Genomic DNA, 115,343 nt, shown 5'->3' with positions numbered 1-115,343 from the left:
TGACCACACCAATAAAATTGCAGATCGTATTACAACTAAAACGTTGCCGTTTTTTTCTGAACATTTAAAATTTGAACAAGATTAATCTTTTGAAATCACTTATTATTTTCCGATATTTATAGAAGTCAAACACTCACCTATTCACCCTTAAGAACACATTTAAGTTATGGATTTTATTGATTATTATAAAATTTTAGGAATTGACAAAAATGCCACAGAAGCCGACATTAAGAAGGCTTACCGTAAGTTAGCTAGAAAATATCATCCCGATTTAAACCCGAATGATACAGAAGCTGAAAAAAAGTTTAAGAATATAAATGAAGCTAATGAAGTCCTTTCTAATCCAGAAAATCGTAAAAAATACGATAAACATGGAGAACAATGGAAACATGCCGATGATATAGAACGTGCTCAAAAAGCACAAGGTTCAAGACAACAGCAAAACTATCAAGATTTTTCAGGTCAAGGAGGACATTTTGAAGAAGATTACTCAGATTTCTTCGAATCTATGTTTGGTGGTCAACGTACTTCTGGATCTAGACAGAGCAGAACTCATACGCAATTTAAGGGACAGGATTTTAATGCAGAACTTCAGTTAAATCTAACTGATGTTTATACAACCGAATCTCAAATCCTTACCGTAAACGGAAAAAAAATAAGGTTAACTATTCCTGCAGGAATAGAAAATGAACAGGTTATAAAAATTCCAGGAAAAGGTGCTCCTGGTGTAAACGGTGGTCCAAATGGAGATTTATACATCAAATTTAATATTGTAAACAATACAAAATTTAAAAGATACAGTAATAACCTTCATGCCGATGTTGATTTAGATTTATACACTGCCCTATTAGGTGGAGATATAATGGTAGATACGTTTTCAGGAAAAGTAAAATTAAAGGTGGCTCCAGAAACTGAGAACGAAACCAAAGTAAAACTTAAAGGCAAAGGATTTCCCGTATATAAAAAAGATGGTGAGTATGGCGATTTTATAATTACGTACCATATTAAAACACCAAAAAACCTTACAGAGAAAGAAAAAGCGTTGTTTTTAGAATTAAAAAAACTAAGATAAGATGGCAGAAAATCATTATATATTAGTCAGAACCATTTGTGTACAATATAAAATTGAACCCGTATTTCTTGAAGATTTACAAGGCATAGGCTTGGTAGATATTATCACTATTGAAAATGATAAATTTTTACATCAAGACACCTTAGCCGATTTAGAAAAAATGATTCGTTTACATAACGAACTGAATGTAAACTTAGAAGGTATAGATGTTGTTTTTAATTTATTAAAAAAGGTGAATACGTTACAACAAGAGTTATCGGTTACAAAAAACAAGTTACTATTTTACGAGAATCAATAATTATAGTTTAGGGAAATAATCTCTAGTAAATGTAGTTATCATTGTATCTAATTTCAAGTTTTTATACCCCTTTATGAAAGTTTCAATTTTAATCATTTCATTGTTTTGTACCGTTTTACTATCTATTAAATCTAATCGTTTTGAGTCTGTAGCAAATACAACTAAGGAATCACACTATCCGTGTAAAGTAATTACTAAAGATTTTGTTCTTGGTAAATTCGATTTTAAAACTGACTCTTGTTTTGTTAAAGTAGATTCAAAATACTCCAATAAAAGTATTTACTTGCAAAAAGAAGTTTATGAAGCATTTTTAAAAATGAGAACAGCTGCTGAAGCACAAGGCATTCAATTTAAACTGATTTCAGGAACTCGAAATTTCACATATCAAAAATCAATTTGGGATCGTAAATGGAAAAAATATGAAAATCTTACCCCAATAGAACGAGCCAAAAAGATATTAAAATACAGTTCTATGCCAAGTACATCCAGACATCATTGGGGAACAGACTTCGATTTAAATCATTTAACAAATTCTTATTTTGAAAGCGGACAAGGCTTAAAAGCGTATAACTGGTTACAAAAACATGCGAATACTTTTGGGTTTTATCAAGTGTACACATCTAAAGACGGTGGCCGTACAGGATATAACGAAGAAAAATGGCATTGGTCTTATCTGCCTTTAGCTAGTCAATATTTAACATTTTACAATGAGACTATTACTAATACAGATATTATTGGCTTTGAAGGTTTTGAGTTTGCTTCAAGTTTAGATATGATTTGTAATTATGTTAATGGAATATCTCCCGAATCACTTCGTTTCTTAAATTAATATAACTGTTATTAAACGTAAAAAAGCTGAAACACTAATGTATTTCAGCTTTTTTATGATGTAAATTTATTTACAATGTAATGGTTGCTCCCATAACTTTTAAAAAAGCGGCAATCCATTCTGGGTGTCCTGGCCAAGCAGGTGATGTTACTAAATTACCATCAACAAAAGCTTTATCGGCTGGAATATCTTGGAATTCTCCACCAGCCATTGTAACTTCTGGAGCAACAGCAGGATATGCTGTTAATTTTCGTCCTCTAACAACGTCTGCTGCCGTTAAAATTTGAATTCCGTGGCATACGGCTGCAACGGGCTTGTCTTCGGTAAAAAAGTGCTTAACCATTTCAATCACTTTTTTGTTCAATCGTAAATATTCTGGAGCTCTTCCTCCAGCAATTACTAAACCATCATAATCTTTAATATGTACTTTACTGAAGGAATAATTCAACACAAAATTATGTCCTGGTTTTTCGGTATAAGATTGGTCCCCTTCAAAATCATGAATAGCAGTCTTAATAGTTTCTCCTTTCTTTTTATCGGGACACACGGCATGCACTTCGTACCCTACCATTTGTAACATTTGAAACGGCACCATAGTTTCATAATCTTCTGTAAAATCACCGGTAAGCAACAATATTTTTTTCATAGGTTTCTAAAATTAAGAGTGATTAATAATCTTGATTTTCATTTCTTTTAAAGTTACAATGATTTTTAATCGTTTTAAACTGCTTTAAGTTAAAAAATTGATAATCTTAATTTCTATAATCATTTAAACAAAAACGCCAAACAATTATATGTTTGGCGTTTTACTTATTAATAAAAAAAGATATTAAGATTTAGCATTTTCTAGATCTCGCATACTTTCCATTTTTTTCATTTTAAGGAAACCACTAATATCTTCGAAATGTTCTTTTACACGTTTCTCACCAAATTCAAATACTTTAGTTGCTAAACCATCTAAGAAATCTCTATCGTGCGACACCAATATTAACGTACCATCAAAATCTTTTAAAGCATCTTTAATAATGTCTTTAGTTTTCATATCTAAATGGTTTGTAGGCTCATCCAGAATTAAAACATTCACAGGTTCTAACAGTAATTTAATCATGGCTAAACGCGTCTTTTCTCCTCCAGAAAGCACTTTTACTTTCTTAGTTGAAATATCTCCACCAAACATAAACGCACCTAATAAATCTTTAATTCTATTTCTAATATCTCCAACTGCAATGCGGTCTATAGTTTCAAAAATAGTTAAATCGCCATCTAACAACGACGCTTGATTTTGAGCAAAATATCCAATTTGTGCATTGTGTCCTAATTCCATGCTTCCTTCAAAATCGATCTCGTTCATTATGGCTTTTACCATAGTCGATTTTCCTTCACCATTCTTCCCTACAAATGCTACTTTTTGTCCGCGTTCTATAACTAAATTCGCGTTATTAAATACCACATGATCTCCGTAAGACTTAGATAATTCGTTCACGATTACAGGGTATTGCCCAGATCTTGGCGATGGTGGAAATTTTAATTTTAATGCTGCAGTATCTACCTCGTCTACTTCAATAGGCACTAATTTTTCAAGCATTTTGACGCGCGATTGCACTTGTAACGTTTTAGAATACGTCCCTTTAAAACGATCGATAAACTCTTGATTGTCTGCTATCATTTTTTGTTGCTCATCGTAAGCCTTTTGCTGATGTGCACGACGGTCTTTACGCAATTCTAAATAGTGCGAATATTTAGCTTTATAATCGTAAATACGTCCCATAGTAACTTCTATAGTACGCGTAGTAATATTATCTACAAAAGCTCTATCGTGAGAAATAACCACAACGGCTTTTGCCTGACTAATTAAAAATTCTTCTAACCATTGAATACTTTCAATATCCATATGGTTTGTAGGCTCATCGAGAAGAATTAAATCTGGTTTTTGTAATAAAATTTTTGCCAGTTCGATACGCATACGCCATCCTCCACTAAATTCTGATGTAGGTCTACTAAAATCTGAACGTACAAAACCAAGTCCCATTAATATTTTTTCGACTTCTGCTTCGTAATTAATTTCTTCAATAGAATAAAATTTCTCACTTAACTCCGAAACTTTTTCAATTAATTTCATATACGCATCACTCTCGTAATCGGTACGTACGGTAAGCTCTTCGTTTATGGCTTCAATTTCTGATTTCATTTTAAAAATAGAAGCAAATGCTTTTGAAGCTTCTTCCATAACCGTACAATCATCTTCGGTAAGTAAATGTTGTGGTAAATATGAAATAACATAGTTTTTTGGAGAAGACACTTTCCCTCTACTAGGTTTACTTGCTCCAGCAATAATTTTTAATAATGTGGATTTACCAGCACCATTTTTTCCCATTAGGGCAATTTTATCATTTTCATTAATGGAAAAAGAAACATCGCTAAACAGGGCTGTTCCTCCAAATTCTACTGCAATCGCATCTATTGAAATCATTTAAATGTATGTTTTAAGTCGGCAAAGATAAGTTTTAAAGCTACATGCTAACAAATGAATTAAACAAAAAAAACCTCCTAATTCTATTAAAAATTTGGAAGTGTTTAGTCTGATAAAGTAACCTTATTTAAAAAATATCTAATTCATCTTCGCAAGTGTCTTGTACTTCTTGAACTTTTTCGTCACGTAAATCTTCATATTCTGCAATCAATTTATCTTTTTCTTCTTGAGATAAATTATCATTATTAATAACTTCATTAATGTATTCATCATATTCGTCGTACAACTTGATTATTAAAACTTCACAGGTTTCGCCAGTAATCTTTTCGACTAATTCTTCAACATCACAAGATGTACAAACAACAACCAACAATAAAATTGATGCTATTTTTCTTAATGTATTCATATGTTTTGGTTTAGGTTGATTAATTTTACGCTATTAATCATTTAACCTGAAATTTAAATTCCTTAGCAGCCTTCTTCAGAACTTAAGTTGTTTATTTAATGAATGCTACTAATATACGATATCATTTATTTTACTCGAGCTTGAATTTCGTTAACTAACGATTCATACTTTTTTAAAATTCTGTTCCATTCCTTAAAATGTCTATCGTCTACTACTCCAGCATCGTGTTGATCGGTATGCTCTGTAACTAGTTTCACTTTATAAATTAAAGGGTTACTAGACGATTCTTTTACAATAAATCGAGTTCTAATAGCACTTTTATCAAAAGTTTCGATAACCCAAGCCGTTCGTACATAACCTGTTTCTTTATCACTCATTTCTATGACATCGAAATGAGATAATACAATTTGGTTGATTAATTTCCAAGAATCGTCTTTGCCCTTAGTCGCTTTAATAGCGACATCTGAGTTAGCCAAATCTGAATGTATAGTAACACCGTAAGCTTCATCTTTCAGTAAAATAAATTGATATTTACTTGGAGGTTTTGGCATCTCTTTTTTATTACAGAACTCTATCTTTTCGGTTAAATATCCTGTCTTTTTAACTTCTACCAAAGTACACCCTTTGTCTGGAACTTTTATATCTATGGCGCCTTTACCTAACAGTTTACCATTAATATAAATATCGGCATCTGTTTCTGTACAACTCAATTTAATTTTTTTGCTACCTGGAATATCTTTAGTTATCACCGGATTGGAGAACATTGTAATGGAAACAAAAAACAATAACGTAATTAGTAATCTTTTTTTCATATTTGGTTGGTTTAGTTATGTATTCGTAGAGTGAAATTTAAAAAGCATAGCCGATACCTATGTTTAGAATAGGATACCCCTTACCAGATACATATTCTAATACATCTTCTGTACTTACTTGAAAAGTTTCTCTTTGCCCATTAACATCGCCTGTTGCAGTTATTTCATCGGGTAATTTTCCAAAAGCATAACCGAGTTCCCACCTAAAGTAAAGTGATTTACCATACTTCCATCCTAATTTCAAATTAAAGGATGCAAGTTCTTCTTTTGCAACACCGTTTGTAAATTCATTGCCATCGACATTACTACTGCTGATGTTACTTACTTCTCCGTCTAAATTACCGTAAGATGCAGAAACATATCCACCTTTACCACGACTTCCAAAATAGATGTTTGAACCTATCTCAAAATATTTAAAATCTAAATCACCAAAAGGAACCATTCCATAACTAGCAAATGGCGCAATACGGTTGCCTAACAAAGGCGTAACATATTCTATTTCGGCACCAATACCAACAGGAACTCCACCCTTAATTCCAATGCGAAAAGGGTTTATGTCTTCATTTACCTGAGAAAAGCTTAAAAATGGTAGACAGACTAATAAAAAGAAAATTGTATGTTTCATTATCTAGAAGGTTAGGTTTAAATCAAAGGTAGATAAACAGATACTGCAAAAAAATACCCACTTTAAGGTATTTTTTAATCAAATAAAAGAATTATCATTTTGAACATATTAAGAAAACTTTAAAAGTTCTCTGGTTTAGTTTTTGTAATTTTAATCAAAACAAACTTACTTATGGAAACATCCTTAAGCGATTTACATATTCAAGAGTTAACTAAAGCTGTTAGCCTACTTGAAAATCCTAGCATAGCTGCCAAAATAACGAACGTTATAGGTATGCCTATTGAAAAGGCAATCGACTTTCTGCCAGACAATTGGCAATCTAGTATTGGAAAAATAACACAAAAATCTCTTATTAAAGCTACGGAAGCCGCCATTTGGTCTTTAGAAGACATAAAAGTTGACCGACCCTCTAATGCGTGGCATAAATTAGGAGCCGCGGTTTCTGGAGGTGTTGGTGGTTTTTTTGGTTTGCCAGGTTTGGCTGTCGAATTACCATTATCGACCACTATTATGTTACGCTCTATTGCAGATATTGCGCGTTCTGAAGGTGAACTGTTAAGTGATAACGAAACCAAATTAGCATGTATGGAAGTCTTTGCTTTAGGAGGTGAAAGCACGGCAGATGACGATGCAGAAAGTGGTTATTTTGTAGTTCGGGCTGCACTAGCAAATTCTATTACTGAAGCCTCTAGATTTGTAGCTACCAAAAAAATATCTGAAGAAAGTGCTCCTGCCCTAGTTCGATTTATAGTGAATGTTGCTGCTCGATTTAATGTTTTAGTTACAGAAAAAGCTGCTGCACAAGCTATCCCCGCAATTGGAGCTGTGGGAGGAGGAATTATTAATACTTTATTTATGGATCACTTTCAAAATATGGCACAAGGCCATTTTATAGTGAGAAGATTGGAACGTATTTATAGCCCTGAAGAAATTAAAACATGGTATAACGCAATTTTAGAACTCAATCTAGAAAACGCAGATTAGTGATACACATTACAGACTCCAAAATAAGCTCTTTAATCTCAATGCCTATTTTGGAGTCTATTATATTAATAAATTACTTTTCTTCTCTATGTTATAGAAGCATTGTATATGCTGTCTATAGCGTCTTCTAGTGTTGAAGAAAATTCATCATCGCTTTGTTGTTCTTTTAAATTATTTAAAAGAGCTCTAGAAAAACTTGCTACCACACCTTTATTTTTAGCCAATAAGCTATTTGCAGTTTCAATATCGTAACCTCCAGAAAGCGCAAATACTCGAATTACTTTTGAATGATTTACCAAATCTTTATAAAAATCTGGTACCGATGGTAATGTAAGTTTTAAAATTATAGATTGATTCCCTTTTAATTTATCCAATTCTAATCGGATATTTTTCTTTAATACCGCTTCAATTTCAGATTTTTCCTTAGCGTGAATATCTACTTCTGGCTCTAAAATTGGAATTAAACCACAAGCAAGAATCTCTAATCCTACAGCAAACTGTTGTTTAACAATTTCAGCAATGCCTTTCGGATTATTTTCATAAATAACAGAACGCATTTTAGTACCAAAAACACCAAGTTTTTTAGCTTCTAATAATCTAGCTTCAAGATTTGGTATTGGCTTCATCAATTTAACACCATGGTTTAAATCTTCTAAGCCTTTATCGACCTTTAAAAAAGGTACAATGTTTTTTTCTAACAAATACGTTGGAACCGGTTTTGTATCGATTGTACCTTTCATAGTATTCTCAAAAAGAATCACTCCTAGAATTTTATCTTCGGTGAAATTTTTATTTGAAATGACTCTGGTACGCATCTCATGAATTAATTGAAACATTTCGGTTTCGTCTTTATATTGACTCTCGTCTATACCATATCCCAAAAGTGCCTTAGGTGTACTTCCTCCGCTTTGATCTAAGGCTGCTATAAAACCTTTTCCGTCTTGTATGTGTTGTAATTGTTGCTGAAATGTATACATGATCTTCTTATTTAAACATTAATAAAAACAGACTTTTTGTTATTTATAAAGATGCAAAAAGTTAAATTGTTCAACAACAAAACAGGTCTTAAAATCAGTTAAATTTTATTGAATTATATGTTCTTCACGTCTTGCTAATTTTGAAGCTATAATGCTGATAATAAATATTTGTGAAGCATGAAAAACCATTAAAGGCAATAAAATTACGCTCGATGCTGCGACATTTTTGAATAAGATTTTATAAAATATTGTTCCATGAACTAACGACTTTTTAGTTCCACAAAATTGTGCTGTAATTTTATCTTCTACACTAAATTTTAATTTGGTTGCAATAAGTCCGATGATATAGAAAACAATAAAAAAGATAAGAATTACAATACCAAAAAGCAGTGCCAAATCAAACCAATTAATATCAATAAAAATATTATTATAAAAGGAGTCAGAGAAGCTTTTATAAATGATAAGCAGAATTACAGATTTATCGAAAAGCGTTAGTTGTTTACTGTATTTCATGGCTAGTTCATGACCGTACTTCTGTAGCATAAGTCCTAAAATTACAGGTAAAATAATTCCGAGAATCAAATTCATGTATATAGAACCATAATCGAAATCTGCTCCTGCTTTTTCTATAAATAAACCAACCCAAAGTGGCGTAATTAAAATACCAATAATTCCAGATATACTTGCATTAAAAATAGCCGCAGGTACATTTCCTCGAGCTACAGATACCATAACAACAGACGACGAAACTGTAGACGGTAAAGCAGCCATAAACAAGAGTGCTAACCAAAAACTATGTTGTTCCTCTGTTTGGACAAAAGGATAAAACATTAAAATTAATAGCGGAAACAATAAAAATGTAGACAACTGCACCAGAACGTGTAGTTTCCAATTGTATAATCCAGACTTAATTTGTTTCGGACTCAGTTTTAATCCGTAGAAGAAAAAAATTAAAAAGAATCCTATAGAACTTACTGTTGAAATAGGAAAAGGGCTCCCTTCTATTCCCCATTGTGGGAAAAAATACGCAAATATTATAGTTGCTATAATCGCAAGAATAAAGCGATCTATTTTAAATTTCATACATTATAATTTTGAATACAAATTTATATCAACTAAAGTTTTTTAATTCGCTCTAATCAACTTTTATTTTAAGGTTTCCATTTTATTCTAAATAAAAAAACTTCATCTAGATGATAGAGATGAAGTTTTAGTATTATGTTCTTCAATTTTAAATTGAAGTTATATGTTCTGATTATATTTTAAACCAATCTTGAACTTTTTGAATAATTTCTACATCTTTACTAGAATCTTCAAATTCATTATTCATTTTATTATAAATATAATCTTTACTCCAAGCTTCATGGTTTTCTGCGACTTGTTCTATGGCATCACAAATAAATTCTAACTCTTTATTAGACGTAATAGGATGCAATGATAAACGAACCCAACCCGGTTTATTTGTTAAATTTTTAGAGTTTAAATCTTCAACCATTTCTAAAGATTTATTCTCATCATAATCGAATAAATAATGTCCATACGTACTAGCACAAGACCAACCACCACGTACTTGAATTCCGAAACGGTCGTTTAACAATCTAACAATTAAATTGTAATGTACATTCTTAATTCCGAAGGACACACAACCAATACGTTTTACTTCTGTAGATCCTAAAATAAATAAATTTGGAATTTTATTCAATCTCTCGAAGCAATACGCTAATAATTCTTCTTCTCGAGCAGCTATTTTTTCGGTATCCATTTTATCTTTTAAACGCATCGCTAAAGCTGTACGCATAACTTGTAAAAACCCTGGAGTTCCACCATCTTCACGCACTTCAATATCTTTAAAATAAGCATATTCTCCCCAAGGGTTAGTCCATTGAACATTTCCACCACCAGGAACATCTGGACAGTTAGCCGTATATAATACTTTATTAAAAACTAAAACACCACAAGTTCCAGGGCCTCCTAAAAATTTATGCGGAGAAAAGAAAATAGCATCTAAACGCGCCTCTACATCTACGGGGTGCATATCGACATCGACATAAGGAGCAGAAGCTGCAAAATCGACAAAACAATATCCACCATGTTTATGCATGATTTTAGCTAAATCGTAAAATGGTGTAATAATACCTGTAACGTTAGAACAAGCTGTAAATGACCCTATCTTGGTTGTTCTATCTTTATACTGAAGTAATGCTTTTTCTAATGTTTCTGGACAAATTAATTTTTGATCGTTACATTTTAAAATAACAACATCAGCAATGGTTTCATGCCAAGGCACATGATTAGAATGGTGCTCCATATGAGAGATAAAAACCACCGGACGATCATTTTCAGATAATTGTGCTTTTTTCTGTTTTGCATCTGGAAAACGCAATCCCATTACACGTTGTAAGTGAGATAAAACACCTGTCATTCCTGTATTTGCAGTGACTAACACATCGTCTTCGTTGGCATTTACATGTTCTTTTATAATAGCACGAGCATGTTTATATGCGTAGGTTGAAGCTTTTCCTGTTTCACTAGAAAACGAATGCGTATTGGCAACCATTGGTCCAATCTGTTCTTGCATGATCGTTTCAATTGGGGCATATAAGCGACCACTTGCAATCCAATCTGCATATAATAATTGCTGATTCCCGACTCTGCTTTTAAAAGTGTAATTATCTCCAATGACACCTTCTTTAAAACTTTGAAAATAAGTCTCTAATTTTATATTGGCATCTACATCTGTTATCTTACTCATTGATTGTTCTCGTTTACGATTTATAAGAAAGCAGCACAGTTAATTATTTGCTATGCTTTCAATAAAATGCTAATTTACTATTATATGTTACAATCTGAAACTATTTTGAGGACGAGAATCATTTCTGAAATACGACTAATTAATGAAATTTAATAAATAACTAAATATTCTCATTCATATTAAAGCATCACATATTTTTTTGTGTAGAAAAACTTTAAATCTTTAAAAAACATCCTCATAAATTATAAATATTTTTTTTAAAAAAAATTCTAGTATATAAAGAGAAAGACCGTCTAAACTAACGGTCTTTCTCTTTTATATAAATACATTGATGCTAAGCACCAATTTTATAACATTTAATCTATAACCAATAATGGTGTTTTAGAAACTTCAGATAACGCTTTAGTTAAAGCGCCTTCAGATGATGTTTTTCCTTTAGTATGGTTACGTGGTAAGATACTAATTAGGTCTATATTTTTTTCTTCAGCATATTTAAAAATACTTGTTGGAATATCTGGACCATCGACAAAATGGTGATGCGAATAAAAGTTTTCTAGATAATACATTATCGCATTTTCATTCTTTTCGTCTACAATGGTATAACCATATTCTGCCACGCCTTGCTTAACTGTAAGCACATCTACTTTAGCTTTAAATCGTCTAGCAACTTGTAATAATACTTCTAATAGTTTACTATCGTGAATTAAATCTTCACCTATAACTAAGGCTATTTTTTGTATTTTAAAGTTTTCATAATCTTTAGGAATTACAATAACAGGACAATCTGCTACAAGCACAAAAGAAGATGTGTTTGTATTTAATTTTTTATTATTAACTAGGCTTGTTCCCATAAAAATAAGATCTACTTGTTCGGCCTTCTCTACTTCTAATAAAGACGTTTGAAGCAACCCTTTTTTTACAATAGCGCTTACATTACTTGCACAACTTTCATGAGCTTCTGCTCTTACAGCTTCTAATTTTTCTGCTGCAGTTTCGTCTTCAACTTCATTTACATAGACTAATATAATTTCTGTATCACTATCGTTCGCAACAAAATTCTTCGCATAATTGAGTGCATTATTAGCTGTTTCAGAAAAGTCAAAAGGCACCAAGATTTTAAACAACTTTTTCATGTATTAATTTTTTTACAACTCAATAAAGTTACGAAAAACAGAATTAATAAACATGACATATATCATTGTATCAACAACTTTTAAGTTGGACTTTTACAGAGTAAAACTGAAAAACAGAAATTAATTTAATTTTTAATTTCTATAGAATCTCTTAATAATGTTTAATCTTAAACTCGATTTTTATAAATCGAACAACACTGTATACCCTAATAATGTGGTAAAATGGGCTACATTATTTTTGTTTGAAATTTTATTTTTTCCATCGCTTATTTACAGTCAAACTAAAGATGCTGAAACAGCTAAAGCAAACAAGGAACGCTTTGAATATACATTATTTAAAAATCCAAAGATTAAGATGAAAGTTGGTGGCTACATACAACCTTGGATTCAATACGCACAGTGGAATCCTGGAAGCACCAACGAAGCTGGTGAAGTTAAAACTAGCGATGTAGGAATGTCTGTAAGACGTTTAAGATTAGGTACGGCATTTACTTTTGGAAAAAAAGTAAAATTAAATTTTGGTCTCGGAGAAAATAATTTTAATGCAAAGGGTAAGACTTTTCCATTTTTAAAAATTCTAGATTTATACGCAACCTACAATATATCGAAACCATTTGCAGTAGCGTTTGGGAAATCGACTTACGATGGATTGTCTCGTTATACAGCCACATCGACATCGACAATGATGCAAACCGATTTGCCGTTAATTGCACTTCCGAATTTAAATTACACAGACGACTTAACTCGTGAATTAAGTTTAGTGTTTTTAGGTGATATTGGTAAACTAAACTACCGCATGGTATTTATACATCCGTTTAGTTTTTCTTATACAGGAGCACATCCAGCAGAACCTAAACCAGGTGCTTCTCAATTTACAGATGAATTTAATAACCTACAATACGCGACCTACATAAAATACGATTTTCTTGAAAAAGAAAATAACCGCGGACCAAATTTTAGAGGAACTTATTTGGGAGCTAAAAAAATATTGTCCCTAGGTGTAGGAGCAAAATATCAGCATGATGCGTTGTATTCTATTGAAAATACCTCAACAAACTATCACGATATGAATTTATGGTCGGCAGACCTCTATTGGGACCATCCTGTAACCTCAGCATTTGTGGCAGCAACAAGTGCTTACATAGGGTATTTTAATTATGATTTTGGGCCAAATTATTTAAGAAATATAGGTGTAAATAATCCTGCTTATGGCATGGATAACGGTTATGATAATTTAAATGGTAGTGGAAATTATTTTCCATTTATGGGATCTGGTGAAAGTGTATATGCACATTTTGGTGTGCTTTTTAATAAAATGGGAACCCAAACCAACTGGGGTCAATTGGAACCTTATGCCGTAATACAAACAAGTAATTTTGATGCTTTAAAAGAAAATATGGTTATTGGAAATTTAGGTGTAAGCTGGTATTTAAAAGATCATTACTCTAAAATAAGTTTAGATGTTCAAAATCGTCCTATTTTCTCGAACACAACTTATAAAGAAACAGATAGAAAATACATGTGCATTTTGCAATATCAATATATTTTACATTAAACAAGATGAAATAGATTTTTTCAGTTTTCAATTTCTGTCTTGTATTTAAGAAAGTGGCTTTGATAAATCAAAGCCACTTTTATTTTATAACTTTTAGTTTAAATTTCTTGATTGAAAATATGTATTTAAATAAATAAATTATGTGAAGGTGATAGTTGTTCTCGACTTCGCTTACTCACACTGGATATAAAGGCTCTTTACTAAACCTAATTCCGAAGAAATGTTAGAAGGTTAACCATTGAAATTCAATCAGCATACTATTAAGAATAAGGTATTCGAGCGGAGTCGAGAATCCATCAAAAAGTATCTCTACATCTATAACCCTTATAAAAATTAAATCATATTTATACTAAACAAAAAAAGAGCTTACGATTATCGTAAGCTCTTTGATATTAAAAGTGAAAAATGATTTACTAAAGCAATTAGTACATCAATTTCATTTTTAGATTTTGCTCTGTTTTAACTTCACCAGAGTTATCAATAGTATTGTTTACAGACACTTGTCCTTTTTCTCCCCAAAGCACTATAATGTAAGAAACCGCATTGTCTTTAAACGTATTTCCATTAAAATCGATGTTTACGATTCCACGAGTTTGTAATAATATTTTACTTTCCTCTTTAGATCCACTGTTTTTAAATGTATTGTTTCTTAGTACTAAAGTACCACCAATACTAGACTCGTCGTAACCACCTCTATAGTAGTTTAGGACGTTTTGGTCTACATTATCGAAAGTTGAATTTTCAATCGTTACAAATTCTGCACTGTAATCTCCTTTATCGTCATCTTCTCCTGCTAATAGAATACCGTTTGTACAATCTTTAATAGTTGAATTTGAAACGACAAGAGAATCGGCTAAAGATCCTTTATACGTTCTTAAAACACTAGAGAATTTAGATACTTCACTGTTGTTAATTTTCAACTTATAAACAGTCGACATGTTTTTCTCTAAGGTTGCGAATGCATCTTGAGTTTTAGATCCTTCGATAGCGACATTATCTAAATTTAAGTTTCCTTTAGGTAACATTTGGAATAACGCTGTATTTGCAGCACCACTATATACAATCTTAACTTTTTTCTTTCCAGCAGATTTAATTGTAATGTCTTTGTCTATTTTCATAGTTTCAGACACTTTAAATGTTCCTGATTTTAATTCTAAAACATCTCCAGAATTAGCCTCTTTTACTGCTTTAGCTAGCGCTTCTGCAGATGTTACTTTAATAGTTTTAGACTTTGCTTTCTTACCGCTACGGTCTAACCATTTTGGTCCGTATTGTGATTTATTGATTTCAACTTTACCTTTATCATCAAAAGGGAATGTTACTGCACCTATAGCACTATTATCTGTTCTGTCGTTTCCTACAAGATCTTTAGATATTTGTTCGAAATCGAATCCGTTATATACATCAGAAAATGATTTTGAAGGCGTATAAAACCAATCAGTTACTTTGTTTACTGTAAAATCTTCTTGTGTTAAACCGCCATTAGTATCAATACCACTTACATCATTAGTATTTAAAATGTTATTGTAAAAACTTACACCATCAACCTCATCGTAAGCAAAAATTGGCTTAGTCTCATTTACATCGTGATTATAAATTAAGTTGTTTGCAACAATAGTACGCGTTGGTCTTGCAGAACGTAATTCGGTTGCAGGAAGTACATCACTTTTATCAGAATTGTTTCCTACACTAAATTGTAAAGGTGAGATACAATCGATAAATGAGTTATAAGCAATGACAACATCTGTAACTTGGTTGTAACGGTTTAAAGGTGATTTAGGTATTCCGTTCATCACTGCAATGGCACTTCTAAAATCGCTACCAATAATTTTGTAGAAATAGTTATTTGTTACCCAGTGTCCTGTATTTACAACACGAACACCACCAATTGCTGTAGAGTTTTCATTTCCGATAAATACATTTCCATCTACTTTTGCATAGTTTCCGTGACGTAACACTAAAGAACCTTCACTTTCAAAAAAGATGTTATTTGTAAATTCGTTAAAGTTAGATTTACTAGAAATTATCTCTACTTCACCATTACATCTTTCAAATAGATTATTTGACACCTGAGTGTATGAAGGCGTCATAGACGTATAACTATCTCCTAACTGTATAGTTTCTCCGTGAGGTCCTCCAGCTCTTGGTCTTTCACCAAAATAGTTATTTATAATTTTATGGTGATTATTAATGTTTTCGTTACCGTTTAAGTATATTCTTAATGTTGGTCCAGGGTTAGATTTACCAGCAATGTAACAATTACTTAATTCGTTATGTCTTCCGTAGAATTGAACCCAGTTATCTTTCTCTTCACGATCTGGTTGAGTAAATCCTTCGATAACACAGTTAGTAATTTTACTGTGGTTTGCTACACTTTCGTTATCGGTTCTAAAATCGATAATGGTGCTTTTAGGTGTAAACCCATTTCTGAAGTATAATCCAGAAACTTCTAAATATTCTCCAGATAATCTAAGTCTAGATTGTCCTTCAATAAATACTTTACCTGGTGTTTCGGCTTCCAAAACAATAGGCTGGGCTTCTGTACCTACTCCTTTAAATTTAATAATAATGTCTGTCCATACACCGTTAGCCATTACTAAATGGTCTCCTGGTTTTGCAGCTTTAATGGCTTGGTCTAATTCTTTCGCATTGTTTACAATTGTCTTTCCTGCTTGTGCGTTAGCATGAACTGTAAATAAAACTGAAAGAATTAAAATTGAAATCGTACTTTTAATTTTGTTCATTTGTTTTTAGATTAAATTGGTTAACCAATTTGGTGAACCAAAAGTACGAATTTAAACACTCCTATTCAAAAGGAAACTATGAAAATTATCTTAATAATGACTGTTTAAGCTTAAAAACAAATAAAATTACAGACGAATTGCGTATTAGATCTTAAATTAAATATATAGACTGGAGAACTTACGTAATGTAGACGTGTAAATTAAAATATAGATTGTTTAGATTCTGTAGTAAAAGCTTCTAGAAATTTCATGCCTTTATAAGAATTCCCTTTTTTATTCAGTTTAGGACTCCACACAGCAATAGCGTAACGATCGGGATGTACCGCAACGATACCGCCACCAACTCCACTTTTTCCTGGCAAACCCACTCTAAAAGCAAATTCTCCAGATTCGTCGTAAAATCCACAGGTTTGCATGAGTGCATTTATACGTTTAGATTGCTGTTCTGTTAATATAGGATGTTGGTCAGAAATTCTGCAACCGTTGTTGGCTAGAAATAAAAATAATTGAGACAGTTCCATACAGTTCATTTCTAAAGAACATAGATTAAAATAAAAATCTAACACATCTTCAGGTTCATTTTTAATATTTCCTAAAGATTTAATATAGTTACATAACGCGATATTTCTATACCCAACTTTCTTTTCTGAGGCAGCAATCTTACTTGAATAGTCTATTTCTGGCTGATTGGCAATATCTCTTACAAATGCTAAAAATTCTTCTTTAGGATGTTCCAGTTCACTCAATAAGATATCAGATATAACTAATGCTCCAGCATTAATAAACGGATTTCTAGGGATACCATTTTCAGCTTCCAACTGCACAAGTGAATTAAACGCATTTCCTGAAGGCTCTACATCGACACGTTCCCATATTTTTTTACCTAAAATTTTATAAGCCATAATTAAAGACAATACTTTGGCAATACTTTGAATTGAGAATTTATCGTAACAGTTACCCACTCCAAAATTAGAATGATCCATAGTAGAAATGTGCACACCAAAATTTTTAGAGTCAATCCGCGCTAATTCTGGAATATAGGAAGCGAGTTCTCCTTTATCTTCTATATCCTTAACGTCTTTATAAATATTCTGAACTACCGCTTTAAAATTCACCTCTTCTTGTATTAAATGCATACCGCTTATTATGATCCATAATCTTTTGCTAATGTAAGAAATAGAATCGGGAAAGGGAATCTGCTATCTTTTTACTTTTTGTTCACATTACAAAAGGCCCTTCGTTAAAAATTTAAAATATGATATTCAATCTTACTGCTAGTTTTTTAAAAAACGCTGTATACTCATTCTACCAATTACAATCTAATTACTCCCATCGGCACTAAGATTTACACAACATATAAAAAGACAAACTGGAACTTATTAATTATACATTACTTTTATTCAAAATTGTCCACACTACCATGATTAATGCAATTCTTATTGATTATGAATTTAATGCTCTTACAAACCTAAAATGGGAAATTGAACTTTTTTGTCCCGAGGTTAACATCTGTGACATGTTCTCTAATCCTTTAGAATCAATTTCTGCCATAAACAAATTAAAGCCAGACTGTGTCTTTTTAGATATAGAAACGCCTAAAGAAGAATTACTTCCTTTTTTAAACCAACTTAATTTTAAAGGTTTCGATTTAGTTATTACCACGACTTATACGCATTACGCGTCTAATATTTTTAATAAAAACTCGTTAGAACATATATTAAAACCAATAGATAGTGATGAGTTTATAAAAGTAATTGGTAAAATAAAAAAGCATAAAAACGATAAAAATTTAGGTCACACATTACAACAAACCATCATACACTTGTTACAACAAAAGTAAAGGTAACTCAGTCTTTACATACTCTTTGTAATCTACTAATTGAATAAACTAAAACGGTTATCACACTATTTTTTAAAATTGTCAATAAGTTATGATAAGTTAATTATTAAAACTTGTTTATAGTAGATAAATTTGCATCCAATTATTAATGGTTATTAAGTTTAACAACTTGATATTAAAAGGGAATTCGGTGAAAATCCGGAACTGTCCCGCAGCTGTATGCTCAACAAACGAAACCCAATAATGGTCACTGTTTAATAGAATGGGAAGGCCGGGTTAACAGAGTAAGTCAGAAGACCTGCCATTTAACATTAATTCAATGTGCTTTCGGGGATTGAAGCAAGAATTAGAAGATTACTATGGTCATTTATGTCTAGTTATCATATCTACTTCTATCTTCTTTTCCAAAATTATTACAGCACCGAATAAATTTAGGATTAACAACTCATGGTTTAAAATCTGAAGAATAAGTTTCATGCCTGTATCTAAAGCTATTTTAGAGTTCAAGACATTGGTTATTTAAGATTATTAAATCTACTTAATATGGTAAACATGGAAATAATTCAAATTATTAAAAGAAATTTTAAGTCAAAACCTTTTGACCTTCAGAAAATTACAGCTGCCGTTACAAAAGCAATGCAAGCCGTTAACCATGGTACAAGTGATGATGCCGAATTAATAGCAAAAAATGTATATGCCGAGCTTTTAGAGCGTCGCGATCAAGACAAAGATTACGTACCTACTGTAGAAGAAGTACAAGATATTGTCGAGAAAAAACTAATGCATAGTGAGTTTGTAGATGTTGCCAAAGCGTATATCATTTATAGAAACAACCAAACGCAAAGTAGAAAAAGTAATATTTTCGAAAAACGTATCAATTTAAAACCTTACGAGTACCCTCAACTATACGAATATGTACCAGCTATTCGTCATTCCTACTGGATTCATACCGAATTTAATTTCACAAGTGACATCCAAGATTTTAAATCGGCTTTAACACCTGTAGAACAAAGTGCTATTAAAAACACCATGCTTGCTATATCTCAAATAGAAGTGGCTGTTAAAACGTTTTGGGGTGATATTTATCACCGTATGCCTAAGCCAGAAATAGGATCTGTAGGTGCTACATTTGCAGAAAGTGAAGTAAGACATCACGATGCCTATTCTCACTTATTAGAAATTTTAGGATTAAATAGTGAGTTCGAAAAATTAAAGAAGAAGCCTGCAATAATGAAGCGTGTCCAGTATTTAGAGACGGCTTTAAAAAATGCAAAAAGCGAAAATAACGAAGAGTATGCAGAATCTGTATTATTATTCTCTTTGTTTATAGAACATGTGTCTTTATTCTCTCAGTTCCTTATCATAATGGCTTTTAACAAGCATAAAAACATGCTTAAAGGAATTTCGAATGTTGTAGAAGCAACCTCTAAAGAAGAACAAATTCATGGCGATTTTGGTATCGACCTTATCAATATCATTAAAGACGAACACCCAGAATGGTTTAACGATACGTATAAGATTATGATTCAGCAACTATGTGAAGAAGCGTATAGTTCTGAAAGTAAAATTATAGATTGGATTTTCGAAAAAGGTGAATTAGATTTTATTCCGAAAGCGGTAATAAACGAATTCATTAAAAATCGATTTAATAACTCTTTAGAGAGTATTGGAATTAATAAAATATTTGAAATTGATCAGAAATTATTAGCTCAAACGGAATGGTTTGATGACGAAATAATTGGAACAAAACATGGAGACTTCTTTGTTAAACGTTCAATAAATTACAGTAAAAGAGCCCAAAGTATAACTAGCGACGACTTATTTTAAAAAATGGAAAACAACACTTACAATCAAGACCCTGTTACAACAACATCAGAAAAAAATAATGCTCAAAATTTAGTCGATGCTAGGCACGCGGCATTACACACTAAAAACGGTACCATAGAAAATGATTCCTTTGGGTGGTTAAACGAAAATAGCCGTAAATTTTTAGAATCGGGATACCTTACAGAAGGTGTAAATCCAGAAGAGCGTATTAGAGAAATTGCAGATTGCGCGCAAGACATTTTAAAAATGCCTGGCTTTAGCGATAAATTTTACAACTATATGTCTCAAGGTTTTTATTCGCTAGCCTCTCCTGTTTGGTCTAATTTCGGACAAAAACGTGGCTTACCGATTAGCTGTTTTGGTTCGCATATAGACGACGATATGGGAAACATCTTGTTTACCCAATCTGAAATTGGAATGATGTCTAAACTTGGTGGTGGAACATCTGGATACTTTGGTAAAATCCGTCACAGAGGAGCCGAAGTAAAGAATAACGGAACAGCATCAGGAGCTGTGCATATTATGCGTCTTTTCGAATCTATGGTCGATGTTGTAAGTCAAGGTTCTGTACGTCGTGGTCGTTTCTCTCCGTACTTACCAATAGACCATAAAGATATTATGGAGTTTTTAGAAATTGGGTCTGAAGGAAATGCTATCCAAGAGTTAACGCACGGGGTTACGGTAACCAATGCGTGGATGCAGTCTATGATTGATGGTGATGTTGAAAAACGTACAGTTTGGGCGAAAGTATTACAAAGTAGAGGTGAAATGGGTTACCCATATATCTTCTTTACAGATAATGCTAATGAAGGTTCTGTAGATGTGTACAAAGACAAAAATCATCCGATTTACGCGAGTAATTTATGTACAGAAATCATGTTGCCGTCAGACGAAAACTGGTCGTTTGTTTGTGTACTTTCTAGTATAAATTTACTTAATTACGACAAGTGGAAAGATACAGACGCCGTAGAAACTATGGTGTACTTTTTAGATGCTGTAATTTCAGAATTTTTAGAAAAATTAGAATCTTATAGAGATTCCGACAGCCGTGAAGACCGCCAAACGTTCTTATTTATGGAGCGCGCTTATAACTTCGCTAAAGAAAACAGAGCTTTAGGTTTAGGGGTTTTAGGATGGCATTCGTTATTACAATCTAAATCGTTGTCTTTTGACAGTCAAGAAGCGTTTAACTTAAATAGTGAGATATTTAAAACCATAAAAGAGCGTTCTTATAAAGCTTCAGAAGAACTTGCTACAGCATTAGGAGAACCAGACCTTCTTAAAGGATACGGACGTAGAAATGCGACTCTAAATGCGATTGCACCAACTACATCTTCAGCATTTATTTTAGGACAAGTATCTCAAGGTATAGAACCAATTTGGTCTAACATTTATGTAAAGGATATTGCTAAAATTAAAACCACTATTAAAAATCCATACTTGGTTAATCTTCTAGAAGAAAAAGGTATGAATACTCCTGAAGTTTGGAACGACATTAGAAGTAGAGATGGTTCTGTACAGCACTTAGATTTCTTATCAGACCATGAAAAGGCGGTATTTAAAACCTATTCGGAAATAGACCAAATGGATATTATTTACCAAGCAGCGAACAGACAAAACCATATCGACCAAGGACAATCTTTAAACATTATTGTACATCCAGATATGCCAACAAAAGACATTAATAAAATACATATTAATGCTTGGAAATTAGGATTAAAATCATTGTATTATCAACATAGTATGAATGCGGCGCAGAAATTCAAACAAAAGAAAGATTGTGCAAGTTGCGAAGCGTAATTTAACTTAGTTTATAGAAACAAATACGACATAAAAACACCCTTAGACTAATATAACGTCTGAGGGTGTTTTATTTATATAGACTTACTTATTCCATTACAATAACTAAGTCGTCGGAATTAACCATAATTCCTGGTTTTATAATAACCTTTTTTACTACAGCATCTGTAGCTGCCGTCATTGTGGTTTCCATTTTCATCGCTTCAATAATAAACAAGGGTTGATTTTTAATGACTTTATCACCCGCTTTCACTAATATAGTAGATAACATACCTTGTAATGGGGCGCCTATCTGTTTGCTATCGGATTTATCTACTTTTACATGTTCAATTTTATCCACCTTAATAGAATCATCTTTTATCTGTACCGTTCTCCCCTGCCCGTTCACTTTAAAGTATACCGTAACGAGGCCTTCATAATTAGGTTTTCCTATAGATTCTAATGTAATTAACAGCGTCTTTCCCTTATCTAATTCTACAATAATTTCCTCTCCCAAATCCATACCATAAAAGAAATTTTTAGTCGGTAAATTCATCAGGTTATCATATTTTAAATGCTTATTAAATGCATCTGTAAATACCTTTGGATAGAGTTGATACGATAAGAAATCTGTATAATTTATTTTTCTACTTAACTCTTGCTCGAAAGTCTTTTTAAACGCTTTATATTCTTCTTCTAAATCTAATGGTGGTATATGAGCATTGGGACGGTCTGTATATGGCACTTGATCTTTTAAAATAATTTGTTGAATCTTTTTAGGAAAACCACCAACGGGTTGACCGAGATCCCCTTTAAAAAAATCGACTACAGATTGAGGAAAAGATATATTTTCTCCTTTTTCTAAAACATCCTGAATAGTTAAATTATTACTTACTAGATATTGTGCCATATCACCCACGACTTTAGAACTTGGAGTAACTTTAACTATATCTCCAAAAAGGGTATTCACTTCCCCGTACATTTTAGTGATTTCATGAAAACGACTTTCCAATCCTAAGGCTTGAGCTTGCGGTTTTAAATTAGAATATTGTCCACCTGGAATTTCATGTTTAAACACATCGCCCGAGCCCGACTTTAATCCCGACTCGAACGGATAATAATAAGTTCTAACAGTTTCCCAATAGTTAGAATATTCGTTTAAAGAATCGATATTAATTGGACTTGCACGATCTTGATATTTTAACATCTCTACAACCGAATTAAAATTAGGCTGCGACGTTAAGCCAGACAAACCACCTAAAGCCACATCTACCACATCTACACCCGCTTCAATCGCTTTTAAATACGTCGCAGATTGAATAGACGATGTATCATGTGTATGTAAATGAATAGGAATATTAATCTCCGATTTTAAAGCCGAAATTAACTCGTAAGCCGCATAAGGTTTTAATAAACCAGCCATGTCTTTTACACCTAAAATATGAGCGCCGGCTCCTTCAATTTCTTTAGCTAGATTAATATAATAGTTCAGGTTGTATTTTGTGTTTTCTGGATTTAAAATATCGTTAGTATAACAAATAGAACCTTCTGCTAATCCGCCAGTTCTAGTGCGTACATGTTCTATACATGGTGCTAAGGATTTCATCCAATTCAACGAATCAAAAATTCTAAATACATCTACGCCATTTTCCCAAGACTGTTCTACAAATTCACCTATTAAATTATCTGAATAGGCTTTATAGCCTACACCGTTTGAACCTCGAATAAGCATTTGTAACAGGACATTAGGCATGGCTTTACGCAACAATTGCAATCTTTCCCAAGGGTTTTCCTGAAGGAAACGTAAGCACACATCAAAAGTGGCACCACCCCAAACTTCCATACTAAAAATTTCAGGATGGTTCTTAGCATAACCTTCCGCTACTTTTAGCATATCAAATGTTCGCATACGTGTAGCCAACAGACTTTGGTGTGCATCTCGCATGGTAGTATCTGTAAAATGTACCTGTTTTTCGTTTTTTAACCATTCCGAAAATTTATCTGGACCTAACTTGGTTAAAAGATCTTTTGTACCTTCTGGATATGCTGCATTAGAATCGAATTTCGGCACTTTAGGTTTTATAAATGTTTTACCTAATTCTACTTTTTTAACATCGGCATTTCCATTAACTACAACATCGCCTAAGTACGTAATTAACTTTGTGGCTCTATTTTTAGGTGCTTTAAATACAAATAAATCAGAGTTTGCTTTAATGAAATTTACCGTTACCTTTCCTTGCCTAAAGGTTTCATGTTTTAAAATATTATCAAGAAAAGGCATGTTGGTTTTAACACCACGAATTCTAAACTCGGCTAAAGCACGACGAATTTTACGACTTGCACCGTCTAATGTTCTTCCATGTGCCGTTACTTTAACCAGCATAGAATCGAAGAAAGGCGATATTACAGCACCCTGATAAATACTTCCTGCATCTAAGCGAATTCCAAACCCAGCGGCGCTCCGGTAGGCAGACACCGTTCCATAATCGGGTTTGAAATCGTTTTTAGGGTCTTCTGTTGTAATTCGGCACTGTAACGCATAGCCACTTATTTTTATGGCATCTTGACTCGGGATTTTAATTTGCTCGTCAGATAGTTTATAACCACCAGCTATAAAAAGCTGTGCCTTTATTAAATCTATATTTGTTACAACTTCGGTAACCGTATGTTCTACTTGAACTCTTGGGTTAACTTCTATAAAATAGATTTCGTCATTTTCAACTAAAAATTCAACCGTACCAATATTATTATAATTTACGGCTTTACATATTTTAAGTGCATAATTGTAAAGTGCCTGTTTTGTTTCTTCACTCAAATCAAAAGAAGGTGCAAACTCGATTACTTTTTGATAACGCCGTTGTACCGAGCAATCGCGTTCAAACAAATGCACCATATTACCATGGTTATCGGCTACAATTTGAATTTCTATATGTTTCGGATTCTCTACATATTTTTCTAGAAACACCGTATCATCACCAAAGGCATTTAAGGCTTCCCGTTTACTTTCGTTAAAAGCACTTTTTAATTCATCGGCTTTTCTTATCACTCGCATTCCTCGTCCGCCACCACCAGAAGCCGCTTTTAGCATTATGGGATACCCAATAATTTCGGCTTCAGATAAGGCTATATCTATATCGGTTAATGGTTTACTATTACTTCGTATTATAGGAATATTGTTTTCTACGGCGACCGTTTTTGCCATAATTTTATCGCCCAACGATTGCAATACCGAAACTTTTGGTCCGATAAAAATAATACCATTGTCTTCGCAAGCTTTAGCGAAATTGGCGTTTTCTGATAAAAAGCCATAGCCCGGATGAATAGCATCTGCACCATTTTCAATAGCCACCTTTATAATACCTTCAATATTTAAATAGGGTTTTAATGGTTCGTTATCTTCGCCTATTTGATACGATTCATCGGCTTTATAACGGTGTAACGAATACCGATCCTCGAAGGTGTATATTCCAATAGTTTTAACGTTAATTTCTGTGCAAGCCCTAAAGATTCTTATGGCTATTTCACCGCGATTGGCGACAAGTACTGTTTTGATTTTCAATTTGTTTGGTTTTTAGTTTGTTATTTTTCACTTAAATTTAGTAACATTTATCTACAATAATTATCTTTTTCAGATTAATTTGTAATATTTAAAAATGAATGCATATTGCACCAAAAAGTAAGTCATGGTTTGCATTTATAATTTAATTAATCGATATACAAATCCTAAAAGAGATAATCCATTTCAATAAAATCAGACAATACAATTATATTCTATTTAGGATTAAACACCTGTCCATAATTTTAGTATTTTAATTTAGAGGTTAAAACCGTATGATAAACATCTAAGTTTTAAGCATTATGAATTTCAAATCGCAATTCGGTATTATAATTAACATTAAAATCGTTTTATATTTTCAATTTATACTAATTTAGAAGTTTGAATCTCTCTATATGAAATCGAAACATACACTAGTATTACTATTACTAATTACGATACTGTCTTGCCAATCTCAATCTCAAAAAATTAACGGCGTAAGTTTTGTAGCTTCTAGAGATACTATTCACGATAGCCATATTAAACCTATAGTGAATTTAAATGCCAATTACGCCGCGATAATGCCTTTCGGATTTATTAGAAATATAAATCATCCTGAGATTAAATATAATAGTGACCGCCAATGGTACGGCGAAACAAAGTCTGGAGCAAAACATTATATACAAGCTCTTCAGAAACAAAATATTCACATTATGCTAAAGCCACAAATTTGGATTAGTCATGGTGCATTTACGGGAAACATATTAATGGAAACCGAAAACAACTGGAGAATTTTAGAAGATTCTTATACCAAATTCATTTTAGAATATGCTAAATTGGCTGAAGACGCTCACGTAGATTTATTTTGTATTGGAACTGAATTAGAACAATTTATTAAACACAGACCAGAATATTGGCAGAATTTAATTTTAAAAATTAAAGACGTGTACTCAGGGAAATTGACGTATGCTGCGAATTGGGATGAATTTAAATACACTCCATTTTGGAGCAATCTAGATTATATTGGTATTGATGCTTATTTTCCTTTAAGTAAAAACCAGACACCAACTTTTGAGGATGCATTAGCTGGTTGGTCTTCTCATAAAAAATTTATTCATGATTATTATAACACTTACAATAAACCTATTTTATTTACAGAATACGGTTACCGAAGTGTAGATTATGCAGGTAAAGAACCTTGGAAAAGTGATAGAAATATGACTCAAGTTAATCTTGAAGCTCAGCTAAACTGTAGCCAAGCATTGTTTGAATCCTTCTGGCATGAAGAGTGGTTTGCTGGTGGATTTGTTTGGAAATGGTTTATTAATCATGATACTTCTGGTGGAGAACAAGATTCTAGATTTACCCCTCAAAACAAACCTGTTGAAAATTTGATTAAAACGTATTATGGTAAGTATGCAGAGTAATGTTCAGTTTGTCTTTAATGTATTCTTAAAAAAATTAAACATTCAAATTTTCTGTACTTACATCTTGAAACATTCTATATTCAACTGCTTTTTGTTCACTATTGTGAATGACTGAAACATCGCCTGTGCTTTCAAAAATTACCGCTTTTACCTCGCTAAAATCATGAACATTGGCTTCTCTTAATTTTGCAATAAGATCGCCTTCACTCACATTACACGATTTCAATTTACTATGAAGTATTTTTCCATTCCACATAATAATTTGTGGTTTGTTTGTAAATAATGTTCTAAAAAAATCGCTTTTTCTTACCAAAAATGCGAACAAGGTTTGAAATCCAATAATGGTTCCTAATGCAATAGCTCCTTTTAGTATAGAGTAATCACTATTTAAGATTATAGATGCTAATACAGATCCAATGGCGACTGTAGACGCGAAATCGAAACTAGACATTTTAGCAAAAGTTCTAAGTCCGAATAAACGTGTTATTAAGATAATAATACTGAATATTCCGAAAATTGATAAAATCAATAAAAAAAATTCTGTGAGTGTCATAATGGATGTATTTATCAATAAAAGTATAACACAACAAGCAGATGTATTAATTCAAAAAATAAAATTTTGACCTCTTTCGCATACTTAAATCATATAGGCTTATAACGTATTTAAGCATGCTAAGTCTTTAATATAATATGAAGTACGAGAATTTATATGAGATAAAAATGTAATCCTTTCGGTTAACCCAACTTGTATAAACACATTACCTTAGAAGAAAGAAATACTACAGAATTCTTTCGTTTATAATAAATCTTGTATTAACACGAATGAATTCATCACTTAAAATATACATATATGAAACCCACAACACTATTAGGATTAGGAAGCGCTTTAATGAAAAGCAGAAAAGCAAAAATTGTATTTGTTGCCTTACAGTTAGGTTATTTAGCATACACCTATATTAAAGACAAACAGGAAGAAGAGCATGAAAAGATTCCGCAATAACAGAAAACGAATTATTATTAAAATAATTACCTGTATGTAAATCACTTAAACGTTTTGTATTAAAAATTCAATACGGTTAATTTTCGTTTGTTTAAGATTAACATATCAATACTACTAATTGTAATTTAGAGTACAATTATTTAAATCATTATGAATTATGGAAAATACAAATGATGAACACGATAACAATCGGAAACAAGAACAAGAATATAGAGCACAAAATGGACCATTAAATTTGGACGATTTACAAAAGAAATGGAATGAAATCCAAAAGGAATACCGGAAAAAGTATCCTTCACTTACATCGGAAGATGTAGATTATCGTTCAGGAGAATTTACTTTAATGACAGAACGTGTAGCAAAACGTACGAATAGAAGTCAGGAAGAGATTCAAAAAGAAATTAAAAACTGGGATTGAAAACACTAATTAATCTCCTTTTATTAATGCTCCACCCCTTATCAGGTGGAGTTTTTATTTTAAAGCGTATAAGGGGAACTTGAGGCGATTATATTTTAAGCCATTTTAGATTTAAAAAAATCGATTTCAGACTGAGTTAATTTAGATTTTGGTATTGAAACCGCAAAAGGTCGTGCTTCATTTAGAGTTAACCAAATCTTATCTTTTTTTATATCAATAGTATTTACCCAATTCCAATTGTGTATTTCGGTGGTGTTAGTAATGTTATGATTCAGTTTAATTTCATCTTCTTTGAATTCTACTAAAGCATCAAAATTAATTAACTTACTAAATCGTTTGGCGCTTAAATACTGTAAAGGCCATAATAAAAGCATAACAGCTGCAAAATATATTAAACCAGATACTACAGGATTCATTTTGTTTATTGGTAATGAAAACCCCATAATAAGTGTAAAGATTAAATACTTCCAAAGTGACTTTTTAAGAAAAAAATATAATTTTGCTCTAAATATCGAGTCAAAATTTGAAACTAACCGTTGTTTAACCATTACCTATGTATTCTATTTTAAAGACTGATTATTTAACATTCTGAAAAATATAAACTTCGGTAGCGCCTACACCGTATTTTTGATAATTAGCATCGTAATACTTTAAATTATCGTAGTGGTTAAATAAGTACTCCAATTCCATTTTAAGCACGCCTTCTCCTACTCCATGTATAAACACTATTTTTTGGATTCTGTTTTTCATAGCAAATTCCAATTTATGCTTCGCCGTATCTAATTGTAAGGATAGCATATCGTAGTTCCCCATATTTCGTGTCGATTTAGTAAGATTGTGGATATGTAAATCGACTTCCATAGTCGGCTCAAAACGCTCTTTAGGTTTTACGCGAACCGATTTTCTAGGTTTATATTCTTCTTTTTCAGAAATGACTTTATGAGAAGGATTATTAAAAAACAAATCTGAGTCTAAAGCTTTTTCTGACTTAATTTTAATAAGCTCATGAGCTTCAAAATTTAAAATAAAACCGTCTGTAGTTTCTACAGAAACAGACTGTCCTTCAATTTTTAAAACAATTCCAGACATGTCTTCATCTAAAACAGAAACAGTATCTCCTTTTTTAAAATTCATGTTATTCGTCTTCAGTGTTAAACTCGTCTTCATTTTGTTTTTTACTCGGTATGGTTTGCGAAATTTTAAATACACCAAAAAGTAAACTACAAATTCCCAAAATTAAAAGATAGGTGTTTTCAGAATCATCTACTTTAGCATACATTGCTACTATAATTCCGAAGACAATGAGTATATAATTTAGGGTTTGGGACATTTTCATGATTTTAGTTTTCATTTTAAAAATTCAAAATTACAATTTTAAATAAAGTACTTTCATATTCTTCTCTATAAAATGCATCCATATAATACTATATTTGTATTCCAAATTTTAAACCTTATGTCTTCTATTGAAGATTACATGCTACCGTGTATAAACAAACAACTTTTTGGTTTCGACTGTCTAGGTTGTGGATTACAGCGCGCCATAGCTTTAATTTTTCAAGGGCATTTTATTGATGCTTTTAAAATGTATCCAGCCGTTTACACACTTATACTCTTAGCAATAGTGCTTGTTTTAAACATATTTATGTCTTTTAAACACCAAGAATCAATAAAAAAATGGCTTTTTATAGTTAATATCGCTATTATTGTAATAAGCTATTTTATAAAATTATCGACCACTAATATTCAATAAATTATATGGAAAGAATTTACTTAAAAACCACAACTGTTTACGTATTATCTGGATTAGGATTGCTATGTTGTTGTCTAGGCGGAATGGGTGTAATTCCTGCAGGAATTGCATTTTACATGGCGCATTCTAAATTAAAAGATGTAGAGTTAGACCCAGAACGTTACGAGAATTTTAAAGGAATGAATGATGCTAAAACAGTAGCTTTAGTTATTCTTATTATAAATGCATTGTATTTATTGTACACCGTGTACACTCTTGCTACTACAGATTGGGATGTAATGATTGAGCAAACTAACGAAATTATGAGACAGAGTGGTTACGATTATTAAGTTAACTTAAACTCAAATGTTAGATATAAAAAAAGCGATTCCTTATTTTAAAGAATCGCTTTTTTAGTGTATTTAAAAAGCTTATTTTTCAAACTGCTTTAATGTCTTAATTATAATTGCTACACAATCTAATAATTGTGCTTCAGTCATTACTAATGGCGGAGCAAAACGAATAATATTTCCGTGTGTAGGTTTTGCTAATAATCCGTTATCGCGAAGTGCTAAACAAATATTCCAAGCCGTATCGCTATCTTCATCTTCATTAATTACAATAGCATTTAACAACCCTTTTCCTCTCACTAAATTTGCAATGGAACTTGTAGCTATATATTTATCTAATTCGCTACGGAATAACTGTCCTAGTGTTTCTGCATTTTCTGCTAACTTTTCGTCTTTAACAACCGTAAGAGCGGCAATAGCAACTGCTGCTGCAATAGGGTTACCTCCAAACGTACTTCCATGGTTTCCTGGTTTAATAACATCCATAACTGCGTTATCTGCAAACACAGCACTTACTGGATACGCACCTCCACTTAATGCTTTACCTAAAATTAATACATCTGGTTTTACATTTTCATGATTTACAGCCAACAATTGTCCTGTTCTAGCTATTCCCGTTTGTACTTCGTCTGCAATAAACAATACATTATATTTTTCGCACAACGCTTTGGCTTGTGTTAAATACCCTTCACTTGGAACATACACACCAGCTTCACCTTGAATAGGTTCCACTAAAAATCCTGCTACATTCGGATTATTTTTTAGAGCGGCTTCTAAATCCTTTAGGTTATCATATTCAATTTTTATAAACCCATCTGTATATGGACCAAAATTTTTACGTGCTACAGGATCATTAGAAAATGATATGATGGTTGTCGTTCGTCCGTGGAAGTTGTTTTCACAAACAATAATTTCAGCATCATTTTCATCAACACCTTTAACTTCGTAGGCCCATTTTCTACATAGTTTTAAGGCTGTTTCTACAGCTTCGGCACCAGTATTCATGGGTAATAATTTATCGAAACCGAAATATTCGCATGCAAATTTTTCGTATTTCCCTAACATATCATTATAAAATGCACGAGATGTTAAAGTTAATTTCTGGGCTTGCTCTATCATTGCGCCCACAATTTTAGGGTGACAGTGTCCTTGGTTTACCGCAGAGTATGCCGATAAGAAATCGTAATACTTTTTTCCTTCAACGTCCCAAACAAAAACGCCTTCGCCTTTTGTTAGCACTACAGGTAACGGATGATAATTGTGTGCACCGTACTGGTTTTCTAAGTCAATTGCTTGCTGAGAAGTTAATTGGTCTAAAACAGCCATTTTAATATATTTTAAATTGATAATTTTCTATTCCTAACTTGTCTCTAACTTAATTATAAAATTTTGAAATGGAGAGAAATCACCCATTAAACTGTTTGCAAATTACTAAATATAAAAAGCGGATTAAAATAATATGTTACATTTTTAAATGCATTCTACTTCTATATTCATTTTAAAAATGCAATTCGTTTCTAAAAAATATGTAAAGACGTGTAAACAAAAGCTAAAAACACCTTATTTTTGTCGCATGTCAAGAAGAAATAGAAAACAAGTTTTTACAAATATAGAAGTCCTTGATGCAGGAGCAAAAGGGAAAACCATCGCAAAATCTCCAGAAGGAGCAGTTATTTTTTTACCAAATGCTGTACCAGGCGATGTGGTAGATATTCAAACCTACAAAAAGCGTAAAGCTTATTACGAAGGGAAAGCTACCGTTTTCCATAAATTGTCTGATAAACGTACTACACCAGAATGCGAACATTTTGGCGTTTGTGGCGGTTGTAAATGGCAGGATATGGATTATAAATGGCAATTGCATTACAAACAAAAAGAAACTGAAAACAACTTACGTCGTTTAGGTCATATCGAATTGCCCGAGGTTACGCCTATTTTAGGATCTGCCGAACAGTATTTTTACAGAAACAAAATGGAATTCTCTTTTAGTGATAGCCGTTGGTTAACTCTTGAAGAAATTCAGTCTGATATAAATTTAGAAGACAAAAACGCATTAGGATTTCATATTCCAGGCATGTGGGATAAGATTTTAGACATCAATAAATGTCATTTACAAGCGGATCCTTCTAATGCTATTAGAAATGCCGTAAAAGCATTTGCTATTGAAAACGATTTGGAATTTTTTAATACAAGAAACCAAACCGGATTACTACGTACTTTAATGATACGTACAGCATCTACAGGAGAATTAATGATTTTAATTCAGTTCTTTAAAGAAGATAAAGAGAAACGTGAATTATTATTAAATTATTTAGCTGAAACATTCCCGGAAATTACCTCTTTATTATACGTGATTAACACCAAGGCAAACGATACCATTTACGACCAAGAGATTGTATGTTTTAGTGGTCGTGATCATATCTTTGAAGAAATGGAAGGTTTAAAATTTAAAATTAATGCAAAATCTTTCTATCAAACAAATTCTGATCAGGCGTACCAGTTATATAAATTAACACGTGAATTTGCTGGATTAACCGGAAACGAATTGGTTTACGATTTATACACAGGAACAGGAACTATTGCTCAATTTGTGGCTAAAAACGCTAAAAAGGTAGTTGGTGTAGAAGCTGTTCCAGATGCAATTTTAGCAGCTAAAGAAAACGCAAAAGCCAATAATATAGACAATGTAGATTTCTATGTGGGCGACATGAAAAATGTGTTTAACACAGCGTTTATAAACACTCATGGGCATCCAGATGTTATTATTACAGATCCACCACGAGATGGAATGCATAAAGACGTGGTACAAATGTTATTAAATGTTTCGCCAGAAAAAATTGTATATGTAAGTTGTAATAGTGCTACACAAGCTAGAGATTTACAATTAATGGATGCTGTTTATAAAGTGACCAAAGTACAAGCTGTAGATATGTTTCCACAAACGCATCACGTAGAGAATATTGTACTTTTAGAAAAAAGATAATCAGTTATGAAATATTCATTTGTCATTATACTTTTAATTGCATTTTGCTTTTTAGGATGTGAAAAAGATGATATTTGTTCTAACGACACGCCCACTACGCCAAGTTTAATTATTAGGTTTTACGATGTTACAAATCCTAATACAGATGTGTTATACAGCGTAACCAACCTTAGAGTACAAGGTGTGGGTAACGACGAGGTGCTTCCTGGATATGATGTTGTTGCAACAGATTCTATTGCCATTCCTTTAAAGACTACCGATACCGTTACACAATACTCGCTTTACGAGGAATATGTTCTAGACGATAATGACACACCAGACGATGATTCTGATGATACTGTAACAGGAAATGAAGATATAATTACAATTAGTTACGATATGGAAGAAATTTATGTCTCTCGTGCTTGTGGCTATAAAACAGTATATAGAAATGTAAGTATCAATTTAGTTGAAGATGACGATAATTGGATCCAACTAATTCGATCAGTAAACGATAACCAATCTGTAGAGGATGAGAATGAAGAACAATTTAAACTATACCATTAAAACCCTTATTGCCATACTTTGCTTTAGTGGTTCGATTCTTGCTCAATCCGAATTAGGAAAACTTGCCACTAAAGATTCTATTGTGGCAGCTCAAGCTCAAGATTCTACTCAAATAAAAGAGAAGTATGGACTACGCGTAGGTGTCGATTTAAGTAAATTGGTACGTACCGCGTTTGAAGAAGATTACGAAGGTTTTGAAGTAGTTGGAGATTATAGGTTAACTAAATTTATTTACCTCGCAGGTGAATTTGGTGCAGAAAACAACACTGAATTCAACGATTTTTATAATGCAACCACCAAAGGAAGTTATTTTAAAGTTGGTGTAGATTATAATGCCTACCGAAATTGGTTAGACATGGAAAATATGATTTACGGCGGATTTAGAATTGGTGCAAGTGCATTCAGTCAAACTTTAAATAGTTATTCTATTTATACCAAAAATCAATATTGGGCACCGCAATTTTCATCCTCAGACATTAAAGATTACAACGGATTAACAGCACTGTGGGCAGAACTAATTATTGGATTTAAGGTTGAAATTCTTAATAATCTATACCTAGGTGCTCATGTAGAAATTAAAGGTTTAATTACACAAAGTGAACCTGATAATTTTGAAAATCTTTATATCCCTGGCTTTAATAAAACCTACGACAGTCTAGGCATAGGAACAGGATATGGGTATTCCATTTCGTATTTAATTCCGTTGTATAAAAAAGATAAATAATTATTATAATCGTTTGGCAATCTATTCAAATTCAGTAGAGTTAACAATAAACTGAATTAAACACATGGGGTATTAAATTTTTATTTAACTTTAATTTTAACTTAATAATTAAAACATTTAACAATCATGAATAACTTAAAAAAAATAGTAATGGTTCTTACTATCGGGCTAATGGCGTTTTCTGCTACTGCTCAAAGCGAGAAAGATCAGGCCATAATTAAAGATGCAGATACTGCAAAAAAAACACTTATTGAAACAAATCCTGATTTGAACAAATTCTTTGATAATGCTGCAGGATATGTTATTTTCCCTAATGTTGGTAAAGCAGCATTTATTGTAGGTGGAGCTTCAGGTAATGGAGTTGTTTACAAAAAAAACGGTGCTAAAATAGGAATGGCAAGTCTTAAAAAGCTTAACGTTGGACTTCAAGCCGGTGGAGAAGCTATAATTGAAGTCATTTTCTTTGAAACAGATAAAGAATTAGAAGAATTCCAGAAAGGAAAATTTAAATTCGATGCAGGTGCGTCAGCAACAGCTATTAAATCTGGAGAATCATTTAATGCTAAATATTCTGAAGGAGTTGCCGTGTTTACACAAACCAAAGGTGGTTTAATGGCAGATATTTCTGTAGGTGGACAAAAATTTAAATATAAAGCGTTTAAATAACCTTTATACTTTTAAAATAAAAAAAAGCAAGTGTGTTACACTTGCTTTTTTGCTTTCTTACTACCTTCATACATCACGTATTTTACTAAACGAGATTCTAATTTGGCATTAAATAATTTTATCTTTCTAGATGGTCTTAATCCAACATGTTTTAAAGCTTCTAAATTAGAGGTAATTAACCAAGCATCTGTTCCTGGGTAATTCTGTTTTAACGTGTCCCCTATACTTTTATAAAAATCTTCCATTTCAATATTTAATCGTTCCCCATAAGGCGGATTAAATAACATATGTAATTTCTCGCTTCCTCCTTTTTGAGTTTTAAAGAAATCTTCGTGCTTAACAGTTACAAATTCATCTAAATGTGCATTTTTTACATTTTCAATGGCTTTAGTTACTGCAGATGGCGATTTATCGTACCCAATAATTTTATGATGGAAATCTCGAGTTTTTCCTAAAAGCGATTCTTCAATTTTCTCAAACAGTTCAACATCCCAATCTTCCCAACGTTCAAATGCAAATTCTTTACGCATTAAGTTTGGCGGAATATTACAAGCAATCATAGCGGCTTCTGCCAAAATAGTTCCAGAACCACACATCGGATCCATAAAATCACTTTGTCCGTCCCAACCAGAAAGCATTATTAAACCAGCTGCCAACACTTCGTTTATAGGCGCAATATTTGTTGCCGTTTTATAGCCACGCTTATGTAAAGAATCCCCAGACGTATCTAACGAAAGTGTACACTTTTCTCTGTCTATATGTACGTTAATTTTTAAGTCAGGAAATTTTAAATCTACGTTAGGTCGTATTCCCGATGTATTTCTAAATTTATCTACAATTGCATCTTTAGTTTTCTGAGCAATATATAATGAATGCGTAAATACCGTAGAGTTTACAGTAGCATCTATAGCTAAAGTACCCGTAGGTTTCATGTAGTTTTCCCATTGCATTTTATAAACATTATCGTAAATATCTTGCTCTGTAACCACACGAAAAGTACGTATAGGTTTTAGAATTTTAATAGCTGTTCTAAGCGATAAATTTGCCTTATACATAAAGCCTTTATCTCCAACAAAACTTACGTTTCTTACACCTATTTCAACTTGTTGCGCACCAAGCTGAGTTAATTCGTTTGCTAATAATTCTTCAAAGCCAAATAAGGTCTTGGCAACCATTTTAAAATTATTCTCCATTATTTACTTTAAATAGATTACAAAAATACAGTATTTTTGCACCCTACATAGTTTAGAAATGATAAAAGATAACACAACCTGGTATGTATCGTGGTTTGATACGCCTTTTTACCACATTTTATATAAAGATAGGGACGACCGTGAAGCACAAATGTTCATGGATAACCTAACACAATATTTAAATATCGACGAAAACAGTCATATTTTAGATTTAGCCTGCGGAAAAGGGAGACACTCGGTCTATCTAAATTCTTTAGGATATCAAGTTACTGGTGCCGATTTATCGGAAAATAGTATTAATCATGCCAAGCAGTTTGAAAATGATACGTTAAAATTCGAGGTTCACGACATGTGTAAACCTTTTCCTGGCACTTTCGATGCGGTCTTTAATTTATTTACCAGCTTTGGCTATTTCGATAAAGATGAGGACAACCTAAATACTATAAAATCTATTAAAAGTGATTTAAATGAATACGGCATAGGTGTTATCGATTTTATGAATTCCGACCATGTTATTGCAAATTTAGTTCCTGAAGACACAAAAGTGGTAGATGGTATTACTTTTAACTTAAAGCGTTATGTTGAAGATGGCCACATTATTAAAGACATATCGTTTACTTTTGAAGGCGAAGATTATAACTTTCAAGAACGCGTAAGGGCCTTTACCCTAAAAGACTTTGAATTGCTTTTTGAAGCTGCAGATGTAAACTTATTAGAAGTTTTTGGAAATTATAAATTACAAAAATTTGATGCAAAAACATCAGATCGTTTAGTTATGCTTATTAAATAATGAATTCGTATTTACTTCCCTTTGTTGCCGTTATTTTAGGTATAGGTTTAGCTTTTTTTAGTAAAAATAGACCGGCCTTAAACACCAAAATATTATTATCGTTTAGTGGTGCCTTTTTATTGGCATTAACCTTATTCGAATTGCTTCCTGAAGTCTATCACCATTTGCCTGCTAGACAAACTGGACTCTTTATTATGATTGGAATTCTATTGCAAATTGTATTAGAATTCTTTTCTAAAGGTGCAGAACATGGCCATGTGCATGTACATAAACACGATACCACTTTTCCTTGGTTATTGTTTATTAGTTTATGTATTCATAGTTTCTTAGAAGGTTTTCCAATTCATCATCACAACGATATGGTGTACGGTGTATTAATTCATAAAATTCCCATTGCAGCTTTAATTACAACGTTTTTAATTCAGTCGCATTATACTAAATTACAAACGTTAGGATTTCTTGGATTATTTGCAATCATGACACCGCTTGGGACTTTTATATCGAATCACGTCTCGTTAGTAGAAGATTACATCCATTTTATAAACGCGATTGTAATCGGAATATTTTTCCATATTTCTACAACCATTTTATTTGAAAGTAGCGAAGGCCACAAATTCAACCTCACCAAACTCATTTCAATTTTTGCGGGAGTTGCCGCAGCTTATGCCATTTAAATTATGTTCAGTAAAGAAGAATCTAGACAGTTAAGAGAATTATTTTGGACCAGTTTCGGGAAATCTTTTCCAAGGAAATGGGTGCTTTACGATACAAAAATTAAAGGTTTTAGCTTTAAATTTCATTTCGATACTAAAACTGCTTTTGTGACTTTAGATGTGGAAGAAGATTTGGAAAATCGTATTAAACACTGGGAAAAATTAGAATCTTTAAAATCTATTTTAAAAGAAGATTATTTACCTGATGCTATTTTTGAAGAAGAATTTCTGCTAGATAACGGAAAAGAAATCTCAAGAATTTACGTACCTCTTGAGCAAAAAGTATCTATACATAATAAGAATACTTGGCAAGAAGTTATGGAATTCTTCAACGACAAAATGGATAAATTTGAAATGTTTTTTGAAGATTACGCCGATATTTTAAAAGATGATTAGAAGGCTTTTAAATAACGTATAAAAATATCATTAAGAAATGACTAATGGCGCCTGCCAATACAAATAAATGCCATATTACATGATTATATGGTATTCTATCGAAAGCATAGAAAATAATCCCTACAGTATAAAATAAGCCTCCAGCAAATAATAAATACACGCCTTGTTCGCCTATAACTTCTGCAAGATTAGAAAAATCGAACACAACCAACCAACCCATTACCAAATACAAAAGCGTAGAAAACAATTCGAATTTACCTGTAAAGAATAGTTTTAGTATTAACCCAAACGCGGCGATGCCCCAAACAACAAAAAACAATTCCCATCCTAAACTGTGTTTTAAAGATATTAAGAGTACAGGCGAATAGGTACCTGCAATTAGCAAGTATATACTAATATGATCTACAATACGCAAATACCGTTTTTGCTTTTCTTCTGTTACATAATGATATAAGGCCGATGCAGAAAATAACACAATTACCGAAATTCCATAAACAACAACACTAAAGGTTGTCCAAGCCGTTTTTTGTTCATTATAATATAACAGTAATACGAAACCAAGTACACCTAAAACAGCTCCAAAGGCATGTGTTAAGGTATTTAGTTTTTCTTCAAAAGGTGATTGAATTTTCATTTCTCAGAACGTTTTGCTACTGTGGGTTTTGGTACATCCAATCGTTTAGACCATTTATTTTCTGCTTCATAAAAATCGAAATCTAAAACAGAATTTTGTCGTTCCAATTTACCGTTTTGGAAATTCCGTTCTAAAATATCTTCAATAAAATAATCTTCTTTAGAATTCATAGGATTAAATTCTTCTTTTAAAGAAATATCGAAAATTTTAGCGGTGTTATTAAACCAAAACGCACGCCACCCACTTCGTAAATCTTTAATTAAATCGAACGTGGTAATTCCCGTTTGTCTATGGATTAATTTAACTAAAATCTGACCTTCGGTACGCGTCATTTTTTTTAGTTCGGCAGAAAATTCGTCTTCTAAATACTTTTGTACCTGTTTTATATATCGCTTTTGTAACCGAGTTTTATCTAACTCATCTAATCTAGACTTTAATGCTTGTAATCTATCGGCTGCCAATTTTGCATACGGATAGACTTTAAGTGTCTTTCTGCGTAGAATTAAATATTGATAATGTTCCTTTTTATCAACAAATTCTATTTTATTAAGAATCATGACTTCATCTAAATCAATACTCGTTCTAACAATAGAATCTCCCTCTATAATAATATACATATCTTGTATACTATCTTGCACAGGACCTTCTATTTGAGTCCAAGCAAAACATGGGAAAAGTAATAAAGTTAACAGGAAAAATTTCATATAATTATTGAAGCCAAAAACTATTCCAAAATTAATAATTTAGAGTTCTATTAACCCTAAAATCTTATTAATATTATTATTTTTATGGAAAATTATTTCAAATGGCAAAGAAGAGTATATTAAATAAAAAATCGTTAGACTTTCTAGAAACATATTTAAATAATGCAGCGCCTACTGGTTACGAATGGACTGGGCAAAAGTTGTGGATGGATTATTTAAAACCTTATGTAGATGAGTTTATAACAGATACCTATGGAACAGCTGTTGGTGTTATAAATCCAGATGCTCCTTACAAGGTTGTTATTGAAGGACATGCCGATGAAATTTCATGGTATGTAAATTACATTTCGGATAATGGATTAATTTACGTTGTTAGAAATGGTGGTAGTGATCACCAAATTGCACCAAGTAAATTAGTTAACATTCACACTAAAAAAGGCATTGTTAAAGGTGTATTTGGTTGGCCAGCAATTCATACAAGAGATAAATCTAAAGAAGAAACTCCTAAAGTAGAAAATATTACTATCGATGTAGGAGCAAAAGACAAAGAAGAAGTTGAAAAAATGGGCGTTCATGTGGGTTGTGTAATCACCTATCCAGACGAATTCCATATTTTAAACGGAGACAAATTTGTGTGTCGCGCTTTAGATAATAGAATGGGTGGTTTCATGATTGCTGAAGTGGCTCGTTTATTAAAAGAAAATAAGAAAGAACTTCCTTTTGGATTATATATTACAAACTCTGTGCAAGAAGAAATTGGACTTCGTGGCGCAGAAATGATTACACAAACCATTAAACCTAATGTTGCTATTGTTACAGATGTAACACACGATACTACTACGCCAATGATCGATAGAAAAAAAGAAGGTCATTTAGAATTAGGTTTAGGACCTGTAATCGCTTATGCTCCTGCTGTACAACAAAAATTAAGAGATTTAATTACAGATACAGCAGAAGAGAATAAAATTCCTTTTCAGCGTTCTGCCCTATCTCGTGCAACAGGTACAGACACAGATGCTTTTGCATATAGTAATGGTGGTGTGGCTTCTGCCCTAATTTCTTTACCGCTACGTTATATGCATACTACGGTTGAAATGGTACACCGTGAAGACGTAGAACATGTAATTAAATTAATTTATGAATCGCTTTTAAACATAAAAGCAGGTGAAACTTTTAGTTATTTTAAATAAAAATTCAAGTAATCCCGCCATTGGCGGGATTACTTTTTAATAGTGCATATGGACGAATTAATAGACATTGTTACTAAAGACGGTAAACCAACTGGAGAAATTGCATTGAAATCTGAAATTCATGCAAAAGGGTATTTTCACAACACAGCTCATGTTTGGTTATATACTAAGTCTGGAGAGATACTTTTAGCACAACGCAGTTATAAAAAAGCGATTTGCCCCGGCATGTGGGATGTTTCAGTAGCTGGGCATGTAGATGCAGGCGAAAGCATTGAAACTGCTGCATTACGCGAAATGCAAGAAGAACTTAGTTTGAAACTAGCAATAGAAAACTTACAAAAAATAGGTGTTTTCGAGTGTTTTCAAAGTTATGATTCAGGAATACAAGACAATGAATTTCATCATACATATATAGCCGAATTAAAATCACCCTTAAACACATTAACGCCGCAACCTGAAGAAGTTGAAGCGTTACAACTTGTAAGCATTTCAACGTTTAAAACCCTTTTAGCACAGAGCGAAACAAACGACTATTTTGTCCCCTCTAATAGACCATATTATAACACGGTTTTAAATGCTATTCAAAAACAAGTAAGCTTTCTAAATCTTTAGGAATTCTTAGACTTTTAGTTTTCTGTATATTAGAATTTATACCATAAACCTTTTCTGTTAATCGCGTATTTTTTAAGATTAAAAAATCTTCAAGATTATCTTTAATTATCTGACTTTTTAAACTAAACCACACACAAATTACTGTGGTAAGTAGTACATTTACAGCAATATACTTACCTTTAGTATAAACCACAATACCTCCCATTAAAAATAATGAAAATCCAAATAGAGTTAATTCTGTAGTAAATTCAGAAACGCTTTCTTGAGTAACAATGTTTATTATTTTATCTAAATCGGATTGAGATTGCTGAATACTTAATTGCTCTCTTATTGATTTTTTTTCGAAAGTAGCATAACTAGAGGTATTAAAGTATTTTTCGACTCTAGGTTCCCACCGGGCTTCACGGGTTTCATCAGACTGCCAAAATTTAGTGGCTTCTTCACAAACTCTAACAAAGTTAATTTCTTCTTTAATGAATTTCTGACTTTGTTCAGACAGATAATCACTTTCAATTAAAATGGGATTAAATTGTTTTTCTGCAGGGGAATTATTAGAAAAACTGTAAGTAGATTTTGCATGACTAAAATTAATACAAAATAAGCAAAGAACACATAGTAGGATATGTTTCATGTTTAGGAGGTTTGGTTAGTTAATAGCGATTTAACACCACCTCTAGGTTATAGCGATATTAAATTTTTGATATTTCAAAGATAGTTCTGAAATAGACAAAATATGTCTGTTTCATTTTTTTGTAAGAAAAAAGGCTGTTTTTAGTGTAAATTATTACATCTAATAACAGCCTATATTTCATATTGACAATAGCACTTTCATTAATTTATTTCTTTCTCAAAAAATTAGTTATTGTTATAAATACAATTAATAAATAATATTAAACCAAATTTATTTACCAAGAAGACAAAATATGTCTGTTTCAAATAATTTCGTTGAAATTCAAATTTTAAATAAAAAGAAAAAAACGTGAGGTGATATTAAAAAAAAAGATAATGTGTTAATTGTAATACGCAGACATCTTATTTAATGTCGACTTAATATCGTTTACTACATGAGCAGGAGAAACAATTTTAACCCAGCGATTATATTTTAGTATTTGCATAAAAAACTCGTAAGTGGGTTCTACATAAATTTTAAGTACTCCCCAAATGCGTTCGTTACTGTAATCTAAATCTTCAGTGTCTAAATCTATTGGGCGGGCCGTTATAACCTGCGAATGATGCAAAAAATTATTTTCAAGATATTTAAAGTGATGATTTGCCACTTTTATATGGATCCAAACCGCTTGTAAGTCTGATTTTAAAATTCCTATTGAATTCTTAAAATAGTCCGATTCATTAAAAGTAATGGGGTCTTTACAGACTCTATTGGTTATAAATAAACTACTAATTCTACTATCCAAACACATCGAATATATACCAACGTCAGGATTATGCGCTATTAAATACCAAGCGTTATTTATTTCTTTAATATGTAACGGTTGAAACACATTTTTTAATTTCTCAAATCTATTATCATCATACCAACCTTTATAATCTATCTCTACAAAATACTTACATTCTATAGCATTAATTAACGCTACCATATCCACATACGCACTTAACGAGGTTCTGGATATCGTCACAAATTGTTTCCAAGCATGTGCGTGATGATGTAATAAATAGAGCTCTGTTTTTTCGAAAACTTCTTTCAGCTTATCCGACATAACGAAATCCTGCTCCAAAATATAATACCCATGATTACGTTTCAGCTTAATATCGATGTGGTAAAAAGATTTAATATCTTCTAAATCGCGTTTAATCGTTTTTTTACTATTCGATTCCAGTTTTTCGTAAAGTCTATCTTCATAGTTTCTTTCCACTATAAAATCTAAAGCACGTTTCAATTCTTCGTAAGTAACATAAGGTTTAGAAAGCCCATATAGTTCTGGACTTTTAATAATTCGTAAAACATAATAGCGTCGAAGAAATTCTGAAGTCATAAAAGATGATTATAGATAGGCAAAATAATAAATTAGAAGCAAACTTCTTTACACAAGAGTATTTTATATATTTGGCTCCTTATTTATATATCTATGCCAATTGCTTTTAGCAGAAAAGATTTAAATTCGACCGCTTGGTTTTCATTAGAGAAGCTTATTCAACTTTTTGCTGGCGTATTTATTATACCTAAAATATTTAACACATTAGGCACTGTAGATATTGGTAAGTTACATTTTGTTGAAGCGCTCTTAGGCATGTTTGCACCTGTTTTTTTTCTAGGTCTTACAGCTATTTCTATCCGCGAGATGGTGCTTAAACCCAAACAGTCTGAAAAAATTGTAGCCACTACATTTTTCATCCGCTTAATTAGTTGGTTGCTATTAAGTACCGGAATTTTAGGATATTTATTGTTTACTAAAAACACGGCTTTATTCAATCTTTATATTATATTATTACTTAGTTATTTATTTAGACTAACCGATGTTTTTGAAAGTTTTTTCTTAGCAAAAAAACAAGCTAAATTCATATTTATAAGTAAAATAACCAGTCTCATAATTATTATTTTACTTCAGTATTATGGTGTAAAACACAATCTAGATGTACTTTACTTTGCTAAAGTTTTAGCTTTAGATTTTCTAATTCAAGGTATAATTTACGGAATTGCGTTACTAACCAATAAAAGCTTTAGCTTAAAAAAATTGTCGATATCACTGCTTCTAGGAAAAGAATTATTAATCATGGCTATTCCATTAATGATTTCGAGTGGTTTAGTGATGCTGTATATTGGAATAGATGAAATGTTTCTGAAATATTTTTATAACGACCATGCTAACGGTGTTTTTGGAAGTGTTCAATACTTGGTTATTGGCTTAAGTTGGACTTTAGGATTTGCTATTATTAATGCTTTATATCCGTCTTTGGCAGAATCTTATAAAGACGATAATCAAGGGTATATTTCTAAATTTAGGCAATTAACTTCTGCCATGATTCTACTAGGTATTGGGATTGGTCTATTTTATACGGTTTTTGGTAACTACATTTTAAACACTTATTTTTTAGAACAATATACCGAGGCTAAATCTCCCTTAAAAATCTTTTGTTGGTCACCTTTACTTGTGTTTATTGGGATGTTATACGAGAAGCATTTACTTACAATTAACCAATTAGAACACGAGGTTTATCGTTTTGCTTTAGGCTGTGTAACCAACCTTGTGCTGTGTTATTATTTAATTCCAATATATTATTTAAATGGTGCTGCAGCGGCTGTATTATTAAGTCATTTAGTTACTAACATTATATATCCATTAGTACAATTATCTATTAAAAATCGAAGATTATTTATCTTAAATCTAAAGTAACTCATGCATTTACTCCTTTTAGCTCTCGCCCCAATTGTTGTAATTATTGTTTACATTTATAATAAGGATAAGTATGAAAAAGAACCAAAGCGTTTACTATTATACAACTTCTTGTTAGGAGCTTTTGTTAGTATATTAATTACAACAATTATTTCCTTAATATTTAATAGTATTATCCCTACAGACGATTCGAGTCTGCTACACTTGATTATAAAAGCTTTCTTTGTAGTTGCATTTACAGAAGAATTTAGCAAATATTTTATTGTTCGTTATTTTGCACAACCAAATAAAGCATTTAACGAACCGTTCGATGGAATTATGTACGCCGTTATGGTATCTATGGGATTTGCCGCTACAGAAAATATTTTTTACGTATTAGAAGGTGGCGTTAGTTCTGGAATTTTAAGAGCATTTACGGCTGTACCAGCTCATGCGACTTTCGGAATCTTAATGGGGTATTTTATGGGAAAGGCTAAGTTTTCTAATAACCGAATTAAACACAATTTAACGGGATTATTATTGGCCGTAATCTTTCACGGAAGTTACGATTTCTTCCTCTTTATTAATTTTATACCAGGGATTTGGGTGGGTGCATTCATTTCTCTTGGTGTAGGAATTGTATTAGCAAGAAAAGGAATAAAAAAACATCAAGAGAAATCATATTTTAAATAATAGTACTATCTTTATTTCCCGAAAATCTCATTAAATGAACACGATGAAGAATACGATAGCAGAACGCGTAGCTGACTTTATAAAGAACTTCCCTCCTTTCGATTTACTCGATAAAGAGCAATTGCTCGATATTTCTAAAGAAGTAAAAATCAAGTATTTAGACAAAGAAAGTGTTATTTATAACATCAATGACCCTTTACATGATCAGTTCTATATGATATACAAAGGAGCTGTAAAGCTTAAGAAATATATCAATGAAAAATTAGAAACTATTGATCAATTTGATGAAGGAGATGTATTCGGATTGCGTCCATTATTTGCAAAAGAGAATTATGCAATAACTTCTGTTACCGAAGAGGAGACTATTTTATATTGTATTCCTATTGAAATGTTCCATCCATTCATCGATAATAATAAAGATTTTCGTCAGTATTTAATTGAGAGTTTTGCATCGAATACAGAGAACCCATTTTCTAACGAATTTCAGAAGAAATTACTAGAAGATGATGTTAAATTAGACCTGTCTAAAGACATGTTCGAAATGCAACCTGTTCGACTTGTTAAAAATGTAATTACAACTAAAAAGACATCGAGCATTCAGGATGCTGCTAAATTAATGGCAGAACACAATATTGGGTCTTTAATTATTGAAGAGAAAGAATGTCCAATCGGAATTATTACCGATAAAGACCTTAGATTACATGTAGCCACTGGAAATTATGCGATTGATGAGGATGTTTCTAAAATCATGAATTCTCCAGTATTGTGTTACAAGAAAAACATTACTATAGCTCAAGCACAAACCACATTGATGAAACATAAAATCAATCAAATTGTGGTAACAAAAGATGGTACGCCTAATTCTAAAATTTTAGGAGTCTTTTCTGAGCATGATATTATTGTAATGAAAGGAACAAACCCTTCAGTGTTAATGAAAGCGATTAAACGTTCAGATTCTACTAAAGAATTAAAACGTATACGCGAAAAAATCATGATGCTTTTAGATGGGTATATTCAACAAAATATTCCACTTACGCATATTAACAACATTATATTCGAACTAAACGATGCCACGATTAAACGTGTTATAGAACGTTGCGTCGAAAAAATGGATCAAGTACCGCCAGTTAAATTTGCTTGGATGTCTTTGGGAAGCCAAGGAAGAAAAGAGCAACTTTTACATACAGATCAAGATAACGCTCTTGTTTTTGAAAACACAGACGATGATCATCTAGAAGAGGTTAGAAGTTATTTCTTAACCTTAGCTAAAAAAGTAAATAAGCGTTTAAAAACTATTGGTTTCGAATATTGCCCTGGCGAAATGATGGCAAAAAACCCTAAATACTGTTTAAGTATTGATGAATGGGAAAATCAATTTTCTGCTTGGACTAGAGAAACAGAAGAAGATGAATTACTTTTATGTTCAATCTTTTTCGATTTCGATATTACTTATGGCGATATTAATCTAACCAATCAATTGTCTGATTACGTTATAGAAATCACTAAAAATAATTTAATTTTTCAATCTAAATTAGGAGCTTCTTCTTTAAGAAACCCTTCCCCATTAGGATTCTTCAGACAATTTTTAGTAGAACAAGATGGTGAATATAAAGATCATTTCGACATCAAGAAAAGAGCAATCATGCCACTTACAGATGCTGGAAGATTATTAGCGATACATTACCAAATAAAACATATTAACAACACTGCAGAACGTTTCGAGAAGTTGGCTGAATTACTTCCTGAGGATCAAGAATTATTTTATTCTTGCGCCTATGCTTCTAAAGCCTTATTAAAGTTTAGAACCAAACGCGGAATACGTCATCACGACAGCGGACGCTTTATTGCTTTAGCTGAACTTTCTAAGGAAGAAAAAATGAAACTTAAACGTTGTTTTAAAGCAGTGAGTAAAGTTCAAGAACTTGTTAAATTAAAATTTAATCTTAAGAATTTCATTTAATGAAATGGCTTTTCAATAAAACTGAAAACACACATCCAGAATTTTGGACCAATTACGAATCTCTTTTTTTAGAACAAAAAGAAGGTGATATTACAGCTTCAACTTACGTTATTTTAGACACTGAAACTACAGGGTTTAACTACGATAAAGATAGAATGCTAAGTATTGGTGCTGTAAAAATAATAAATGGCTATATAGACATAAGCACTGCTTTCGAAATCTATATAAAACAAGATTATTTTGATGAGAATACCGTGCAAATCCACGGTATTCTTAAAAACGATAAATTCGAAACTGTTACCGAAGACGAAGCTATTGTTTTATTTCTAGACTATATTAAAGATTCTATTTTAGTAGCACATAATGCTTATTTCGATATCGGAATGATTAATGCTGCATTTAAACGTCATGGCCTTCCAGAACTAAAAAACAAAGTGTTAGATACAATGCATTTGTTTCGTGCAACACGTACAAAATCTACAGTAATTCCTCCTAAAAAGACTTACTCTTTAGAGGATTTAGCAGAGCACTATGATATCGATTTAAGCGATAGACATACCGCTTCAGGAGATGCTTTAATTACAGCTTTAGCATTTTTAAAATCGATTCACTTTTTAATAAAGACTAAGAATTATACTTTAAAAGAACTTTTTAAACTATAAATAACTCTTTTCTAAACTTTACTCATCGTCGTCTTATTTGTTATATTTACAAGACAAACAGACATCTATGAGTAAATTAACCAAAGTAATTGTAAACGATATTCATCATTTTAGTCTTTCTAAAAATGATTTGAATGTTTTAGATAGTGTGGAAACAACAACTAACCAGTTCCACATAATTCAGGATCAAATTTCTTATCATGCTGAAATCTCCAATGCAGATTTTCAGAATAAATCTTATACCGTACATATAAATAATACCTCGTATCAAGTAGATATAGCTACAGAATTAGACGAACTTATTAAAAGTATGGGACTTAATAATAAGACTTTAAAACAGACCGATGTTATTAAGGCGCCAATGCCTGGACTTATTTTACATATTACAGTCAATGTAGGCGACCATATAAAAACAAATACACCTTTACTTGTTTTAGAGGCCATGAAAATGGAAAATAGTATAGTTTCTCCACGCGATGGAATTATAAAAGCGATTGCCATAGAAAAAGGATCCACAGTTAATAAAGGTGATCTTTTAATAGAATTTGAATAACGAAAACCACTTTATTATGAAAAAAATTTTAGTAGCAAATCGTGGGGAAATCGCACTTCGAATTATGAAAACGGCAAAGAAAATGGGCATTAAAACCGTGGCTATTTATTCTACTGCCGATAGAGAATCGCCACATGTAACCTATGCAGATGAAGCCATATGTATCGGAGAACCACCTTCAAATCAATCGTATTTATTAGGCGACAAGATTATAGAATTTGCAAAAAAGTTGCATGTAGACGCCATTCATCCTGGATACGGATTTTTAAGTGAAAATGCAGAGTTTGCAGAACAAGTAGAAGCAAACAATATTGTTTTTATAGGCCCTAAATCGGAGTCTATTAGAATCATGGGAAGTAAGCTAGCAGCTAAAGAAGCAGTTAAACACTACAATATCCCTATGGTTCCTGGAACCAAAGATGCTATAACAGATATTAAAGAAGCAGAACTTATAGCTGAAAAAATAGGCTTTCCAATTCTTATAAAAGCTTCGGCCGGTGGTGGAGGAAAAGGCATGCGTATCGTTCAAAATAAACATGAATTAGAAGTGCAAATGAAACGCGCAATAAGCGAGGCAAAAAATGCATTTGGAGATGGTTCTGTTTTTATTGAGAAATATATTGCTTCTCCCCGACATATAGAAATACAAATATTAGCTGATACTTTAGGTCATACCGTACATTTATTCGAACGAGATTGCAGCATTCAAAGGCGTCATCAAAAAGTTATTGAAGAAGCCCCATCTGCCATTCTCACTCCTAGTCTACGAGATAAAATGGGTGATGCTGCGATTAAAGTTGCCAAAGCATGCAATTATATTGGTGCAGGTACTGTAGAGTTTTTGTTAGATGATAACGATAAGTTTTATTTTTTAGAAATGAATACCCGTTTGCAAGTCGAGCATCCCGTTACAGAGTTAATTACAGGTTTAGATTTAGTAGAATTACAAATAAAAATAGCACGTGGTGAAGCTTTACATTTAGTACAGGCTCATTTAGAAATTCTAGGGCACGCTATGGAATTGCGTATTTATGCAGAAGATCCTCTAAACGATTTTCTACCAAGTATTGGCAAATTAGATGTGTACAAATTACCAGAAGGAAAAAATATACGTGTGGATAACGGTATTAATGAAGGTGCTGATGTACCAATATATTACGATCCCATGTTAGCTAAGTTAATAGCATACGGTAAAACTCGTGAAGAGGCTATTGAAAATATGTTAGAAGCCATACATGATTATAAAATAGAAGGTATTAGCACCACTTTAAGCTTTGGGAAATTCGTTTTTCAGAATGCTGCGTTCCAAGAAGGAAACTTCGATACTAATTTTGTAAACATCTATTACTCCAAAGACGTTTTAAAAATTCAAGCTGAAAAAGAAGCTAGACTTGCTGCTTTAGTTGCTTTAAAGCAATACGAAAAGGACTTAAAACAAGTAAGATTACCCAAACATTAATTTAAAGTTTATGGATTCTAAAACAAAAATACTATCCGATAAATTAGCTAAAGCTCATCTTGGAGGCGGAACGCATCGCATAGAAAAACAACATAGCAAGAAAAAACTAACTGCAAGAGAACGTGTAGACTACTTATTAGACTCGAGTTCTTTTGAAGAAATAGGCATCTTAGTAACCCACCGTACCACCGATTTTAATATGGATAAGGAACTATATTATGGCGATGGTGTAATTACGGGATATGGTACAATTAACAATAGATTGGTATACGTATTCGCACAAGATTTTACTGTTTTTGGAGGTTCTTTATCTGAAACACATGCCGAAAAGATTTGTAAAATTATGGACTTGGCTTTAAAAATGGGAGCGCCACTTATTGGTTTAAACGATTCTGGTGGAGCACGGATTCAGGAAGGTGTACGATCGCTTGGCGGATATGCAGACATCTTTTACAAAAACGTGCAATCCTCAGGTATCATTCCTCAAATTTCTGCTATCATGGGACCTTGTGCTGGTGGTGCCGTGTACTCGCCTGCGATGACAGATTTTACAATGATGGTAGAACATAGCAGTTATATGTTTGTTACAGGACCAAATGTGGTAAAAACAGTAACCAACGAAGAAGTAACATCTGAAGAACTAGGAGGCGCACATACACATGCTACAAAGTCTGGAGTAGCACATATTACCTCTACAAACGATATAGAATGCCTAGACAATATAAAAACGTTGTTAAGTTATCTACCACAAAACAATACACAAACAACAGATAAAATTCCGTTTGAATTACAAGATGAAATAAGAGCTGAACTTGCTACTATTGTTCCTGAGAATGCAAATAAGCCATACGATATGCATCACGTTATAAATGGTATAATTGATGATGATTCATTTTTTGAAATTCATAAAGAGTATGCACAAAATATAATTGTTGGATTTGCGCGACTTGGAGGTAGAAGTATTGGTATTATTGCTAACCAACCTTTAATTTTAGCAGGTGTTTTAGATGTAAACAGTTCAAAAAAAGCGGCACGATTTACACGATTCTGTGACAGTTTTAATATTCCTTTATTAGTTTTAGTAGATGTTCCTGGATTTTTACCTGGAACAGATCAAGAATGGAACGGTATAATTTCTAACGGCGCTAAATTATTATATGCTTTAAGCGAAGCTACAGTACCACGAGTAACCGTAATTACTAGAAAAGCCTATGGTGGTGCATACGATGTTATGAACTCTAAACACATAGGAGCCGATATGAATTTTGCATGGCCAAGTGCAGAAATAGCTGTTATGGGCGCTAAAGGTGCTAGTGAAATTATCTTTAGAAAAGAAATTCTAGAAGCTAAAGACCCTCATGCAAAATTAGCAGAAAAAGAAACAGAATATGCCAATGCGTTTGCAAATCCGTATCGGGCTGCTCAACGAGGGTTTATAGATGAAGTAATCTTACCTCAAGATACAAGACGAAAATTACTTAAAGCATTTAGTATGCTTGAAGATAAAAAAGTAGACTTACCAAAACGTAAACACGGAAACATTCCACTATAAACGTAAGGTCTAAAAAACAAGAAAGCCTTCAAAATGTTATACATTTTGAAGGCTTTCTGATTAGTTAACGGTTTTAAATTTTGGCTTGAAAAGTATATAAATCATAATAACGCCCTTGACTTGCAATAAGCTCATCATGCGTACCACGTTCTTTTATTCGTCCCTCTTCAATCACTAAAATCTGATCTGCTTTTCTAATTGTACTTAAACGGTGCGCTATAACAATAGTTGTTCTGTCTTTTGTTAATTCATTTAAACTTTTCTGAATAAAGCCTTCACTTTCTGTATCTAAATTAGATGTTGCTTCATCTAAAATAATTACTTTCGGATTTGCTAAAATTGCTCTTGCAATGGCGATACGCTGACGTTGACCTCCGGATAATTTAACACCGCGCTCCCCTATTAACGTATCTAAACCATCGTCAAAACGGTCTGTAAACTCACTCACGTAGGCTGAGTCGACAGCTTTTATGAGTTCTGCTTCAGAAGCGTTTGGTCTCGGAAATAAAATATTTTCACGAATGGTACCTTCAAATAAAAATTCGTCTTGAAGTACAACTCCTAAATGCTTTCTAAAACTTTGTAATTTCACTTTAGTTAAATCGTAACCATCTACAGAAACTACTCCCGATTTAGGATTTAAAAAGGTAGCAGATAAACCTGCAATTGTAGATTTACCAGATCCAGAACTTCCTACCAATGCAACTACAGATCCAGATGGTGCATTAAAACTAATGTTGTGCAGCACGTCTTTACCTTCATCGTAGGCAAACGAAACATCGTTAAACACTAAGTCGCCTTTCATGTTTTCAATTTCTAACGTTCTATTTGCATCATCTTCTTCAGTTTCCAAATTCATTAATTCTTCAGTACGATCTAATCCCGCTAAAGCTTCTGTTAGCTGACTTCCAATATTACTCATTTGTACAATTGGCGCAATCATAAACCCGAGAAGCAATGTAAAAAACATAAAGTCTCCAATTGTTAATTCGCCTTGCATAATTTTATAACCACCAATTCCCATAATTCCAGTAGAAGCTATTCCTAAAAGAAATGTAGAAGAACTCGTCATAACTGCAGTAGCTGTTAAACTCTTTTTTACATTTTGAAACAATTTATCGACGCCTTCTTCAAACGCTTTATTTTCTTGATCTTCGGCATTAAATGCTTTAATCACGCGAACGCCTGCTAAAGTTTCAGTTAAACGCCCAGTAACTTCAGCATTAATTACACCACGTTTTCTAAATATAGGTCTAATATATTTAAATGCTTTCATGGCAAGTACCCCGAAAACAGCTACAGGAACCAAAACAAAAAGTGTCATAGATGGACTAATTCGTATTAGTAATATCAATGAAATTACAGCTGTAAACGTCCCACCTACTAGTTGTACTAGACCTGTACCTATTAAGTTTCGAACACCTTCTACATCAGTCATAATTCGGGAAACTAATACGCCAGACTTTGTATTATCGAAAAAACTTATAGGTAGAGATAGTACTTTTTTCTGAACTTTTGCTCGTAATTCCGATATTAAATACTGCGCTTGAACACTTAAAATTTTAGTCAATAAAAACGAAGTTACAGCTTGAACCAGTATTGCTCCTCCAACAACAGCCAGCATAGAATATAACTGATTGTAGTCTTTATTTGGAATAATATCATCTAGTAATACTTTACTTTTCCAAGGCAATATTAAACTTGCCAATCGGCTTAAAACAATTAAAACTAAGCCTATAAATACTAGATTTCGCTTTGGCCAAATAATAGTCTTAAAGGCTTGCGCCATACTGACTTTTGAAGCCTTTTTTTTATCCCCTTTTATGGGTTGTTTATAATGTCTCATATTTTTATTTAGGGTGTAAAGATAATTTTACTGACTAAACTATTTAGCATTAAAGAAGAAAATTAATATTAAGAGTTTCATAAAAGGCTTACATGTTTATAATGTAATTATTAACTTGAACCGTCTTAAACAAATCACTTATTATGGAGTATAGAACACTTGGAAATTCAGATTTAAAATTATCAGCAATCACTTTTGGAGCTTGGGCTGCCGGTGGTTGGATGTGGGGTGGCACAGAACAAAATGATGCCGTAAAAGCCATGCAATCGGCATTCGATTATGCTGTAACATCTATAGATACTGCGCCCATTTATGGTATGGGACATAGTGAAAAAATTGTAGGTGAAGCTATTAAAGATTTACCGAGAGACCAAGTACAAATTGTAACCAAATACGGATTGCGTTGGGACGCTACCGATGGTGAATTTTATGTAAACTCTCAAGATAATGATGGTAAAGACATTGCTATTTATAAAAACTCGAGTAAAGCCAGTATTATAAAAGAATGCGAAGATAGTTTAAAACGTTTAGGCACAGATTATATCGATTTATACCAAATTCATTGGCCTGATAAAACCACCAAAATTCAAGAAACTATGGAGGCTGTTGCTCAACTTATAAAAGACGGTAAAGTACGTTATGCAGGTGTTTCCAATTACAATGTAGACCAACTTAAAGAAGCAAAACAGTATGTCGATATTGTGTCGAACCAAGTACCATATAGTATGGTAAATCGTGGAATTGAGTCGGAACTAATACCTTATGTACTAAAAAACAACACCTCTATTTTAGCTTATAGTCCGCTGCAACGTGGTCTACTAACTGGCAAAATGAAGGCTGGTCATACCTTTTCTGAAGGTGACCATAGAAAAGGATTAGCATTCTTTAAAGATGAAAATATAAAACAAACGGCTCATTTTTTAGACACGTTAAGACCGTTAGCCGAAGATAAAAATATTTCATTATCGCAATTAGTTTTAAGATGGACCATAGAACAACCAGGAATTACTATTGCATTGGCAGGTGCTAGAAATGCAGAACAATCTATTTCTAATGCTAAAGCTATTGATGTAAAATTATCTGCTGAAGAATTACAATTTATAAACAAAAATCTTAACGAATTAAAATTAGACTTATAGAAACGCACACTTTCTAATTGTCGATTTTTTAAATTTTAAGAACATTTAATTTTATTTTTTTATAAAAGAGCAATTCAAAATGCATTTAAATTATTAATTGTAAAGCGACTAACTAATAAAGTAAAATTATCTATTTAAAAGCAGTGGAAACACTACTTTTGCCTGATGCAAAATACCACAAAGAAATACCAATTTGAGTTTGTTGCGTTAATGGCTTCCCTAATGTCTATTGTAGCACTTGCTATAGACGCATTATTACCTGCTTTTCCAGAAATCGGGATAGCAATTGGTAATCAAAACAGTACCGATTTACAGTCGTTAGTTACCATGATTTTTCTTGGGTTTGGAATTGGACAGTTAATTCTAGGTCCTTTATCTGACAGTTTTGGAAGAAAGCCGTTAATGTATGCCGGTTTCGGTATTTTTATTATAGCTAGTTTGGTTTGTATATTTTCCACGTCTTTAGAAGCGATGCTAATTGGACGTGTATTTCAAGGTATTGGATTAGCTGCACCAAGAACAATTTGTATTTCTATAATTAGAGATTCTCATAAAGGAGATTATATGGCACGGATGATGTCGTTTGTAACCGCTTTTTTTATTCTCGTTCCAGTAATTGCACCAGCGCTAGGACAGTTTATCTTGTCTCATTTCAATTGGCAAACTATATTTTATACGCAAATCTTTTTTGCTATTGTGGTTACCATTTGGTTTTGGAAACGACAGAAAGAAACCTTACATCCTGAGTTTAAAATCCCTTTTAACAGACACGTTTATGTAAAAGGTTTTAAAGAATTAGTGAGACACAAAGAAGCTATGGCTTTTACAGTGGTTTCTGGTTTTATTACCGGTGCTTTTATGGTCTATTTGAGTTCGTCTCAACACGTGTTTGAAGACCAATATGGTTTGGGAGATAAATTCCCGTATGTGTTTGCTGGTCTGGCAACATCTATAGGTTTATCTACTTTATTGAACGGTACGTTAGTAGTACGTATTGGAATGCGTCGCTTAGCTTTTATAGCGTTATGTATATTTAGTTTAATATCTACTATATATGCCATTCTATTCTGGAACAAACCTAATCCTGAATTAACAGTGTTATTACCATTTTTGGTTGGAATATTCTTTTCGTTAGGTTTTATTTTTGGAAATATTAGAGCTATTGCCATGGAGCCTATTGGGCATATTGCTGGTATTGGAGCAGCTATAACGGGCTTTATGGCCACATTAATTGCTATTCCTATTGCAACGTTTATTGGTAGTTTTATGACGGATACAGCCTTACCTCTATTTTTAGGGTTTTCTATTTGCGGTAGTTTATCTCTCGCAACATTTATTTTAATGAAACGCCATATTTTATACAGACGATTTAATCTTAAATGGCATTGAGTTAGGGATTGCAGCGGCATCCTTTTTATACTTTTCAATAAAAAGATATAGCGTAAAGCCCGACTTTTTTATTCAAAAAAAGGAACTCCCTAAAACAAATCATAAAACGGAACTAGAGTATTATAGGTCTAATTTTAAGGTGTGTCATGTAAATAATTTCCGTTATATTTATAATTATGAAACGGAATAGATTACATATTTCAAGTCTATTACTAATAGTACTTACAAGTCTCTATTCGTGTAGTTCTGTATCTTATTTTAAGAAACATAATTTACAAGAGGTTCAATATATGGTTGAAAAAACCGTACTGATAACCGGCAATACAGACTCAATTTTACACACAGAAAAACATTTAAACTTTACAAAAAACGGAAGGGTTGAGTCGTCTTTTACATTAAATAACAATAAGGATACTATACAAACCACAGAAAAGAAATTGTTTTTTGAAAAACAAACGCATCCAGATTTACCTAATTATTATTGTAAAACCCGATGGAAAACAAAACATAGAGAACGCATAAGTTGTTACTCGCAAAAGAAGTATAAGCAAAATGAGAAAATAGTATACTATTCTAAAAATGGTAAGATTTTAAAGGAAGTAGACCATTTTAAAACTTTTAATACGCACTATTATAATTATAATAATGAAACCTTACAGAGTATTGTTATTAAAGATACAACAGATACGGTTATAGATTCTATTGCGATTACCTGTCTGAAAACTGATGAAAAGAACAACTGTATTACTTTAGAAAAAAGGCATACAAAATCTGATAGTATACTTAGAGTTTACAGACAAATAACGTATTAATTATACTTCGCGCTTAACAGGAACTAAGGCACTTTTCTTAATCTTAATAAATCCAAAAGCATTAAGCACTTTCATTATACCATAAGTAACATCTAATTCGTACCAACGTACGCCACCAAAGTTAGCACGACCACCAAATTTATGGTGATTATTATGGTAGCCTTCACCCATCATTAAAAAATCGAAAGGGAATAAATTTTTAGATGTATCGCTTACTTTAAAGTTTACATAGCCGTAAATGTGTGCAAACCAATTAATAATTACACCGTGAATAGGCGCCATAAAGAAAGCCACTGGCAAAAACAACCACTGCCACCATGCGTCTGCAAAAAACACAAAAAACGCCACATATAAACCTGCCCAAACTAATCGCGACACACGAGAACTTGCAAAAGTATCGAAGCGTTTCCACTGCGGTACATTCTTGGTGAATTTAGCATCTACATCTACACGTTGATTATTAATATCTTGATAAATATTCTTAGTACGCCACATCATTGAAAATACATTACTATCGTATTTTGGTGAATGTGGATCTTTTTCTGTATCTGCGTAAGCATGATGCATACGGTGCATAACACCATAACCATAAGCACTTAAATAGTTTGAACCTTGACACACCCAAGTTAATACAAAACACACTTTTTCGCCTAAACGAGACATTTTATATGTTTGATGTGCTGCATATCTATGAAGGAAAAACGTCTGAAAAAACAAACCTGAATACCATAGAATAATCATGAAGATAATAATTGTCATTTGCTATATTTTATAATAACAAAGAACCAAAATAATTAAGATTTTATTCTGAACATAGGTTAAGAAATTCGTTTTCTTATTCTGCTTAATGCTTGTGCTGTTACTCCAATATATGAAGCGATATATTTTAAAGGAATTTCCTTAATAAGATTAGGTCGTTCTGTAAATAAATTAAGATAGCGCTGTTCTGCTGTTTCATTTAAAAGTGATTGTTCGCGTTTAGACTTTATTAAAAATAGGCGTTCTGAAGATAATCTTCCAATTAGATTCCCAACTTCAGTTTTGTTATACACTTCTTGTAGATCTGAATAAGACACACTCCAAACAGTTAAATCGGATAAAGCTTCAAGCGCATATAATGAAGGTTTCTTAGTTAGAAAAGAATCGTAAGCACTAACAAATTCGTTTTCGAAACAAAACCCGAAAGTAACATCCTTTTCTTCATCTTCGTTAGGAATTAAGAAACGTGCAATACCAGAACTTATAAATGAAATATAATGTTCGGTCTCCCCTACATTTAAAATACGTTCTCGCTTTTTAAATGTTCTTGTTTTAAGCTTCGAAGAAAATAACTTCCAATCTGCATCACTTATAGACACTGTAGATTCAATATAATCCCTAATTTTAATCATGTACCACTAACAAATTTCTCTTTTATAACAATGGATAAATTTATGAATTTCATCTTATTTTAAGACCTTATATATTCTATTTTATATTAGAAAATAAAATATTTTATACAGCGATTAATTCAGAAAAAATATTTCAAAGCTTATAGTTGAAAAAGAAGGGATAAAAAGCATGTATTTATTAAAACCTAATGCCTAGTAATTCACTATAAGTAAATATATTTTTATAAATTTATGGAGCAATAAAAATTAAATTTAATGTCTATACTTATAACCAACATAAAACAATTAATACAAACACGAACTCATGGAATTTCTAAAGTTTCTGGAAAAGACATGCAGGAGTTACCTTTAATTGAAAATGCCTACCTTCTTATTGAACACGACACTATTGTAGAATACGGTTCAATGGTAAATCTTGGAGGTATTATTGCAGAAAAAACTATAGACGCAACTGGCAAAGTGGTATTACCTGCTTGGTGCGATTCTCATACCCATCTTGTTTATGCAGGACATAGAGAAGAAGAATTTATAAATAGAATAAATGGGTTAAATAACAAAGTAACCGCTAACAGTGGCGATGATATTTTAAATTCTGCTGAATTAATTGAACACATAAGTGAAGATGAATTGTACGAGCAATCTGTAAAGCGTTTACATGAAATTATGCGTTTAGGTACAGGTGCTATTGAAATTAAATCGGGTTACGGTTTAACTTTAGAATCTGAATTAAAAATGCTTCGTGTAATAAAACGTTTAAAACATGATTTTAATATTTTAGTTAGGCCTACATTTTTAGGTGCACATGCAGTTCCTAAAGCCTTTAAAGATAATACATCTGGATATGTACACGAGATTATTAATACCATAATACCAGAAGTTGCTAAAGAACAATTGGCTAAATATATAGACGTTTTTTGTGAGGAAGGTTATTTTTCTTTAGAAGAAACCGATAGAATTCTAGAGGCCGGTGTTAAGCACAACATGGTTCCTAAACTACATGTAAATCAATTTAAAGCCTCGGGAGGTGTTGAATTGGGAGTTAAATACAATGCACGTTCTGTAGACCACCTTGAGTTTATTACAGCTGAAGATATAAAAGCATTAAAAAGTAGTAGAACTATGCCGGTTACTTTACCTGCATCATCATATTTTTTAAACACACCATATGCTCCTGCAAGAGAAATTATAGATTCTGGTTTACCTTTAGCAATAGCTAGTAATTTTAATCCTAGTTCTACACCAAGTGGAAACATGAATTTTGTAGTAAGCACGGCATGTATAAAAATGAAGATGACACCTGAAGAAGCTATAAACGCAGCTACGGTTAATGGAGCATATGCTATGGGAGCTCATAAAATGTTTGGAAGTATTACTCGAGGAAAAAAAGCTAACATTATAATTACTAAAGAAATACCTGGATACAACCATTTAACTTATGCCTTTGGAAGTAACAATATTGAAACCGTAATTATTAACGGAATCATTGTAGAATAAAAATAATAGGTACAAACTTAAAAATCCCGATTGCTAGTCAGCAATCGGGATTTTTTTATAATCTTATTTAGGTTTTATTTAAGCGTAAATTCTGTTGAAGACACTAAAGATTTAGCATTAAAAACGTTAACAATATAACGTCCTTCGCCAAACTTCTCATCATCTCTAGAAGTAACAAATTCGCAAACATCTAAACTTGTACTCTCATAATTAAATCGACTAATCATACTATAATTTAAAGATTTCTCTCCAAAAATAACTTGTTCATTAACACCTAATACATTATTATTTGGATCAATAACCTGTATATATAATTCTTGATCTCCAGATTGTACAAGATTATTTTGTGCAATTGTAAAACAAACACGAAGTTTATCGGTACGTCTAGCACGTTCTGTTGGTATTAATTTTCCTGAATTACGTTCTATAACTCCAAAACCTTTTAAACCAACAGTATTTAAAACAGCAGCACTTTCCATGACTTCTGCTAATGCAGTATTTTGAACAAGTAATGAGTCTGTAAATACATTGCGTTCTTCCAATCGAGTTCGCGTGCTGTCTAAAGAAGTCGCTAGCATATTGTTTTCAGATTTTAACTTATCGTTTTCTGCTAACAAGGCATTCATCTCCTTTTGCATATTTAAATATTGTTGCTTGTATTTCCATAAGCTTTTTACGTTAGTTTCAGAAATTTCAAGAGAATCCATTAATCCTTGAATACGACCTCTAGCCTCAATTAAATTATTATTAGCTATGTCGTTCTCGCTTATAGCTTGGTCGTATTGCTTAGCCATATTACTTAAATCTGTCATCACCAATTGCTTCTCTTCTTTAAGTTGTGCCTCTGTTTCATTCTTCTTCTTCATTAAATCGAAGGTATAAAACGCAGTTCCTAAAAATAAAACTAAAGCGATCCCTAAAGCTACTTTTAATCCGTTATTAGATGTATTTTGTTCCATAGTTTGTTTATAATTTCTTAATTTCTAACTGCTTATTCAGTTCTTGGTTTTAATTATTTTTAATAATATTAAATTTAAGTTCTTAAAACAAAAAAAACTTTATTTTTAAGTTTTAATTAACCGTATTTATAATGGATAAACTTGTTTTTTTTAACAATTCTGATCTTTCAAGACTTTTAAACATTCGTGCTTTCGAATCTAAATTTGGAGAGCATGTTCACTTATGTCCTCCAGCCTGCAATATATACGAGCATTTGGAAACTTTAGATGTTAAATACGTTTTAATTGGATTACCAGAAACCATTGGTGATTTCGCTAACCTTGGTACTAGAAAAACATCGTCTATTTGGGAAGACACCTTAAAATCTCTCTTAAATATTCAAAAAAACGAATTTACTAATCCAGAGCATGTATTAATTCTAGGACATTTATGTTTCGAAAAAGAACTTACTAAAATTAATGAGTTAGATTGCTCCATAGATAAACAACTCTCTAAAGCTAGAAAAATTGTATCTAAAATAGATAAACATGTAACCCATTTAATTTATACCATAAAAAAAGCAGGTAAAACACCTATTGTTATTGGTGGCGGTCCTAATAATGCTTATGGTAATATTAAAGGTAGTGCACTTGCGGCAAACACACAAATAAGTGCTATAAATTTAGACACACATAGTAATTTTAAACCAGAAGAAGGCAGACACAGCAGAAACGGCTTTACTTACGCATTTTCTGAAGGATTTCTAGACACCTACTTTATGTTTGGTTTACAAGAAATTCACCTCTCCAATACCATTTTAAAAACTATAACGAAATTGAATCATATTCATTTTAGTTCTTATGATGCTATGGAAATAAGACAAACCACATCTTTCAAAAAAGAAATGAAACGGGCATTATCTTATGTGGAAGACAAACCAATTGGAATTGAAATAGATTGTAACACCATAGAAGAAGTAACAAATAAACCAACATGCATTGGAGGATTTAGTTTAAAAAAAGTACGGCAATTTGTACATTACTTTGGAAAGCAAGAACATGTTCAATATTTGCACATCTATAAAACTCAAGTAACAGATCTAAACACCGAACACATTGGTAGTTTAAACACCTATTTAATTACAGATTTTATTCAAGCACATTCCAAATAAGTCGCACAGTATTCATCTATTATTTAAATCTTAAAATCATGAAACACAAATATCTATTTAGCTTATTTATTGTTGCAGCAACATTAATCAGCTTTAAGCCTGCAACTCAATTCACAGAGCCTGAAACAATGCTTGAACAAGAGCATAATACTAAAATCACTCCCATTTCTCACGCTACTTATATTTTGCAAATAGACGATAAAACCATCTACGTAGATCCTGTTGGAGGTGTAGATGCTTTTAAAGGACAAAACGAACCCGATTTAATTTTGATTACAGATATTCATGGAGATCATTTAAATTTAGAAACTGTAGAAGGAATTGTCAAGCAACATACCAAAATTTTTGCTCCTCAAGCTGTAGCCGATAAATTCACCGATAACTTAAGACAGCAAACTATAGTTATTAGTAATGGTGAAACCAAACAGTATGCTCACTTAAAAATTGAAGCTATCCCAATGTACAATTTGCGACCAGAAGCGCTTAAATTTCATGCTAAAGGTCGTGGAAATGGATACATTTTAAACAATTACGACGAACGTATTTATATTTCGGGTGATACAGAAGATATTCCAGAAATGCGTAGCTTAAAAAATATTGATATCGCTTTTGTTTGTATGAATTTACCGTATACCATGCCTGTAGAAAGTGCAGCAAGTGCGGTATTAGATTTTAAACCAAAAGAAGTTATTCCTTACCATTATCGTGGTACTAATGGTTTAAGCGATGTTAATCAATTTAAAACATTAATAGATGCTAAGAATAAATCTATAAAAGTTACATTACTTAACTGGTATCCAGAAAATTAAGTCTTTATAATTTTTATGTTTTAGATATTTTATTTTATATTTACCTCGCTATTAGTCTAATATAAAATAACCTATCATGTTTCAAACCGAACTATTAACCAAAATCGGGCTTTTAACTGTAGAAAAGACTATTATAATTGGGTTAGCCCTATCTGTAATAATCTTTTTAGTATTATTAATTTTAGGAATACGAAATACCTATAAATTAAAAGCCGAAAACGAACGTCTTTCAAATTTTAACGTTTTAGACACAGACGATAAAAATTTTAAACATTCCAATTTTACTTCAGGACATTTATATAGTTCTAACTAATACGGAAATTGTAAAAACCAAAAACAGCCAACCGATTCATATCAGTTGGCTGTTTTTATTCTAACTTTATTGAGATACTATTATCTCACTAATTTTTTATACTTAATACGTTTTGGCATTAAATCACCACCCAAACGTTTTTTCTTATTTTCTTCGTATTCACTAAAACTACCTTCAAAGAAATATACTTGACTATCGCCTTCGAATGCTAAAATGTGTGTACAAATTCTATCTAAGAACCATCTGTCGTGACTAATTACTACCGCACAACCAGCAAAATTCTCTAAACCTTCTTCTAACGCACGTAATGTATTTACATCTAAATCGTTGGTAGGCTCATCTAAAAGTAACACGTTACCTTCTTCTTTAAGTGTCATTGCTAAATGTAAGCGGTTACGTTCTCCTCCAGATAGTAACTTCACCTTCTTATTTTGCTCGCCACCAGAGAAATTAAATCGACTTAAATAGGCTCTAGAATTAACTTCTTTTCCGCCCATTAAAACAAGCTCTTGCTCATCGCTAAAGTTTTGCCAAATGGTTTTCTCAGGATCAATATTTGTATGACTTTGATCCACGTATGCAATTTTAGCAGTCTCTCCTACTTCAAAAGAACCTTTATCAGGTTCCTGTTCTCCCATAATCATTCTGAAAATAGTTGTTTTACCAGCACCATTCGGACCAATAATTCCAACAATTCCAGCTTGAGGTAAATTGAAGTTTAAATCTTCATATAACAATTTATCATCAAATCCTTTGCTGATGCCTTTAGCCTCAATAACGTTGGTACCTAAACGTGGCCCATTAGGAATATAGATTTCTAATTTTTCGTCAAGTTGTTTCTGATCCTGACTCATCATTTTATCGTAATTCTTTAAACGTGCCTTTTGTTTCGTCTGGCGACCTTTAGCTCCCTGACGTACCCAATCTAATTCACGTTCTAAAGTTTTCTGACGTTTAGAAGCTGTTTTGTTTTCTTGAGCCATACGTTTAGATTTTTGGTCTAACCAAGATGAATAATTTCCTTTCCAAGGAATTCCTTCACCTCTATCCAGTTCTAAAATCCAACCAGCAACATTATCTAAGAAATATCTATCGTGCGTTACAGCAATTACAGTTCCTTTATATTGCGCTAAATGATGCTCTAACCAATGCACAGATTCTGCATCTAAGTGGTTGGTAGGCTCATCTAAAAGTAATACATCTGGTTCTTGTAATAGTAAACGACAAAGCGCTACACGTCTACGTTCCCCTCCAGAAAGCACACTAATTTTTTTATCACCGTCTGGAGTACGTAAGGCATCCATGGCAATTTCTAATTTGGTATCTAATTCCCAAGCATCCGAGGCATCAATCTGATCTTGAAGCTCTGCTTGGCGTGCCATTAATTTATCCATTTTGTCTGCATCAGAATAAACTTCTTCTAACCCAAACATGTCGTTTATTTTATTGTATTCGTCAAGAATAGCAACTGTTTCTGCTGCACCTTCACGAACAATTTCTATTACCGTTTTATCTTCGTCAAGTTGTGGTTCTTGCTCTAAATATCCAACAGAATAATCCTGAAGGAAAGTAACATCACCTTGGAAATTTTTATCAACTCCAGCTATAATTTTTAATAACGTAGATTTACCAGAACCATTAAGACCTAAAATCCCAATTTTTGCTCCGTAGAAAAAACTTAAATAAATATTCTTTAAAACCGGTGTATTAGCTCCCGGAAATGTCTTGGTTAAACCAGACATTGAAAAAATGACTTTCTTATCGTCGCTCATAATTATACTCTACCTTTTAATGCGTTAAATACCCAAGCAATAGCAAAAAATCCCACGCCAACCGCGGCAAATCCCCAACCTGCGACATCGTTATACCTAAAAGCCCCAAGTGCTATTAAACCTAATCCTACTATAATCATAATAGTTGTTGCCCAAGCTAAAACTGTATTTTTATTCATTGCCATAATATGTAAATCTTATTTCTTTTAGGGCGCATCTTTTTTAGTAATAACCACTAAAAAAGTCAGGCTATCCGTTATATCTTTTTTTAATTAAAAAGCATTAAAAAAGGATGCCACTTCTATCCTTTGCGCAAATTCAAATACAAATATCGTATTTTTAAGACTAAAATTAGATTATTTGTATTAACATTATCATATTAAATTAACATCTCTACATATTATTTAATATTAAATTATTCGTTCTTAGTTTCTTTACACTTTCATTACCACTATGCTATCCATTATTTAATTGTCTATTTATTTTATTAGAAACCTATAGCTGAAAAACAAAATCGCTAAAACAGACAATTCCAGAACTAGAATAAATGCAAATCAATAAAACATTATTTAATAATTCAATACCATATTAGGATTTAAATTCACAGTTTACGAATTAACATATATTTTATGTTTATCGGGTATCAATTCTGTATTAGTCAACTTACATTTGAACATTATATAAATGTTTATTTTCAGATTAATATTAAATGAATAAAGCTCTACTTTCTTTGGCTATAGGAGGATTCGGAATTGGTTTAACCGAGTTTGTAATTATGGGAATTTTGCCCGAAATAGCTATCGCATTCGACATAAGCATCCCTAAAGCGGGCCATTTTATTTCAGCTTATGCTTTAGGTGTTGTTGTTGGTGCCCCCATTTTAACGAGTATCGCCAGTAAATGGCCTGCACATAAGGTTCTAATGGCACTTATGGTTTGGTTTACTGTTTTCAATACATTATCGGCATTTGCCACAGGTTACAACTCCTTTATAATTTTACGCTTTTTATCGGGATTACCTCATGGTGCTTTCTTTGGAATTGGAGCCGTTGTTGCCGGAAAATTATCTAAAGAAGGAAAATCTGCTCAAGGTATTGCTATTATGTTTAGTGGATTAACTTTTGCAAATCTTTTAGGAGTGCCTTTAGGTACATATTTAGGAAAACACTTTAGTTGGAATCTCTCCTTCTTGTTGGTTGGTTTTGTAGGTGTATTAGTCGTTTTAAGCATAAAACTCTGGATGCCTGTATTGAAACAATCATCTGAGACGCATTTTTTAGAGGATTTAAAAATTTTCAAACGCCTTGAGTTATGGTTAATTATAATCTTAACCACTATTGGTACCGGAGGCTTTTTTGCTTGGTATAGTTATATATCTCCATTAATTACAGATGTTGCAGGACACTCCGCAGAAATGGTTTCTGTCGCTATGATTTTAGCCGGATTAGGTATGGTTATCGGTAATTTTATAGGAGCAAAACTGGCTGAAAAATTTTCACCAATATATGCTATTATTATTACATTAGTTTGCATGGTAATTTGTCTGTCTTTAAATACCATATTAGCATCAGATAAGGTTATGGTTCTTGTCATGACATTTATTATAGGCGCAGTAACTTTTTGCCTATCTACTCCTATTCAGGTTGCCATTATAAACGCATCTAAGGGTTCAGAAACTTTAGGGTCGTCTTTAAACCAAAGTGCCTTTAATATAGGTAATGCTTCTGGAGCATATTTTGCAGGAATTCCTATAGCCATGGGATATGGATTTACCTCTGCCGATTGGGTTGGAGCTGCAATGGCTGCATCTGGTGTTTTAATTGCATTTTGTATTATTCTCTTGCGAAAACACCGTTCTAAAAATCAGATAGTAACTTCATAATAAAGAAAAACCCCTAAAAATTACAAGTAATCCTTAGGGGTTCTTTATATTATATAATGTAATTAAAACTTAACAATATTTATTTCGGAACGTCGATTTGCTTTATGCATTTCTTCCGAGCATTTTGTACCGTCGTTACACGAATTGATTAATTGATCTTCTCCAAAAGCTTTACCTTCTATTCTATCCTCATCAATACTATTATCAAATAAATAATCGAGTGTACTTTTTAACCGCGATTCTGAAAGTGTTTGGTTATATGCTCTGGAACCTCTAGAATCTGTATGAGACGTAATTTCTAAAGTTATTTCAGGGTATGTATTTAATATACCAATTAATTTATTTAATTCTGTTTTAGATGTGTTTGTTAATTGATATGAGTCAAAAGCAAAGTATAAATTTTCTAGACTATCAATTTCACCCTGTACCATATTTTTAGCTTCTAGTTTATCTTGCTCAAGTTGCACCAGTCTAGCTTGTTCTGCTTCATCTTCTTTTTGTTTAGCTGCTTGCTGAGCTAACAATAAAGCTTCTTCTTGCTGTTGATTAACAAGAGCAATAGAATCTTCTATTTTTATCTGCTCCAGTGCCAATTCTTCTTGAAGAGCTAATAATTTTTGATTCTTTCTACTTAATTCTTTTTCATCAATAAATCTATAAACTAAACCTATAGCGTGTTGCTTATGATTTTTATAATTTTGATTCATACCCCATTTACCAGTGGAGTTAACATCCATTCCAAAATTTTCAGTAAACCATATTCTAAAACCAACTACAGCGTTGATAGTTCCTCGCGATTTCTTATTTGCACTTGTAAAACCAACTCCTGCTCCAACATAAGGGTCAAACCAACCGGTTTCTCCTATAATTTTATTTAAATCGTAACTCAGTCTCGTGTCTAAACCAAAATAGTTGGCATCTTCTTCAAGAGGAAAATTATCGACTAACTTTCCAGCCTTGTATCTATTATATGTAAAGATACCTTCTAGTCCTAATCCACTTTTATAATAGCGACCAAAACTTAATCTAGACGGATATGGAACAGCGTTCCAACCTTCATTGACATCAAACACATCATCAAATACAGTTCCTGTATCATCGACAGCATTAAATCCAATTCCAATAATCCAGGAACTTACCCTAGTAGAATCCATTTCTGTAATGTCTGGGATTTCAGTAATTTTTGAATTTTGCGAATATGTTGCATACGTGAGCGCAACAAAAAAAACGAATAACATTTTTCTTTTTAGTTTCATAGGTTTGGGGATATTTATGGAATAAAATTAAATAAATACACAATCCTCTAACAATAAAAACTTTGAAATGTATAAAAATTCGATGTTAAGATTAACGTCCATTTTTTGAGGTCATATAACCCTAAAAAACAGCTGTTACGACTAAAATTGCATAGGAATTTCTATAAATAAAAGACTAGATGTCTCTTCTGCATTGACTTTAAACTCAGTTAATTCACTTATTCCAATAGCATCACGTGTATTTAATTCAGTATCTAAAACATTTACACGACCATTTATAAGCATTACATAGACACCATGATTATTACTTTTCAATTGATAAGTTATCTCATGATTTTCATCTAAGTCTACTCTAGAAATTAAAGCATCTTGATAGATTTTTAAAGGTCCTTCCAAATCATCACCTATAGACGATACTAATACTTGTAATGAATTTCGACGTTCTGAAGCCTCAAAAGCTTTTTGATCGTAACGTGGATCTACATTTTCTTTATTCGGAATTACCCAAATTTGAAATAAACTTAAATGAGAATCCGTCGAGCCATTAATTTCAGAATGCTCTACACCAGTTCCCGCACTCATAATTTGAACTTCGCCAGGCAAAACAGATTCCCACTTATTCCCCATAGAGTCCCTATGCTTCAATTCGCCCTCTAATGGAATGGTAATTATTTCCATGTTTTTATGCGGATGTGTTCCAAACCCCATTTTAGGAGCAATAACATCGTCATTCAAGACACGTAATGCGCCAAAATGAACGCGATCTTCATTATACCAATTTGCAAAACTAAACGAATGATTTGCTTGTAACCAACCATGATTTGAGAATCCTCTTGTATCTGATTTATGAACTATTGTTTTCATCTTATTTGTCTTTTAAATTAAAAACGTATTTGTGTTTACCTAATTTTATCTAACAACATACTCAGTTGTTCTGCTTCATCTTCGGATAAATTTTTCAAAATATCTGTTCTTTGAGTTTTCGATATATGCTCTAGCAACACTAAACCTTCCTCGGTAATTTTTACATGAACCACTCTGCGGTCTGTAGGACAGGGTATGCGGTCTATTAATTGTTTCGCATACAATTTATCCATTAAACGTGTGGTATTTGGAGACCTTTCAATCATGCGTTCTTTTATTGTTTGTACCTTTAAAGGTTCTCCTGCTCCTTTTAAAATTCTTAAAATATTGTATTGTTGAGATGATATTTTAAAAGGTTTAAAAAATGAATTTTGGTAACTACTAATCCAATTTGCGGTAAACATTATGTTTAACATCGCTTTTACCTTATTATTTGGAAAAGTAGAATTGATGTCTTTAGAAAAATCTCCCATAATTACAGGTATTTATATAGTTACAAAGCAGCTTCAAGCTGTTTTACTTCATTTAATAATTGGGTGTTTAACGCGGTATTAATCAGTTTTCCTTCAGAAAAATTCTCATAAAATGACGGTAGAGAAAACTCCGCTACTATATTAGCATCATGACGTGGAAACCTATCTTTAGCTATTTCTAAAACAGAAGCCCCACCTCGTGCTCCAGGAGAAGTTGCCATTAACAACATTGGTTTGTTATGAAATGTTTTGGGTTCTGCTCTAGACATCCAATCAAATAAATTTTTAAATACAGTAGTGTATGCACCATTATGTTCTGCTAACGATATAATAAGTCCGTCGGCGCTTTTAATAGCATCTATCATACGATTGACTGATTCTGGAATACCTGACTCAACTTCAAGGTCTACACCATACAATGGTAATTTAAAATCGTTTAAATCTAAAACGGTTACTTCCGCCTCTTGTAATAGACTGGAAGCATAACTAACTAATTGCTTATTTATAGATTGTTTACTGTTACTTCCTGCAAATGCGATGATCTGTTTCATATTAAATCTGAGTTTTTTTTATTAAATATATAAGATACTATTAATAAGATTAAAGCTAATAATGCCGTGAATTGTCCTCCATCACCAATCATAACGTGTGCAAAAAATGCTAAGATAAAAGCAAAGAAAAATCCAGAATAGGACCACTCCTTTATGGTTTTAAAATTCGGATTCCATATTGCAAATAATCCTAATAGTTTGGCTACTGCATAAGGGTAAATAATATACGATGGATACCCAAAATTGGTAAACATTAAAGCAACATCATCATGTTTAAAAAAATACATGCTTACCGAAAATAACACGATTACAGATAATAATCCTGTAGCTACATAAAAAATAATTTTGTCTCTTTTCATTTTAATTGAATTTATATAAAAGCAAATATACAACAAATTTATTTTAATTACCTAGGTAAATATATCCATGTAATATAAAATATCATGTAACGGATTTAATAGCAAATATTTTTAAACTTTCGTACTTTAGCGACAAATTGATTTTACATGGATATCAACTTCAATAAAAACGAAGATTACAATAAACTTTTACTATCCGATTTAAAACGAAGATTTGCTAAAGTAAGCCTTGGTGGAGGATTAAAACGTATAGAAAAATTACACAGCAAAGGAAAGCTTACTGCCCGAGAACGTATTGATTATTTACTAGACTCTAATTCTAAAAGTATAGAAATTGGTGCGTTTGCTGGCGAAGACATGTATGAAGAACACGGCGGATGCCCTTCTGGTGGAGTTGTTGTAAAAATAGGATATATAAAAGGAAAACAATGTATTGTGGTTGCTAATGATGCCACTGTAAAAGCGGGTGCTTGGTTCCCTATTACAGGGAAGAAAAACTTACGTGCTCAAGAAATTTCTATTGAAAACAAATTGCCAATTATTTACTTGGTAGACAGTGCAGGTGTTTATTTACCGCTACAGGACGAAATATTTCCTGACAAAGAACACTTCGGTCGTATTTTTAGAAACAATGCAATAATGAGTAGTATGGGGATTACCCAAATTTCTGCTGTTATGGGGAGTTGTGTTGCTGGTGGTGCGTATTTACCAATTATGAGCGACGAAGCTCTAATCGTAGATAAAACTGCGAGTATTTTTTTAGCTGGTAGTTATTTAGTAAAAGCAGCCATAGGCGAATCTATAGATAATGAAACATTAGGCGGAGCAACTACACATTGTGAAATAAGTGGTGTAACCGACTATAAAGCTAAAGATGATAAAGATGCACTTGATAAAATAAAATTTATAATTGATAAAATTGGTGATTACGATACTGCCGGATTTAATCGTGCAGAAGCTTTAGATCCAAAAGAAAATCCTGAAGAAATTTATGGTTTACTTCCAAAAGGAAGATCTGACCAATATGACATGAAGGCAATTATTTCTCGTTTGGTAGACAATTCCGAATTTGAAGAATATAAAGAAGGTTACGGAAAAACAATTATCACAGCTTATGCTAGAATTGATGGTTGGGCTGTTGGTATAGTGGCAAATCAGAGGCAGTTAGTAAAAACTAAACAAGGCGAAATGCAGTTTGGTGGTGTTATTTATAACGACAGCGCCGATAAAGCGACACGTTTTATTGCCAATTGTAATCAGAAAAAAATTCCTTTAGTGTTTTTACAAGATGTTACGGGTTTTATGGTGGGCTCTAAATCTGAACACGGTGGTATTATTAAAGATGGTGCTAAAATGGTAAATGCTGTTAGTAATTCGGTTGTACCAAAATTCACCATTATTATAGGTAACAGCTATGGCGCGGGAAACTATGCCATGTGTGGAAAAGCATACGACCCAAGATTAATTGTAGCTTGGCCAAGTGCAGAACTAGCGGTTATGAGTGGAAATTCGGCAGCAAAAGTTTTGTTACAAATAGAGACGGCTTCTTTAAAAGCAAAAGGTGAAACGATTACACCCGAAAAAGAAGCAGAACTTTTTAATGAAATAAAATCAAGATACGACAAACAAGTATCGCCGTATTATGCGGCATCAAGATTATGGACCGATGGCATTATAGACCCATTAGATACACGTACTTGGATTTCTGTGGGAATTGAGGCAGCAAACCACGCCCCTATCGAGAAAAAGTTTAATTTAGGCGTAATACAGGTTTAGTTGTTGGTTGTTGGTTGTTGGTTGTTGGTTGTTGGAAAATCTTTAATTTTAGGTTTAAAACATTTTAACTTTACAACTTCGCTAAGAAACCTAAAACAAAGACTTTAATGAATTCTAAAAAGATTGACTCATAAAAAAAGCCACTAATTCATACATTAGTGGCTTTCTATTTTTAGTCTAAAACAAATTTATTTCAGTAACTCTAACGTCTTTTTACGTTGAATTTTTCTATTTGGTGTCTCTACCAATTTATCGACAAAATACACCTGTTTTGGGATTTCATTCTTTTTAAGGTTTTTATAAATACTTGGATTTATATCTCGTTCTTCACCTTCAATAACTAAAATTACGCGCTCTCCTAATTTCTCATCAGCTTGTCCAGCAATAAAGAAACGTTCTGAAATACCATCTGTTAAATGTTTTTCTATTTGTTCTGCAAATAACTTTAATCCACCAGAATTAATAACATTATCTATTCTACCTACTAATTTAAATTCATTTTCAGAATGCATAATCGCAACATCATTTGTTACTAGCTCACCGTCAAATAAATAATCAGCTTCAAGTACTAAACAATCGTTTTCATTAGTAGATACCTTTACATTTGGCATGGCCTTATAAAAATCTGTTTTATTTGGTCCGTTAAGAGGTCTAAATGCAATATGGCTCACTGTTTCTGTCATTCCGTAGGTTGAATAACATTGTGTTTCTATACCTTGAATATCTTCTAATAATTTATGAGAGGCTGCTGCTCCTCCAATAATTAAAGATTTAAAATGATGAAGTTTAGGCAATAAGTTTTCAGCCTGAGGCGGAATCATTGCAGAGAAATCGTAAGTTTTAGTTTCATCAAAAACAGGCGTTATACGTGGTGGTACAACATCTAGTTCTAAACCTAAAATCATAGCACGTACTAACATCATTCTACCCGAAATAAAATTAAATGGTAGACAATGTAATAGGCTATCTCCCGGACGTAAATTAAATGCATTACCCGTGGCAATCGCAGAATTAACCATGGCTTGCTTTTTAATTTTGATTTTTTTAGGGACACCTATAGACCCCGAAGTTTGCACCTCTACATAATCATTATTGTCTAACCAGGCTTGTAAAAAGTCTCCTAAAGTTTTTTGATGAGGCTCGCCTTCTTTTATAAAACAATATGCAACTTCATTTAAATCTTCAGCATCATAATAGCGGCCGTTTAATTTAAATTTCAAATGAATTTTATCGTATGTTGGTACTTTGGTTTTTACTGCTGTTATCATGAAAAATAGTATTTAATGTGGTTTAATTAATAGTCTTTTCATCTTCATTAAGAAGGGTTTCAGGAATTGGCTGAACAACACGACCTGTTAATTTCTCCTTCCAATCTGTCCAATTATATTTCTTTGAAAAGATAAAAAGTAATATTGGAAAAATGACAAACACAGGAAGAAAAATTTCAAGAAAACCGGCTTCTCCTGGATTAGAAATATCTTTAAATACAGAATACGTTTGCAATGCACTCCAATCTGATGTTACCAATAGGGCCGTAAAAAAATTATTCGCGGCATGAAAACCTAACGACAATTCCATCCCTTCATCCATTAATGTCATCACTCCCAAAAACAGTCCTGTTCCTATATAATATACCATTATAGTATATCCTAATTGCTCGACTTCTGGGTTCGCAATATGCAAACCACCAAAAATCACAGAAGTTAAAATTAAAGGTAACCATTTCGTTTTTGAAACAACCCCAATTCCTTGCATTAAATACCCTCGAAACATATATTCTTCGAAACTGGTCTGAAACGGTATTAAAACCAAGGCAATAACAAGTAAAATTAAAAATTTATTCAATTGAAAATTATACAAATAATTTTCTGGATACATGGTGTAATCAATTATTATAAATAGTGATGATATTGCTCCCCACAAACCAAATGAAAAGAATACCCGTTTCCAATCTATAGTTGCTCGAGTAGTGGTTAACTTTAAAATGGATAACTTATGAATATACTTAACGGCAATAAATAAGAAAATTAACCCTCCTAAAAAGGGTAACATCACAAAAATTAAATTCAAATTAGACTCAAACAAACCAAGTATGTAGTTGGTGTCGTCCATTCTAGATAAATCCACGTCACCTTGCAATGTTTTCATGCTAATGGCAATAAGATGTGGTGCTGAAAATATGGAAATTCCAATAAATGCCAAAATAACACCTACAATGTATCGCCACCAATCTGTTAATCCTTTATATGCTTGAGTTATATACATCGTTTATTTTTATAAATTATAGTTCCAATTTTTATCTTTAACATACTGTAGTTTGCCCGCTTTTACTTCTAAAGGCGAATCAAAATTATTAGTAAATAATCCTCCCGTACCAAGACCTTGTGGTAAATTACTTTGTAAAGTGTACGTATATTGTGCAATAGCATTTAAACCTATGTTACTTTCTAAAGCACTAGTAATCCACCAACCAATAGCCTTTTTTTCTGCAAGAGAAATCCAAGAATCACTACCTTGAAATCCGCCAACCAAACTAGGTTTAAGAATAATATATTGCGGATTGATTAGATTTAAAAGTTTTACTTTACGTTCTTGATTAAACACACCAATCAATTCCTCGTCTAAAGCAATTGGCAGTGGTGTATGCTCACATAAACTTGACATAGCCTCTATTTGCCCTGCTTTTATAGGTTGCTCAATAGAATGTAAGTTGAAATCGGATAAGATTTTTAATTTTTCTAATGCTTCAGTAGGCTGAAAAGCACCATTTGCATCGACACGTAATTCTATTTCTGAAGCAGAGAATTCTTTCCGAATCGATTTTAGTAAATCGACTTCCGTCTGAAAATCTATAGCCCCAATTTTCATTTTAATACAATTAAAATCAGCTTCAAGTTTATCTTTAATCTGTGCTTTCATAAAATCTGCACTTCCCATCCAAATTAAACCATTTATAGGTATTGCATCTTCACCTGAAGTAAATTTAGAAGGAAACAATGTAAAAGCAGTTTCTCCTACTAAAGATTTAAACGCCATTTCAAGTCCGAATTGTATACTCGGAAATTCAATTAACGCTATTAATAAGGCTTCTAAACCCAAATGTATATTGTTACAGGTCCACTTTAATTTCTCCTCGAAATCGGGTCTGTCGTCTGCAGACAATCCTCTAAAAACACCGCACTCGCCCACTCCTTTTCGCCCTTGATTTTCTATATGAATAAACCAAGTTTCTTTAGTGGTAAGCACACCTCTAGAAGTACCGCTAGGGTTTTTAAAGTTTAAAATGTATTTGTGATATGTTGCTGAAATCATGTTATCAAAAATAGTTAAATATTTTCGTAATTTAGGCAATAACTAAACTGTAATCTTCATGCCAGAATTCCCAGATATTATTCTATTTGCGATTCCTTTATTTGTGCTTTCAATGTTGTTAGAATTATATGTTACCACAAAAAAGAGTATCCACACATACAAAACCAAGGATGCATTTGCGTCTATAGCGATGGGACTTGGTAATGTTTTTCTAGGGTTTTTCAGTAAGATAGTCGTGCTTTTTGCACTGCTTTTGGTATACAATAATTTTAGGCTATTTACCATTCCAGTAACTTGGTGGAGTTTTATACTATTGTTTTTTGCCGACGATTTTTCATATTATTGGTTTCACCGGACCTCGCATGAGTGCCGTTTGTTTTGGGCATCGCATGTTGTGCATCACTCATCCGAACATTACAATTTAAGCACAGCTTTACGTCAGACATGGTCTGGCGGATTCTATTCTTTTATATTTTGGTTATGGATGCCTATAGTAGGGTTTCATCCTGCAATGATTGTGTTTATGCAAGCTGTAAGTTTATTATATCAGTTTTGGATTCACACCGAAACAATTAAGAAAATGCCTAAATGGTTTGAAGCAGTAATGAATACACCTTCTCACCATCGTGTACATCATGGTAGTAACCCTATTTATTTAGATAGAAATCATGCTGGAATTCTTATTATTTGGGACAAACTTTTCGGGACCTTTCAAGCGGAATTAGATAATGAAAAAGTAGTTTACGGATTAACTTCTAAAATAAAAAGTTATAACCCGATTTTTATTGCTTATCATGAGTGGATTGCACTATTTAAAGACGCATGGTCTGGACATAAAAGCCTAAAACACCGATTAATGTACTTTTTTAAATCTCCTGGTTGGAAACATGATGGTACAGGAGTTTCTAGTGAAACGATGCGTAAAGATTGGCTTAAAAACCAAGAAAAAATAAATGTAGACTGATTTATCATATCAAATCTTTCTAAATAAAAAAGTTTCAATTGAATGATTGTTTATTCAATTGAAACTTTTATAGTTTTTATGCGTTTTTTATAATTCTATGCTTTCTCCTATGTCAAGTAGCATTAAATCTTTGCCTTTATCGAAAAATTTACGTTTAGCTTCTTCGTAATCTATTTCAATATAACCAAACGTATCGAAATGATATCCTAGAACTTTATCGCATTCAATAAAATCACTAGCCAAAATAGCATCGTCTACTCCCATGGTAAAATTATCACCAATTGGTAAAATCGCTAAATCTAATTTAGTTTTAAGTGGAATCAATTTCATATCGAAAGTTAACGCCGTATCTCCAGCGATGTAAATATTTTTTCGTTCACCTTCAATAACAAAACCACCAGGTTGACCACCATAAGTACCGTCGGCAAAACCTGAAGAATGAATAGCATTTACGTATTTAACCATTCCAAATTCAAAATCCCAAGTACCACCATGATTCATAGGGTGACCTTCAAATCCTTTATTACTATAATAGGTAACAATTTCTGCATTAGAAACAATAACAGCATTTGTGCGTTTAGCAATGGCCTCAACATCTGCAACATGATCTTCATGCGCATGCGTTAATAAAATATAATCTGCTTTAAGTGTTTCAATGTCAATGTGAGAAGCTTTTTCGTTTGGACTAATAAAAGGGTCGACTAAAATCGATACATCGTTCACTTCTATTCCAAGACTAGCATGTCCGTAAAATGTGATTTTCATATTTCAATAATTTGAAATCAAAATACAAAAAAAACTCAGACATATTAAAATAATTTGTCTGAGTTTCTCAATCCCCAAAATTGAAGCTAAATTTAAGCTTATAATTGATATCTACTGAATATCAATTATTTAAATATATAATATTTCATATTCTTAAATAACATCTGTTAAATTAATATTTTAACAATTTTAAGAAGAAAAACATCACAATAACTGTCCTATTCCCAATAACAGCGATAAGAAAAATGTACTTAATGCCAACTTCTTTAATTCTGAATCTAAATCTTTAGGAATATTATTTTTATAAACAATAATGAGATGTTTTATTAGCGGAATAAAAACCACTAGAAATATTAAATTCCACGGTGATGTATAATATATTAGACCGAATAATAGCATCAATACCATAGCACCTCCTACTAAAAAATAATGATAATATTTAGCTTTTTTAGACCCCATTTTCACCACTAACGTATTCTTATTTGATTTGGCATCAGACAAAATATCGCGCATATTGTTCAGATTTAAAACCCCTGCACTTAACATACCAATAGCTATTGCTGGTAAAAACGTAATATCATCTACTTGCCTAACGAACAATACGTAACAACCTATAACACTTACTAATCCGAAGAATATAAACACAAATAAATCACCTAAACCATGATAACCATAGGCCGAACTCCCAACGGTATATTTAATAGCGGCAACAACACTTGCACCCCCTAAAACAAAAAAGAAAACAGACAATAAAAAGTTTTCTGAACCAAAAGACACCCATATTAATAATAATGCCAATACTAATATAACGGCCACATTTAACTTGATTGCAGTTAGCATTTGCTTAGGTGTAACTTCTCCACTTTGAAGCGCACGCATAGGCCCGATTCTATCGTCGTTATCAGTTCCTTTTACACCATCTCCATAATCATTTGCAAGGTTTGATAATATTTGCAAACCCAAAGTTGTAAGAATCGCTAAAGTAAAAATTAACGGATTAAAAAACCCATTTCGTGCAGCCAGACAACCACCCACAATAATACCTGAAACAGATAACGGCAAGGTGCGTAAACGCATGGCCGAAATCCATTTTGAAAAATTACTCATACGTATCTATTATGGAATCCATTTTTTCTCGAAGTTCGGTTTACGTTTTTCAAGAAAAGCATTTCTACCTTCTTTAGCTTCATCTGTCATGTAAGCCAAACGCGTCACTTCACCAGCGAATACTTGTTGCCCAACCATGCCATCATCAGTCATATTCATAGCGAATTTCAACATTTTAATAGACGTTGGCGATTTCGCTAATATTTCTTGAGCCCACTCATAAGCAGTGTCTTCTAATTCGGCATGAGGTATTACGGCATTTACCATTCCCATCTCGAATGCTTCTTGAGCATTATAATTACGTCCTAAGAAGAAAATTTCACGTGCTTTTTTCTGACCGACCATTTTAGCCAAATATGCAGAACCATAACCCGCATCGAAACTGGTAACATCGGCATCGGTTTGTTTAAAAATAGCGTGTTCTTTACTTGCTAATGTTAAATCGCAAACCACATGTAACGAATGTCCGCCACCAACAGCCCAACCTGGAACTACTGCTATTACAGCCTTTGGCATAAATCGGATTAAACGTTGTACTTCTAATATATTTAAGCGGTGATACCCATCTTCGCCAACATACCCTTGTTTTCCTCTTGCATTTTGGTCTCCTCCACTACAAAAAGAATACACACCATCTTTAGATGATGGTCCTTCGGCAGATAATAAAACAACACCAATATTTACATCTTCATTGGCATCATAAAAAGCATCGTATAATTCACTTGTTGTTTTTGGTCTAAACGCATTTCTAATATCTGGTCTGTTAAATGCAATCCTAGCAACGCCATTGCATTTTTTATAAGTAATGTCGTCGTATTCTTTGACAGTTACCCAATTTGCTTGCTCCATTTTTCTTATTTTAGCCAAAAATAAATCATTTTAAACAAACCCCTACTTCATAATGAAAAAATATAGTATTTTCTTATTACTACTTGCTATTACAACAACAGCATTCTCACAAGCTTACAAATTTGAAACTAAAATAGATTTAGGCGCATTAGACGTTATTAATCAAGGAAATACAGGAACATGCTGGAGCTTCTCTACATCTTCATTTCTTGAAAGCGAAATATTGAGAACCACAGGTAAGCATATCGATTTATCGGAAATGTATAATGTAAGACAGACCTATCCTATAAAGTCTTGGAATTATGTTATGCGCCAAGGTAAAGCTCAATTTAGCGAAGGCGGATTAGCTCACGATGTAATTAATAGCATGGATGCTTATGGTTTAGTTCCGAACGAAGTATATACAGGTTTGTTAAAAAAAGAGACAAAATATGATCATTCTAAACTAGTTGGAGAACTAAAAACAATTCTAGATGATTACATTAAAAACAAGAAAACATATGATGGCGATTGGAAATCTGACGTGTCTAAAGTATTAGATAAAAACTTAGGCGAAAACGTAAAGACATTTACTTACGAAGGCGTTTCCTATACACCACAGTCTTTTCTTATTATGACGGGATTAAAAGCTGACAATTACGTTAGTATTACGTCCTTTACGCATCACCCTTATAACTCTTCTTTTATTTTAGATATTCCAGATAACTTTTCTAACGGAAGCTTTTATAATGTAGAATTAGACGAATTGGTAGATATTACCAACGATGCTTTAAAAAACGGATTTACAATTGAATTAGATTGCGATGTAAGTGAAAAAACATTTTCTTCTAAACACGGGATTGCTGTAATGCCTAAAGATGAAAAAGATTACAACTCTGCTTTAAAAACCATTGAAAAGGAATTAAAAGTTTCAGCAGAATACCGTCAACAGGAATTTGAAAATTTTGATACTACTGATGACCACTTGATGCATATTGTTGGTTTAGTTGAAGACCAAAAAGGAAACACTTACTATAAAGTAAAAAACTCTTGGGGAGGAAATTCAGATCGCGTTTCTAACGATGGTTATATTTATATGAGTGAAGCTTATTTTAAACTAAAAACCATTTCAATTATGGTTCATAAAGATGCGTTACCACGAGCAATTAAGAAAGACTTAAACTTGTAAAAACATACAGTTTAAAACACAGAAAAGCCTCAAAAAACAATTGTTTGAGGCTTTTTTAATTTATAAAACATCAGCAATTATTCAATTAAATAAATACCATCGTCTTTAATTTCTATTAAACGCTTTTTGTAAAGTGTTCCAACAGCTTTTTTAAAGTTCTTCTTACTCATTTGTAAGGTTTCTTTAATAGCTTCTGGAGCAGATTTATCGGTTAAATTTAGGTAACCGCTATTATCTTGAAGTTCCTTCATAATTAAATCGGCATTAGGCTCGATACTTCTGTAACCAATTTTACCTAACATAATATCCAACTTATTATCAGGACGTACTTTCTTAACTATCCCTTTTAATCTATCACCAACACTTAAATCTTGAAAAATGTCATCTTTAAAAATTAAACCGGTATGCTTTTTATTCACAATTACATTCATTCCAATATCTGATGGATGCGAAACAATTAAGTCCACCTCATCGAAAGCCTGAACAGTCAGTTCTTTATTGCTTAAAAAATGATTGGTTTTACTAGATGCCACCAAACGATTACTTACCTCATCTTCGAAACAATAAACCAAATACCAACCTCCTTTTTTCATTTTATAGGCTTGTTCTTTAAACGGGCAAAATAATTCCTTTACTAATCCCCAATCTAAAAATGCTCCAAAGTCGTTCGCTTGATTACATCTCAATAAAGCAAAGTCTCCTTTTTTAATATAAGGTTTATCGGTAGTCGCAATAATACGCTCTTCATTATCTAAGTACACAAAAACCTCGATATCGTCTCCAATCTCAAAAGATTCTGGGACATAACGGTTTGGTAATAAGACATCGTTATTCTCGTCGTCTCCTAAAAACAATCCCGGTTCGGTATCGCGTAAAATGGTTAATGTGTTGTATTCTCCTAAATGTATCATGGCGCAAAGGTAATAATATTAGTGTTTGTATGTGTAATAAAACTGAGTCGACAATATGCAACTATTTTAAAGCTTTAAAATAATCGATTAAAATGCTATCGTTTATGGTTGAGGGTGTAAAAATTTCTAAAAGTTTAGGCGATTTTGATTCTGAATAAAATGTATTTAATTCCGATACCAATTCATATTCATTTGACGCTGATTGATACTCAAATTTATACATCTCTGCCAAGTGTTTAGCCGTTAAATGATGTTTGGTTTCAAAGAAACAATCGAAATTTTCGGTGTTTTTATGTCCTGGAAGAATTCTGAAAATTCCACCACCTTCATTATTAATGACTATTATTCTAAAATTTGAAGGAATATAATTATTCCATAACGCATTGCTATCGTATAAAAAACTAAGGTCACCAGAAATTAAGGTCGTTGGCTTTGGGGTAACAACTGCACAACCTATGGCTGTAGATGTACTACCATCTATACCGCTTGTACCACGATTACAAAAGACCTCAACATCTGCCGGCAAATTAAATAGCTGCGCATATCTAATGGTAGAACTATTTCCTAGTTGTAACACCGATTTTGGTCTTAATGTTTTTATCAGCACATCAAAAACTTTAAAATCGCTATACAACATATCGGCTAAATAGGCATCATGCTTTAATTCTCTATATTCTTTAACCCGATTCCAATATGTTTTATAATCGCTTTCTACTACAGTTATTCGGATAGTTAGCTGACTTAAAAACTGGTTGGGTGTGGTTTTAATATGTTTATTTAAGCTAAAAAATGTATCGTTCGCTTTAGTTTGACCAACATGCCAATGCTGTTTTGGTTTATACGTTCTAAGGAAGGCTTTTACACGTTTAGAAACAATTAAACCTCCAATGGTAAGTAAAATATCTGGTTGAAGTGCTTTAAATTCACCTTCCGTTAAAGGCGTTATTAATTTATCGATACTCGGAAAAAAAGCTTCATGATGCACATTCGATGTGGTTTCTGTAAGCACAATAACACTATCATCTTCAGCTAAAACATCCAAATATTTCTGTTCAATTTCATTCGGACCATTAACACCAACAAGTACTAATTTACGTTCAGCCGCATTCCAATCGTCGGCACAAAATTCTATGGTTTCGAAATCTAATTCTAACGATTCTTCTTCAATAGCAATCACCTCTGGATTTACCGATAAGGTTTCTACGCGATTATAAAGCGGTTCATCAAAAGGAATATTAATATGAACAGGACCTTGTTGTGCCTTCGCAATATTTAATGCTGAATTTATCTCCGTTTCATTGCTATTTTGAGCATGATTTTGAAGATTCAACACATGCTCTAATTTATGCTCCAGTGTTTTAAAAACAGGAAATGGTTCTGAAGAAAAGCGATTATGCTCCTCTTTCACGTCTAATTTTAAATTGGCTGAATATAAAATATGATTCTTAAACACATTTGGCTGATTGATGGTTTGTCCGTCACCAATACCAATCATATGCTTAGGGCGGTCTGCAGATAATACAACCAACGGAATATTACTATAGAACGCTTCGGAAATCGCAGGATAATAATTTAACAATGCACTTCCTGAAGTACAAGCAACGGCTACAGGTTTTTTTAATTGTTGTGCAATTCCTAATGCAAAAAATGCTGCACAACGCTCGTCTACGATACTATAACATGTAAAAAATGGGTCGTGTGTAAATCCAATAGTTAAAGGCGCATTTCTGCTTCCTGGAGATATTACAATATGTTTTATTTGTTTTGCTTTACACAGTTGAATTACTGTTTGTGCGAGCGGAATCGCTGAATATATCATGGAACATTAATTATAATCTATCAGCTGTAAAATTAAGCATTCTTAAATTTAAACACGACGAACTTCTATCTTTTTAAGTCAGAATATTTACATGTATTAAGTGCAATTAAAAAAGCACTTTTTTCATGGTTGACGTTTTACTAACGGTTTCCTCCCATTCTGCTTCCGGATTAGAATCTTTAGTAATGCCACCTCCAACATACAAAGCAATCTTACTTGGCAGTACCTGCATACAACGCAAATTGACATATAAATTGCTTACTGTTTTTACAGTTGCATACACATTATTTTCTACATTTCTACGATTGGTATTCCGTGTTTGTCGCTTTTTAAAATGTAACTCGCCCATAAATCCGCTGTAATACTCACGATTATAACCTTCATGTTCAAGTATAAAAGCCTTAGCCTCTGCTTTAGGTAAACCACAAACGGCAGGCGTCGGATGCAATGCGCGTACTATGTGTAATAATCCAGAATAGTCTTTCCCTAATCGTGCCGAAATTTGAGTCTGCAAATGCAATAACCCTCCTGCTCTAACAGTTCTTCGTTCTGAAGTTGAAACGTGTTCGACCTCAGCGTCTAAATTAGATACGATATAATCGGTTACAAATTGTTGTTCTTGTGCTTCTTTAGTTCCCCAACTTACCTCTGTAGTTCCTTTATAGACCTGAGTTCCCGCCAATGCCATAGTCGACATGCGTTGGCCTTCAATTTTCAATAAAGTCTCTGGAGTTGCCCCTAGCCAAAGTCCGATTTTTGGATGATACCAACAATACACAAATGCCGTTTTATAAGTCGCTAGTAAACGTTTAAAAACTTCAAAAACCTCTAAATTGTCTTTAGTCACATAATCAGGTCTAGATAGAACCACTTTCTTTAAATCGGTTTGCGCTATAGCTGAAATTGCTTTCTTTATAGTTTCAATATACGCTATCTTCTGATTTGAGGTTGATACTAATTCAGAATTAACTTGTTCTGATGCTGTACCTTCAAAGGCATCACAACATTCTAAATCTGATGCTGCTAAAGGCATTAATACCATTTTTGAAGCATCATCGAAGGGTGCAAATACAAATCCAGATTCCGACAAATCTTTGGTTTCATATAACGTATCATCGTGTTGAAATACGGCATTCACCTGATTTTCATTCGGTGTTCTATAAGCTACAAATGGTAAGGCGTCTTGAAACTGGGCGTTAAGACTTTCGAAAAAATCATCGTGATGCATTTACTGCTTTTTAGGTAAAGTAATGGTTGATAATTTACATAAGGAGATTAAATTATTGTCCTCGTCTGTTACACGAATATCTATAAGTTGCGTTGTTCTTCCTTTATGAATAAAAGTTGCCGTAGCATAAATATAACCCGACTTTACACTTTTTAAATGATTGGCAGTAATTTCTAAACCACGGACAAAAAATTCGTTTGTGTCTAAAAAAATATGAGATGCGAAACTTCCAACGCTTTCGGCTAAAGCAGCCGTTGCACCGCCATGCAACACACCATCTGGCTGATGTACTTTTGAAGTCACAGGCATTCTAGCTACTAAAGAATCTTCAGTATAATCTACAATTTCAATTTCTAATGTTTCCATTAGTGTATTTTTACATGCAGCATTAGCTAATTTAAGCACATGGTCTTTAGTTGGTTTCATATAAAACATATATTTTTAGATATACAAAAGTACAAAACGAGTTTCAGATAAATTCATACGCTTTATGAACATTCAACAATTAGAAGATAGTCGTGTAAAACTCACGCTTTTAGGCTTAAGTAATTATAAGTACGTAACATCTATTGCGTCTCAGGACGATTTGGTACAATATTCTCCATCGCATATTTCAACACCTGAAGCCTTAAGAGATTATGTAAAAACGGCTGTAGATGGTTACTACCATAAAACTTGTATCCCGTTTTTGGTATTCGACAAATCGAAAAATGCATATGCGGGTTGCACACGGTTTATGAATATAAATGCGAAACAAAAAGTTTTAGACATTGGCTCGACCTGGATTGGGTATGAATTTCATGGCACCGGTCTTAATGCCCATATGAAATTTTTAATGTTACAATATGCTTTTGAACACCTGGAATACGAAAGAGTAGAATTTAAGGTCGACGAGCGCAACATCCGTTCTAGAAAGGCTATAGAAAGTATAGGAGGAACTTTAGAAGGAATTTTAAGACAAAATCTATATTTACTTGATGGCTACAAACGAAACACTTGTATTTATGGAATATTGAAAGCCGAATGGGACGTTTTAAAAACCACGGTATTTAAAGATTTTAAAGCAGCTGATTAGTTTACTAATTTAGAGACAATGTCTTTTACAGGTAAAATAGACTTCGTATACTCTATGCTTGGTCCCGCCACCCAAACGGTTTTATAAGTCACTTCTTTTGCAGCTTTTTCTGTCGCTTTCATACCAATAGCAAAGCGCATCATCTTCACCCACTTTTTAAGGCTTTTGTTTTTATTCAGAAGCTTTTCGTACCAAGGTTGTGTGGTTCCTGTTTTCTGAACATAAGGTGTGTTTATAACTGTACATGGCGTTCCAGAAATACGTTCTGTCATCACAATGTCTTTGGCTCCGTAATCTACACAGGCTTGTTTATATTCTTCTGTAACTCCGGCTTCTACTGAAGCAATAAACGGACTTCCCACAGACACACCATCTGCACCAAATGTAATCATGCTATCTACATCTTCTTTTTTCCCAACGCCTCCCGCAGATATTACTGGAATATTACAGTTTAATGTCAGTTCTTGAATTAATGCTCGCGGCGATAATTCGCCACGGTGTCCTCCTGCCTGATTGTTAACCGCAATAATGGCATCTGCCCCGAGTGCTTCTACTTTTTTAGCAAACTTTAAATCGGTGACATCGCAGAATACTTTAATACCCACTTCATGGGCTTTTTTAATAGTTTCTTCTGGACTTCCTAAAGATGTAATAATAAAATCACATCCTTCTTTACACAATACTTCTAACTGGTCTTTATACTTAATATTAGATTTATTCACGATTAAATTAAATCCGAATGCACCACCCTTTACTTTTGCTGCTTTTAATTCGTGTATAGCCGATTTTAACTCAGCTAATGTTCTATAATTTAAAGCTGGAATACATCCTGCAATTCCACTCTCCATACCTGCTTTTACCATAGCCACATTAGAGACTAAAAACATGGGAGCTTGAATAATAGGATGCGTAATTTCTAGTAGTTCAGTAAGTTTTGTTTGCATAATTTATGTCTATCGGTTCTAACAAATATAAATCATTTTTATTATGCATGCATAATTTTTAATATAGAATTAGTAACTCATAATCACTTGTGTATGGATATTGGTTATAAATTATCTATCGCTTTAAAAAGAAACCTTAATCCCAAGTCATACGCTGTAATCGTACAGCGTTTAATATGGCTAACAACGCTACACCAACATCGGCAAATACCGCTTCCCACATGGTTGCTAATCCGCCGGCACCTAAAATCATTACGATTAATTTCACACCAAAAGCTAAGACAATATTTTGCCAGACAATAGCACGGGTAGACCGACTTATTTTAATAGCTGTAACAATTTTAGAAGGTTCGTCTGTTTGTATAATAACATCTGCTGTTTCTATAGCCACATCACTTCCTAATCCTCCCATGGCAATACCTATATCACTAGCTGCTAAAACAGGTGCATCATTAATACCATCGCCAACAAAAGCAATGTTTACACCAATAGTTTTCTTAAGTGCTTCTACATCGTTTAATTTATCTTCAGGCAATAAACCTCCTCTTGCTTCTGTAATGTCTAATTCTGAAGCGACTTGTTGTGTAATACTATCTTTGTCTCCAGATAACATTCTAATTTTTGAAATCCCCACAGCACGTAATCTCGTAATTGTGGCTTTGGCATCTGCTTTCAATTCGTCGGCAATTATAATATAGCCAGCAAACACATTATCGATAGCCACTAAAACAATAGACTCTACAACAGCTTCGGTTTCCTTAGGAATGTTAACATGGTGTGCTTCCATTAACCTTGCATTTCCTACCAATACCGTTTTGTCGTTTACTGTTGCTTGTAAACCTTGTCCAGCAAGTTCTGAAACGGCTTCAGCACTATAATTCCCTTTAGATTCATAGTTTAGAATCGCTTGTGCTATAGGATGCGTCGACTTCGCTTCAACCGCTTTTACATAATCCATCAACTCCGATTCTTCCCATTGTGTAGTAGTGATAGATTTTATTTTAAAAACACCTTTAGTAAACGTTCCTGTTTTATCTACTACCAAGGTGTTAATCTTATTCATAGCATCTAGAAGTGAAGCGCCTTTAAATAAAATTCCATGTTTAGAGGCTGCTCCCAATCCGCCGAAATACCCTAACGGAATAGAAATCACCAACGCACACGGACACGAAATCACTAAGAAAATTAACGCACGATACAACCAATCTCTAAATACATAATCCGAGACAACGAAGTACGGCAACACCGTTATTCCGATAGCTAAAAACACTACGATTGGCGTATAAATCCTAGCGAATTTTCGAATAAACAATTCCGTTTTCGATTTTCTCGCCGTGGCATTCTGAACCAAATCTAAAATTCTAGAAATAGAACTATCGTTAAAATCTTTGGTGACCTCAACCTCAATTACACCTTCTAAATTGATGCTTCCCGCATACACCTCTTTTCCTTTTTCAAGTGTGCTAGGTTTACTTTCGCCCGTTAAAGCGGCAGTATTTAAGGATGCTTTTTGAGATAATAACTTTCCGTCTAGCGGAATTTTCTCACCAACTCTAACTTCTATCTTTTCACCTATTTTTACAGTCTCCGGATTAACCGTTATTATTGAACCATTTCTAAACACATTTGCCTCTTTAGCCCGCATATCTAATAAAGCTTTAATGTTACCTTTTGCCTTATTTACAGCTGCCGATTGAAACAGTTCTCCTACGGCATAAAATAACATCACGGCTACACCTTCTGGATACTCTCCTAAAATAAAAGCGCCTAATGTTGCAATGGACATTAATAAAAATTCAGTAAAAAAATCACCTTGTTTAATACTTCCCCAACCTGCTTTCATCACAGGAAACCCTACAGGAATATAAGCGATGATATACCAAATAAGTCGGATTGGATTCTTGAAAAATGAAACCTCAAAATAATCAAGAGCGATACCAGACATTAGTAAACTAAAACTAATTATAGCTGGAACATACGCTTTAATTTTTGAGGATTCATTCTGATTTTCTTCATGGCAATGCCCTTGACTACAGCAATTTCCTGTATCTGGATTAGTCTCTTTATTTATATTACTCATCTTTAAATCGTTTTATATGTGTACTTACTAATACTTCAAAGGTGACAAATAAATCCATGCAATGGAAGTGCATTAATTAGCGCTACACTTATCGCAAATGCCTTTTACAACCAAATTAACATGTTCTGCAACATAGCCCTTTGGCACTTTAATTTTCGGAATTTTATGGTCTGTTAAACATACGGTAGCGCTACATTGGGTACAATGAAAGTGCAGATGTAAATCGGTTTCCAAATCGCAATGGCAATTGGGTTCGCACAACGCGTATTTAGTCACTCCGGTGCCATCGTCTATTTGATGTACTATAGCTTTATCTTCAAACGTTTTTATGGTACGGTATAATGTTGTTCTATCGGCTTTATCAAAAGCATTCTCAATATCACTTAAGGTGACAGCTTCTTGTTTTTCTGATAAGAATTTAAAAATAAGTATTCGCATCGCGGTGACACGAATACTTTTAGATTCTAAAAATTGTTCTACAGTTTGCATAATTTAATGACTGTGTTCTGATTCTCCTTTTTTCATTTCGGCACTTAAGTAATACGCGTTGTTTAAAGCAAATTTCGTTGACTCAGCTTGCGTTTCTAAAAAAGTAACCGCTTGCCAACCCTCGTCTTTTGCGCCTGGAATGACTTCCAAAGGTTCGAACTTCCATTCTTCAGCTTCTTGCTCTGCTTTAAATACAAAAAAGCGATTCCCTTCCTTAAAAATAGCGTGTTCCGGGATGGCTAATGATGCAATTTCGTTAATCTGTATTTTCCCTTTTATATACATCCCCGGGATTAAATGGCCTTTGTCGTTTTTAATTTCGGCATGCACATGAACGGCTTTCGGATTCTCTTCAAAAGTTTTACTCACTGAATAAATTTCGGCCATTAATTGGTCATCAAGAAATGATTGTACCGTAAATCTAACCTTCTGACCTTTTTTAACATGTTGTACGTCTTTCTCAAACACCATTAAATCGGCGTGCACATGATGTGTATTTACAATTTCGAACACTTCTGTTTCAGGTGCGACATACTGGCCCGTTTTCACATTTACTTTCTGCACAAAACCCTCTATAGGCGTGCGTAATCCTACACGCTGATAAATGGTGCCATTCTGAATACTTTCCGGATTCAATTGTAATAACTGCAATTGCGCCCCCAATCCGTTTGCCAATGCTTTCGATGCCTCATACTCTGCTTCTGCTTTCTGAAAATTAGCGCCAGACCCAACCCCGGAATCATATAACTTTTTCTGACGTTCGAAATTCTTTTTTAAATACATACTATTGCTATAAGCGTTCAAATAATCGGTTTGCATCTTAATAATATTCGGATGCGTTAAATAGGCCACGACCTGACCTTTTGCAACTTTATCGCCTTCTATCACTTCTATAGAAGCAATATTCGCACCAATAATAGTGGTAACCGAAGCTTCGTTCTGGGGTGGCACTTCTAAAGTTCCATTAGCTTCTACATAACCACTCATTAAACGGTTAGACAGAGTATCTACTTTCATTTGTAAGGCTTGAAATTGAGACGCCTTTAAATGCACTCCTTCTGCCTCTTCATGCTCGCCATGGTCTTCATGTTTTGCTTCAGAAGTTTCAACGTCATTAACCGTTTCGTTTGATTTTGTGTCTTTAGACCCACAACTTAAAACACTTGTAAGAAGTGTAAACACGCTGATATATATTAATTTTTTCATCTTAATTCTGATTAAAATATTGTAATTCGAATAAACTGTTCAAGTAATTTAAAAGCGCTTCTTGTGCATCCAATTCCGATTGAATCGCTTCTTTTATAAGTTGTGAAAATCCGCTATAATCTACAGCGCCTTCTTTATAGGCCAATAACGCCCCTTGGCGCTGTTCTTTAGCTAATGGCAATACTTTAGTATTGTAAAACATCCAGGATTCGGACCATTGCCTATATTGTGCCTGAGCTTGAAAATATTCAGATTTTACCTGTTCTTGTCTTAAGCGCACATTAGATTCTGCAATCTGTTTATCTATTTTGGCTGTCTTAATATCGGCGCGTTTACTACCGGACAAAAACGGAATCGATATCCCGCCTTGAAAACTGTAAAATCCGGACTGCCCATCGACATTTTGTAAACCACCTTGCACATTAAATTTTGGCAGACTATTTGCTTTGGCCGCTTTTAATTGAGCTTCTGAAGCTTTTACTTGCAATTCGGCCACTTGATACGCCGGATGCTTTTCAATATCTAATGCTGATATTAAAGCATCATGACCATCAAAAGTATCTGGAACGGTATAAAATGTATCCGACGCTAACCACAAATTCAACTGTTGTAAGGCAATACTATATGCGGTAAAAGCTTTCGTTTTTGTATTCTGAATTTGATAATACTGATGTTTTGCCGCCGCATATTCTAATCTCGAAATGGCTTCAACTTCATAATTCAGAGCAACTGCTTGTTCAAACTTGGTATAAACAGAATCTAATTCTGAATATAAATTATACTGCATTTTAGTCTGATACGCTTTGGCCCATGCTTTTTTGACCTCTAATGCCAATTGAAGCTCCGATAATTGATACGCCCGTTCGGCTAGTAAAATACGCTGATCCTGCAACTGCTTTTTAGCACCAATTCCGAATACATCAATATTATTTTGAGCGACCTGAACAGTAGTGTATATCCCTTCACCGCCTCTAAGTTCTTCACCGCCTGTAGACAAATTAGTTATCCCTAAATCGAAAGCCGTACTTTTAATTGCTTCTTCTTTATCTATAGCCAACGCTTTTTGTTTTAATAACGGATATTGCGTTTTAGATAATTGCACTGCATCTTCTAAAGAAATCTCCTGACTTTGATTGGGTACTTGTTGTGCAAATGTTAGTTGTGGAAGTCCTAAAAATAACACCATTACAGCAATTGCTGGTCCCATTGAACGTTTTATGGTAATTTTATCTTGACGTTCCTCAACCCAATGATATAAAATAGGAAGTACGAATAAGGTTAATAACGTGGACGTTAATAAACCACCAATAACCACAGTGGCTAACGGTCGTTGTACTTCGGCTCCTGCTGATGCCGAAATTGCCATAGGCAGAAATCCTAACACATCTGTAAATGCGGTAAGCATGATTGGTCGAATTCGGCGTTTAGTCCCTTCAAAAATGCGGTCTTTTAAATTGACGACGCCTTCATCCTTAAGTTCATTTAAACCGCTAATCATGACCAGTCCGTTTAATACGGCGACTCCAAAGAGGACAATAAATCCGACACCAGCAGAAATACTAAAAGGCATATCTCGCAACCAAAGCGCAAAGACCCCACCAATAGTCGCCATGGGAATCGCTATGTAAATCATGAGCGTTTGCGGAAATGATTTTAAGGCAAAATATATGAGTACAAAAATCAATAATAATGCAATTGGAACTACAGTTTGTAATCGGGAACTGGCGCGTTCTAGATTTTCGAATGCCCCACCATAACGGATAAAATATCCTGGAGGTAATTCTAATTCGGCATCTAATTTCGTCTGAATTTCTGTCACTAAAGATTTCACATCACGACCACGTACATTTACCCCGACATACGTTCTGCGATTGGTATTATCTCGACTTATTTGCATAGGCCCAGCTTTATACGAAATATCTGCTATTTCCTTTAACGGAATTTGAGAACCGCCTGGTAATTTGATAAACAAATTCTGAACATCCGTAATATCGGTCCTGTTTTTTTCTTGTAAACGCACGACTACATCAAAACGTTTTTCACCTTCAAAAATCACTCCTGCTTTTCCTCCTGCGAAAGCAGATTCCACAATCTGATTTAAATCATTTATTTGCAATCCGTATTGCGCCAATTTTTGTCGGTTATACGTAATGGTCATTTGTGGTAATCCTGTGGTGGCTTCAGCTTTCATATCGCCAATCCCTTCTATTCCTGCTATAAGTTTGGTTACTTCTTCAGCTTTTTCCGACAGCACATATATATCTTCACCATATAATTTAATAGCAATATCTTCACGAACACCTTCTAACAATTCATTAAAACGCATTTCCATGGGTTGTGTAAATTCGTAATTTACACCCGGAATTACTTGCACCGCCGCCTTCATTTTATCTATCAATTCGTCTTTAGAACTGGCAGACACCCATTCGCTTTTAGGTTTTAGAATTACAATAACATCGGCCAAATCCATGGGCATAGGGTCTGTAGGTATTTCGGCCACACCAATACGACTCACAACTTTATCGACTTCAGGAAAGTTAGCTTTTACAACTTGTTCAATTTTTGTTGTCGTTTCAATGGTTTCTGTAAGCGAACTTCCTGGTTTTAAAATGGCATGAAATGCAATATCGCCTTCGTCTAACTGCGGAATAAACTCGCCTCCCATTCTAGAAAACATAAACACCGTGACTGCGAATAACAAAACCCCAAGTCCGATAATCCATTTTCCTTTATTTAAAGCGCCATCTAATAACGGTTGATATTTACGCTCTACCCAGTGTACAAACTTGTCGCCGTAAGATAATTTATCTGTTTTAGGCGCACGAAGTATTAAAGCCGACATCATTGGGACGTAGGTTAAACACAAAATCATGGCACCAATCATCGCGAAAATAAAAGTTAACGCCATAGGTTTAAACATTTTTCCTTCAATCCCTTCTAGAGCAAGAATTGGAAGAAACACTATAAGAATAATAAGCTGACCAAAGAACGCGGCATTCATCATTTTCTTTGAGGCCTTTGAAGCAATTTTATCTCGGTTTTCGGATGTGAGTTTCCCTTTTTTAAGGACTTGAGAGGCGAAAATAAATACGGTAGCTTCTACGATAATAACGGCGCCATCGACAATAATTCCGAAATCTATCGCACCTAAACTCATTAGATTTGCCCAAACATCGAACACATACATTAATATAAATGCAAACAGTAAGGATAACGGAATGGTCGATGCGACTATAAGTCCACCACGCCAATTTCCTAATAGGAAAATCAGGACAAAGATGACGATTAGGGCACCTTCAACTAAGTTGAACCCAACGGTAGAGGTTGTTTTTGCAATTAGAACACTTCGGTCTAAAAGCGGTTGAATTTCGACACCTTCCGGAAGTGATTTCTGAATGAGTTGCATACGTTCCTTAACGGCTTGTATCACGTCGTTAGAATTCGCACCTTTTAACATCATGACTAATCCGCCAACAACCTCGCCTTCGCCATCTTGGGTTAGAGCACCATAACGAATGGCCGAACCAAATTTAACTTCGGCAATAGACCCAATAGTAATGGGCACGCCTTGGGCATGAGACACTACAATTTGTTTAATATCGTCTAAACTGCGAATTAAACCTTCGCCACGAATAAAATGGGCTTGATGGTTTTTCTCGATATACGCACCACCAGTATTCTGATTATTAACTTCTAAAGCTTCAAAAATATCGGTAATGGATAAACCAATCGCATTTAATTCTGAAGGGTCTACAGCAACTTCGTATTGCTTAATTTTTCCACCAATAGCATTCACTTCAACAACACCCGGCACCATAGCCATTTGACGTTGCACAATCCAATCTTGCATGGTTCGCAAATCTGAAATCGAATATGTGTCTTTATATTCAGGCTTTACTTTAAGTGTGTATTGGTAGATTTCTCCTAATCCTGTAGTAATCGGTCCCATGGTTGGCGTACCAAAACCTTCGGGAATATCTTCTTTAACTTCGGTCAGTTTTTCGGATACTAATTGTCTTGGTAAATAAGTTCCCATGTCGTCGTCGAAAACGATGGTGACTACCGATAAACCAAAACGTGATACCGAACGAATTTCTTTAACATCTGGTAAGTTACTCATCGCAACTTCTACAGGATAGGTTACAAATTGTTCTATGTCTTCGGTGCCTAAATTAGGTGCTTGTGTAATGACTTGAACTTGATTATTTGTAATGTCTGGAACGGCATCTATGGGCACTTTTGTCATGCTCCAAATCCCCGCTCCTATTATGGTAAGCGTAAGCAAACCAATAATAAATTTATTATGGATTGAAAAATCAATGATTTTATTAATCATACAAAATGGGTTATAATGTGATTATAAATTAAAACGTATTCTTAAATGGTCTTTAAGAATTATGTACTTATACCATTTCTCATTGAAATAACCATAATAAAACACCCTTTTTTACTTTCTATTTCAGAATAAAAAGAAACCGTAACTAAGGCTATGCTTTATTTTTCTTCTTCATTTAAAGAAAAAAATCATTATTTTATTTTATAGTAATTTCAAACAAGAATTGGTATTAAACCCTGTAAAAACAGGACACATTATACCCGAGGCGGTTGTAATAAAGTCTGATTAAAATCTTGACCTAGACTATCGAAATGAAGAAATATTTTTGTTGAAATGTCTGGCACTGTAAAGGAAACTTGTAGAGGCGTAAATTCTGTAGCGTGAATATGGCAACAATGGCATTGGCAAAATGGAGAACATTCGTCTGTAGCATTGTGCTCGTGGTTCGCATCCGATTGTTGCGTAATTTCGGTAGTTGTATCATCGCCAATAGGAGCAATATCTTCGCAAGGCGCAAAGTTTAATGCTAAAATATAAATGGATAATATGACTGTTAAAAATTTCATGAATTCAAATATACAAATTATTTAATGCAATAGGATTGCAAAACTAGCATACTCAAAACTAAAATAATTTATTATTTACAAAAAACTCAGTTAATCGATTTTATATTCTTTTAATAGAATTTTTAAAATCAACTAAAAATTATTTATATAATTTATTACTCCCTAAGAATTTGATTGATAATCATAGTATATAAATCAACTAATCAATCTATTTATGAAAAGTAATTTTAATGAGATATTAGAATTTTGGAGAACCGAATATTCATCAAAAGTAAAAATTTATGAAAATTACAAATCCAAAAATCAGTTACAATTATTTGCTAATATATTCTCTCCCGGTAATACTTATTTTTATGTTATAAATGCCCACAATTTAGAAATAGAATTTGTTTCTGAAGGTGTACAAGATGTTTTAGGCATTTCTGCTGAAGACATTGATATAGAAAAAATTCTTAGCACGGCTCTACCTGAAGAAATTGAAAGTTTAAAAAAAAAGGAATTAATAATAAAAGATTTCTTTTTTAATTTTGTTGATAAAGATAAAATTACTGATTACAAGGCGGTGTATACCTATAAAATGACGAATTTTAAAAACGAGTGTTGTACCATGTTACACCAATTAACCGTAACTTCTGTGACAGAAAATCATATTCCTATGCATGTTTTAAGTGTGCATTCCAAAATTGAACACATTCAAAAACAATCACTGCCTTATGTATCATTTATCAGTCTAACAGGGGGGCCTTCCTACTATAATGTGTCAATAGAACATGAAGTTTTTAATCCGAAACGAATAAAAGATACCCCTACAAACCTGTTAAGCATTCTTACAAAACGTGAAATCGAAATTGTTAAGCAAATATCGAATGGCCTAAATGCTAACGAAATAGGTAATATGTTATCTATTTCACCGCACACCGTTAGAACACATAAGAAAAATATTCTATGCAAAACAGGAGTAAAAAACACTGCGGAACTTATGGCGAAAGGATATATCGAAGGACTTTTAACATAAAAACTAATTATTTACAACACCAATAAACCATGTGCCTTTAATGTGTTTATAGGTTTTGAAAACCAGAATAATTCGAAATTCTCAAAATGAGATTCAAAATCTTTCTTCAACATATTAAAAGACGTTTGCGTGGCACTACTTGGCTTAAGTTGTTCTAGCATATCTAATAACCACTCACCTTCATCTAAAGGTGTTGAAATTTGAAAGGCATTTGTTTTATCGTAGAACGTCATTTTCAAACTCGTATAGGTCGTTCCTTTTTTAGTTTTCGAGACCTCTTCTACAAACGGTGTTTTACCTAACCATACAATTTTAGCTGTTGGTTTTACACTGAAACTCGGTTCGGTTTGTAAAGCATTAAAAATACAATCTGAATCTACTGTCGTATCAGGGACATTAAAATCGAACCAATCCTGAAGCGGTAAATCAAACCCTATCCCGTGCATATAATTAAATAATGAGGTTTTTAGTCCGTTACTAAATTTTGAATGGTCGATACCTGTCACATCGGAAAACGCGACATCGTTATTTGCAAAGGTGATGTCGTTGTAATGTGGCGTAACGCCGAACTCGGCTGGATTTAGGCCTATTGGACTATGTGCTGTTAATGCAAACTGATGCCAAAAGCCAGATTGCAAAACGCCAACTTCAAACAACTGACGTACCATTTCTAAACTATCTATGGTTTCTTGCTCCGTTTGTGTAGGATACCCGTACATTAAATACGAATGTACCATGATATTACTTTCGGTTAAATTACGAGTCACTTGCGCGACTTGTTCCACAGTCACACCTTTATCAATTAGTTTTAATAAACGGTCTGATGCCACTTCCAAGCCTCCAGAAACCGCGATACATCCAGAGGCTTTTAAAAGAATACATAAATCTTGAGTAAAATTTTTCTCGAACCTGATATTTGCCCACCACGTTAACGTTAAATCACGTTTTAATATTTCTAAAGCTAATGCTTTCATTAATGACGGTGGCGCGGCTTCATCGACAAAATGAAATCCGGTATCTCCCGTTTGCGCTATTAACTCCTCCATGCGGTCGACTAATGTCTTAGCCGCGATAGGTTCGTAAATTTTTATATAATCTAAGGAAATATCACAAAATGTGCATTTTCCCCAATAGCATCCATGTGCCATGGTGAGTTTGTTCCAACGTCCGTCACTCCATAAACTGTGCATTGGATTCGCAATTTCTATAACCGAAATATACTCATCCAACAACAAATCTGAATAATCGGGTGTCCCAACTGCACTTTGCTTATAATCCGGAAGCGGACTATCATTTTTATACACCACAGCATTGTTTTCTAATAACAGAGTACGTTTAAACTTGAAGGTGTTTTTATCTTTAGTATTGACTACTAAATCGTGTAATAATTCGACAGGTAATTCCCCATCGTCTAATGTAATAAAATCGAAAAACTCAAACACACGAACATCTTTTAAAGAACGCAACTCTGTGTTTGGGAATCCGCCTCCCATTTCGACAGTAATATTTGGATAATTAGATTTTATAAACTGTGCACAACGAAACGCACTGTATAAATTCCCCGGAAACGGCACCGATAAACAAACAATTTTAGGTTGCACTTCTTCTAATTTACCTTCTAGGATTTGTAGCGTGATATCGTCAATAAAGGTAATATCTTGTTGTAAACTATCGTACAACTCATCAAACGAATTGGCACTCATCCCTAAACGTTCGGCATAACGACTAAATCCAAAATTATCGTCTATACATTCAATAATAAAATCGGATAAATCTTCAAGAAACAAGGTCGCCAAGTGCTTAGCTTTATCTTGCATTCCCATATTACCGAAGGCCCAATTTAAATCTTCTAGATTATCGAATCGTGATGCCCGTGGTAAAAAATTATCGGTACAAATTTGCCTTGCTAAAGTTACATTCTTGCCTTGCAGGAATTCTATTATAGGCTCTAACACCTTTAAATAATCGTCTTTTAAGGTATATATACGTTGCGCATTTTCACTCTGAATGGTATCATTCTCGTAAGCAGAATCGAACAACATCGTAAATGCATTTTTCGAAAACAACTCTATAATCACTTCAATTCCCAAATCCATTTGAGTTGCAGAAATATCCTTAGTATTTAAAAATCCTTTTAAATACGCCGTTGCTGGATACGGTGTATTTAACTGGGTAAATGGAGGTGTAATTAGTAAGATGTCTTTCAAAATATATGCAAAATTTTGAGCAAAGATAATGTATTTGTTTTCCGAAGTTTAATCGTGTGATTTAAATCTGAAAGTTCATGCTCAATCCTCTTAATTTAATGTACTTATCACTCCTTTTAAAAATTATATGTAATTTGTTCTTTCAACTTGTATTTAATTCAACTAACCATGAATCCTGAACACGATTATAAAGCCATAAACAAAGCCACTTGGAATATTAAAACGGAAACACATTTAGCATCAGATTTTTACGATGTTGAAGGTTTTATTAACGGAAACTCCTCTTTAAATACTATTGAATTGGAATTACTTGGCGATGTACAAGGCAAAAAGATATTACACTTACAATGTCATTTTGGTCAAGATTCGCTGTCTTTAGCCCGTTTAGGAGCACAAGTTACAGGTGTTGATTTATCTGATGTGGCCATTAAAAATGCTAACAGTTTAACTAAACAACTTGAATTAGATGCGTCCTTTATTTGTTGTGACCTATACGATTTACCGAATTATTTAGATGATACTTTCGATATCGTATATACCAGTTATGGCACCATTGGATGGTTACCCGATTTAGACCAATGGGCACAATCAATTTCGAAATACTTAAAACCAAAAGGAGCTTTTGTGTTTGTAGAATTTCATCCTGCAGTTTGGATGTTCGATGACGATTTTGATAAGATTATCTACAGCTACTTTAAAAAAGAAGCTATTGTTGAAATAGAGTCTGGGACGTATGCCGATAGAACAGCAAATATTACGCAACAATCTATAACTTGGAATCATAGTCTGGGAGAAGTCCTTGGGAGTTTACTTCAGAATAATTTACAATTACAAACGTTTAAGGAGTTTGATTATTCGCCTTACGATTGTTTTAGAAACACTGTTGAGGTCAATCCGAGACAATATAGAATTAAACACCTAGACTCTAAGATACCTATGGTTTATGCTTTAAAAGCGATTAAAGACTGATTTTATACATATAATAGAAGTTATTTAACTCCTAAGCCCTGTTCAGGTCGTTGTTTTAGCAAGTTTACAGCCTCTTTCTTTAGTTTTTGTTTTTTAAGATATTTACCGTAAAACAGGGCTATTACAATAGCTAAAACACCTTGAATAAGCACTGTGGCTTGTACCCCTATAAAATGTGAAATACTACCAATTGCAAGACTACCTATAGGCAATAAACCGGTTAACGTCATCACGTAAATACTAATCACTCGACCTCTAAAATGATTTGGTACATTCACTTGGATAATGGTATTTGTAATGGTTCTTACGGACATCATCCCGAAGGCTGCTATACCCACAAAAAACAAGGCTAAATAATAATTTGAGGTTTCAGAAAACAAAATTAGTCCAACTCCAAAAATTAACGAATTAATCGCTAAGACCTTAACAAGGTTTGCACCTGGTTTTAAAGATGCTAAGAATATGGCGCCTATAAAAGCACCAAAACCAATGATACCATCGATTACACCTAAAGTAGACGCCGAACCGTTAAACACATCTTTGGCAAAAGCTGGTGTTAAAGTGGTAAACGACAATACAAATAAACTCATGAGCCCTACAAATATTAACACCGAATGAATTTCAGGCGTACTAATGATATAGTTAAAAGCGTCTTTAAATTCATTTTTAATATTTCTATCGGCCTTCGGTTTCAATTCCTGTTTTGGTAAGCGCATTAATAGCAACGAAATAATTACAGGAATAAAACTCATGGCATTCATTCCGAAACACACTTCGTCTCCAAAAGATTCTAAAATAAAACCAGCAAGCGCAGGACCTATTAATTTAGACAGATTAACCATAGACGAGTTTAAGGCTAAAGCATTAGGTAAATCGTCTTTATTATCTACCATTTCACGCACCAAGGACTGCCTTGCAGGGACATCGAAACCATTTATAATACCTAAAACTGCACTAAGCACAATTATTGTCCAAACGGCATGGTCTTTAAAAAACACAATAGAAATGGTTAGTAAAATAGCCTGAAGTAACGAGACAATTTGAGTAATTAATAATACGCTGTGTCTATTATGTCTATCTGCAATAACACCGCCATAAAGCGACATAATTGCGGTAGGAAATAGTGTTGCAAACACCGTAACACCAAGCATAAATTTAGATTGCGTTAAACTGTAAATTACCCAACTCACCGCTGTTTTCTGCATCCATGTTCCTAAAAGCGATACAGATTGTCCCATAAAGAATAATCTAAAATTTCTACTTTTAAAGGAATTGAAGGTGGTAAAATTCATGTTTAACGTTTGTATTTTAGGCAACAAAATTAAACTATAAAACTTGAAAATTTCTGCAAATACAATACCCATCATCTATAAGGCATCAATAATTATGATATTATAGATTTAGATTAATAAAAATCATCAATCATCTTTTTTATTCACTCAAATATTTAAATAGAAGTGATTATTGTTTTAACTTAGTATAACATTTTTCAAACTAAATTCTATCCCACCTTGGAAACTTTTACCCTTGCCCGAGTTATACATGTATTAGCCGTTGTGTTATGGATTGGTGGCGTTTCTATGGTCACTACTGTTATTATTCCTGCAGTAAAAAAAATGAAAACTAAGGAAGATAAATTGCAGACATTCGAGCAAATTGAAGGTAAGTTCGCCACCCAAGCTAAAATCACGACCTTACTTACAGGAATTACAGGTTTTTACATGATGTACGAAATGGATGCTTGGAGCAGGTATTTAGATATTCGATTTTGGTGGATTCATGCCATGACAATTATGTGGATTATCTTCACACTAGTATTATATGTTTTAGAACCGCTTTTACTTCATAAATTATTTAGAAAAGAAGTTGAAAAAAATCCCGATAAAGCGTTTAGAATTATTCATCGCGCACATTGGATTTTGCTTATTCTTAGTTTATGTACCATTTTTGGAGCGGTAGCAGGAAGCCACGGCTGGTATTTTATTGGATAGGTTATCATAATTTTTTGATAAATTACCTTAAACCTATTCTTTATTATTTAGAAACATTTAAATTTGCGACGTGAAAAAAGTTGTTAAATTTTCGGGAGGTTTACTATTAAGCCTGTTATATTGTTTTGCACTGTACAGTGTAACACAGCCTCTGCCTGAAACTTTCACGTATTACCCAAACAATCCAGAGCAACAGCAAAAGGTTTCAAAGGTCTCTAAATCAATTTTCAGTTTAACTGCAGAGCCTGAAAATGTAGTGATATCATTTCCTTCGCCGGCGGGTCACTTTTTAAAGATTCCGTTATTTAACTCTGTTTGGTTTCCTAAAATTAGTGAGCAATTAATAGCTTCACAATTCTTACAATACAAAATTAACCAAACCAATACTTTGGTTAATTATCGTAAAAACGATTCCATATTCCCGTTTCATTATTTCTGGTAAACACCATTCCTTTTTAGTGTGATTACGCACTACCCGTTTACTACAACAAGGTTATATTTAATTATATAATCTGCACTTTTTATGAAATAATTTTAAAACACATTACAATGAATACTGGAACAATGATCCTTAGCGCATTCTTTATAGCAATTTGCGCTTTACCTTTTATATTATCAAGTCGCGGAAGCAGAAAAAGAAAAAACACTTTACTAAAATCGTTACAAACTTTAGCAAATAAACATGATGCCCAGATAAGTAATTACGATGTAGGAGCCGATTTTATTATTGGGATGGACAACATTAAAAATCTGGTTTTCTTCTTCAAAAAAACAGCAGATAACTCGGTTGAAAATTGTGTAGATTTATCGGATTATAAAGATTGTAAAATATTAAAATTTGGTAAGGACTTACACGCGAAAAGCAGTTCTTATGCGATTGAAAGGTTAAAACTAGACTTTATTCCTAAAGATAAATCGGTGCCAGAACAACAATTTGAATTTTACAATGAAGCGGTAAATACGCAATTAAGTGGTGAGATTCAGATTATTAATACCTGGCATGAATTAATTGAGAAGAAATTAGCGCTAAACTAAGAGTAATAAAAGCCCCATAATATGTTATGGGGCTTTTGTTTTTATTTAAATTTATTGTTCTGTTTTACCGAACAAATATCCATAAGGGAGACCTACAAATAGAGCGCCTCCAACAATATTTCCTAAAGTTGCAGGAATTAAATTCTTAAATATAAACGTGCTCCATGTAATTCCTGAACCTTCGAATATAGATAACGGAATAAAATACATGTTTGCAATACTATGTTCGAAACCTAGAGTAACAAAAGCCATGACAGGTAGCCAAATGGCTATAATTTTACCACTCGTGTTTTCGGCTGCAATACCTTGCCAAAGTGCTAGACACACCAACCAATTCGCTCCGATACCTTTTATAAAAGTGACTAAAAACGAATGACTTGTTTTACCTCGTGCTATACTATGAACCAAATCTAAATACGGCGCTTTACTTACAAGATGTGTTAAATGTGTTATAACATAAGCGATAAAAAGCGCACCAATAAAATTCCCTAGATAGACCAAACCCCAGTTTTTAAACATGGCATAAGCCCGTTGTCTTTTGGTTAAAATATTAGGAATAAAATATGCATTGTTTCCTGTAAACAACTCTGCTCCTACTAGTACCACAAGTATTAGTCCTAAAGGAAAAGCTGCTCCAAACATAAACTTTGCAAGTCCTGGATTCTGTGCTACAATACCAGGTGAACCTCCAGAAATAGTTAACGCTAATAATCCGCCAAATGCCACATAAGCTCCTGCTAAGAAAGCTAGAATTAATGTTTTACTAATAGTATAACCTTCCTTATTTAGCGCAATTTCATTAATAATTTTTATACCTTCTTTAGGTGAATACATACTGATTGGGTTAAGTAGATTTATAAATGAATTTTAATTCACTTTTACGTCTTTAAAATAGGTGTTCAAAATTTTTACGGCCTCGTTAATTTCGTCTTGTGTATTTTCTCTAGCATCTTTTAATTCGTATTCCCAACCTAATGCTTCCCATTTATGAATCCCTAATTTATGATAAGGTTGCAATTCAATTTTTTCTATTGTTTGGTAATCCTTAAAATAGGTCCCTAATTGATGTAGTAATTCTGGTGTATTGGTTATTTCTGGAATTAACACATAGCGTAGCCACATTTTTTTTCCTGAAGCTTCTCTGTGTTTTGCGAAATTGAAAGTGGTTTCTTTGTTTTTAGCACCTGCTATGTATTGAAACCCTTCTTCTGTCATATGCTTAATATCCAGCATCACTAAATCGGCATAATCATCTAATAACTCCTTTGTGGGATGATTTAATAATCGTCCGTTAGTGTCAATATTAGTATGTATACCTTCTTCTTTTAGACGCTTAAAAAAGTGAATCAAGTTTTTAGCTTGTAGTAAAGGTTCTCCACCAGATACTGTAACGCCTCCTTTGTCTCCAAAATAAGATTTCATTCTTACGGCGCGCTTAACAAGCTCTTCTATCTCATATTCCGTTCCACCCTGGGTATCAATAGTATCAGGATTATGGCAATACAAACATTTTAATTTACAACCTTGTAAAAACACAACCATCCGTATGCCTGGACCATCATGCGTTCCAAAAGACTCTATAGAATGTACACTTAAAGTATTATCTGAAGTTTTAATAATAGTAAGATTTAAATTAAAAAATAAAGAGGCATTCAAAAATATAATTTACACTAAACAGTAAGGGAGATTACTTTTTGCTATTTAAGTAAAATTAGTGTTTAAAATTTTTGAATACCTCTTAAAGTAATATAAACAGAGTTCGTTTTACATTGATTCGTGGAATGAACGAGAGATAACTTCCATTTGTTGTTCTCTTGTTAATCTAATAAAGTTAACAGCATAACCCGACACACGAATTGTTAATTGTGGGTGATTTTCTGGATGTTCCATCGCATCTAACAAGGTATTTTTATCCAGAACATTTACATTTAAATGTTGAGCGCCATTACTAAAGTAACCCGTTAAAGTTGAAACTAAATTATCGATACGTTCTTCTTCTGTTGCACCTAATGATTTTGGTACGATAGAGAATGTATTTGATACACCATCTTGAGAATCTTTATAATCTATTTTAGCAACAGAATTTAAAGATGCTATTGCTCCGTTAGTATCACGACCATGCATTGGGTTTGCTCCTGGTGCAAAAGGCACACCTTTAGCTCGACCATCCGGAGTAGCTCCAGTCTTTTTACCATACACGACATTAGACGTAATAGTTAACACAGACATTGTTGGTTCTGCATTCTTGTAGACTGCTAGCTTTTTAAGTTCGTTATTAAAGTCTTCTACCGCATCATGAGCAAAGATATCTACGCGATCATCGTCGTTTCCATATTTAGGGAATTCACCTTCAATTTCGAAACTAACAGTTAATCCTTCTTCATTTCGGATTGGTTTAACTTTAGCATATTTAATAGCCGATAATGAATCTGCTACGATAGATAAACCTGCAATACCGTAAGCGATATTAATATCTGGATTAGTATCGATTAAAGCCATCTGACCTTTTTCGTAGTAGTATTTATCGTGCATATAGTGAATAATATTCATAGAATCGTTATACACTCGAGCCACTTCTTTCATTGCAATTTTGTAATTCGCTAATACTTTATCAAAGTCTAAGTATTCGTCATTATCTACTTCAATGCCTTTAACCATTTGTTTTCCAGTAATCTCACAACGACCTGCATTAATAGCCAAAAGCAATGTTTTTGCTAAGTTAGTACGCGCACCAAAGAATTGAATTTGTTTCCCGATTTCTTGGTAAGACACACAACATGCAATTCCATAATCGTCTGACCCTCTTAATTCGCGCATTAAATCATCGTTTTCAAATTGAATAGATGACGTATCGATAGCCACTTTAGCACAATATTTTCTAAAGTTTTCTGGTAAAGAAGGCGACCATAATACTGTAATATTTGGTTCTGGTGATGGTCCTAGGTTGTATAATGTATGTAAAAAACGGAAAGCCGTTTTTGTTACTTTAGTACGTCCGTCTTTAAACATACCTCCAATAGCTTCTGTTACCCAAGTTGGATCTCCAGCAAAAATTTCGTCGTATGCAGACATTCTTAAGTGACGCACCATACGTAATTTCATAACGAATTGGTCGATATATTCTTGAGCTTCTATTTCTCCAATCACTTCATTATCTAAATCTCTTTGAATATAAATATCTAAAAATGTAGACACATTACCTAAAGACATTGCAGCACCATCTTGTTCTTTTACAGCTGCTAAGTAAGCCATATATGTCCATTGTACAGCCTCTTGCGCATTTTCTGCAGGACGACTTAAATCAAGGTCATAAGCATTACCCATAGTAATCATTTCTTTTAATGCTTTTATTTGCTCAGAAACTTCTTCTCTCAAGCGAATAACGGCATCCGTCATAGGACCTTTTATGTTCGCTAAATCTTTCTTTTTAGCAGCAATAAGTGTATCTATTCCGTATAAAGCAATTCTTCTATAATCTCCTATAATTCTACCACGAGCATAATTATCTGGTAATCCTGTTAAAAATCCTAATGATCTAAATTTTCTAATTTCTGCATTATAAGCATCAAACACACCATCGTTATGTGTTTTTACATATTTAGAGAATAATTGATCTACCTGATTTGCTGGTTGTAATCCAATTTCTTCTAATGCTTTTTGGACCACCTTGTATCCTCCAAAAGGTTTCATAGCTCTTTTTAATAAGCCATCGGTTTGTAGGCCTACAATGGTTTCATTTTCTTTATCTATATATCCAGCTTCAAAATTTGCAATACCAGAAATAATGTCTGTATCTACAGAGTGCACGCCATTGTTTTCTCGTTCAATTTTAGTGGCACTTTTACATACGTCCCAAAGTTTTTGAGTACGTTCGCTTGGACCAATTAAAAAACTCTGAGTACCATGATAAGGTGTTATATTTTTGTACACAAAATCACGTACATTAATAGACGTATTCCAATCGCCTGTATTAAATCCATCTTTTTTAAAGCCTGTATTTTCTAACTCTGCTACTTTCATATTAATTGTATTAAATTCTCGATCTGTTTATATACCTCAAATTTCGACAGAAAGAGCATGTTAAAATATGACAAATGACAGTTTAAATTAGAATTAACAACACATTATTGATTATTACGCATTTATTACACAAACCACATTAAATCAACCGTTTTCGTAAATTTTCGTTAATAAAAAGCCTTGTGTCTTAACAATTTTTTAACGCTAATTTGAATGGATTTTTGCCTCTTAAATCACTCAAACGATTGAAATATTTTTCAGATATATTTTTTCTATTTTTATAACATAATGTTGGGTTAAAAAAGTAGTTACTTAAATAGAATTCAACTCAAAATTCAACTCAAATGACAGCCAAAAAAATCTATAATATTGCAATTATTGGAAGTGGATCTATTGCTAAAACGCATGCAAAATGTATTAACGACCTATCAAACACCAAATTAATTGCAGTTTGTACGTCTTCTGAATCTAGAATACAGCAAGCGGAAGCCAATTTTAACGTTCCTGTATATACAGATTACAACACCCTTTTTAATGAAAACCTAATTGATATTGTTAGTATTTGTACACAAAGTGGGAGTCATTTAGAGTCAACACGGGCTGCCGCACAAGCGGGCATTCACGTTTTATGCGAGAAACCTTTAGAAATTTCTGTAAAGCGTGCAACTGCTATGATTGAAGCTTGTAAGACTCATAATGTTAAACTGAGCTGTGTTTTTCAGAACAGATATGCTACAGATTATAAAACCGTATTAGAAGCGATACATAAAGGCTGGTTAGGAAAATTATTGATGGGTAATGCGAGTATAAATTGGAATCGATCTCCAGAATATTATAGCGAAAGTGTATGGCGTGGTACGTTGCTTGGAGACGGCGGTGCAGCACTTATAAACCAAGGGATTCATACCATAGATCTTCTCATTAATGCCATGGGCGCTGTACACAGTGTATTTGGTAAAACTTATACTAAAATGCATAATATAGAAGGTGAAGATTTAGCTCATGCTCTAGTGAATTTTAAAAACGGAGCAATTGGTACCATTACCGCGGGAACAGCGCTTTATCCAGGAAACCCTGAGCGTTTAGAAATTTATGGAGAACATGGTACGATAATATTAGAAGGTGGAAAAATTATAAAATGGGATATTAAAAATCATGACCGAAACCCAAAACAAACAGACCTAGACGCTTCTAGTGGAGCCTCGGATCCGTTAGCCATTGGACATGCTTTACATAAAACACAAATCTCAGAATTTATTAAAGCCATTTCTAACAACACCCAACCCGAAATAGATGGCGAAGAAGGTTTAAAATCTTTAGCTTTAATTGAAGGTATTTATAAATCGTCTACAACGCATTCTGAAGTTATTTTTTCATAAATTTAAAATTTTAATTCAATCTGTATATAACGTATGTCTTTTCACAAAAGCTTTTCCATCCTTACTTTCTTATTATTATTTACTTTAAACCATTGGGGGCAAAATGTAAGCTCGGCGCAAATAGACTCTTTAGTTTCAAAAACAATGGCTTTAAATAATTCTGTAGGAATGGCAATTGCTATTGTTAAAGATGGAAAAGTTGTACATTCTAAAGGGTATGGCTTAAAATCTATTGAAACGAAAGACAAAGTAGACGACAACACCTTATTTTCTATTGCCTCTAATTCAAAAGCATTTACAGGTGCAGCACTTGCTATATTAGTGGATGAAGGTAAATTATCTTGGGATGATCATGTTGTAGATTATATACCTGAATTTAAAATGTATGATGATTATGTTACTACAAATTTCACCATCACCGATTTACTAACGCACAGAAGTGGTTTAGGTTTAGGCGCTGGAGATTTAATGATTTTTCCAGACACTGGAGATTTTACTATAGACGATATTATTAAAAGTTTTCAATACCAAACACCAACATCTGCTTTTCGAACCCAATACGATTACGACAACTTATTATATTTAGTAGCAGGAGAAGTTATATACAGAGTAAGCGGCACTTCTTGGGCAGACTTTATACAAACGCGTATTTTCGACCCGCTAGATATGAAAACAGCTAAACCACTTATTAACCGTATTCCTAAAAATGCAAATGTGGCCATGCCACACAATTCTTACAATAACGAAATTAAAGAACTCTCACCTTACGATGGCGGTGATTTAGTTGGTGCTGCTGGCGGAATTAATGCAGGAGTTAACGATTTAACCAAATGGATGCTTGTACAACTTAATAAAGGAAAATACGGAGATAATTTATCTAAAACGCTATTTTCTGAAGCTGTACAGAAACAAATGTGGTCACCAATTACCATGACAGGATACAATATATATGGAGACGGACGCCGAGATAATCATTTCTCAGCCTATGGATTAGGTTGGAAAATATCTGATGTTAAAGGAAAAATTATGGTAAGTCATACTGGTGGGCTAACAGGCATGTTATCGCGTACCATGCTAATCCCTGAACTTAATTTAGGTATCGTGGTCTTAACTAACACAGATCCTGGAGGCTATGCGTTTTATGCTGTTCCTGAAACTATTTTAGATATGTATTTAGGACTTGACAAAAAAGATTGGGTTACCGAACTTTCAGAATATAGTAAAAGTAAAGAAAAAGATGGAGACGCCGTTACAAAGGCCGTTTGGGAAACTGTAGAAGCCAATAAAAAAATAAAAATTGATAAGAATAAGTATTTAGGAACCTACAACGACCCTTGGTTTGGTGATATCACAATTACAGAAAAAAACGATTCACTTTGGTTTACGTCTAAGCGCTCACCTAAATTAAACGGCCCCATGTTTTTTTATAAAGCGACTACTTTTGCCGTGAAATGGGAATTTACAGGAATGCCTTGCGATGCTTTTGCAACTTTTAATTTGAATGAAGAAGGCAAAGCCATGCAAATTAAAATGAAAGGAATCTCGCCTAACATCGATTTTAGTTTCGATTTTCACGATTTAAATCTGGAGCGTATAGACTAAATATCGTATTAGTCTATATATACGACAAAACATGTTTATTAGGAAAGCCACCATAACTGATGCTGATGCCATAGCCCAACTCTTACTCACGGCTATGGAAACTATTGTTTATGAATTTTTAGGAGTTAAAAATCACAACCAAGCACTTGCATTTTTACAGCACTTTACAGCACAATCAAACAACCAATATTCTTATCAAAATTGTTATGTTGTAGAAAATAAAAATCGTGTTATTGCTGCAATTAATTGTTATGATGGTGCACTTTTAGAATCATTAAGACACCCCATTCATCAATATATAACCACACATTATAATATGTACTTTAATCCTGAAGACGAAACTGAAGCTGGCGAAATATATATTGACTCTTTCGCTGTACTAAAAAGTGAACAAGGAAAGGGCGTTGGAGCAATGCTCTTAAAGTTTATAATCCAAAATTACGTTTATAAACAACATAAAACCTTGGGATTACTTGTAGAAGAACACAATCTGAAAGCCGAACACTTATATTTAAATCTCGGATTTAAAATGGTAGGCACAAGAAATTTAGTTGGTAAAACACTAAAACATCTTCAGTATACAGCTTAATACCCTATTTTGTTTTAATCATCTTAAAATATTTCACTCAATATTTCATAAGATTTTTTACGTGCTTCATGATCATAAATATGAGATACTACAATTAACTCCTGTATTTGTGTTTTAGCAACAAATTCAGAAATCTCTTTTTCAATTGTAGCTTTAGACCCAATAAATGTGTAATGCAACATATTCATAATCATGGCTTGTTGTTGGTCATTCCAAATACCATCCATAGATGCTACAGGTGGTTGCAGTGGTCGGCGCACATTCGTTATTATTCCCATAGCCAATTGAAATAAACTCGTTGCTAAAACTTGTGCTTCAGCATCTGTCTCTGCAGCGATAACATTTACACACGCCATACTATAAGGTTTTTCGTGTGTAGAACTTGGAGTAAAAGAATTATTATAAATATGTAAGGCATCGAATAACTGAGCTGGTGCAAAATGACTTGCAAACGCATAAGGCAACCCTTTTTTAGCTGCTAAATCGGCACTAAATGTACTTGACCCTAATAAATAAATAGGCAAGTCTAAACCTTCTCCAGGAATCGCTCTAACTGGATTCCCTAAATCTTCATTTGTAAAATAATCTTGTAATTCTTGAATATTATTCGGAAAATCCTGAACGCTCTCTTGCCTATCGCGACGTAATGCCATTGCGGTACGCTGATCTGTTCCTGGTGCTCTTCCTAAACCTAAATCTATACGTCCTGGGTATAAGGTTTCTAATGTTCCAAATTGTTCTGCAACCACTAAAGGCGCATGATTAGGTAACATAATTCCACCAGAGCCTACTTTAATAGTTGAAGTTCCTTGAGCAATAAATCCTAATAAAACCACGGTAGCAGAACTTACTAAACTATCCATATTATGGTGTTCAGAAATCCAATAGCGGGAAAAGCCCAATGCCTCGGTATGCTGTGCTAAATTCAAAGCATTATGCATAGCTTGTTGTTGGGTATTTCCTTTTGTAATAGGAACTAAATCTAACACTGAAAACTTTATATTACTCAAACTACCTCGACTCATATTACCTTAACTATTTATTCTATACTTAATTTAAACCATCTTTTCGCAACCTATAAATCTTGAAAAAGATTCATCAAATTTATGAAGATTAAAACGAAGATTGTTATGATAAAACTTAATCTATTCTTAAAGTTTAAGTTATCCATAACGCCTTTGTAAATGCTATTTTTATATATTAAAATCGGCATGTTATTTCACATAAATGCATCGCTGTTAGACCAAATAATTCGTGAAATCAAAACAATTTCCAAAACAGTTTAAATGGGGCGTCACCATATCGTCTTATCAAAATGAAGGCGCTTATAACAGTCATGGCAAAGGCCCATCTATTTGGGATACCTTTACCCATAAAACATCATTTAAAAAAGGAAATGGAAATACGGCAACCGATTTTTATTCCAATTACAAAGCGGACATTGCTCATGTTAAAGCCCTTAATTTAGATTGTTTTAGGTTTTCATTATCATGGTCTAGAATTTTCCCTTTAGGTGTTGGCGACGTAAATGCTGAAGGCGTGAAGTTTTATCATGATGTTATCGATTATGCTTTAGAATTAGGCATTGAACCTTGGGTTACACTCTACCATTGGGATTTACCTCAAGCTTTACAAGACCAAGGCGGATGGACCAATCGAAATATATTGCATTGGTTTGAAACTTATGTCGAATTTTGTACAAAAGAATATGGCCTGAAAGTTAAAACGTGGATTATACTAAACGAACCAATGAGTTTTGTGGGTTTAGGCTATTATATGGGCATGCATGCGCCTGGAAAAAAAGGCGTATCAAACTTTCTACCCGCTGCGCATCACGCTGCTCTTTGTCAGTCGCTAGGAGGCCGAATTGTGAGAAAAAATGTTGAAAAAGCTAGTATTGGCACCACCTTTTCCTGCTCTTATGTGCGTCCATTTAACAGACGGGTAATTCATAAACATGCAGCCGTTCGTGTTGATGCTTTATTAAATCGATTCTTTTTAGAACCAGCGTTAGGCATGGGCTATCCAACAGATGCTTTTGCCGGATTAAATTTTATGTCTAAATATATGAAACCTGGAGATGAGGAATTATTGCCATTCGATTTCGACTTTATTGGTGTACAATACTATTTTAAAGTCGTAGCTAAATTTAGTTTACTCCCTCCTATTCTATTTGCAACCGAAGTTCCTGCAGAAAAAAGAGATGTTAAGATAAATGCCATGAATTTGGAAATATATCCGAAAGGATTATATAAAATGTTAGAAAAATTCAATGCCTATCCCCAAATAAAATCTATTTATATTACAGAGTCTGGCGTGTGTTTTGAAGATGAATTAATCGATGGAAAAGTCAACGACAAAAACCGAATTAACTACTTCAAGAAAACTTTTAAATATACCCTTAAAGCTATTGAAAATAATATGCCCATAAAAGGCTATTTTATATGGACGTTAGTCGATAATTTTGAATGGGCAGAAGGTATAAAACCTCGATTTGGTATAATTCACAACGATTTTAGCACACAGAAACGCACCATTAAAAAATCGGGTTTATGGTTAAAACGGTTCTTAAGTAAACGAAACAACAAGATTTGATTTTCAGAATAATTATATTATCTTAAGTCATATTTTTAAGTTGGTATATCTTTTGTTATATTCTACTAAAATCTTTACATCATGAAAAAACATATCATTTTATTAGTCGTATTAGTTTTCGGGATGCAACTTACTTTTTCACAAACTAAAGCTGAAAAAAAAGCCGCTAAGAAAGAAAAAGCGGAACAAAATTATACAGCCATAAAAAAACTTATCGATACAAAACAATATACGTTCGAGGGCAGTTGGGCTACATCTCAAGGTGGTAGACGTATTAATTTAATTGGAAATACTAATTTTTTAAATGTTGATAAAGATTCAACTGATGCTTATTTACCTTATTTTGGAGTGGCACATATTGCTTCCTACGGTGGTGATGGCGGTATAAAATTTGACGGTCCGTATGAAGATTATAAGCTAAGTTTTAATGACAAAAAACAAGTGGTTACCGTTAGTTATTCAACATCTCATAAATCTGAAAAAATAGATGTAACGCTTCGTGTTTTTAGTCCGGAAACAGCATCTTTAGTTATTTATAGTAGCAATAGAAATAGTATTTCTTACGATGGAAGTATTAAAGCTTTAAAGAAAGATGAAGAAAACGAAGCTTCTAATTAAAGTCTTATAAAACCACTACGCCTTAAATTCAATTCATGACTTTATACATTCGAATTATTTGTTTTTCATTACTTATAATGGTTAGCCAAACGGTACTAGCTCAAAAAACTACTGGAAAAGCATCTTATTACAGTAATGAATTTCAAGGTAAAGAAACAGCTAGTGGTGAACTTTATAATGCTTCTGAATTAACTGCTGCACACCGTACATTACCATTTAATACAAAAATTAAAGTCACCAATTTAAGGAATAACAAATCTGTAATAGTTAGAATTAACGATCGTGGACCTCATAAAAAAAGTCGTATTATAGATTTGTCATTTACTGCCGCTAAAACAATAGACCTCATTCATGAAGGCATTGCAAACGTAAAACTTGAAATTCTAGAAGAATAATCTTATATGAGTTTCGTTTTAAATACAAATTGATATGATTAGAAAAACAATTTTAATACTTTGTATAGTTTTAACCATCCCTAAACTAGCACATGCACAAGAAAATTTACAATGGTTAGATTTAGAATTATCGAATTACAATTATCCATACGCTGTTAAATCCATTGACTTACACATCCAGAATCAAGATTTGCAAATGGCCTATATGGACATTAAACCAGCGAATTACAATGGAAAAAATATCATGTTATTACATGGTAAAAACTTTAATGGCGCATATTGGAAAACTACTATAGAGCAATTATCTAAAGCTGGTTTTCGTGTTATAGTTCCTGATCAGATTGGTTTTGGAAAATCGTCTAAGCCAGAACATTTTCATTATACTTTTCAGCAACTGGCACAAAATACAAAAGCAGTTCTAGATACATTACACATTTCAAAAACGGCTGTTTTAGGGCATTCTATGGGCGGTATGCTTGCTACACGATTTGCTCTAATGTATCCTGAAATTACCGAAAAATTAATATTAGAAAACCCAATCGGGTTAGAAGACTGGAAACTAAAAGTTCCTTATAAATCGGTAGAAGAGAATTATAACAGTGAATTAAAAAAAGATTATGAATCTATTAAAAAATATCAACTCGTTAGTTATTACGATAACACATGGAAACCCGAATATGACCAATGGGTAAATCTATTGGCGGGTTGGACATTAAATTCTGATTATAAAAAAATCGCATGGAATTCAGCATTAACGTCCGATATGATTTTTACACAACCCGTGGTTTACGAATTTGGTAAAATTAGTTCACCTACTTTATTAATTATCGGCACAAGAGATAGAACCGCTTTAGGCAAACCTTTGGTAACAGATGCCGTTAGAAAAACCATGGGACTTTATAATGAATTAGGAAAGAAAACTCAGAAAGCTATTCCAGATGCGCAACTTATAGAATTAGACAATATTGGCCATTTACCACATATAGAAAGTTTTGATCGATTTATTACACCGTTAATTAACTTCTTAAAATCGTAAATAAACTAGAAACTAATTTACTTACTCGTGTAAGCTATTCTATATGTTTTAAATCTATTAGCATAGTAGCTTAGAAGTCTGCACAATTTGGTAAAAAACAGATTCTTTAACTTATATTTGGGTGTCATTAATATGAAATCTTTACTTAGATTTTGTACAATTTAACGACCTCAACCAAATATGAATTAAATGTTTAGACATCAGGGTAAAAGCAGAACTTTAAAACATAATCTGCGAATTGCTACGATTTTGTCTTTTGTTGCTGGAATCGTGAATGTTTCTGGATTTTTAGCTTTTCATCAACTTACAACTAACGTCACTGGGCACTTTGCACTCTTTATTAGTGATGTAGCAAACTTTGACTTCTGGATTGGAACTATTTATTTTCTTTATATATTTTCTTTTCTTCTCGGTTCTTTTGTATCCAGTTTCCTAATTGAAAAATTCAAGGCGAATAAAAAACTTAACGTATTTGTTTTACCAACTTTAATTGAATGTTTTATTCTAATATCAATCGCAATTATAAGTAATACAACACAAATAAAATATCCCGATTTTATAGTCTGTCTATTACTTTTCGCAATGGGACTTCAAAACTCATTTGTTACAAAAATTTCTAATGCAGTTGTAAGAACAACGCATCTCACAGGATTATTTACAGATTTAGGCATTGAATTCTCTCAACTTTTATTTCCTGAATCTCATCCAAATAGAGAAAAAATTAAAGCAACAATTAAACTGAGAATTTTTATAATCTGCTTCTTCTTTTTAGGCGGATTAATAGGTGGATTTCTTTACTCACGCCTTAACTTAAAATTGAACAGCTTAATTTTTGGAGCACTAATTTTGCTTGTCAGTTTATCTTTTGATGATTTGAGATATAAATTAATCCGAACAAAAAGAAAATACAAAC

The 115,343-nt window shown here is 33.1% G+C and carries 110 protein-coding genes and 1 riboswitch (2 of these 111 cut by a window edge); of the genes, 55 read left to right on the top strand and 55 right to left on the bottom strand.

Annotated features, from left to right (window positions below; translation table 11 throughout):
* The 4 genes from BN863_RS06505 to BN863_RS06490 all read left to right on the top strand — a co-directional run.
* A protein-coding gene (locus BN863_RS06505; protein ID WP_038528768.1) for an alpha/beta hydrolase crosses the window boundary here: on the top strand, positions 1 to 85 show its 3' end. Its footprint begins 950 nt before the window's first position; 85 of the gene's 1,035 nt are visible here — the last part of the coding sequence; its start codon lies beyond the left edge, outside the window; it ends in the stop codon at positions 83 to 85.
* Between the two features lie 81 nt (positions 86 to 166).
* Positions 167 to 1,072 carry a DnaJ C-terminal domain-containing protein gene (locus tag BN863_RS06500; RefSeq protein WP_038528765.1) on the top strand — a complete coding sequence of 302 codons (906 nt, stop codon included), beginning with the start codon at positions 167 to 169 and terminating at the stop codon, positions 1,070 to 1,072.
* A 1-nt stretch (position 1,073) separates the two neighbouring features.
* Positions 1,074 to 1,370: a chaperone modulator CbpM gene (locus BN863_RS06495; protein WP_038528761.1), complete on the top strand. Its 297-nt coding sequence runs from the start codon at positions 1,074 to 1,076 to the stop codon at positions 1,368 to 1,370.
* A gap of 73 nt (positions 1,371 to 1,443) precedes the next feature.
* Positions 1,444 to 2,199: a M15 family metallopeptidase gene (locus BN863_RS06490; RefSeq protein ID WP_038528758.1), complete on the top strand. Its 756-nt coding sequence runs from the start codon at positions 1,444 to 1,446 to the stop codon at positions 2,197 to 2,199.
* A 70-nt stretch (positions 2,200 to 2,269) separates the two neighbouring features.
* On the opposite strand, the gene BN863_RS06485 is transcribed toward BN863_RS06490, so the two are convergent.
* From BN863_RS06485 to BN863_RS06465, 5 genes are all read right to left on the bottom strand, one after another.
* Complete coding sequence (locus tag BN863_RS06485; RefSeq protein ID WP_038528755.1) at positions 2,270 to 2,845, bottom strand: DJ-1/PfpI family protein; 576 nt, start codon at positions 2,843 to 2,845, stop codon at positions 2,270 to 2,272.
* A 183-nt stretch (positions 2,846 to 3,028) separates the two neighbouring features.
* Positions 3,029 to 4,669 carry an ABC-F family ATP-binding cassette domain-containing protein gene (locus BN863_RS06480; RefSeq protein ID WP_038528753.1) on the bottom strand — a complete coding sequence of 547 codons (1,641 nt, stop codon included), beginning with the start codon at positions 4,667 to 4,669 and terminating at the stop codon, positions 3,029 to 3,031.
* A 127-nt stretch (positions 4,670 to 4,796) separates the two neighbouring features.
* Positions 4,797 to 5,075, bottom strand: coding sequence for a hypothetical protein (locus BN863_RS06475; protein ID WP_038528751.1), 279 nt, complete (start codon positions 5,073 to 5,075; stop codon positions 4,797 to 4,799).
* 125 nt (positions 5,076 to 5,200) lie between these two features.
* Complete coding sequence (locus BN863_RS06470) at positions 5,201 to 5,887, bottom strand: hypothetical protein (protein WP_148304575.1); 687 nt, start codon at positions 5,885 to 5,887, stop codon at positions 5,201 to 5,203.
* 37 nt (positions 5,888 to 5,924) lie between these two features.
* Complete coding sequence (locus tag BN863_RS06465; protein ID WP_038528744.1) at positions 5,925 to 6,512, bottom strand: hypothetical protein; 588 nt, start codon at positions 6,510 to 6,512, stop codon at positions 5,925 to 5,927.
* A gap of 171 nt (positions 6,513 to 6,683) precedes the next feature.
* Here BN863_RS06465 and BN863_RS06460 point away from each other — a divergent pair, with 171 nt between their 5' ends.
* Entirely contained in the window at positions 6,684 to 7,496 is an 813-nt protein-coding gene (locus BN863_RS06460) for an EcsC family protein (protein WP_038528741.1), read from the top strand.
* Between the two features lie 86 nt (positions 7,497 to 7,582).
* On the opposite strand, the gene BN863_RS06455 is transcribed toward BN863_RS06460, so the two are convergent.
* From BN863_RS06455 to BN863_RS06440, 4 genes are all read right to left on the bottom strand, one after another.
* A complete protein-coding gene (locus BN863_RS06455) occupies positions 7,583 to 8,473 on the bottom strand; it encodes a fructose bisphosphate aldolase (RefSeq protein ID WP_038528738.1) in 891 nt (296 codons plus the stop codon).
* 105 nt (positions 8,474 to 8,578) lie between these two features.
* Positions 8,579 to 9,556, bottom strand: a complete 978-nt coding sequence (locus BN863_RS06450; RefSeq protein WP_038528736.1) for a bile acid:sodium symporter family protein — start codon at positions 9,554 to 9,556, stop codon at positions 8,579 to 8,581.
* Between the two features lie 172 nt (positions 9,557 to 9,728).
* Positions 9,729 to 11,225 carry an aminotransferase class V-fold PLP-dependent enzyme gene (locus BN863_RS06445; protein ID WP_038528733.1) on the bottom strand — a complete coding sequence of 499 codons (1,497 nt, stop codon included), beginning with the start codon at positions 11,223 to 11,225 and terminating at the stop codon, positions 9,729 to 9,731.
* 356 nt (positions 11,226 to 11,581) lie between these two features.
* Positions 11,582 to 12,358: a universal stress protein gene (locus tag BN863_RS06440; protein ID WP_038528731.1), complete on the bottom strand. Its 777-nt coding sequence runs from the start codon at positions 12,356 to 12,358 to the stop codon at positions 11,582 to 11,584.
* Positions 12,359 to 12,515: 157 nt separating this feature from the next.
* Here BN863_RS06440 and BN863_RS06435 point away from each other — a divergent pair, with 157 nt between their 5' ends.
* The gene (locus BN863_RS06435) at positions 12,516 to 13,913 is read left to right on the top strand and encodes a hypothetical protein (protein ID WP_038528728.1); all 1,398 of its coding nucleotides are present in this window, start codon (positions 12,516 to 12,518) and stop codon (positions 13,911 to 13,913) included.
* A 422-nt stretch (positions 13,914 to 14,335) separates the two neighbouring features.
* On the opposite strand, the gene BN863_RS06430 is transcribed toward BN863_RS06435, so the two are convergent.
* Positions 14,336 to 16,657, bottom strand: coding sequence for a chondroitinase-B domain-containing protein (locus tag BN863_RS06430; RefSeq protein ID WP_038528726.1), 2,322 nt, complete (start codon positions 16,655 to 16,657; stop codon positions 14,336 to 14,338).
* 200 nt (positions 16,658 to 16,857) lie between these two features.
* Positions 16,858 to 17,793, bottom strand: a complete 936-nt coding sequence (locus tag BN863_RS06425) for a glutaminase (RefSeq protein ID WP_084817481.1) — start codon at positions 17,791 to 17,793, stop codon at positions 16,858 to 16,860.
* Positions 17,794 to 18,077: 284 nt separating this feature from the next.
* On the opposite strand from BN863_RS06425, the gene BN863_RS06420 reads away from it, so the two are divergent.
* From BN863_RS06420 to BN863_RS06410, 3 genes are all read left to right on the top strand, one after another.
* Positions 18,078 to 18,497: a LytR/AlgR family response regulator transcription factor gene (locus BN863_RS06420; RefSeq protein WP_051774575.1), complete on the top strand. Its 420-nt coding sequence runs from the start codon at positions 18,078 to 18,080 to the stop codon at positions 18,495 to 18,497.
* 132 nt (positions 18,498 to 18,629) lie between these two features.
* A riboswitch (cobalamin riboswitch) is annotated at positions 18,630 to 18,817 on the top strand.
* Between the two features lie 232 nt (positions 18,818 to 19,049).
* Positions 19,050 to 20,324, top strand: a complete 1,275-nt coding sequence (locus tag BN863_RS06415) for a ribonucleotide-diphosphate reductase subunit beta (RefSeq protein ID WP_038533271.1) — start codon at positions 19,050 to 19,052, stop codon at positions 20,322 to 20,324.
* A gap of 3 nt (positions 20,325 to 20,327) precedes the next feature.
* A complete protein-coding gene (locus BN863_RS06410) occupies positions 20,328 to 22,124 on the top strand; it encodes a ribonucleoside-diphosphate reductase subunit alpha (protein ID WP_038528723.1) in 1,797 nt (598 codons plus the stop codon).
* An 88-nt stretch (positions 22,125 to 22,212) separates the two neighbouring features.
* Here the strand turns inward: BN863_RS06410 and BN863_RS06405 are convergent, their stop codons facing one another.
* A complete protein-coding gene (locus BN863_RS06405) occupies positions 22,213 to 25,662 on the bottom strand; it encodes a pyruvate carboxylase (RefSeq protein WP_038528720.1) in 3,450 nt (1,149 codons plus the stop codon).
* 392 nt (positions 25,663 to 26,054) lie between these two features.
* Here BN863_RS06405 and BN863_RS06400 point away from each other — a divergent pair, with 392 nt between their 5' ends.
* Positions 26,055 to 27,065: a glycoside hydrolase family 113 gene (locus BN863_RS06400; protein ID WP_038528718.1), complete on the top strand. Its 1,011-nt coding sequence runs from the start codon at positions 26,055 to 26,057 to the stop codon at positions 27,063 to 27,065.
* 34 nt (positions 27,066 to 27,099) lie between these two features.
* On the opposite strand, the gene BN863_RS06395 is transcribed toward BN863_RS06400, so the two are convergent.
* A complete protein-coding gene (locus BN863_RS06395; protein WP_038528715.1) occupies positions 27,100 to 27,618 on the bottom strand; it encodes a DUF421 domain-containing protein in 519 nt (172 codons plus the stop codon).
* A gap of 297 nt (positions 27,619 to 27,915) precedes the next feature.
* On the opposite strand from BN863_RS06395, the gene BN863_RS18450 reads away from it, so the two are divergent.
* Positions 27,916 to 28,065, top strand: coding sequence for a hypothetical protein (locus BN863_RS18450; RefSeq protein WP_158408970.1), 150 nt, complete (start codon positions 27,916 to 27,918; stop codon positions 28,063 to 28,065).
* 157 nt (positions 28,066 to 28,222) lie between these two features.
* Positions 28,223 to 28,483 (top strand): hypothetical protein, encoded by a 261-nt coding sequence (locus BN863_RS06390; protein WP_051774573.1) that lies wholly within the window; start codon positions 28,223 to 28,225, stop codon positions 28,481 to 28,483.
* A 95-nt stretch (positions 28,484 to 28,578) separates the two neighbouring features.
* On the opposite strand, the gene BN863_RS06385 is transcribed toward BN863_RS06390, so the two are convergent.
* The 3 genes from BN863_RS06385 to BN863_RS06375 form a co-directional block, all read right to left on the bottom strand.
* Positions 28,579 to 28,926 carry a hypothetical protein gene (locus BN863_RS06385; protein ID WP_148304574.1) on the bottom strand — a complete coding sequence of 116 codons (348 nt, stop codon included), beginning with the start codon at positions 28,924 to 28,926 and terminating at the stop codon, positions 28,579 to 28,581.
* 133 nt (positions 28,927 to 29,059) lie between these two features.
* Positions 29,060 to 29,617 (bottom strand): Smr/MutS family protein, encoded by a 558-nt coding sequence (locus BN863_RS06380; RefSeq protein WP_038528709.1) that lies wholly within the window; start codon positions 29,615 to 29,617, stop codon positions 29,060 to 29,062.
* 1 nt (position 29,618) lies between these two features.
* A complete protein-coding gene (locus tag BN863_RS06375) occupies positions 29,619 to 29,834 on the bottom strand; it encodes a hypothetical protein (protein ID WP_148304573.1) in 216 nt (71 codons plus the stop codon).
* Positions 29,835 to 29,936: 102 nt separating this feature from the next.
* Here BN863_RS06375 and BN863_RS06370 point away from each other — a divergent pair, with 102 nt between their 5' ends.
* Positions 29,937 to 30,233: a DUF2752 domain-containing protein gene (locus BN863_RS06370; protein ID WP_038528704.1), complete on the top strand. Its 297-nt coding sequence runs from the start codon at positions 29,937 to 29,939 to the stop codon at positions 30,231 to 30,233.
* Between the two features lie 5 nt (positions 30,234 to 30,238).
* Positions 30,239 to 30,562, top strand: a complete 324-nt coding sequence (locus tag BN863_RS06365) for a CCC motif membrane protein (protein WP_038528701.1) — start codon at positions 30,239 to 30,241, stop codon at positions 30,560 to 30,562.
* An 81-nt stretch (positions 30,563 to 30,643) separates the two neighbouring features.
* Here the strand turns inward: BN863_RS06365 and rocD are convergent, their stop codons facing one another.
* A complete protein-coding gene (rocD, locus tag BN863_RS06360; protein ID WP_038528698.1) occupies positions 30,644 to 31,888 on the bottom strand; it encodes an ornithine--oxo-acid transaminase in 1,245 nt (414 codons plus the stop codon).
* A 247-nt stretch (positions 31,889 to 32,135) separates the two neighbouring features.
* Here rocD and rlmD point away from each other — a divergent pair, with 247 nt between their 5' ends.
* The 4 genes from rlmD (at position 32,136) to BN863_RS06340 (ending at position 35,481) form a co-directional block, all read left to right on the top strand.
* Positions 32,136 to 33,545 (top strand): 23S rRNA (uracil(1939)-C(5))-methyltransferase RlmD, encoded by a 1,410-nt coding sequence (gene rlmD / locus BN863_RS06355; protein ID WP_038533267.1) that lies wholly within the window; start codon positions 32,136 to 32,138, stop codon positions 33,543 to 33,545.
* 6 nt (positions 33,546 to 33,551) lie between these two features.
* Entirely contained in the window at positions 33,552 to 34,091 is a 540-nt protein-coding gene (locus tag BN863_RS06350; protein ID WP_038528695.1) for a DUF6452 family protein, read from the top strand.
* Positions 34,063 to 34,815, top strand: coding sequence for a DUF6048 family protein (locus BN863_RS06345; protein WP_242404076.1), 753 nt, complete (start codon positions 34,063 to 34,065; stop codon positions 34,813 to 34,815). The genes BN863_RS06350 and BN863_RS06345 overlap by 29 nt, the downstream gene beginning before the upstream one ends.
* 126 nt (positions 34,816 to 34,941) lie before the next feature.
* Complete coding sequence (locus BN863_RS06340; RefSeq protein WP_038528689.1) at positions 34,942 to 35,481, top strand: lipid-binding SYLF domain-containing protein; 540 nt, start codon at positions 34,942 to 34,944, stop codon at positions 35,479 to 35,481.
* 35 nt (positions 35,482 to 35,516) lie between these two features.
* On the opposite strand, the gene BN863_RS06335 is transcribed toward BN863_RS06340, so the two are convergent.
* Positions 35,517 to 36,674, bottom strand: a complete 1,158-nt coding sequence (locus BN863_RS06335; RefSeq protein WP_038528686.1) for a THUMP domain-containing class I SAM-dependent RNA methyltransferase — start codon at positions 36,672 to 36,674, stop codon at positions 35,517 to 35,519.
* 58 nt (positions 36,675 to 36,732) lie between these two features.
* Between BN863_RS06335 and BN863_RS06330 the strand changes: the two genes are divergently transcribed.
* The 3 genes from BN863_RS06330 to BN863_RS06320 are packed head-to-tail and all read left to right on the top strand — an operon-like array spanning position 36,733 to position 38,573.
* Positions 36,733 to 37,464, top strand: a complete 732-nt coding sequence (locus BN863_RS06330; protein ID WP_038528683.1) for a class I SAM-dependent methyltransferase — start codon at positions 36,733 to 36,735, stop codon at positions 37,462 to 37,464.
* Complete coding sequence (locus tag BN863_RS06325; protein WP_038528680.1) at positions 37,464 to 38,138, top strand: ZIP family metal transporter; 675 nt, start codon at positions 37,464 to 37,466, stop codon at positions 38,136 to 38,138. Before BN863_RS06330 ends, BN863_RS06325 begins: the two co-directional genes overlap by 1 nt.
* A gap of 3 nt (positions 38,139 to 38,141) precedes the next feature.
* A complete protein-coding gene (locus BN863_RS06320) occupies positions 38,142 to 38,573 on the top strand; it encodes a DUF4268 domain-containing protein (RefSeq protein WP_038528677.1) in 432 nt (143 codons plus the stop codon).
* Between the two features lie 7 nt (positions 38,574 to 38,580).
* On the opposite strand, the gene trhA is transcribed toward BN863_RS06320, so the two are convergent.
* Both trhA and BN863_RS06310 read right to left on the bottom strand, forming a co-directional pair.
* Entirely contained in the window at positions 38,581 to 39,207 is a 627-nt protein-coding gene (gene trhA / locus BN863_RS06315) for a PAQR family membrane homeostasis protein TrhA (RefSeq protein ID WP_038528674.1), read from the bottom strand.
* On the bottom strand, positions 39,204 to 39,911 hold the full coding sequence (locus BN863_RS06310) for a DUF4294 domain-containing protein (RefSeq protein WP_038528672.1): 708 nt from the start codon (positions 39,909 to 39,911) through the stop codon (positions 39,204 to 39,206). Before BN863_RS06310 ends, trhA begins: the two co-directional genes overlap by 4 nt.
* A 101-nt stretch (positions 39,912 to 40,012) precedes the next feature.
* On the opposite strand from BN863_RS06310, the gene BN863_RS06305 reads away from it, so the two are divergent.
* Positions 40,013 to 41,101 carry a M42 family metallopeptidase gene (locus BN863_RS06305; RefSeq protein ID WP_038528669.1) on the top strand — a complete coding sequence of 363 codons (1,089 nt, stop codon included), beginning with the start codon at positions 40,013 to 40,015 and terminating at the stop codon, positions 41,099 to 41,101.
* Positions 41,102 to 41,149: 48 nt separating this feature from the next.
* Positions 41,150 to 41,713, top strand: coding sequence for an NUDIX hydrolase (locus BN863_RS06300; RefSeq protein ID WP_038528666.1), 564 nt, complete (start codon positions 41,150 to 41,152; stop codon positions 41,711 to 41,713).
* Here BN863_RS06300 and BN863_RS06295 read toward each other — a convergent pair.
* Both BN863_RS06295 and BN863_RS06290 read right to left on the bottom strand, forming a co-directional pair.
* Positions 41,679 to 42,344 (bottom strand): hypothetical protein, encoded by a 666-nt coding sequence (locus BN863_RS06295; RefSeq protein ID WP_038528664.1) that lies wholly within the window; start codon positions 42,342 to 42,344, stop codon positions 41,679 to 41,681. The genes BN863_RS06300 and BN863_RS06295 overlap by 35 nt on opposite strands.
* Positions 42,345 to 42,723: 379 nt before the next feature.
* Positions 42,724 to 43,707 (bottom strand): helix-turn-helix transcriptional regulator, encoded by a 984-nt coding sequence (locus BN863_RS06290; RefSeq protein WP_038528661.1) that lies wholly within the window; start codon positions 43,705 to 43,707, stop codon positions 42,724 to 42,726.
* Positions 43,708 to 43,800: 93 nt separating this feature from the next.
* Between BN863_RS06290 and BN863_RS06285 the strand changes: the two genes are divergently transcribed.
* From BN863_RS06285 to BN863_RS06255, 7 genes are all read left to right on the top strand, one after another.
* Positions 43,801 to 45,066: an oligosaccharide flippase family protein gene (locus BN863_RS06285; protein ID WP_038528659.1), complete on the top strand. Its 1,266-nt coding sequence runs from the start codon at positions 43,801 to 43,803 to the stop codon at positions 45,064 to 45,066.
* A 3-nt stretch (positions 45,067 to 45,069) separates the two neighbouring features.
* A complete protein-coding gene (locus BN863_RS06280) occupies positions 45,070 to 45,738 on the top strand; it encodes a PrsW family intramembrane metalloprotease (protein ID WP_038528656.1) in 669 nt (222 codons plus the stop codon).
* A gap of 43 nt (positions 45,739 to 45,781) precedes the next feature.
* Complete coding sequence (locus BN863_RS06275) at positions 45,782 to 47,698, top strand: DUF294 nucleotidyltransferase-like domain-containing protein (RefSeq protein WP_038528654.1); 1,917 nt, start codon at positions 45,782 to 45,784, stop codon at positions 47,696 to 47,698.
* Positions 47,698 to 48,360 carry a 3'-5' exonuclease gene (locus BN863_RS06270; RefSeq protein WP_038528651.1) on the top strand — a complete coding sequence of 221 codons (663 nt, stop codon included), beginning with the start codon at positions 47,698 to 47,700 and terminating at the stop codon, positions 48,358 to 48,360. Before BN863_RS06275 ends, BN863_RS06270 begins: the two co-directional genes overlap by 1 nt.
* Before the next feature lie 67 nt (positions 48,361 to 48,427).
* Positions 48,428 to 48,913, top strand: a complete 486-nt coding sequence (locus BN863_RS06265) for an acetyl-CoA carboxylase biotin carboxyl carrier protein subunit (RefSeq protein WP_038528649.1) — start codon at positions 48,428 to 48,430, stop codon at positions 48,911 to 48,913.
* 16 nt (positions 48,914 to 48,929) lie between these two features.
* Positions 48,930 to 50,372, top strand: a complete 1,443-nt coding sequence (locus BN863_RS06260; RefSeq protein ID WP_038528647.1) for an acetyl-CoA carboxylase biotin carboxylase subunit — start codon at positions 48,930 to 48,932, stop codon at positions 50,370 to 50,372.
* Between the two features lie 10 nt (positions 50,373 to 50,382).
* Positions 50,383 to 51,924, top strand: coding sequence for an acyl-CoA carboxylase subunit beta (locus tag BN863_RS06255; protein WP_038528645.1), 1,542 nt, complete (start codon positions 50,383 to 50,385; stop codon positions 51,922 to 51,924).
* Positions 51,925 to 51,997: 73 nt separating this feature from the next.
* On the opposite strand, the gene BN863_RS06250 is transcribed toward BN863_RS06255, so the two are convergent.
* Positions 51,998 to 53,770, bottom strand: a complete 1,773-nt coding sequence (locus tag BN863_RS06250; RefSeq protein ID WP_038528642.1) for an ABC transporter ATP-binding protein — start codon at positions 53,768 to 53,770, stop codon at positions 51,998 to 52,000.
* Positions 53,771 to 53,913: 143 nt separating this feature from the next.
* Here BN863_RS06250 and BN863_RS06245 point away from each other — a divergent pair, with 143 nt between their 5' ends.
* The 3 genes from BN863_RS06245 to BN863_RS06235 all read left to right on the top strand — a co-directional run bounded on the left by BN863_RS06245 (position 53,914) and on the right by BN863_RS06235 (position 57,110).
* Positions 53,914 to 54,909, top strand: coding sequence for an aldo/keto reductase (locus tag BN863_RS06245; RefSeq protein ID WP_038528640.1), 996 nt, complete (start codon positions 53,914 to 53,916; stop codon positions 54,907 to 54,909).
* 165 nt (positions 54,910 to 55,074) lie between these two features.
* Positions 55,075 to 56,298, top strand: a complete 1,224-nt coding sequence (locus BN863_RS06240; protein WP_038528637.1) for a multidrug effflux MFS transporter — start codon at positions 55,075 to 55,077, stop codon at positions 56,296 to 56,298.
* Between the two features lie 176 nt (positions 56,299 to 56,474).
* Positions 56,475 to 57,110 carry a hypothetical protein gene (locus tag BN863_RS06235; RefSeq protein ID WP_148304572.1) on the top strand — a complete coding sequence of 212 codons (636 nt, stop codon included), beginning with the start codon at positions 56,475 to 56,477 and terminating at the stop codon, positions 57,108 to 57,110.
* On the opposite strand, the gene BN863_RS06230 is transcribed toward BN863_RS06235, so the two are convergent.
* On the bottom strand, positions 57,111 to 57,869 hold the full coding sequence (locus BN863_RS06230; protein ID WP_038528633.1) for an acyl-CoA desaturase: 759 nt from the start codon (positions 57,867 to 57,869) through the stop codon (positions 57,111 to 57,113).
* A gap of 59 nt (positions 57,870 to 57,928) precedes the next feature.
* Positions 57,929 to 58,501, bottom strand: coding sequence for a Crp/Fnr family transcriptional regulator (locus BN863_RS06225; RefSeq protein WP_038528630.1), 573 nt, complete (start codon positions 58,499 to 58,501; stop codon positions 57,929 to 57,931).
* A gap of 255 nt (positions 58,502 to 58,756) precedes the next feature.
* On the opposite strand from BN863_RS06225, the gene hutI reads away from it, so the two are divergent.
* Positions 58,757 to 59,995, top strand: coding sequence for an imidazolonepropionase (gene hutI / locus BN863_RS06220; RefSeq protein ID WP_038528628.1), 1,239 nt, complete (start codon positions 58,757 to 58,759; stop codon positions 59,993 to 59,995).
* A 74-nt stretch (positions 59,996 to 60,069) separates the two neighbouring features.
* Here hutI and BN863_RS06215 read toward each other — a convergent pair whose 3' ends face one another.
* On the bottom strand, positions 60,070 to 60,954 hold the full coding sequence (locus tag BN863_RS06215; RefSeq protein WP_038528625.1) for a hypothetical protein: 885 nt from the start codon (positions 60,952 to 60,954) through the stop codon (positions 60,070 to 60,072).
* A gap of 131 nt (positions 60,955 to 61,085) precedes the next feature.
* Here BN863_RS06215 and BN863_RS06210 point away from each other — a divergent pair, with 131 nt between their 5' ends.
* The 3 genes from BN863_RS06210 (at position 61,086) to BN863_RS06200 (ending at position 63,227) form a co-directional block, all read left to right on the top strand.
* Positions 61,086 to 62,105: an arginase family protein gene (locus BN863_RS06210; protein WP_038528623.1), complete on the top strand. Its 1,020-nt coding sequence runs from the start codon at positions 61,086 to 61,088 to the stop codon at positions 62,103 to 62,105.
* Between the two features lie 38 nt (positions 62,106 to 62,143).
* The gene (locus BN863_RS06205) at positions 62,144 to 62,914 is read left to right on the top strand and encodes an MBL fold metallo-hydrolase (protein WP_038528620.1); all 771 of its coding nucleotides are present in this window, start codon (positions 62,144 to 62,146) and stop codon (positions 62,912 to 62,914) included.
* 76 nt (positions 62,915 to 62,990) lie between these two features.
* The gene (locus BN863_RS06200) at positions 62,991 to 63,227 is read left to right on the top strand and encodes a hypothetical protein (RefSeq protein ID WP_038528619.1); all 237 of its coding nucleotides are present in this window, start codon (positions 62,991 to 62,993) and stop codon (positions 63,225 to 63,227) included.
* An 80-nt stretch (positions 63,228 to 63,307) separates the two neighbouring features.
* Here BN863_RS06200 and ettA read toward each other — a convergent pair whose 3' ends face one another.
* Positions 63,308 to 64,999 (bottom strand): energy-dependent translational throttle protein EttA, encoded by a 1,692-nt coding sequence (gene ettA, locus BN863_RS06195; protein WP_038528616.1) that lies wholly within the window; start codon positions 64,997 to 64,999, stop codon positions 63,308 to 63,310.
* 2 nt (positions 65,000 to 65,001) lie between these two features.
* Positions 65,002 to 65,184 carry a CAL67264 family membrane protein gene (locus tag BN863_RS06190; protein WP_038528613.1) on the bottom strand — a complete coding sequence of 61 codons (183 nt, stop codon included), beginning with the start codon at positions 65,182 to 65,184 and terminating at the stop codon, positions 65,002 to 65,004.
* Between the two features lie 524 nt (positions 65,185 to 65,708).
* Here BN863_RS06190 and BN863_RS06185 point away from each other — a divergent pair.
* Complete coding sequence (locus tag BN863_RS06185) at positions 65,709 to 66,881, top strand: MFS transporter (RefSeq protein WP_038528610.1); 1,173 nt, start codon at positions 65,709 to 65,711, stop codon at positions 66,879 to 66,881.
* Between the two features lie 62 nt (positions 66,882 to 66,943).
* Here BN863_RS06185 and BN863_RS06180 read toward each other — a convergent pair whose 3' ends face one another.
* The 5 genes from BN863_RS06180 to BN863_RS06160 form a co-directional block, all read right to left on the bottom strand.
* A complete protein-coding gene (locus BN863_RS06180; protein ID WP_242404075.1) occupies positions 66,944 to 68,137 on the bottom strand; it encodes an OmpA family protein in 1,194 nt (397 codons plus the stop codon).
* A 141-nt stretch (positions 68,138 to 68,278) separates the two neighbouring features.
* Complete coding sequence (locus tag BN863_RS06175) at positions 68,279 to 69,001, bottom strand: pirin family protein (RefSeq protein ID WP_038528608.1); 723 nt, start codon at positions 68,999 to 69,001, stop codon at positions 68,279 to 68,281.
* Positions 69,002 to 69,036: 35 nt separating this feature from the next.
* Positions 69,037 to 69,474, bottom strand: a complete 438-nt coding sequence (locus BN863_RS06170) for a MarR family winged helix-turn-helix transcriptional regulator (protein WP_038528605.1) — start codon at positions 69,472 to 69,474, stop codon at positions 69,037 to 69,039.
* A gap of 20 nt (positions 69,475 to 69,494) precedes the next feature.
* The gene (locus BN863_RS06165) at positions 69,495 to 70,025 is read right to left on the bottom strand and encodes an NADPH-dependent FMN reductase (protein ID WP_038528602.1); all 531 of its coding nucleotides are present in this window, start codon (positions 70,023 to 70,025) and stop codon (positions 69,495 to 69,497) included.
* Positions 70,022 to 70,384, bottom strand: a complete 363-nt coding sequence (locus tag BN863_RS06160) for a DoxX family protein (RefSeq protein ID WP_038528600.1) — start codon at positions 70,382 to 70,384, stop codon at positions 70,022 to 70,024. The genes BN863_RS06165 and BN863_RS06160 overlap by 4 nt, the downstream gene beginning before the upstream one ends.
* A 147-nt stretch (positions 70,385 to 70,531) precedes the next feature.
* Between BN863_RS06160 and BN863_RS06155 the strand changes: the two genes are divergently transcribed.
* Complete coding sequence (locus tag BN863_RS06155; RefSeq protein WP_038528598.1) at positions 70,532 to 72,160, top strand: acyl-CoA carboxylase subunit beta; 1,629 nt, start codon at positions 70,532 to 70,534, stop codon at positions 72,158 to 72,160.
* Positions 72,161 to 72,348: 188 nt separating this feature from the next.
* Here the strand turns inward: BN863_RS06155 and BN863_RS06150 are convergent, their stop codons facing one another.
* Genes BN863_RS06150 through BN863_RS06140 form a run of 3 tightly spaced genes read right to left on the bottom strand, consistent with a single transcriptional unit; the run spans position 72,349 to position 75,472 of the window.
* On the bottom strand, positions 72,349 to 73,428 hold the full coding sequence (locus BN863_RS06150) for an AMP-binding protein (protein ID WP_038528595.1): 1,080 nt from the start codon (positions 73,426 to 73,428) through the stop codon (positions 72,349 to 72,351).
* A 22-nt stretch (positions 73,429 to 73,450) separates the two neighbouring features.
* Positions 73,451 to 74,425 (bottom strand): CPBP family intramembrane glutamic endopeptidase, encoded by a 975-nt coding sequence (locus BN863_RS06145; protein ID WP_038528592.1) that lies wholly within the window; start codon positions 74,423 to 74,425, stop codon positions 73,451 to 73,453.
* Positions 74,426 to 74,434: 9 nt separating this feature from the next.
* A complete protein-coding gene (locus BN863_RS06140) occupies positions 74,435 to 75,472 on the bottom strand; it encodes an o-succinylbenzoate synthase (protein WP_038528589.1) in 1,038 nt (345 codons plus the stop codon).
* Between the two features lie 58 nt (positions 75,473 to 75,530).
* Between BN863_RS06140 and BN863_RS06135 the strand changes: the two genes are divergently transcribed.
* On the top strand, positions 75,531 to 76,436 hold the full coding sequence (locus BN863_RS06135) for a sterol desaturase family protein (protein WP_038528587.1): 906 nt from the start codon (positions 75,531 to 75,533) through the stop codon (positions 76,434 to 76,436).
* Positions 76,437 to 76,523: 87 nt separating this feature from the next.
* Here the strand turns inward: BN863_RS06135 and BN863_RS06130 are convergent, their stop codons facing one another.
* The 3 genes from BN863_RS06130 to BN863_RS06120 form a co-directional block, all read right to left on the bottom strand.
* Positions 76,524 to 77,201, bottom strand: coding sequence for a metal-dependent hydrolase (locus BN863_RS06130; RefSeq protein ID WP_038528585.1), 678 nt, complete (start codon positions 77,199 to 77,201; stop codon positions 76,524 to 76,526).
* A gap of 204 nt (positions 77,202 to 77,405) precedes the next feature.
* The gene (gene menA, locus BN863_RS06125; RefSeq protein ID WP_038528582.1) at positions 77,406 to 78,308 is read right to left on the bottom strand and encodes a 1,4-dihydroxy-2-naphthoate octaprenyltransferase; all 903 of its coding nucleotides are present in this window, start codon (positions 78,306 to 78,308) and stop codon (positions 77,406 to 77,408) included.
* A 9-nt stretch (positions 78,309 to 78,317) separates the two neighbouring features.
* Positions 78,318 to 79,157: a 1,4-dihydroxy-2-naphthoyl-CoA synthase gene (locus BN863_RS06120; RefSeq protein WP_038528579.1), complete on the bottom strand. Its 840-nt coding sequence runs from the start codon at positions 79,155 to 79,157 to the stop codon at positions 78,318 to 78,320.
* Positions 79,158 to 79,209: 52 nt separating this feature from the next.
* On the opposite strand from BN863_RS06120, the gene BN863_RS06115 reads away from it, so the two are divergent.
* The gene (locus BN863_RS06115; protein ID WP_038528576.1) at positions 79,210 to 80,325 is read left to right on the top strand and encodes a C1 family peptidase; all 1,116 of its coding nucleotides are present in this window, start codon (positions 79,210 to 79,212) and stop codon (positions 80,323 to 80,325) included.
* Positions 80,326 to 80,402: 77 nt separating this feature from the next.
* Here the strand turns inward: BN863_RS06115 and BN863_RS06110 are convergent, their stop codons facing one another.
* From BN863_RS06110 to BN863_RS06095, 4 genes are all read right to left on the bottom strand, one after another.
* Positions 80,403 to 81,236 carry a CvfB family protein gene (locus BN863_RS06110; RefSeq protein WP_038528573.1) on the bottom strand — a complete coding sequence of 278 codons (834 nt, stop codon included), beginning with the start codon at positions 81,234 to 81,236 and terminating at the stop codon, positions 80,403 to 80,405.
* Positions 81,237 to 81,297: 61 nt separating this feature from the next.
* A complete protein-coding gene (gene menD, locus BN863_RS06105) occupies positions 81,298 to 83,055 on the bottom strand; it encodes a 2-succinyl-5-enolpyruvyl-6-hydroxy-3-cyclohexene-1-carboxylate synthase (protein ID WP_038528571.1) in 1,758 nt (585 codons plus the stop codon).
* Between the two features lie 106 nt (positions 83,056 to 83,161).
* Positions 83,162 to 84,283 (bottom strand): chorismate-binding protein, encoded by a 1,122-nt coding sequence (locus BN863_RS06100; protein WP_038528568.1) that lies wholly within the window; start codon positions 84,281 to 84,283, stop codon positions 83,162 to 83,164.
* Complete coding sequence (locus BN863_RS06095; RefSeq protein ID WP_038528566.1) at positions 84,284 to 84,709, bottom strand: PaaI family thioesterase; 426 nt, start codon at positions 84,707 to 84,709, stop codon at positions 84,284 to 84,286. It abuts the gene before it with no gap.
* Positions 84,710 to 84,773: 64 nt separating this feature from the next.
* On the opposite strand from BN863_RS06095, the gene BN863_RS06090 reads away from it, so the two are divergent.
* Positions 84,774 to 85,358 carry a GNAT family N-acetyltransferase gene (locus BN863_RS06090; protein ID WP_038528563.1) on the top strand — a complete coding sequence of 195 codons (585 nt, stop codon included), beginning with the start codon at positions 84,774 to 84,776 and terminating at the stop codon, positions 85,356 to 85,358.
* Here the strand turns inward: BN863_RS06090 and BN863_RS06085 are convergent.
* The 6 genes from BN863_RS06085 to BN863_RS06060 form a co-directional block, all read right to left on the bottom strand.
* Positions 85,355 to 86,302, bottom strand: a complete 948-nt coding sequence (locus tag BN863_RS06085; protein ID WP_038528560.1) for an NAD(P)H-dependent flavin oxidoreductase — start codon at positions 86,300 to 86,302, stop codon at positions 85,355 to 85,357. The two genes, BN863_RS06090 and BN863_RS06085, sit on opposite strands and share 4 nt — an antisense overlap.
* 136 nt (positions 86,303 to 86,438) lie before the next feature.
* Positions 86,439 to 88,382 (bottom strand): heavy metal translocating P-type ATPase, encoded by a 1,944-nt coding sequence (locus BN863_RS06080; RefSeq protein ID WP_038528558.1) that lies wholly within the window; start codon positions 88,380 to 88,382, stop codon positions 86,439 to 86,441.
* A 72-nt stretch (positions 88,383 to 88,454) separates the two neighbouring features.
* Positions 88,455 to 88,871 (bottom strand): Fur family transcriptional regulator, encoded by a 417-nt coding sequence (locus BN863_RS06075; RefSeq protein WP_038528555.1) that lies wholly within the window; start codon positions 88,869 to 88,871, stop codon positions 88,455 to 88,457.
* A gap of 3 nt (positions 88,872 to 88,874) precedes the next feature.
* Complete coding sequence (locus BN863_RS06070; RefSeq protein WP_038528553.1) at positions 88,875 to 90,077, bottom strand: efflux RND transporter periplasmic adaptor subunit; 1,203 nt, start codon at positions 90,075 to 90,077, stop codon at positions 88,875 to 88,877.
* A 1-nt stretch (position 90,078) separates the two neighbouring features.
* Entirely contained in the window at positions 90,079 to 94,413 is a 4,335-nt protein-coding gene (locus BN863_RS06065) for a CusA/CzcA family heavy metal efflux RND transporter (protein WP_038528550.1), read from the bottom strand.
* A gap of 254 nt (positions 94,414 to 94,667) precedes the next feature.
* The gene (locus BN863_RS06060) at positions 94,668 to 94,979 is read right to left on the bottom strand and encodes a DUF6660 family protein (protein WP_038528548.1); all 312 of its coding nucleotides are present in this window, start codon (positions 94,977 to 94,979) and stop codon (positions 94,668 to 94,670) included.
* A gap of 214 nt (positions 94,980 to 95,193) precedes the next feature.
* Between BN863_RS06060 and BN863_RS18735 the strand changes: the two genes are divergently transcribed.
* Positions 95,194 to 95,994, top strand: a complete 801-nt coding sequence (locus BN863_RS18735; protein ID WP_051774570.1) for a response regulator transcription factor — start codon at positions 95,194 to 95,196, stop codon at positions 95,992 to 95,994.
* Between the two features lie 11 nt (positions 95,995 to 96,005).
* Here the strand turns inward: BN863_RS18735 and BN863_RS06050 are convergent, their stop codons facing one another.
* Complete coding sequence (locus BN863_RS06050; RefSeq protein WP_038528545.1) at positions 96,006 to 98,201, bottom strand: B12-binding domain-containing radical SAM protein; 2,196 nt, start codon at positions 98,199 to 98,201, stop codon at positions 96,006 to 96,008.
* A gap of 168 nt (positions 98,202 to 98,369) precedes the next feature.
* On the opposite strand from BN863_RS06050, the gene BN863_RS06045 reads away from it, so the two are divergent.
* Complete coding sequence (locus BN863_RS06045; RefSeq protein WP_038528543.1) at positions 98,370 to 99,170, top strand: class I SAM-dependent methyltransferase; 801 nt, start codon at positions 98,370 to 98,372, stop codon at positions 99,168 to 99,170.
* 20 nt (positions 99,171 to 99,190) lie between these two features.
* Here BN863_RS06045 and BN863_RS06040 read toward each other — a convergent pair whose 3' ends face one another.
* Complete coding sequence (locus BN863_RS06040; protein WP_038533261.1) at positions 99,191 to 100,462, bottom strand: MFS transporter; 1,272 nt, start codon at positions 100,460 to 100,462, stop codon at positions 99,191 to 99,193.
* Between the two features lie 219 nt (positions 100,463 to 100,681).
* Between BN863_RS06040 and BN863_RS06035 the strand changes: the two genes are divergently transcribed.
* From BN863_RS06035 to BN863_RS06025, 3 genes are all read left to right on the top strand, one after another.
* On the top strand, positions 100,682 to 101,161 hold the full coding sequence (locus tag BN863_RS06035; RefSeq protein ID WP_038528540.1) for a membrane protein: 480 nt from the start codon (positions 100,682 to 100,684) through the stop codon (positions 101,159 to 101,161).
* 70 nt (positions 101,162 to 101,231) lie between these two features.
* Positions 101,232 to 101,603 carry a hypothetical protein gene (locus BN863_RS06030; protein WP_038528537.1) on the top strand — a complete coding sequence of 124 codons (372 nt, stop codon included), beginning with the start codon at positions 101,232 to 101,234 and terminating at the stop codon, positions 101,601 to 101,603.
* A gap of 107 nt (positions 101,604 to 101,710) precedes the next feature.
* Positions 101,711 to 102,196 (top strand): hypothetical protein, encoded by a 486-nt coding sequence (locus BN863_RS06025; protein WP_038528535.1) that lies wholly within the window; start codon positions 101,711 to 101,713, stop codon positions 102,194 to 102,196.
* A 51-nt stretch (positions 102,197 to 102,247) separates the two neighbouring features.
* Here the strand turns inward: BN863_RS06025 and BN863_RS06020 are convergent, their stop codons facing one another.
* The 3 genes from BN863_RS06020 to pflB all read right to left on the bottom strand — a co-directional run bounded on the left by BN863_RS06020 (position 102,248) and on the right by pflB (position 106,216).
* The gene (locus tag BN863_RS06020) at positions 102,248 to 103,030 is read right to left on the bottom strand and encodes a formate/nitrite transporter family protein (RefSeq protein WP_038528532.1); all 783 of its coding nucleotides are present in this window, start codon (positions 103,028 to 103,030) and stop codon (positions 102,248 to 102,250) included.
* Positions 103,031 to 103,063: 33 nt separating this feature from the next.
* Positions 103,064 to 103,852: a pyruvate formate-lyase-activating protein gene (gene pflA / locus BN863_RS06015; protein ID WP_242404074.1), complete on the bottom strand. Its 789-nt coding sequence runs from the start codon at positions 103,850 to 103,852 to the stop codon at positions 103,064 to 103,066.
* Positions 103,853 to 103,960: 108 nt separating this feature from the next.
* Entirely contained in the window at positions 103,961 to 106,216 is a 2,256-nt protein-coding gene (gene pflB / locus BN863_RS06010) for a formate C-acetyltransferase (RefSeq protein WP_038528530.1), read from the bottom strand.
* 344 nt (positions 106,217 to 106,560) lie between these two features.
* Here pflB and BN863_RS06005 point away from each other — a divergent pair, with 344 nt between their 5' ends.
* From BN863_RS06005 to BN863_RS05995, 3 genes are read left to right on the top strand one after another with little or no spacing between them, the layout of a single operon-like run.
* Entirely contained in the window at positions 106,561 to 107,595 is a 1,035-nt protein-coding gene (locus tag BN863_RS06005) for a Gfo/Idh/MocA family protein (protein ID WP_038528527.1), read from the top strand.
* 33 nt (positions 107,596 to 107,628) lie between these two features.
* Entirely contained in the window at positions 107,629 to 109,197 is a 1,569-nt protein-coding gene (locus BN863_RS06000) for a serine hydrolase (RefSeq protein WP_038528525.1), read from the top strand.
* A 31-nt stretch (positions 109,198 to 109,228) separates the two neighbouring features.
* Positions 109,229 to 109,786, top strand: a complete 558-nt coding sequence (locus tag BN863_RS05995) for a GNAT family N-acetyltransferase (RefSeq protein ID WP_038528523.1) — start codon at positions 109,229 to 109,231, stop codon at positions 109,784 to 109,786.
* A 23-nt stretch (positions 109,787 to 109,809) separates the two neighbouring features.
* On the opposite strand, the gene BN863_RS05990 is transcribed toward BN863_RS05995, so the two are convergent.
* Positions 109,810 to 110,811 carry an LLM class flavin-dependent oxidoreductase gene (locus BN863_RS05990; RefSeq protein ID WP_038528520.1) on the bottom strand — a complete coding sequence of 334 codons (1,002 nt, stop codon included), beginning with the start codon at positions 110,809 to 110,811 and terminating at the stop codon, positions 109,810 to 109,812.
* Between the two features lie 229 nt (positions 110,812 to 111,040).
* On the opposite strand from BN863_RS05990, the gene BN863_RS05985 reads away from it, so the two are divergent.
* The 5 genes from BN863_RS05985 to BN863_RS05965 form a co-directional block, all read left to right on the top strand.
* The gene (locus BN863_RS05985; RefSeq protein WP_038528518.1) at positions 111,041 to 112,381 is read left to right on the top strand and encodes a glycoside hydrolase family 1 protein; all 1,341 of its coding nucleotides are present in this window, start codon (positions 111,041 to 111,043) and stop codon (positions 112,379 to 112,381) included.
* An 81-nt stretch (positions 112,382 to 112,462) separates the two neighbouring features.
* Positions 112,463 to 112,999, top strand: coding sequence for a DUF4251 domain-containing protein (locus BN863_RS05980; protein ID WP_038528516.1), 537 nt, complete (start codon positions 112,463 to 112,465; stop codon positions 112,997 to 112,999).
* 35 nt (positions 113,000 to 113,034) lie between these two features.
* Positions 113,035 to 113,394, top strand: coding sequence for a septal ring lytic transglycosylase RlpA family protein (locus BN863_RS05975; protein WP_084817480.1), 360 nt, complete (start codon positions 113,035 to 113,037; stop codon positions 113,392 to 113,394).
* Positions 113,395 to 113,428: 34 nt separating this feature from the next.
* On the top strand, positions 113,429 to 114,430 hold the full coding sequence (locus BN863_RS05970) for an alpha/beta fold hydrolase (protein WP_038528511.1): 1,002 nt from the start codon (positions 113,429 to 113,431) through the stop codon (positions 114,428 to 114,430).
* Between the two features lie 189 nt (positions 114,431 to 114,619).
* Positions 114,620 to 115,343, top strand: partial view of a YoaK family protein gene (locus BN863_RS05965; protein ID WP_038528508.1) — the 5' portion only. Its footprint extends 32 nt past the window's final position; only the first 724 of its 756 coding nucleotides appear in the window; the start codon lies at positions 114,620 to 114,622; its stop codon lies beyond the right edge, outside the window.

The sequence above is a fragment of the Formosa agariphila KMM 3901 genome (genome assembly GCF_000723205.1).
Taxonomy (GTDB): Bacteria; Bacteroidota; Bacteroidia; order Flavobacteriales; family Flavobacteriaceae; genus Formosa; species Formosa agariphila.
Note: the sequence above shows the minus strand (reverse complement) of the source record. Positions and strands in the feature narration are given on the sequence as shown.

Excerpts from the sequence above, each read along its gene's own strand:
- BN863_RS06275 (WP_038528654.1), top strand. The coding sequence starts at position 45,782 with ATGAAGAATACGATAGCAGAACGCGTAGCTGACTTTATAAAGAACTTC.
- BN863_RS06065 (WP_038528550.1), bottom strand. The coding sequence starts at position 94,413 with ATGATTAATAAAATCATTGATTTTTCAATCCATAATAAATTTATTATT.
- BN863_RS06270 (WP_038528651.1), top strand. The coding sequence starts at position 47,698 with ATGAAATGGCTTTTCAATAAAACTGAAAACACACATCCAGAATTTTGG.
- BN863_RS06430 (WP_038528726.1), bottom strand. The coding sequence starts at position 16,657 with ATGAACAAAATTAAAAGTACGATTTCAATTTTAATTCTTTCAGTTTTA.
- BN863_RS06115 (WP_038528576.1), top strand. The coding sequence starts at position 79,210 with ATGAAAAAATATAGTATTTTCTTATTACTACTTGCTATTACAACAACA.
- BN863_RS06415 (WP_038533271.1), top strand. The coding sequence starts at position 19,050 with ATGGAAATAATTCAAATTATTAAAAGAAATTTTAAGTCAAAACCTTTT.
- BN863_RS06200 (WP_038528619.1), top strand. The coding sequence starts at position 62,991 with ATGTTTCAAACCGAACTATTAACCAAAATCGGGCTTTTAACTGTAGAA.
- BN863_RS06450 (WP_038528736.1), bottom strand. The coding sequence starts at position 9,556 with ATGAAATTTAAAATAGATCGCTTTATTCTTGCGATTATAGCAACTATA.
- BN863_RS06365 (WP_038528701.1), top strand. The coding sequence starts at position 30,239 with ATGGAAAGAATTTACTTAAAAACCACAACTGTTTACGTATTATCTGGA.
- BN863_RS06285 (WP_038528659.1), top strand. The coding sequence starts at position 43,801 with ATGCCAATTGCTTTTAGCAGAAAAGATTTAAATTCGACCGCTTGGTTT.
- BN863_RS06330 (WP_038528683.1), top strand. The coding sequence starts at position 36,733 with ATGATAAAAGATAACACAACCTGGTATGTATCGTGGTTTGATACGCCT.
- BN863_RS06425 (WP_084817481.1), bottom strand. The coding sequence starts at position 17,793 with ATGCATTTAATACAAGAAGAGGTGAATTTTAAAGCGGTAGTTCAGAAT.
- BN863_RS06100 (WP_038528568.1), bottom strand. The coding sequence starts at position 84,283 with ATGCATCACGATGATTTTTTCGAAAGTCTTAACGCCCAGTTTCAAGAC.
- BN863_RS06095 (WP_038528566.1), bottom strand. The coding sequence starts at position 84,709 with ATGAAACCAACTAAAGACCATGTGCTTAAATTAGCTAATGCTGCATGT.
- BN863_RS06265 (WP_038528649.1), top strand. The coding sequence starts at position 48,428 with ATGAGTAAATTAACCAAAGTAATTGTAAACGATATTCATCATTTTAGT.
- BN863_RS06440 (WP_038528731.1), bottom strand. The coding sequence starts at position 12,358 with ATGAAAAAGTTGTTTAAAATCTTGGTGCCTTTTGACTTTTCTGAAACA.
- BN863_RS18735 (WP_051774570.1), top strand. The coding sequence starts at position 95,194 with ATGAAAAGTAATTTTAATGAGATATTAGAATTTTGGAGAACCGAATAT.
- BN863_RS06205 (WP_038528620.1), top strand. The coding sequence starts at position 62,144 with ATGAAACACAAATATCTATTTAGCTTATTTATTGTTGCAGCAACATTA.
- BN863_RS06280 (WP_038528656.1), top strand. The coding sequence starts at position 45,070 with ATGCATTTACTCCTTTTAGCTCTCGCCCCAATTGTTGTAATTATTGTT.
- BN863_RS06380 (WP_038528709.1), bottom strand. The coding sequence starts at position 29,617 with ATGAATTTTAAAAAAGGAGATACTGTTTCTGTTTTAGATGAAGACATG.
- BN863_RS06170 (WP_038528605.1), bottom strand. The coding sequence starts at position 69,474 with ATGGGAGATTTTTCTAAAGACATCAATTCTACTTTTCCAAATAATAAG.
- BN863_RS06075 (WP_038528555.1), bottom strand. The coding sequence starts at position 88,871 with ATGCAAACTGTAGAACAATTTTTAGAATCTAAAAGTATTCGTGTCACC.
- BN863_RS06435 (WP_038528728.1), top strand. The coding sequence starts at position 12,516 with ATGTTTAATCTTAAACTCGATTTTTATAAATCGAACAACACTGTATAC.
- BN863_RS06465 (WP_038528744.1), bottom strand. The coding sequence starts at position 6,512 with ATGAAACATACAATTTTCTTTTTATTAGTCTGTCTACCATTTTTAAGC.
- BN863_RS06210 (WP_038528623.1), top strand. The coding sequence starts at position 61,086 with ATGGATAAACTTGTTTTTTTTAACAATTCTGATCTTTCAAGACTTTTA.
- BN863_RS06045 (WP_038528543.1), top strand. The coding sequence starts at position 98,370 with ATGAATCCTGAACACGATTATAAAGCCATAAACAAAGCCACTTGGAAT.
- BN863_RS06145 (WP_038528592.1), bottom strand. The coding sequence starts at position 74,425 with ATGTATATAACTCAAGCATATAAAGGATTAACAGATTGGTGGCGATAC.
- BN863_RS06340 (WP_038528689.1), top strand. The coding sequence starts at position 34,942 with ATGAATAACTTAAAAAAAATAGTAATGGTTCTTACTATCGGGCTAATG.
- BN863_RS06190 (WP_038528613.1), bottom strand. The coding sequence starts at position 65,184 with ATGGCAATGAATAAAAATACAGTTTTAGCTTGGGCAACAACTATTATG.
- BN863_RS06020 (WP_038528532.1), bottom strand. The coding sequence starts at position 103,030 with ATGTATTCACCTAAAGAAGGTATAAAAATTATTAATGAAATTGCGCTA.
- BN863_RS06060 (WP_038528548.1), bottom strand. The coding sequence starts at position 94,979 with ATGAAATTTTTAACAGTCATATTATCCATTTATATTTTAGCATTAAAC.
- BN863_RS06260 (WP_038528647.1), top strand. The coding sequence starts at position 48,930 with ATGAAAAAAATTTTAGTAGCAAATCGTGGGGAAATCGCACTTCGAATT.
- BN863_RS06160 (WP_038528600.1), bottom strand. The coding sequence starts at position 70,384 with ATGAAAAGAGACAAAATTATTTTTTATGTAGCTACAGGATTATTATCT.
- BN863_RS06410 (WP_038528723.1), top strand. The coding sequence starts at position 20,328 with ATGGAAAACAACACTTACAATCAAGACCCTGTTACAACAACATCAGAA.
- BN863_RS06390 (WP_051774573.1), top strand. The coding sequence starts at position 28,223 with ATGGAAAATACAAATGATGAACACGATAACAATCGGAAACAAGAACAA.
- BN863_RS06000 (WP_038528525.1), top strand. The coding sequence starts at position 107,629 with ATGTCTTTTCACAAAAGCTTTTCCATCCTTACTTTCTTATTATTATTT.
- menA (WP_038528582.1), bottom strand. The coding sequence starts at position 78,308 with ATGAGTAATTTTTCAAAATGGATTTCGGCCATGCGTTTACGCACCTTG.
- BN863_RS06230 (WP_038528633.1), bottom strand. The coding sequence starts at position 57,869 with ATGACAATTATTATCTTCATGATTATTCTATGGTATTCAGGTTTGTTT.
- trhA (WP_038528674.1), bottom strand. The coding sequence starts at position 39,207 with ATGAAAATTCAATCACCTTTTGAAGAAAAACTAAATACCTTAACACAT.
- BN863_RS06165 (WP_038528602.1), bottom strand. The coding sequence starts at position 70,025 with ATGAAACAGATCATCGCATTTGCAGGAAGTAACAGTAAACAATCTATA.
- rocD (WP_038528698.1), bottom strand. The coding sequence starts at position 31,888 with ATGGCTGTTTTAGACCAATTAACTTCTCAGCAAGCAATTGACTTAGAA.
- hutI (WP_038528628.1), top strand. The coding sequence starts at position 58,757 with ATGTCTATACTTATAACCAACATAAAACAATTAATACAAACACGAACT.
- BN863_RS05990 (WP_038528520.1), bottom strand. The coding sequence starts at position 110,811 with ATGAGTCGAGGTAGTTTGAGTAATATAAAGTTTTCAGTGTTAGATTTA.
- BN863_RS06150 (WP_038528595.1), bottom strand. The coding sequence starts at position 73,428 with ATGATAACAGCAGTAAAAACCAAAGTACCAACATACGATAAAATTCAT.
- BN863_RS06235 (WP_148304572.1), top strand. The coding sequence starts at position 56,475 with ATGAAACGGAATAGATTACATATTTCAAGTCTATTACTAATAGTACTT.
- BN863_RS06500 (WP_038528765.1), top strand. The coding sequence starts at position 167 with ATGGATTTTATTGATTATTATAAAATTTTAGGAATTGACAAAAATGCC.
- BN863_RS06375 (WP_148304573.1), bottom strand. The coding sequence starts at position 29,834 with ATGAAAACTAAAATCATGAAAATGTCCCAAACCCTAAATTATATACTC.
- BN863_RS06090 (WP_038528563.1), top strand. The coding sequence starts at position 84,774 with ATGAACATTCAACAATTAGAAGATAGTCGTGTAAAACTCACGCTTTTA.
- BN863_RS06350 (WP_038528695.1), top strand. The coding sequence starts at position 33,552 with ATGAAATATTCATTTGTCATTATACTTTTAATTGCATTTTGCTTTTTA.
- BN863_RS06180 (WP_242404075.1), bottom strand. The coding sequence starts at position 68,137 with ATGAAACTAAAAAGAAAAATGTTATTCGTTTTTTTTGTTGCGCTCACG.
- BN863_RS06135 (WP_038528587.1), top strand. The coding sequence starts at position 75,531 with ATGCCAGAATTCCCAGATATTATTCTATTTGCGATTCCTTTATTTGTG.
- BN863_RS06345 (WP_242404076.1), top strand. The coding sequence starts at position 34,063 with ATGAAGAACAATTTAAACTATACCATTAAAACCCTTATTGCCATACTT.
- BN863_RS06400 (WP_038528718.1), top strand. The coding sequence starts at position 26,055 with ATGAAATCGAAACATACACTAGTATTACTATTACTAATTACGATACTG.
- BN863_RS06250 (WP_038528642.1), bottom strand. The coding sequence starts at position 53,770 with ATGAGACATTATAAACAACCCATAAAAGGGGATAAAAAAAAGGCTTCA.
- BN863_RS06325 (WP_038528680.1), top strand. The coding sequence starts at position 37,464 with ATGAATTCGTATTTACTTCCCTTTGTTGCCGTTATTTTAGGTATAGGT.
- BN863_RS06080 (WP_038528558.1), bottom strand. The coding sequence starts at position 88,382 with ATGAGTAATATAAATAAAGAGACTAATCCAGATACAGGAAATTGCTGT.
- ettA (WP_038528616.1), bottom strand. The coding sequence starts at position 64,999 with ATGAGCGACGATAAGAAAGTCATTTTTTCAATGTCTGGTTTAACCAAG.
- BN863_RS06495 (WP_038528761.1), top strand. The coding sequence starts at position 1,074 with ATGGCAGAAAATCATTATATATTAGTCAGAACCATTTGTGTACAATAT.
- BN863_RS05980 (WP_038528516.1), top strand. The coding sequence starts at position 112,463 with ATGAAAAAACATATCATTTTATTAGTCGTATTAGTTTTCGGGATGCAA.
- BN863_RS06460 (WP_038528741.1), top strand. The coding sequence starts at position 6,684 with ATGGAAACATCCTTAAGCGATTTACATATTCAAGAGTTAACTAAAGCT.
- BN863_RS05970 (WP_038528511.1), top strand. The coding sequence starts at position 113,429 with ATGATTAGAAAAACAATTTTAATACTTTGTATAGTTTTAACCATCCCT.
- menD (WP_038528571.1), bottom strand. The coding sequence starts at position 83,055 with ATGATATATTCAGCGATTCCGCTCGCACAAACAGTAATTCAACTGTGT.
- BN863_RS06215 (WP_038528625.1), bottom strand. The coding sequence starts at position 60,954 with ATGGAACAAAATACATCTAATAACGGATTAAAAGTAGCTTTAGGGATC.
- BN863_RS06130 (WP_038528585.1), bottom strand. The coding sequence starts at position 77,201 with ATGAAAATCACATTTTACGGACATGCTAGTCTTGGAATAGAAGTGAAC.
- rlmD (WP_038533267.1), top strand. The coding sequence starts at position 32,136 with ATGTCAAGAAGAAATAGAAAACAAGTTTTTACAAATATAGAAGTCCTT.
- BN863_RS06025 (WP_038528535.1), top strand. The coding sequence starts at position 101,711 with ATGAATACTGGAACAATGATCCTTAGCGCATTCTTTATAGCAATTTGC.
- BN863_RS06295 (WP_038528664.1), bottom strand. The coding sequence starts at position 42,344 with ATGAAACATATCCTACTATGTGTTCTTTGCTTATTTTGTATTAATTTT.
- BN863_RS06300 (WP_038528666.1), top strand. The coding sequence starts at position 41,150 with ATGGACGAATTAATAGACATTGTTACTAAAGACGGTAAACCAACTGGA.
- BN863_RS05995 (WP_038528523.1), top strand. The coding sequence starts at position 109,229 with ATGTTTATTAGGAAAGCCACCATAACTGATGCTGATGCCATAGCCCAA.
- BN863_RS06140 (WP_038528589.1), bottom strand. The coding sequence starts at position 75,472 with ATGATTTCAGCAACATATCACAAATACATTTTAAACTTTAAAAACCCT.
- BN863_RS06110 (WP_038528573.1), bottom strand. The coding sequence starts at position 81,236 with ATGATACATTTAGGAGAATACAACACATTAACCATTTTACGCGATACC.
- BN863_RS06255 (WP_038528645.1), top strand. The coding sequence starts at position 50,383 with ATGGATTCTAAAACAAAAATACTATCCGATAAATTAGCTAAAGCTCAT.
- BN863_RS06240 (WP_038528637.1), top strand. The coding sequence starts at position 55,075 with ATGCAAAATACCACAAAGAAATACCAATTTGAGTTTGTTGCGTTAATG.
- BN863_RS06070 (WP_038528553.1), bottom strand. The coding sequence starts at position 90,077 with ATGAAAAAATTAATATATATCAGCGTGTTTACACTTCTTACAAGTGTT.
- BN863_RS06445 (WP_038528733.1), bottom strand. The coding sequence starts at position 11,225 with ATGAGTAAGATAACAGATGTAGATGCCAATATAAAATTAGAGACTTAT.
- BN863_RS06185 (WP_038528610.1), top strand. The coding sequence starts at position 65,709 with ATGAATAAAGCTCTACTTTCTTTGGCTATAGGAGGATTCGGAATTGGT.
- BN863_RS06040 (WP_038533261.1), bottom strand. The coding sequence starts at position 100,462 with ATGAATTTTACCACCTTCAATTCCTTTAAAAGTAGAAATTTTAGATTA.
- BN863_RS06245 (WP_038528640.1), top strand. The coding sequence starts at position 53,914 with ATGGAGTATAGAACACTTGGAAATTCAGATTTAAAATTATCAGCAATC.
- BN863_RS06490 (WP_038528758.1), top strand. The coding sequence starts at position 1,444 with ATGAAAGTTTCAATTTTAATCATTTCATTGTTTTGTACCGTTTTACTA.
- BN863_RS06175 (WP_038528608.1), bottom strand. The coding sequence starts at position 69,001 with ATGAAAACAATAGTTCATAAATCAGATACAAGAGGATTCTCAAATCAT.
- BN863_RS06305 (WP_038528669.1), top strand. The coding sequence starts at position 40,013 with ATGGCAAAGAAGAGTATATTAAATAAAAAATCGTTAGACTTTCTAGAA.
- BN863_RS06225 (WP_038528630.1), bottom strand. The coding sequence starts at position 58,501 with ATGATTAAAATTAGGGATTATATTGAATCTACAGTGTCTATAAGTGAT.
- BN863_RS06085 (WP_038528560.1), bottom strand. The coding sequence starts at position 86,302 with ATGCAAACAAAACTTACTGAACTACTAGAAATTACGCATCCTATTATT.
- BN863_RS06370 (WP_038528704.1), top strand. The coding sequence starts at position 29,937 with ATGTCTTCTATTGAAGATTACATGCTACCGTGTATAAACAAACAACTT.
- BN863_RS06310 (WP_038528672.1), bottom strand. The coding sequence starts at position 39,911 with ATGAAATTTTTCCTGTTAACTTTATTACTTTTCCCATGTTTTGCTTGG.
- BN863_RS06475 (WP_038528751.1), bottom strand. The coding sequence starts at position 5,075 with ATGAATACATTAAGAAAAATAGCATCAATTTTATTGTTGGTTGTTGTT.
- pflB (WP_038528530.1), bottom strand. The coding sequence starts at position 106,216 with ATGAAAGTAGCAGAGTTAGAAAATACAGGCTTTAAAAAAGATGGATTT.
- BN863_RS06155 (WP_038528598.1), top strand. The coding sequence starts at position 70,532 with ATGGATATCAACTTCAATAAAAACGAAGATTACAATAAACTTTTACTA.
- BN863_RS06455 (WP_038528738.1), bottom strand. The coding sequence starts at position 8,473 with ATGTATACATTTCAGCAACAATTACAACACATACAAGACGGAAAAGGT.
- BN863_RS06290 (WP_038528661.1), bottom strand. The coding sequence starts at position 43,707 with ATGACTTCAGAATTTCTTCGACGCTATTATGTTTTACGAATTATTAAA.
- BN863_RS06005 (WP_038528527.1), top strand. The coding sequence starts at position 106,561 with ATGACAGCCAAAAAAATCTATAATATTGCAATTATTGGAAGTGGATCT.
- BN863_RS06480 (WP_038528753.1), bottom strand. The coding sequence starts at position 4,669 with ATGATTTCAATAGATGCGATTGCAGTAGAATTTGGAGGAACAGCCCTG.
- BN863_RS06420 (WP_051774575.1), top strand. The coding sequence starts at position 18,078 with ATGATTAATGCAATTCTTATTGATTATGAATTTAATGCTCTTACAAAC.
- BN863_RS06395 (WP_038528715.1), bottom strand. The coding sequence starts at position 27,618 with ATGACACTCACAGAATTTTTTTTATTGATTTTATCAATTTTCGGAATA.
- BN863_RS06335 (WP_038528686.1), bottom strand. The coding sequence starts at position 36,674 with ATGGAGAATAATTTTAAAATGGTTGCCAAGACCTTATTTGGCTTTGAA.
- BN863_RS06120 (WP_038528579.1), bottom strand. The coding sequence starts at position 79,157 with ATGGAGCAAGCAAATTGGGTAACTGTCAAAGAATACGACGACATTACT.
- BN863_RS06470 (WP_148304575.1), bottom strand. The coding sequence starts at position 5,887 with ATGAAAAAAAGATTACTAATTACGTTATTGTTTTTTGTTTCCATTACA.
- BN863_RS06485 (WP_038528755.1), bottom strand. The coding sequence starts at position 2,845 with ATGAAAAAAATATTGTTGCTTACCGGTGATTTTACAGAAGATTATGAA.
- BN863_RS05975 (WP_084817480.1), top strand. The coding sequence starts at position 113,035 with ATGACTTTATACATTCGAATTATTTGTTTTTCATTACTTATAATGGTT.
- BN863_RS06320 (WP_038528677.1), top strand. The coding sequence starts at position 38,142 with ATGTTCAGTAAAGAAGAATCTAGACAGTTAAGAGAATTATTTTGGACC.
- BN863_RS06385 (WP_148304574.1), bottom strand. The coding sequence starts at position 28,926 with ATGGGGTTTTCATTACCAATAAACAAAATGAATCCTGTAGTATCTGGT.
- BN863_RS18450 (WP_158408970.1), top strand. The coding sequence starts at position 27,916 with ATGAAACCCACAACACTATTAGGATTAGGAAGCGCTTTAATGAAAAGC.